General features: G+C 63.6%; 104 protein-coding genes and 2 tRNA genes (2 of these 106 running past the window's edge). 60 read left to right on the top strand and 46 right to left on the bottom strand.

What is annotated here, in order from left to right; all coding sequences use genetic code 11:
* The 4 genes from D0T21_RS11495 to D0T21_RS11480 all read left to right on the top strand — a co-directional run.
* A protein-coding gene (locus D0T21_RS11495) for an amidohydrolase family protein (RefSeq protein ID WP_116989714.1) crosses the window boundary here: on the top strand, window positions 1–464 show its end. The gene continues 826 nt to the left of window position 1, outside the view; only the last 464 of its 1290 coding nucleotides appear in the window; its start codon lies off the left edge, out of view; its stop codon occupies window positions 462–464.
* Window positions 465–582: 118 nt separating this feature from the next.
* The gene (locus D0T21_RS11490; RefSeq protein WP_116989715.1) at window positions 583–1905 is read left to right on the top strand and encodes a hypothetical protein; all 1323 of its coding nucleotides are present in this window, start codon (window positions 583–585) and stop codon (window positions 1903–1905) included.
* A 211-nt stretch (window positions 1906–2116) separates the two neighbouring features.
* Window positions 2117–2626, top strand: a complete 510-nt coding sequence (locus D0T21_RS11485; RefSeq protein WP_116989716.1) for an ATP-binding protein — start codon at window positions 2117–2119, stop codon at window positions 2624–2626.
* Window positions 2627–2637: 11 nt separating this feature from the next.
* Window positions 2638–3051 (top strand): hypothetical protein, encoded by a 414-nt coding sequence (locus D0T21_RS11480; RefSeq protein WP_147328094.1) that lies wholly within the window; start codon window positions 2638–2640, stop codon window positions 3049–3051.
* Here the strand turns inward: D0T21_RS11480 and D0T21_RS11475 are convergent.
* The 5 genes from D0T21_RS11475 to D0T21_RS11455 all read right to left on the bottom strand — a co-directional run bounded on the left by D0T21_RS11475 (window position 3048) and on the right by D0T21_RS11455 (window position 8657).
* Window positions 3048–4280 (bottom strand): malic enzyme-like NAD(P)-binding protein, encoded by a 1233-nt coding sequence (locus D0T21_RS11475; protein ID WP_116989718.1) that lies wholly within the window; start codon window positions 4278–4280, stop codon window positions 3048–3050. The genes D0T21_RS11480 and D0T21_RS11475 overlap by 4 nt on opposite strands.
* A 91-nt stretch (window positions 4281–4371) precedes the next feature.
* Complete coding sequence (locus D0T21_RS11470; protein WP_116989719.1) at window positions 4372–5664, bottom strand: Glu/Leu/Phe/Val dehydrogenase; 1293 nt, start codon at window positions 5662–5664, stop codon at window positions 4372–4374.
* Between the two features lie 177 nt (window positions 5665–5841).
* Window positions 5842–6804, bottom strand: coding sequence for a LysR substrate-binding domain-containing protein (locus D0T21_RS11465; RefSeq protein ID WP_116989720.1), 963 nt, complete (start codon window positions 6802–6804; stop codon window positions 5842–5844).
* Between the two features lie 12 nt (window positions 6805–6816).
* Window positions 6817–8163, bottom strand: a complete 1347-nt coding sequence (locus D0T21_RS11460) for an MFS transporter (protein ID WP_116989721.1) — start codon at window positions 8161–8163, stop codon at window positions 6817–6819.
* An 11-nt stretch (window positions 8164–8174) separates the two neighbouring features.
* Complete coding sequence (locus tag D0T21_RS11455; protein ID WP_116989722.1) at window positions 8175–8657, bottom strand: MarR family winged helix-turn-helix transcriptional regulator; 483 nt, start codon at window positions 8655–8657, stop codon at window positions 8175–8177.
* Window positions 8658–8792: 135 nt separating this feature from the next.
* Here D0T21_RS11455 and D0T21_RS11450 point away from each other — a divergent pair, with 135 nt between their 5' ends.
* Together D0T21_RS11450 and D0T21_RS11445 are read left to right on the top strand one after the other, a co-directional pair.
* Window positions 8793–9998, top strand: a complete 1206-nt coding sequence (locus D0T21_RS11450) for a cation:proton antiporter (RefSeq protein WP_116989723.1) — start codon at window positions 8793–8795, stop codon at window positions 9996–9998.
* Window positions 9999–10010: 12 nt separating this feature from the next.
* Window positions 10011–10259: a DUF3297 family protein gene (locus tag D0T21_RS11445; RefSeq protein WP_026335271.1), complete on the top strand. Its 249-nt coding sequence runs from the start codon at window positions 10011–10013 to the stop codon at window positions 10257–10259.
* A gap of 86 nt (window positions 10260–10345) precedes the next feature.
* Here D0T21_RS11445 and D0T21_RS11440 read toward each other — a convergent pair whose 3' ends face one another.
* The 11 genes from D0T21_RS11440 to D0T21_RS11395 form a co-directional block, all read right to left on the bottom strand.
* Window positions 10346–13360: a TonB-dependent receptor gene (locus D0T21_RS11440; protein ID WP_199538449.1), complete on the bottom strand. Its 3015-nt coding sequence runs from the start codon at window positions 13358–13360 to the stop codon at window positions 10346–10348.
* Window positions 13361–13484: 124 nt separating this feature from the next.
* On the bottom strand, window positions 13485–15569 hold the full coding sequence (locus D0T21_RS11435) for a hypothetical protein (protein WP_116989724.1): 2085 nt from the start codon (window positions 15567–15569) through the stop codon (window positions 13485–13487).
* Window positions 15570–15582: 13 nt separating this feature from the next.
* Window positions 15583–17550 (bottom strand): glycoside hydrolase family 97 protein, encoded by a 1968-nt coding sequence (locus D0T21_RS11430; protein WP_116989725.1) that lies wholly within the window; start codon window positions 17548–17550, stop codon window positions 15583–15585.
* A gap of 65 nt (window positions 17551–17615) precedes the next feature.
* A complete protein-coding gene (locus tag D0T21_RS11425) occupies window positions 17616–18581 on the bottom strand; it encodes a LysR family transcriptional regulator (protein ID WP_116989726.1) in 966 nt (321 codons plus the stop codon).
* Between the two features lie 158 nt (window positions 18582–18739).
* The gene (locus D0T21_RS31685; protein WP_147328093.1) at window positions 18740–18931 is read right to left on the bottom strand and encodes a hypothetical protein; all 192 of its coding nucleotides are present in this window, start codon (window positions 18929–18931) and stop codon (window positions 18740–18742) included.
* Between the two features lie 113 nt (window positions 18932–19044).
* On the bottom strand, window positions 19045–20295 hold the full coding sequence (locus tag D0T21_RS11420) for an MFS transporter (protein WP_116989727.1): 1251 nt from the start codon (window positions 20293–20295) through the stop codon (window positions 19045–19047).
* Window positions 20296–20299: 4 nt separating this feature from the next.
* Entirely contained in the window at window positions 20300–20605 is a 306-nt protein-coding gene (locus D0T21_RS11415) for a hypothetical protein (protein WP_116989728.1), read from the bottom strand.
* A 23-nt stretch (window positions 20606–20628) separates the two neighbouring features.
* Window positions 20629–21180, bottom strand: a complete 552-nt coding sequence (locus tag D0T21_RS11410) for an RNA polymerase sigma factor (RefSeq protein ID WP_116989729.1) — start codon at window positions 21178–21180, stop codon at window positions 20629–20631.
* A 56-nt stretch (window positions 21181–21236) separates the two neighbouring features.
* Complete coding sequence (locus D0T21_RS11405; RefSeq protein ID WP_116989730.1) at window positions 21237–22793, bottom strand: pepsin/retropepsin-like aspartic protease family protein; 1557 nt, start codon at window positions 22791–22793, stop codon at window positions 21237–21239.
* A gap of 67 nt (window positions 22794–22860) precedes the next feature.
* Window positions 22861–23154 carry a YciI family protein gene (locus tag D0T21_RS11400; RefSeq protein ID WP_116989731.1) on the bottom strand — a complete coding sequence of 98 codons (294 nt, stop codon included), beginning with the start codon at window positions 23152–23154 and terminating at the stop codon, window positions 22861–22863.
* Window positions 23151–23954, bottom strand: a complete 804-nt coding sequence (locus tag D0T21_RS11395; protein WP_116989732.1) for an SDR family NAD(P)-dependent oxidoreductase — start codon at window positions 23952–23954, stop codon at window positions 23151–23153. The genes D0T21_RS11400 and D0T21_RS11395 overlap by 4 nt, the downstream gene beginning before the upstream one ends.
* Window positions 23955–24167: 213 nt before the next feature.
* Between D0T21_RS11395 and D0T21_RS11390 the strand changes: the two genes are divergently transcribed.
* Window positions 24168–25199: an AraC family transcriptional regulator gene (locus D0T21_RS11390; RefSeq protein ID WP_229211443.1), complete on the top strand. Its 1032-nt coding sequence runs from the start codon at window positions 24168–24170 to the stop codon at window positions 25197–25199.
* 7 nt (window positions 25200–25206) lie between these two features.
* On the opposite strand, the gene D0T21_RS11385 is transcribed toward D0T21_RS11390, so the two are convergent.
* The gene (locus tag D0T21_RS11385; protein ID WP_116989734.1) at window positions 25207–26016 is read right to left on the bottom strand and encodes a class I SAM-dependent methyltransferase; all 810 of its coding nucleotides are present in this window, start codon (window positions 26014–26016) and stop codon (window positions 25207–25209) included.
* Window positions 26017–26089: 73 nt separating this feature from the next.
* Here D0T21_RS11385 and D0T21_RS11380 point away from each other — a divergent pair, with 73 nt between their 5' ends.
* Window positions 26090–26482, top strand: a complete 393-nt coding sequence (locus D0T21_RS11380; RefSeq protein ID WP_116989735.1) for a helix-turn-helix domain-containing protein — start codon at window positions 26090–26092, stop codon at window positions 26480–26482.
* An 11-nt stretch (window positions 26483–26493) separates the two neighbouring features.
* Here D0T21_RS11380 and D0T21_RS11375 read toward each other — a convergent pair whose 3' ends face one another.
* Window positions 26494–27465 carry a LysR family transcriptional regulator gene (locus D0T21_RS11375; protein ID WP_116989736.1) on the bottom strand — a complete coding sequence of 324 codons (972 nt, stop codon included), beginning with the start codon at window positions 27463–27465 and terminating at the stop codon, window positions 26494–26496.
* Window positions 27466–27494: 29 nt separating this feature from the next.
* On the opposite strand from D0T21_RS11375, the gene D0T21_RS11370 reads away from it, so the two are divergent.
* Window positions 27495–28394 carry an NmrA family NAD(P)-binding protein gene (locus D0T21_RS11370; protein ID WP_116989737.1) on the top strand — a complete coding sequence of 300 codons (900 nt, stop codon included), beginning with the start codon at window positions 27495–27497 and terminating at the stop codon, window positions 28392–28394.
* 76 nt (window positions 28395–28470) lie between these two features.
* On the opposite strand, the gene D0T21_RS11365 is transcribed toward D0T21_RS11370, so the two are convergent.
* The gene (locus tag D0T21_RS11365) at window positions 28471–29877 is read right to left on the bottom strand and encodes a DEAD/DEAH box helicase (RefSeq protein WP_116989738.1); all 1407 of its coding nucleotides are present in this window, start codon (window positions 29875–29877) and stop codon (window positions 28471–28473) included.
* 451 nt (window positions 29878–30328) lie between these two features.
* On the opposite strand from D0T21_RS11365, the gene D0T21_RS11360 reads away from it, so the two are divergent.
* Both D0T21_RS11360 and D0T21_RS11355 read left to right on the top strand, forming a co-directional pair.
* Window positions 30329–31519 carry a hypothetical protein gene (locus D0T21_RS11360; RefSeq protein ID WP_147328092.1) on the top strand — a complete coding sequence of 397 codons (1191 nt, stop codon included), beginning with the start codon at window positions 30329–30331 and terminating at the stop codon, window positions 31517–31519.
* Between the two features lie 174 nt (window positions 31520–31693).
* On the top strand, window positions 31694–32350 hold the full coding sequence (locus D0T21_RS11355) for a DUF642 domain-containing protein (protein WP_116989740.1): 657 nt from the start codon (window positions 31694–31696) through the stop codon (window positions 32348–32350).
* Window positions 32351–32415: 65 nt separating this feature from the next.
* Here D0T21_RS11355 and fabI read toward each other — a convergent pair whose 3' ends face one another.
* Both fabI and D0T21_RS11345 read right to left on the bottom strand, forming a co-directional pair.
* Window positions 32416–33207: an enoyl-ACP reductase FabI gene (gene fabI, locus D0T21_RS11350; protein WP_116989741.1), complete on the bottom strand. Its 792-nt coding sequence runs from the start codon at window positions 33205–33207 to the stop codon at window positions 32416–32418.
* Between the two features lie 197 nt (window positions 33208–33404).
* A complete protein-coding gene (locus D0T21_RS11345) occupies window positions 33405–34802 on the bottom strand; it encodes a transglycosylase SLT domain-containing protein (RefSeq protein WP_116989742.1) in 1398 nt (465 codons plus the stop codon).
* Window positions 34803–35028: 226 nt separating this feature from the next.
* Here D0T21_RS11345 and D0T21_RS11340 point away from each other — a divergent pair, with 226 nt between their 5' ends.
* Window positions 35029–35586 carry a DUF1415 domain-containing protein gene (locus D0T21_RS11340; protein WP_116989743.1) on the top strand — a complete coding sequence of 186 codons (558 nt, stop codon included), beginning with the start codon at window positions 35029–35031 and terminating at the stop codon, window positions 35584–35586.
* Entirely contained in the window at window positions 35586–35774 is a 189-nt protein-coding gene (locus tag D0T21_RS11335) for a DUF1289 domain-containing protein (RefSeq protein ID WP_116989744.1), read from the top strand. The genes D0T21_RS11340 and D0T21_RS11335 overlap by 1 nt, the downstream gene beginning before the upstream one ends.
* On the opposite strand, the gene D0T21_RS11330 is transcribed toward D0T21_RS11335, so the two are convergent.
* Window positions 35775–36284 carry a DUF1993 family protein gene (locus D0T21_RS11330; RefSeq protein ID WP_070359083.1) on the bottom strand — a complete coding sequence of 170 codons (510 nt, stop codon included), beginning with the start codon at window positions 36282–36284 and terminating at the stop codon, window positions 35775–35777.
* A 174-nt stretch (window positions 36285–36458) separates the two neighbouring features.
* On the opposite strand from D0T21_RS11330, the gene D0T21_RS11325 reads away from it, so the two are divergent.
* The 3 genes from D0T21_RS11325 to D0T21_RS11315 are packed head-to-tail and all read left to right on the top strand — an operon-like array spanning window position 36459 to window position 42086.
* On the top strand, window positions 36459–39581 hold the full coding sequence (locus D0T21_RS11325) for an EAL domain-containing protein (protein ID WP_116989745.1): 3123 nt from the start codon (window positions 36459–36461) through the stop codon (window positions 39579–39581).
* A 34-nt stretch (window positions 39582–39615) separates the two neighbouring features.
* Window positions 39616–41871, top strand: coding sequence for a molybdopterin cofactor-binding domain-containing protein (locus D0T21_RS11320; protein ID WP_116994399.1), 2256 nt, complete (start codon window positions 39616–39618; stop codon window positions 41869–41871).
* Window positions 41868–42086, top strand: coding sequence for a hypothetical protein (locus D0T21_RS11315; protein WP_116989747.1), 219 nt, complete (start codon window positions 41868–41870; stop codon window positions 42084–42086). Before D0T21_RS11320 ends, D0T21_RS11315 begins: the two co-directional genes overlap by 4 nt.
* Before the next feature lie 94 nt (window positions 42087–42180).
* On the opposite strand, the gene D0T21_RS31680 is transcribed toward D0T21_RS11315, so the two are convergent.
* From D0T21_RS31680 to D0T21_RS11300, 4 genes are all read right to left on the bottom strand, one after another.
* Window positions 42181–42768 carry a hypothetical protein gene (locus tag D0T21_RS31680; protein ID WP_147328091.1) on the bottom strand — a complete coding sequence of 196 codons (588 nt, stop codon included), beginning with the start codon at window positions 42766–42768 and terminating at the stop codon, window positions 42181–42183.
* 170 nt (window positions 42769–42938) lie between these two features.
* Complete coding sequence (locus D0T21_RS11310) at window positions 42939–43823, bottom strand: LD-carboxypeptidase (protein ID WP_116989748.1); 885 nt, start codon at window positions 43821–43823, stop codon at window positions 42939–42941.
* A 202-nt stretch (window positions 43824–44025) separates the two neighbouring features.
* Window positions 44026–44643, bottom strand: coding sequence for a YdeI family protein (locus tag D0T21_RS11305; protein WP_116989749.1), 618 nt, complete (start codon window positions 44641–44643; stop codon window positions 44026–44028).
* 92 nt (window positions 44644–44735) lie between these two features.
* Window positions 44736–45500, bottom strand: a complete 765-nt coding sequence (locus tag D0T21_RS11300; protein ID WP_116989750.1) for an SDR family oxidoreductase — start codon at window positions 45498–45500, stop codon at window positions 44736–44738.
* 197 nt (window positions 45501–45697) lie between these two features.
* Between D0T21_RS11300 and D0T21_RS11295 the strand changes: the two genes are divergently transcribed.
* On the top strand, window positions 45698–46084 hold the full coding sequence (locus D0T21_RS11295; RefSeq protein ID WP_116989751.1) for a lysozyme inhibitor LprI family protein: 387 nt from the start codon (window positions 45698–45700) through the stop codon (window positions 46082–46084).
* A 73-nt stretch (window positions 46085–46157) separates the two neighbouring features.
* The gene (locus tag D0T21_RS11290; protein ID WP_116989752.1) at window positions 46158–47222 is read left to right on the top strand and encodes an MBL fold metallo-hydrolase; all 1065 of its coding nucleotides are present in this window, start codon (window positions 46158–46160) and stop codon (window positions 47220–47222) included.
* Window positions 47223–47234: 12 nt separating this feature from the next.
* Here the strand turns inward: D0T21_RS11290 and D0T21_RS11285 are convergent, their stop codons facing one another.
* On the bottom strand, window positions 47235–47663 hold the full coding sequence (locus D0T21_RS11285) for a co-chaperone YbbN (protein ID WP_116989753.1): 429 nt from the start codon (window positions 47661–47663) through the stop codon (window positions 47235–47237).
* A gap of 97 nt (window positions 47664–47760) precedes the next feature.
* Here D0T21_RS11285 and tsaB point away from each other — a divergent pair, with 97 nt between their 5' ends.
* The 4 genes from tsaB to D0T21_RS11265 are packed head-to-tail and all read left to right on the top strand — an operon-like array spanning window position 47761 to window position 50873.
* Window positions 47761–48462, top strand: a complete 702-nt coding sequence (gene tsaB, locus D0T21_RS11280) for a tRNA (adenosine(37)-N6)-threonylcarbamoyltransferase complex dimerization subunit type 1 TsaB (protein ID WP_116989754.1) — start codon at window positions 47761–47763, stop codon at window positions 48460–48462.
* Window positions 48459–48929, top strand: a complete 471-nt coding sequence (gene rimI, locus D0T21_RS11275) for a ribosomal protein S18-alanine N-acetyltransferase (RefSeq protein WP_116989755.1) — start codon at window positions 48459–48461, stop codon at window positions 48927–48929. The genes tsaB and rimI overlap by 4 nt, the downstream gene beginning before the upstream one ends.
* Window positions 48926–49852, top strand: a complete 927-nt coding sequence (locus tag D0T21_RS11270; RefSeq protein WP_116989756.1) for a uracil-DNA glycosylase — start codon at window positions 48926–48928, stop codon at window positions 49850–49852. Before rimI ends, D0T21_RS11270 begins: the two co-directional genes overlap by 4 nt.
* Window positions 49845–50873, top strand: a complete 1029-nt coding sequence (locus D0T21_RS11265; protein ID WP_373886665.1) for a DUF1853 family protein — start codon at window positions 49845–49847, stop codon at window positions 50871–50873. The genes D0T21_RS11270 and D0T21_RS11265 overlap by 8 nt, the downstream gene beginning before the upstream one ends.
* Before the next feature lie 7 nt (window positions 50874–50880).
* Here the strand turns inward: D0T21_RS11265 and lplT are convergent, their stop codons facing one another.
* The gene (lplT, locus tag D0T21_RS11260) at window positions 50881–52143 is read right to left on the bottom strand and encodes a lysophospholipid transporter LplT (protein WP_116989757.1); all 1263 of its coding nucleotides are present in this window, start codon (window positions 52141–52143) and stop codon (window positions 50881–50883) included.
* A gap of 129 nt (window positions 52144–52272) precedes the next feature.
* Between lplT and alr the strand changes: the two genes are divergently transcribed.
* From alr to D0T21_RS11245, 3 genes are all read left to right on the top strand, one after another.
* Window positions 52273–53367 carry an alanine racemase gene (alr, locus tag D0T21_RS11255; RefSeq protein WP_116989758.1) on the top strand — a complete coding sequence of 365 codons (1095 nt, stop codon included), beginning with the start codon at window positions 52273–52275 and terminating at the stop codon, window positions 53365–53367.
* Between the two features lie 4 nt (window positions 53368–53371).
* Window positions 53372–54748, top strand: coding sequence for a DNA repair protein RadA (radA, locus tag D0T21_RS11250; RefSeq protein ID WP_116989759.1), 1377 nt, complete (start codon window positions 53372–53374; stop codon window positions 54746–54748).
* A gap of 65 nt (window positions 54749–54813) precedes the next feature.
* The gene (locus D0T21_RS11245; RefSeq protein ID WP_116989760.1) at window positions 54814–55134 is read left to right on the top strand and encodes a PilZ domain-containing protein; all 321 of its coding nucleotides are present in this window, start codon (window positions 54814–54816) and stop codon (window positions 55132–55134) included.
* On the opposite strand, the gene D0T21_RS11240 is transcribed toward D0T21_RS11245, so the two are convergent.
* Entirely contained in the window at window positions 55115–56314 is a 1200-nt protein-coding gene (locus D0T21_RS11240; protein WP_116989761.1) for a citrate/2-methylcitrate synthase, read from the bottom strand. The two genes, D0T21_RS11245 and D0T21_RS11240, sit on opposite strands and share 20 nt — an antisense overlap.
* 100 nt (window positions 56315–56414) lie before the next feature.
* On the opposite strand from D0T21_RS11240, the gene D0T21_RS11235 reads away from it, so the two are divergent.
* From D0T21_RS11235 to D0T21_RS11225, 3 genes are all read left to right on the top strand, one after another.
* Window positions 56415–57764, top strand: coding sequence for a CoA transferase (locus tag D0T21_RS11235; protein WP_199538463.1), 1350 nt, complete (start codon window positions 56415–56417; stop codon window positions 57762–57764).
* 176 nt (window positions 57765–57940) lie between these two features.
* Entirely contained in the window at window positions 57941–59320 is a 1380-nt protein-coding gene (gene fliD, locus D0T21_RS11230; protein WP_116989763.1) for a flagellar filament capping protein FliD, read from the top strand.
* A gap of 79 nt (window positions 59321–59399) precedes the next feature.
* The gene (locus tag D0T21_RS11225) at window positions 59400–60512 is read left to right on the top strand and encodes a polyamine ABC transporter substrate-binding protein (RefSeq protein ID WP_116989764.1); all 1113 of its coding nucleotides are present in this window, start codon (window positions 59400–59402) and stop codon (window positions 60510–60512) included.
* Between the two features lie 247 nt (window positions 60513–60759).
* Here D0T21_RS11225 and sixA read toward each other — a convergent pair whose 3' ends face one another.
* Both sixA and ppk1 read right to left on the bottom strand, forming a co-directional pair.
* Window positions 60760–61227, bottom strand: a complete 468-nt coding sequence (gene sixA, locus D0T21_RS11220; protein WP_116989765.1) for a phosphohistidine phosphatase SixA — start codon at window positions 61225–61227, stop codon at window positions 60760–60762.
* Window positions 61228–61269: 42 nt separating this feature from the next.
* Window positions 61270–63366 carry a polyphosphate kinase 1 gene (ppk1, locus tag D0T21_RS11215; RefSeq protein WP_116989766.1) on the bottom strand — a complete coding sequence of 699 codons (2097 nt, stop codon included), beginning with the start codon at window positions 63364–63366 and terminating at the stop codon, window positions 61270–61272.
* 304 nt (window positions 63367–63670) lie between these two features.
* Here ppk1 and pstS point away from each other — a divergent pair, with 304 nt between their 5' ends.
* From pstS to phoR, 7 genes are all read left to right on the top strand, one after another.
* Window positions 63671–64717 (top strand): phosphate ABC transporter substrate-binding protein PstS, encoded by a 1047-nt coding sequence (pstS, locus tag D0T21_RS11210; RefSeq protein WP_116989767.1) that lies wholly within the window; start codon window positions 63671–63673, stop codon window positions 64715–64717.
* 157 nt (window positions 64718–64874) lie between these two features.
* Window positions 64875–65873: a phosphate ABC transporter permease subunit PstC gene (pstC, locus tag D0T21_RS11205; protein WP_199538464.1), complete on the top strand. Its 999-nt coding sequence runs from the start codon at window positions 64875–64877 to the stop codon at window positions 65871–65873.
* Window positions 65873–66730 (top strand): phosphate ABC transporter permease PstA, encoded by an 858-nt coding sequence (pstA, locus tag D0T21_RS11200; RefSeq protein WP_116989769.1) that lies wholly within the window; start codon window positions 65873–65875, stop codon window positions 66728–66730. The genes pstC and pstA overlap by 1 nt, the downstream gene beginning before the upstream one ends.
* Window positions 66731–66765: 35 nt before the next feature.
* On the top strand, window positions 66766–67566 hold the full coding sequence (pstB, locus tag D0T21_RS11195) for a phosphate ABC transporter ATP-binding protein PstB (protein WP_116989770.1): 801 nt from the start codon (window positions 66766–66768) through the stop codon (window positions 67564–67566).
* A 37-nt stretch (window positions 67567–67603) separates the two neighbouring features.
* Window positions 67604–68317, top strand: a complete 714-nt coding sequence (gene phoU / locus D0T21_RS11190) for a phosphate signaling complex protein PhoU (protein WP_020706066.1) — start codon at window positions 67604–67606, stop codon at window positions 68315–68317.
* Window positions 68318–68349: 32 nt separating this feature from the next.
* Window positions 68350–69039 (top strand): response regulator, encoded by a 690-nt coding sequence (locus D0T21_RS11185; RefSeq protein ID WP_020706067.1) that lies wholly within the window; start codon window positions 68350–68352, stop codon window positions 69037–69039.
* The gene (gene phoR, locus D0T21_RS11180; protein WP_116989771.1) at window positions 69039–70352 is read left to right on the top strand and encodes a phosphate regulon sensor histidine kinase PhoR; all 1314 of its coding nucleotides are present in this window, start codon (window positions 69039–69041) and stop codon (window positions 70350–70352) included. Before D0T21_RS11185 ends, phoR begins: the two co-directional genes overlap by 1 nt.
* Here phoR and D0T21_RS11175 read toward each other — a convergent pair.
* The 4 genes from D0T21_RS11175 to D0T21_RS11160 all read right to left on the bottom strand — a co-directional run bounded on the left by D0T21_RS11175 (window position 70349) and on the right by D0T21_RS11160 (window position 73476).
* Window positions 70349–70972, bottom strand: coding sequence for a hypothetical protein (locus tag D0T21_RS11175; RefSeq protein WP_229211442.1), 624 nt, complete (start codon window positions 70970–70972; stop codon window positions 70349–70351). The two genes, phoR and D0T21_RS11175, sit on opposite strands and share 4 nt — an antisense overlap.
* Window positions 70973–71141: 169 nt before the next feature.
* Window positions 71142–71726, bottom strand: coding sequence for a gamma subclass chorismate mutase AroQ (aroQ, locus tag D0T21_RS11170; RefSeq protein WP_229211441.1), 585 nt, complete (start codon window positions 71724–71726; stop codon window positions 71142–71144).
* 24 nt (window positions 71727–71750) lie between these two features.
* Window positions 71751–72497 carry a CPBP family intramembrane glutamic endopeptidase gene (locus tag D0T21_RS11165; protein ID WP_229211440.1) on the bottom strand — a complete coding sequence of 249 codons (747 nt, stop codon included), beginning with the start codon at window positions 72495–72497 and terminating at the stop codon, window positions 71751–71753.
* A 166-nt stretch (window positions 72498–72663) separates the two neighbouring features.
* Window positions 72664–73476, bottom strand: coding sequence for a MipA/OmpV family protein (locus D0T21_RS11160; protein WP_116989774.1), 813 nt, complete (start codon window positions 73474–73476; stop codon window positions 72664–72666).
* Window positions 73477–73653: 177 nt separating this feature from the next.
* Between D0T21_RS11160 and D0T21_RS11155 the strand changes: the two genes are divergently transcribed.
* The gene (locus tag D0T21_RS11155) at window positions 73654–74316 is read left to right on the top strand and encodes a glutathione S-transferase family protein (RefSeq protein WP_116989775.1); all 663 of its coding nucleotides are present in this window, start codon (window positions 73654–73656) and stop codon (window positions 74314–74316) included.
* A gap of 6 nt (window positions 74317–74322) precedes the next feature.
* On the opposite strand, the gene D0T21_RS11150 is transcribed toward D0T21_RS11155, so the two are convergent.
* Entirely contained in the window at window positions 74323–74844 is a 522-nt protein-coding gene (locus tag D0T21_RS11150; protein WP_116989776.1) for a hypothetical protein, read from the bottom strand.
* Window positions 74845–75096: 252 nt separating this feature from the next.
* On the opposite strand from D0T21_RS11150, the gene D0T21_RS11145 reads away from it, so the two are divergent.
* Window positions 75097–76905 (top strand): FAD-binding oxidoreductase, encoded by a 1809-nt coding sequence (locus tag D0T21_RS11145; RefSeq protein ID WP_116989777.1) that lies wholly within the window; start codon window positions 75097–75099, stop codon window positions 76903–76905.
* Here D0T21_RS11145 and D0T21_RS11140 read toward each other — a convergent pair.
* Window positions 76902–78194: a M24 family metallopeptidase gene (locus D0T21_RS11140; protein ID WP_229211439.1), complete on the bottom strand. Its 1293-nt coding sequence runs from the start codon at window positions 78192–78194 to the stop codon at window positions 76902–76904. The two genes, D0T21_RS11145 and D0T21_RS11140, sit on opposite strands and share 4 nt — an antisense overlap.
* 107 nt (window positions 78195–78301) lie before the next feature.
* Between D0T21_RS11140 and D0T21_RS11135 the strand changes: the two genes are divergently transcribed.
* Window positions 78302–79075, top strand: coding sequence for an alpha/beta fold hydrolase (locus tag D0T21_RS11135; protein WP_116989779.1), 774 nt, complete (start codon window positions 78302–78304; stop codon window positions 79073–79075).
* Window positions 79076–79097: 22 nt separating this feature from the next.
* Here the strand turns inward: D0T21_RS11135 and D0T21_RS11130 are convergent, their stop codons facing one another.
* From D0T21_RS11130 to D0T21_RS11105, 6 genes are read right to left on the bottom strand one after another with little or no spacing between them, the layout of a single operon-like run.
* Window positions 79098–80891 (bottom strand): MFS transporter, encoded by a 1794-nt coding sequence (locus D0T21_RS11130; RefSeq protein ID WP_116989780.1) that lies wholly within the window; start codon window positions 80889–80891, stop codon window positions 79098–79100.
* An 11-nt stretch (window positions 80892–80902) separates the two neighbouring features.
* The gene (gene nagA / locus D0T21_RS11125) at window positions 80903–82021 is read right to left on the bottom strand and encodes an N-acetylglucosamine-6-phosphate deacetylase (protein ID WP_116989781.1); all 1119 of its coding nucleotides are present in this window, start codon (window positions 82019–82021) and stop codon (window positions 80903–80905) included.
* 2 nt (window positions 82022–82023) lie between these two features.
* Window positions 82024–82791, bottom strand: a complete 768-nt coding sequence (locus D0T21_RS11120; protein WP_026335293.1) for a DeoR family transcriptional regulator — start codon at window positions 82789–82791, stop codon at window positions 82024–82026.
* Window positions 82792–82824: 33 nt separating this feature from the next.
* The gene (locus D0T21_RS11115) at window positions 82825–84180 is read right to left on the bottom strand and encodes a D-tagatose-bisphosphate aldolase, class II, non-catalytic subunit (RefSeq protein ID WP_199538450.1); all 1356 of its coding nucleotides are present in this window, start codon (window positions 84178–84180) and stop codon (window positions 82825–82827) included.
* A gap of 21 nt (window positions 84181–84201) precedes the next feature.
* Window positions 84202–85149: an ROK family protein gene (locus tag D0T21_RS11110; protein ID WP_116989782.1), complete on the bottom strand. Its 948-nt coding sequence runs from the start codon at window positions 85147–85149 to the stop codon at window positions 84202–84204.
* Window positions 85136–86272 carry an SIS domain-containing protein gene (locus D0T21_RS11105; protein WP_116989783.1) on the bottom strand — a complete coding sequence of 379 codons (1137 nt, stop codon included), beginning with the start codon at window positions 86270–86272 and terminating at the stop codon, window positions 85136–85138. The genes D0T21_RS11110 and D0T21_RS11105 overlap by 14 nt, the downstream gene beginning before the upstream one ends.
* A gap of 272 nt (window positions 86273–86544) precedes the next feature.
* Here D0T21_RS11105 and D0T21_RS11100 point away from each other — a divergent pair, with 272 nt between their 5' ends.
* From D0T21_RS11100 to D0T21_RS11050, 12 genes are all read left to right on the top strand, one after another.
* A complete protein-coding gene (locus D0T21_RS11100) occupies window positions 86545–89832 on the top strand; it encodes a TIM-barrel domain-containing protein (protein WP_116989784.1) in 3288 nt (1095 codons plus the stop codon).
* 101 nt (window positions 89833–89933) lie between these two features.
* Window positions 89934–92912, top strand: coding sequence for a TonB-dependent siderophore receptor (locus tag D0T21_RS11095; RefSeq protein ID WP_116989785.1), 2979 nt, complete (start codon window positions 89934–89936; stop codon window positions 92910–92912).
* A 10-nt stretch (window positions 92913–92922) separates the two neighbouring features.
* Window positions 92923–94257 (top strand): DUF3472 domain-containing protein, encoded by a 1335-nt coding sequence (locus D0T21_RS11090; RefSeq protein ID WP_229211438.1) that lies wholly within the window; start codon window positions 92923–92925, stop codon window positions 94255–94257.
* 22 nt (window positions 94258–94279) lie between these two features.
* Complete coding sequence (locus D0T21_RS11085) at window positions 94280–95632, top strand: Gfo/Idh/MocA family protein (RefSeq protein WP_116989787.1); 1353 nt, start codon at window positions 94280–94282, stop codon at window positions 95630–95632.
* 62 nt (window positions 95633–95694) lie between these two features.
* Complete coding sequence (locus D0T21_RS11080) at window positions 95695–96618, top strand: patatin-like phospholipase family protein (RefSeq protein WP_116989788.1); 924 nt, start codon at window positions 95695–95697, stop codon at window positions 96616–96618.
* Window positions 96619–96654: 36 nt separating this feature from the next.
* Window positions 96655–97065, top strand: coding sequence for a heme-binding protein (locus D0T21_RS11075; protein ID WP_116989789.1), 411 nt, complete (start codon window positions 96655–96657; stop codon window positions 97063–97065).
* 176 nt (window positions 97066–97241) lie between these two features.
* A complete protein-coding gene (locus tag D0T21_RS32855; RefSeq protein WP_373995378.1) occupies window positions 97242–97346 on the top strand; it encodes a hypothetical protein in 105 nt (34 codons plus the stop codon).
* A complete protein-coding gene (locus D0T21_RS11070; protein ID WP_158567995.1) occupies window positions 97333–97779 on the top strand; it encodes a type II toxin-antitoxin system HicB family antitoxin in 447 nt (148 codons plus the stop codon). The genes D0T21_RS32855 and D0T21_RS11070 overlap by 14 nt, the downstream gene beginning before the upstream one ends.
* A gap of 226 nt (window positions 97780–98005) precedes the next feature.
* Window positions 98006–99169 carry a glutamine-hydrolyzing carbamoyl-phosphate synthase small subunit gene (carA, locus tag D0T21_RS11065; RefSeq protein WP_116989791.1) on the top strand — a complete coding sequence of 388 codons (1164 nt, stop codon included), beginning with the start codon at window positions 98006–98008 and terminating at the stop codon, window positions 99167–99169.
* 1 nt (window position 99170) lies between these two features.
* The gene (carB, locus tag D0T21_RS11060; RefSeq protein WP_116989792.1) at window positions 99171–102401 is read left to right on the top strand and encodes a carbamoyl-phosphate synthase large subunit; all 3231 of its coding nucleotides are present in this window, start codon (window positions 99171–99173) and stop codon (window positions 102399–102401) included.
* A 113-nt stretch (window positions 102402–102514) separates the two neighbouring features.
* Window positions 102515–102991, top strand: coding sequence for a transcription elongation factor GreA (greA, locus tag D0T21_RS11055; RefSeq protein ID WP_026335301.1), 477 nt, complete (start codon window positions 102515–102517; stop codon window positions 102989–102991).
* Window positions 102991–103473, top strand: a complete 483-nt coding sequence (locus D0T21_RS11050; RefSeq protein ID WP_116989793.1) for a DUF4149 domain-containing protein — start codon at window positions 102991–102993, stop codon at window positions 103471–103473. Before greA ends, D0T21_RS11050 begins: the two co-directional genes overlap by 1 nt.
* A 54-nt stretch (window positions 103474–103527) precedes the next feature.
* Here the strand turns inward: D0T21_RS11050 and D0T21_RS11045 are convergent, their stop codons facing one another.
* Window positions 103528–103998, bottom strand: a complete 471-nt coding sequence (locus D0T21_RS11045) for a YhbY family RNA-binding protein (protein ID WP_116989794.1) — start codon at window positions 103996–103998, stop codon at window positions 103528–103530.
* A gap of 43 nt (window positions 103999–104041) precedes the next feature.
* Here D0T21_RS11045 and D0T21_RS11040 point away from each other — a divergent pair, with 43 nt between their 5' ends.
* The 10 genes from D0T21_RS11040 to D0T21_RS10995 all read left to right on the top strand — a co-directional run bounded on the left by D0T21_RS11040 (window position 104042) and on the right by D0T21_RS10995 (window position 112348).
* Window positions 104042–104743: an RlmE family RNA methyltransferase gene (locus D0T21_RS11040; RefSeq protein ID WP_116989795.1), complete on the top strand. Its 702-nt coding sequence runs from the start codon at window positions 104042–104044 to the stop codon at window positions 104741–104743.
* Window positions 104744–104945: 202 nt separating this feature from the next.
* On the top strand, window positions 104946–106829 hold the full coding sequence (ftsH, locus tag D0T21_RS11035; RefSeq protein ID WP_199538451.1) for an ATP-dependent zinc metalloprotease FtsH: 1884 nt from the start codon (window positions 104946–104948) through the stop codon (window positions 106827–106829).
* 73 nt (window positions 106830–106902) lie between these two features.
* Window positions 106903–107754 (top strand): dihydropteroate synthase, encoded by an 852-nt coding sequence (gene folP, locus D0T21_RS11030; RefSeq protein ID WP_116989797.1) that lies wholly within the window; start codon window positions 106903–106905, stop codon window positions 107752–107754.
* 12 nt (window positions 107755–107766) lie between these two features.
* The gene (gene glmM / locus D0T21_RS11025) at window positions 107767–109116 is read left to right on the top strand and encodes a phosphoglucosamine mutase (protein WP_116989798.1); all 1350 of its coding nucleotides are present in this window, start codon (window positions 107767–107769) and stop codon (window positions 109114–109116) included.
* 71 nt (window positions 109117–109187) lie between these two features.
* Window positions 109188–109264 (top strand) — tRNA-Pro (locus D0T21_RS11020).
* A 73-nt stretch (window positions 109265–109337) separates the two neighbouring features.
* Window positions 109338–109414 (top strand) — tRNA-Arg (locus D0T21_RS11015).
* A 327-nt stretch (window positions 109415–109741) separates the two neighbouring features.
* Window positions 109742–110734 carry a DUF535 family protein gene (locus D0T21_RS11010; RefSeq protein ID WP_116989799.1) on the top strand — a complete coding sequence of 331 codons (993 nt, stop codon included), beginning with the start codon at window positions 109742–109744 and terminating at the stop codon, window positions 110732–110734.
* 9 nt (window positions 110735–110743) lie between these two features.
* Window positions 110744–111448 carry a hypothetical protein gene (locus tag D0T21_RS11005; protein WP_116989800.1) on the top strand — a complete coding sequence of 235 codons (705 nt, stop codon included), beginning with the start codon at window positions 110744–110746 and terminating at the stop codon, window positions 111446–111448.
* 61 nt (window positions 111449–111509) lie between these two features.
* Entirely contained in the window at window positions 111510–111938 is a 429-nt protein-coding gene (locus D0T21_RS11000) for a YeeE/YedE family protein (protein WP_116989801.1), read from the top strand.
* A complete protein-coding gene (locus D0T21_RS10995; protein WP_116989802.1) occupies window positions 111935–112348 on the top strand; it encodes a DUF6691 family protein in 414 nt (137 codons plus the stop codon). Before D0T21_RS11000 ends, D0T21_RS10995 begins: the two co-directional genes overlap by 4 nt.
* A gap of 126 nt (window positions 112349–112474) precedes the next feature.
* On the opposite strand, the gene D0T21_RS10990 is transcribed toward D0T21_RS10995, so the two are convergent.
* Entirely contained in the window at window positions 112475–114577 is a 2103-nt protein-coding gene (locus D0T21_RS10990; protein ID WP_116989803.1) for a TonB-dependent siderophore receptor, read from the bottom strand.
* Between the two features lie 101 nt (window positions 114578–114678).
* Window positions 114679–114835: the 3' portion of a CocE/NonD family hydrolase gene (locus D0T21_RS10985; protein ID WP_116989804.1), read on the bottom strand. The gene runs 1781 nt beyond the window's last position; only the last 157 of its 1938 coding nucleotides appear in the window; its start codon lies beyond the right edge, outside the window; the stop codon is at window positions 114679–114681.

Below are 114835 nucleotides of genomic sequence, written 5' to 3'. Positions count from 1 at the left end.
TGATCGACGACGAGGGCATCAAGCTGGCGCGCGAGAAGGGCACCTATCTGGTGATGGACATCTACAACGACGACTTCATCCTGCAAGAGGGCGAGAAGGCCGGCATGCTGCCGGAATCGATCGCCAAGGAAAAGGTGATCGGCCAGCTCCAGCGCGACAACTTCCGCAAGGCTTTCAACGGCGGCGCCAAGATGGCCTTCGGTACCGACTCCGGCGTCTATCCTCACGGCGACAACGCCAGGCAGTTCGCCTACATGATCAAGTACGGCATGACGTCGATGCAGGCGATTCAGGCAGCCACCATCAACGCGGCCGACCTGTTGGGCTGGAAGGACCGCGTCGGTTCGCTCACCGCCGGCAAGTTCGCCGACATCATCGCCGTCAAGGGTGACCCGGCCGAGAACGCGACGGAACTGACCAAGGTGACCTTCGTCATGAAGGGCGGCGAAGTAGTCAAAAAATAAAGGCCTGTCAGGTCATCCTGCTGGCTCGCGGGGCCATGCCGTTGTGGCGCGGATGGTAAGGGGAAAGGATTGTTTTTCTATATACTTTTCGCTTTCAAACCGTGCACTGCGAGCCAGTATGAGTTTTCCAGCCTTACCCCGCCATCTGGCCTTGTTGGCGCTGGCCGCCGCGTTGAACGCCTGCGGCGGCGGCAGTTCCGCTTCTTCCGTGCCCACCACGGGCACCACCGCCGCCACCACCTTCACCGGCACCGAGCCTGACACCACCGGCTCCATCACCATCGGCCCGGCACGGCGGATAATCTTTCTGCCAAGCGGCGGCGCGCTCAAAGGCATGAGCGACGCGATGATCGTTGGCGACCATATCGTGGTGCGCTCCTTCTCCGACTCGACCGTCATCGTCAACGGCAACCAGGTGCATCCGCGCACGCGACTGACTGTGCTGGACAAGGACGGCACCCCGGTATCCAGCACCGATTACGGATTTTCGCTGGCCGCGGGTTACCTCGGCGAGTGGCAGATGCTGCCTTCGCCGGACGGCTTCGTGATGGTGCAGTCGGGCCCCGGTACCAAGCTGCTGCACTTCGACGCGCAGGCAAAGCAGATCGGCGACACGATCGACCTGTATCCGGCGGTTGCATCCACGTCGACCACCGAGCTGGCGTCGGCAGAGAGCAGCGGTGTGGTGGATGGTAACGGCTTCTGGCTGGTCACCACTTTCTCCCTGCTGCCGATCACCGACAAAACGCAGTACTTGCTCAAACTATGTAAATTCGATTTCAACGGCCGGCAGTTGACGCCGCCGTTTGAGATATCGACATCGGCCCTGCATCCGCGTGTGGCGGCGTCGGATGGCTCGGTGTTGGCCGCTTGGTTGGAAGGTGGCGGCGCCATGGTCGGCATGTGGCCGAAAGGCCTGGGCGCACCAGTGCTGCACTCCCTGGGCACCAGCGGCGCCCAGCCTTATCCGGTGGCGCTGGACACCAGCGGCAAACTGGGTGTGCTCTGGAACGGCAAGGCTACGCTCTCCAGCCCCGGCGGCGTGATGGGCGTGGCGCTCGACAAATCCGGCGTGGCGGTGCTGCCGGCTGGCCGCACCGATCTGGGGCAGGAGACCTTGTCCAGCCACTGGGCGGGCAGCGGCCGTTCGCCGGATCTCGATGCGCACCTCTACAAGGGTAGCCTGCTGTTGGCCGATGTGGTGGTCGGCTCTTTCAAAGTCGGCGATCCGGTAGGCGATGTAGTGGTGCTGGCCGATTACGGCGTCGGCACGGCGGCGATGTCGGCGCAGAAGTCGATCATCACGCGCACCCAGCTGACGGGCCAGTACGCTGAGCTGGGCGGCACCGCGGTAGTGCGGCAAATGGTGTTTGCCGATCACGCCTTGCTGCTGATCGGTGATGAAAATCATTTGCAGGCCTTGAGCATCACCCGCAATTGAGCCTCGGACGCCTGTTGTTGACACGATCAGCAGGCTATGCGATGCTCAAAGCATGATGCTGACCCCACGCCAATTCTCGAAGCTTGCGATTATTGCCGCCATTATTCCGATGGCGGGTTAGCTCTTTTGATTGTCGAAGAAGCCCGCCCTGGAGGCGGTTTTCTTTTTTTGGAAGCTCGCCTTTGGGATTTTTTGAACCAAGGAGAGTTCCATGAAAACAGAAGTTCAAGTGCCTGCCGTAGCCCGCGTCGCGACCTTGCATCTCGTATGCGGGAAAATCGCGGCAGGAAAATCCACGTTGATGAGCGAGCTGTCGAAAGCGCCGAACACTGTGCTGATCAGCGAGGACAAGATGCTGGCGACCCTCTACCCCGGAGAGATCCAGTCGCTGGCCGACTACGTGCGCTGTACGACGAAATTGCGAAGCGCCCTGCAAGGCTTGATCAGGGGCGTCCTGGCCGCCGGCAGTTCGGTGGTGTTGGACTTCCCGGCGAATACGATCGCGACGCGAAGCTGGATGAAGACGCTGTTCGCCGACACCCCGGCCGCGCACTGCCTGCACTACCTCGACGTCAGCGACGAAGAGTGCAAGCGGCGGCTGAGGCGCCGTAATGAAGAAGGCCTTCACCAATTCAGTACCAGCGAGGCCGAATTTGACTTGATCACGCAGTTCTTCGCGCCGCCGACGGAGGCGGAAGGCTTCAACGTAAAACGCTCTTGAAAGGTTGGGATATGAAAGTCAGCGCTGTGGTGTTTGGAACCTGTTGTGCCATGGGACAGGCGCTGGCGGTCGATATTCCGATGGACGCCAGGCTGGCGGCCGAGCGGCTTGAAGCCAAGACCTGCTACTCGGTGTTGACGTACAAGGGCCGGCTGGTGGGCTATGAGCTGGGCGGCGAGTTGCTCGTTTCGTCGGCCGGCCGGCTGGCCGCCGTGCCTTCCGCCAGCAGCCACGATGTGGGCGACGGCATGCCGCGCCGCTATGAGGGCGGCGGGCTGAGTTTCGACATCAAGCCGCTCAGCGACGAGAAGACCGAAACCGTCAAGGACATCACCTACACCATCAAGGAGCGCGCCGTCGCTGTCCTGGTTGAAAAGGGCAAGCGCCGGCGCTTCAAGCTCGATGTGCTGTTGAGCTGCGCTTAGATCAGCGATTCCGCCAGGTCGCGCAGGTCTTCCGCGTATTCCAGCTCGATCAGTTCCTTGCGGGCGACGCCGCTGCGCCATGCGGCAGTGGCGATCTTCGGCGTGACGCCGCTCAGCAGGCGCGGATCCAGCAGGCCAGGCACCACATAGTCCTTGCCGAAGCGGGCGTCGCTGCGCGCCATGTCGGCCAGCGCCACCACGCAGGCGCGTTTCATTTCCTGGTTGATGGTCGAGGCGCCGCAATCGAGCGCCGCGCGGAACAGGTAAGGGAAGCACAGCGCGTTGTTGATCTGGTTCGGATAGTCCGAACGGCCGGTGGCGATGATGGCGTCCGGCGCCACTTCGCGCACTAGTTCCGGACGCAGCTCAGGCTCCGGATTGGCCAGCGTGAAGACGATAGGCTGCGGCTTCATGCGCTCGATGTCCAGCGGCGACAGCACGCCCGGACCGGACACGCCGAGGAATACATCCGCGCCGTCCATCACGTCGGACAGCTTGCTGGCGCTGGTGTCCTGCGCCCAGGCGGCTTTTTCGCCGTCCAGCGCGCGCGCGGTGGTCAGCACGCCTTTGCTGTCGCAGACGTAAATGTTCTTGCGTTCCGCGCCCAGGTCCACCAGCAGTTCCAGGCAGGCGATGGCGGCGGCGCCGGCGCCGGAGCAGACGATCTTCACGGTGGCGATGTCGCGGCCGGTCATCTCGATCGCGTTCAACATGCCGGCGCCGACCACGATGGCGGTGCCGTGCTGGTCGTCATGGAACACCGGAATCGACAGGCGTTCGCGCAGCTTGCGCTCGATGTAGAAGCATTCCGGCGCCTTGATGTCTTCCAGGTTGATGCCGCCGAAGGTCGGGTGCAGCGCGGCGACGATGTCGATCAGCTTATCGGGATCGGTTTCGTCGATCTCGATGTCGAAGGCGTCGATGCCGGCGAATTTTTTGAACAGCACCACTTTGCCTTCCATCACAGGCTTGCCGGCCAGCGCGCCGATGTTGCCCAGGCCGAGCACCGCCGTGCCGTTGGTGATCACGCCGACCAGGTTGCCCTTGGCCGTGTACTCGTAGGCCTTGGCCGGATCGCGCTGGATTTCCACGCACGGCGCGGCCACGCCTGGCGAATAGGCCAGCGCCAGGTCTTCCTGGGTGGCGACGCTCTTGGTCACTTCGATGGCGATCTTGCCGGCGCTGCCGGCGCGGTGGTAGGCCAGCGCTTTTTGTTCGATGGTGCTCATGGGTGTCCTCGTTATTTTATTGGCTCTGAATGCGAAAAACGCCTGCACGAGCCGAAGCTGGTACAGGCGCAAACTGCTGGGGATCAGTAAATCATGGATACAGGCCGCGTACTTCGCGCGCTTGCAGCACGCGGGTGCACGCCAGGATGAAGGTGGCGGTACGCAGCGTGACCTTCTTCTCCTGCGACACCGACCATACGGCGTTGAAGGCATCCTGCATGATGCGGGTCAGGCGGGCGTTGATCTCGTCCTCGCTCCAGAAGAAGCTGGAGAAATCCTGCACCCATTCGAAGTACGACACGGTCACGCCGCCGGCGTTGGCCAGCACGTCCGGCACTATCAGCACGTCCTTGTCGGTCAGGATGTCGTCCGCTTCCGGGGTGGTCGGGCCGTTGGCGCCTTCCAGGATGATCTTGGTGCGGATCGTCGGCGCGTTGGCGGCGGTGATCTGCTGTTCCAGCGCGGCCGGAATCAGGATGTCCGACTCGATGCCCCAGAACGCGTCGCGGTCCAGGAAGGCTTCGGCGCCAGGGAAACCGGTCACGCTGCCGCATTCGGCGACGTGCAGGTGCAGACGTGCCACATCCAGGCCGCCTTGATTGACGACGGTGCCGGTGTGATCCTGCACGGCGATGATCTTGGAGCCGGCTTCAGCGAACATGGTCGCTGCCACGCCGCCGACGTTACCGAAACCCTGGATCGCCACACGAGCGCCTTCGATCGCCACACCGCGCTTGGCGGCGGCTTCGCGGCCCACCACGAACACGCCGCGGCCGGTCGCTTCGCGGCGGCCCAGAGAGCCACCCAGCGAGATTGGTTTGCCGGTGACGACGCCGGTCGACAGGTTACCTTCGATCATGGCGTAGGAGTCCATCATCCATGCCATCACCTGTTCGTTGGTGTTGACGTCCGGTGCCGGGATGTCCTTGTTTGGTCCGATGATCAGCGAGATTTCGCTGGTGTAGCGGCGGGTCAGGCGCTGCAGTTCGCCGCGGGACAGGGTCTTAGGATCGACACGGATGCCGCCTTTGGCGCCGCCGTATGGTACGTTCACCGCCGCGTTTTTCACGGTCATCCATGCCGACAGGGCCATCACTTCGGACAGGGTCACGTCCTGGTGGAAGCGCACGCCGCCTTTGCCTGGACCACGCGACATATTGTGCTGGACGCGGTAGCCTTCGTAGTGGGCGATGGTGCCGTCATCGCGCTCGATCGGCACGTCGACGGTCAGGATGCGCTTCGGGCGCTTAAGGGTTTCGACCCAGCGCGACAGGCTGCCCAGGTGCGGGGTGACGCGGTCGATCTGCTGCAGGTAGACGCCCCAAGGGCCCAGGTCTTCTGGATTGAGGTAGGAAGGCAGTGCGTGTGCTTGTACAGTGGTCATGCTCAAGTCTCCGTTTGAATTCGTGGCTGAAGGCCGCTCGTGGCGCTCTTCAAGTGGAGCGAATCATAGGATGGGAGACTGAAAACGGGCCAATGCTGTATGCGCATTCGGCTATGCAAAAAATGCATAGTTATGCAAGTGGTGTTAATTGGGGTGCTAATTCGCCGCTAACTGGCCTTATCTTTCCGAGACTGAGACGCGGCGTTTGCGGCCGCTATCTTTTTGCTGCTGTTCGAGGAACTCCCACAGCCGTTCGACGATGGCCTTGCCGCGCCGGTGTGCCGACGGGCGCTCGCGGTACAAGCGGATTTCCATTTCGATTTCCCACTCTGAAGCGCCGCCGTCGGCGCGCGCCAGCTGCTTTTGCTTGAGCTCCCGCGTGACCGCCGATTCGGGCAGGAAGGCTACGCCGCGACCTTCCAGCGCCATCATCTTCAGGCCTTCGGCCATGTCGGTTTCGTAGTGCGGGTCCAGGTGCAGCGGGGTCTTGGCGTCGGTCAGGATCAGTTCCACCATGCGGCCCAGGTAGGCGTTATTCGTGTACGACAAAAACGGCAGCGGCTCCTTCTTGGTGCCGGGCAGCGTGAATTCCGGCGCCTTGTTCTTGTCGCAGCGGGCGTAGGCGCACAGCGATTCGCGGCCCAGCACCAGCATGTCGTAGCGGCCCGGATCGAGCTGCACCGGCTGGCGCGGATGGTGGTAGCACAGCAGCAGGTCGCAGCCGCCTTCGACCAGCTGCATCACGGCGTCGTGCACGTTGAGCGCCATCAGGCGGCTGCTGATGGGCGCGAAGTCCTGCTCCAATGCGGTCAGCCATTTCGGCACGAAGGTCAGCGACAGCGTGTGCGGCACCGCCAGGTCGATGCTGGTCTGCGCGGCGGCCCGCTTGGAGCGCAGCATGTCGCGCGCGCCGTTGATCTGCGCCAGCATCTCCAGCGCCTGCTCGTAGAACACGATGCCGGCCGGCGTCAATCGGGTCGGATAGGAGGTGCGGTCGATCAGGTCCGTGCCCAGCCAGTTTTCCAGCGACTGGATGCGGCGGGAGAAGGCGGGCTGCGTCACATGCCGCAGCGCCGCCGAGCGGCTGAAATTATTGGTCTCGACCAGCGAGATGAAGTCTTCCAGCCATTTGGTTTCCATGCACGTTTCCTTTTACTGCGGTTGCGGGGTGTTCGAGCTGATGCTGCGGATAGGGGTGAGCAGATACGCCAGTGTCGCGAACACCACCAGTATGATGCCACCGCCGAGGAACAATTGCGACAGCGAGATCATCGTCAGCACCCAGCCGGTGACGGCGGCCGACAACGGCGCCAGTCCCATGAAGATGAACATGAAGATGCTCATGGCGCGGCCCATCATGTGCGGCGGCACGCGGCGCTGGATCCAGGTGAAGACGTTGATCTGCATGTAGCCGGACAGCAGGCCGAGGGCCAGCATCAGCGCGCACGCCTGCCATGGCGCGTGCACGGCGCCGAGCGGCATCACTAAAAAGCCGGCGATGGCGTCCGCCACCAGCAGCACGGTGCCGAAGCTGGCGAAGCGCAGGCGCGCCCCCAGCACGGCGGCGCCGGCCATCCCGAACAGCATGCCGGCGCCGTTGGCGGCCATCAGGATGCCGAGGGCGGAGGCGCCGTGCAGCTTTTCGCTGGCCAGCACCGGGATCGCCACCTGCATCGAGCCGCCGATGAACAGCGATACCGTGCCCCAGTAGATGAAGCACAGGCGCAGCGGCACGTCGTTCCACACCATCATCAGGCCGGCGCCCACGGAGCGCAGCACCGATTGCGGCGCCTCCGCTTGCGCCGGCGCCGTCAGCGGGCCGACCTTGGACAGGGTCCATGCCGAGAGCAGGAAGCTGAAGCAGTCGAAGCCAAAGGCAAACGCCAGGCCGCGCGCATCGGCCACCACGCCGCCGCTGTCACCCGACATCGCCAGCAGGCCGGCCGCCATCAGTGGGCCGATCAGCATCGACACCTGGCGCAATCCCATCAACACGCCGTTGGCCGCTTGCAGATGCTCGGCGGCGATCGCCTGCGGCATGATGGAGGTGCCGGACGGGATGCCGAAGGCCTGCGCCAGGCCGATGCAGAAGGCCAGCACGTAGATGATCATCAGCGTCAGGTGCGCGTTCAGGTCGATGGTCAGCGACAGCGATGCGCTCAGCGAGAACGTCAGCGTCGGCTGGTTGTGCAGCACCAGCAAGGTCAACAGGCCAAGCAGCGCGGCGTTGGCGTACTTGCTCAGCATGAGGACGCGCTTGGGCGAGTAGCGGTCCACCACGGCGCCGCCGATCAGGATGAAGACGGCGCGCGGAATGCTCATCAGCGCGATGACGAAGCCCAGCGCCAGCGTGTCGCCGGTGAGCTTGAGCACCAGCCAGGGCAGGGCGATCATGGTCAGCTGGTCGCCCAGCATGGAGATCACGCCGCCGCGCAGCAGCCATTTGAAGTTCGGGTCGCGCTTCAATGCCGCGCGTTGCAGTTTTTTGGGATCGTCCATGATGGCGTCTCTTAGGAGTTGGTGGCGTTCATGCCGGCGATCAGGCCAAGCGCGGTGCTCAGTTCATCGAAATGCGCGGTGGGGCAGTTGCGCAACAGGTCCTTGCTGATCTGCTCCGCCACCACGACGGCGTTGTTCAGCAGTTCGCGGCCGGTGTCGGTGATGGCGGCGTAGGCCACGCGGGCGTCGCGCGGATCCTGCTGGCGTTCGACCAGGCCGATTTTTTCCAGCGGCAGGAGGGTGCGGGTGACGCCGGACGCGGTCAGGCCCTGGCGCTCGGCCAGGTCGACCCGGCGCAGGCGGCCGCCAGGGGCGCGGTTCAGGTAGTGCAGCAGCATGAAGTCGCCGAAGCTGATGCCGTGGTAGCCGCCCAGCACCTGGTCGAGCCGGCGCACCAGCGCGGCCTGCGCGCGCGCCAGCCGCAGCGCAAATTCCAGGCTGGGACTGATGGCGGCCGGGGTGTCGGCCGGGTTGTCGTCAATAATCTCGTTCATGCTGTGCTCCGTTATCAATTAATTCTTGATTGATGTTTGAGTGAGCAAGTATATAGTAATTGCTTGAGCACGCAAGTAGTTTTTAGCAATCAGATATGGTATCGTTTCCAGATCCAAAAAATAGCGGGAGACACGATGCACATGGGAACCACCGAGATATTCCTGATCGCCATGCTGATCATTTTCAGCGTGCCGTATCTGATTTGGCGCTTCGGCAACACCGACTACTACGCGCCGCTGGTGGTGGTGCAGATCATCACCGGCATCCTGCTGGGGCCGGGCATTATGGGGCGCGCCTATCCGGAGTACTACAGTTTCGTCTTCAACCCGCAGGTGGTGCAGTCGCTGAACGGCGTCGCCTGGTGGGCGGTGATGATCTTCGTGATGATCGCCGGCATCGAGCTGGACCTGAAGAAGGCCTGGGAGCACCGCCGCGAAAGCACCATCACCGCCGGCCTGGCGCTGGGCACGCCGCTGGTGTTCGGCTGCGTGGCCGCGTTGGGACTGGTCGGCTACGCCGGCTGGATGGGGCCGAAAGCGCAGAGCTGGCAGTTCGTGCTGGGCATAGGCATGGCCTGCGCCGTGACCGCGCTGCCCATCCTGATCCTGCTGATGGAAAAGCTGGAGATCCTGCGCCAGCCGATCGGCCAGCGCATCCTGCGCTACGCCAGCCTGGACGATATCGCGATCTGGGGCGTGCTGGCAGTGATCCTGCTGGACTGGGACCGCGTCGGCCGCCAGCTGGGCTTCCTGGTGGTGTTTGCCGTGGCGACCAAGCTGTTCCGCATGATGATGGTGCGCCTTGAGGAGCGCGATCGCTGGTACATCTCGTTCATCTGGCTGGCGGCCTGCGCGTTCGCGGCCGACTGGGCCGGCCTGCACTACATGGTCGGCGCCTTCCTGGCCGGGGCGGTGATGGATGCGGACTGGTTCAACCAGGAGAAGATGGACTTCCTGCGCGCCAACGTGCTGATGGCCGTGATGCCGGTGTTTTTCCTCAGCACCGGCCTGCGCACCAACTGGGCAGTCGGTGGCTCGGCCGTGTTCATCGTGGCGGCGGTGCTGCTGATCGCTTCGGTCAGCGGCAAGCTGGCCGGCATCCACATCGCCGGCAAGATCCTCAAGTGGGGGCCGGGCGAGGCGTCCATCATCGGCTGGCTGTTGCAGACCAAGGCGCTGATCATGATCATTTTTGTCAACATTTTGCTCGACAAGCAGATCATCACCAGCGAGACCTTTACCGCGCTGTTGTTGATGGCGATAGGCAGCACCATGCTGACGGTGCCGATGGTCTATCCAAAATTGCAGCGGGTTGCGCAGCTGATCTTCAAAACCAGCTGATATAATGGCGGGATGAACGATACTACCCAACTCCCTCCATTGCCGGATCGTCTGTCGATTGATCCGCGCAGCAAATTCCACGTTGCCGCCGTGTTTGAACACGATGTGGGCATCCGTTTTAACGATAAAGAACGCCTGGACGTCGATGAGTACTGCATCAGCGAAGGCTGGATCAAGGTCCCGGCCGGCAAAAGCCTGGACCGCTTCGGTAACCCGATGCTGATCAAGCTGAAGGGCAAAGTCGAAGCCTTCTATCGTTAATCCATCCGAATAGATAAATAGAAAAAACCCACCTGCCTGAACGCGCTCAAGATCGCGTTCAGTGCGGGTGGGTTTTTTTTTATGGATCAGAACCGGTGGTTGTACTCCGCCGTGAAGCGCACCTGGCGTTCCGGCGCCCGTCCCAGCACCTGGTTGTAGTACGCACTGACCGTGCCCGGCCCCGAGTTGTAGCCCGGCTGCGTGGCCAGGTCGGTCTGCTGGTTCAGCAGGTTGAAGACATCGGCCTTCAAGCTCAGGCCCTTGAGCCAGCGCGGCATGTAAGTCACGTTCAGCGCCAGCCGCACGTCGGTCGGCAGGGTGCCGGCCGTGCCGCGCGGCGCCAGCTTCTCGTCGCAGTAGAAGGTGGCGGAGCCGTACCAGCCGGCCGGGTTGTTGTTGACGTCGAGCGCCTTGGGCAGGTTGCCGATGCAGGACTTCGGCGCTCCGGTGGCGATGTTGAGGTTGCCGCCCACGCGCCATTCCGGCGTCAGCTCATAGTAGCCATACGCCTTCAGCACCTGCGTGTGGTTGTTGGGCAGCAGGCCGTTGGCGCCGGTCATCAGCTCCGGGTAGTCGAAGGCGGTGGTGGCGGCCAGGTCGGCCTGGCCGATGTCGGATGCCACCTGGCCTTCCATATTGCCCCGGCTGCGCGACAGCGTGTAGTTGACCTTGCCATACCAGCCGTCGCGCAGCGGATGCTCAAGGAAGAAGTCCAGCGCCGTGTAGATGCGCTCCACTTTCGGCAGGCCCATGTCGTCGGCCGTCAGCGGGATCGTCACCAGCTTGCCGTCGCGGCGCAGGTCCAGCACCAGGGTATTGTCGCGGCCTGGATTGATCAGCAGGCAGGGCATGCTGTACTTGCTGGCGTCGACATTGTTGCGCTTTGCCCAGGCATCCACCGGACGCTGGTCGCACCAGTCTTCGATGGTGTTGCGCAGCGTGCGGTAGGTGAACTTGGCGCCGGCGGTGTAGGCCGGCGTCAGCGCCGCCTCGATGCCCAGCGCCAGTTCATCCTGGTAGGTGGCGCCCAGGCTGCTGGCCGCCACCTGGTGCGGATCCTTGGCCTGGCCATACTCGTTACCGGCCGAGAAAGGCTTGCTGATCTCGGTCAGGCCGGTCGGCACGCCGGTTTGGGGATCGACGCCGGTGTAGGTGAAGTAGTGATCGATGTGCACCGGATTGCCGGCCAGGCGCAGCGCCACGCTGGTCGGAATCTGCAGGTGGTAGCGGCCGGCGTTGGCGAACAGCTTCATGCTGCTGTCGCCGCGCACATCCCAGGCCGCGCCCAGTCGCGGCGCCAGCATGTGGCGCTGCTCGGCATACGCCACGCCGAAGCTGTTCTTGTTGGTGAACTGTTCGTTGCGCAGTCCCAGGTCCAGCAGCAGCGTGTCGGTGACCTGCCAGCGATCCTGGATGTATTGCGCGCTCTGGTCGGTATGCGGCGAGGCCGAGTCGCTCTGGTGGTATTCGTCCACGTAGTAGCCCTGGGTGCCGTAGCCGCCGCCGGATGCCGGCGAGCGGCCGCCGGGCACCGTCAAATTCGGCTTGTCCGAGCGGGAGTAGATCCAGCTGCCGCCGCCGGCCAGTGAGGAACCGTTGATCGACGAAACGTTGTTGCGGTCGACGCCGGCGCGCAGGCCATGCTCGCCCAGCTTGTACTCGACGTCCAGGCGCAGCGTGGATTGCTTGTCCTCCGCGTTGGCCACCTGCATGGTGCCGCCTATGGGCTGCGGGTTGTTGTAGGTCAGTCCCGGCACCTGGGCGTGCAGCGGAGCGCTGATCTGGTACACACCCGGCACATAGCCTTCCGTGCTTTGTGGATAGGTCGATTTGAAGCGGCCGGCCAGCGCCGTCACGGTCAGGCGGTCGGTCAGGTAGCCGGTGTATTTCAGGATCGAGTCGTTGGTGATGGCGCCGTCGCCCGTGACGCCGTCGGCGCGCACGTTGTTGCGCTGTAGCGTGGCGTAGCTGAAGCCGTAGTTCTGCTGGGTCTTCTTGTACTCGTCGTGGATCTGGGTGAATTCGAGGCGGTGGTCGTCGCTGATGTTGTAATCGAGCTTGAGCAGGTAGCGCGGCGTGAGGGTCTCGCGTTCGGTCCAGCCATTGCTCTTGATGGTCGAATCGGAGTCCTTGCTGATGTAGCCGGTGGTGAAGCGGTCCTGTTCCAGGTTGGCGAACACGAACAGCTTGTCCTTGATCAGCGGTCCGCCCACATAGGCGCTGCCGAAGACGTCGGTGGCGTTGTTGGCGCCGCGGTAGGTCAGCAGCTTGCCGTCGGTGTCCGGGTTGGCGCCGGTTTGCGGATAGTAGGTGTCCTCCGGCTTGGCGCGCAGCCAGTTGGGCGTGTACTGCAATACCGCGCCGGCATCCCAGTGGTTGGTGCCGCTCTTGGTGGTGATGTTGACCACGCCGCCGGTGGAACGGCCGAATTCGGCGCTGTAGCCGCCTTGCAGGATCTGCGCCTGCGCGATGGCGAAGAAGGGCAGCGTGGTCGAGCCGATCTGCTTGTACACATTGGTGACCGGGAAGCCGTTGATGTAGTACGAGTTCTCCGACACGCCGGCGCCGCCGAAGCTGTCGCCGCCGATGCGCGGATTGCCGCGCGAGGTACCGGGCGCCAGCTGGATGATGCCCGACAGGCTTTGCGCCACCGGCAGCGCGTCCAGTTCGCGCGCGGTGAACACGGCGCCGTTGTTGGTGTTGCTGACGTCAATGTTGCGGCGACGGCTGCTGACGGTGACCGCCTGCACGGCCTCGAACGAGGCTTCGACACCCTGGCCGATCAAGGCCTCCACTTCCAGCGTGCGTTCGACGTCGTCGCCGCGCATCAGCATGACCTTGTAGGTGCCGGGCTGCATGGAGGTGGCCTGATAGCGTCCGCTGGCGTCGGGATGGACAACACGGCGCGCGCCGGTGGCCGTGTTCTCCAGCACAATGCTGGCGCCGTTTGGATTGGCAACCTGGCCGAAGATGGTGCCGGTGGCGTTCGATTGTGCGTAGGCTGGTGCGACCAATCCGCCTGACAAAAGGGCGCCGCCGAATGCCAGCGCGAGTGCGTGGGCGACGAGCGTCATCCGGGCGCGGTGAGTGGGGTTCTTCATGATGTCTCCTTATCGTTTTTTTGATGATCGGCTGCCGCAGGCAGCCGATGGAGACATACTAGGCAAGGCGGGGATGGCAATCTAATGAATGTTTAGCCACCACCATTGCTGAAAACGATATGCATCAATTGGACAGTGAGTCGGGCAGCGTGACCTGCAACGGCGCCTTGCCGTCCCACGCCTGATCCAGCACGGCCTTGCCGTTCAGGCGCACCTGCACGCGCTGCGCCGGCTGGCCTGGCCGCAGGCGTGTCGTGACCAGGTCGAGGCCTTCGCCCTGGTCGCCAGCGCCGAACGCGCGTATGCGCCGCAAGGCCATGCGCGGCCAGCCCTTGGGCAGGCGCGGCGCGAAACTGAAGCTGCGCAAACCGGTCGGCTCGATGCCGAACAGGCCTTCCGTCATCACGCGCGCATACAGGCCGCTTTCCGCCGACAGGTGGCGTTGCTGGCCTTCCGGCCACGCCTCCACCGCGTACGGTACGTGCTCGCCCAGCAAGCGGCGGCCGGAGTAGTAGCGCAGGTAGGGCATGCTGCGTTCCAGTTCACCCGCCTTCAGCAGGCCGCGCAGCGTGTATAGCGTCGCGCGGTCCCAGAAGGTCTTGTCGCCGGCTTCGGTCAGCACGCCGTTTTCAGACCACAGCTGCGGTGACAGCAGCGCGTCGATGGTGCCGCGCTGGCGTTCCGTGATGCCGAACGCCAGCGGCAGTGCGATCCACGCGCGCAGCTTGTCGTTGCCGGCGTAGTAGCGGTAGGTGTCGTAGCCACCCATGCTGGCGCCGAAGTAGCGCTCGATGGCCGCACGCTGTTTCTGTGCTTCCTGCTGGAGCGCTGCGGCGCGGGGCTGGTCGCCCAGCGCCGCGTTCAGGCGCGCGGCGCCGGTCAGGCCGCCGTAGGCCAGCACGTTGGTCGACAGGTTGGCTTTGCCGGCCGGGAAGCGGCCTTCCAGTTCATCGCTGTCGGAATGGACGATGCCTTCGGCGTCGCGCTGGCGGCGCGTGAATTCCAGGCACCAGTCGATCAACGGCAGCAGCTGGCGCGCGGTGCCGGCGTCGCCCTGCGCCAGCGCGAACTGGCTGGCGCCGTAGGAAATCATGGCGCAGTCGCCACGGTCGCCGGCGCCGTTCCAGTAGCCGCGTCCCTCGGCGATGATGGAGGAGGGCAGCGGCTTGTATTCAGGATTCATGTAGCGCGCGAACAGGCCGAAGCTGGTGATCGCGCTCTGCACGGCGGCGCGATCGCCCAGGTAGGGGAAGAATGGGTTGACGTATTCCGCCTGGTCGTTGGCCCAGACGGCGGCGTAGTAGCGGGTGCCGCCTGGTCCGTGCAGCAGGCCGCCGCGCGTGGCGAACACGCTTTCTGCGGCGCGCACTTTGGAGAAGGCGAACATGGCGTCGAGCACGGAGTCCGGCGTTTCCAGTACCAGGTCTGCGCGCCATTGCGCCACCTTGCGGGCGCGCGCCTGCAGGGCTTCTTCGCCGTCCACGTACACCATCTCGTTTTGCAGGCGGCCGCTGACGATCACGTCGACGTGCACGCGCGCGCCCGGCGCCAGCGTGCCTTCGCGCGCCGCCGACTGCACGGCGATCACGTAGGCGCCATGCGTGCCGCGATCGGCGGGCGTGGTCTCGCTGTTGTCCAGCGCGGCGAAGCTGTAGCGCCGCGCGGTCTTGCCGTTGTTGACCAGCTCCAGCCGCTCCACCAGCGCCGGCTCGTCCGGCGACGGCGTCAGCGTGCGGGTCAGCAGCAGGCCAGGCGCCAGTTGGGATTGCAGGCTAAGGCGGCCGTCGAAGCGCACCTGTTGCAGATGCTCGGCGGCGGCCGGAGCGCCGTCGATCATGATGGCGGGCGTGGCTTCGGGGCCGAATTTGCGTATCAGGCTGGCGTGCGTGTCGTCCGGGATGGTGCGCAGCATCGGCCATACCACGGTGCGTGTCAGCAGCAGCGTGCCGTCGGCCTGGCTGCCGTAGTCGATCACCGTCGATACCTGGCGGCCGCTCATCTCCAGTTGGTCGCGATGGGTGTCGCCGACTTGCCAGCGGATCGCGTTACCGTCGATCTGCCAGTGCGGCGTGAAGGTTGGTGGCGCCGCCTGCGCCGAACTGGCTGCTGGTGCCGCGCTTGCCGCCTGCGGGATGGTCAAGGTGGCGGCGAAAGCGGCGGCCAGCGCGACGGCCAACGAGGTCGCGCGCGCGTGTCGTGAGTTGTGCATGTTGTGGTGCTCCTTATTTCGCAGGCGTGCCTGGGCGGATGATGGCGGCCCAGCCTCCGCCTGGCGCCAGGCGCATGGTGAGGCGGCTGGCGCGGGTCACGCTGGCGCTGCCGGCCTGCACGTCGGTGGCGAAGATCGCCGCGTTCGGGCCGTCCTCCATGCTGCTCATCTGGTAGTCGCCTTCGCCCAGGAAGGACAGGTCGAGTGCCAGTTCGCGGCCGTCGGCGCCGGTCATGGCGCCCACATACCAGGTGTCGCCGTGGCGGCGCGCCATGGCCACGTAGCGGCCCAAGTCGGCGTGCAGCACGCGGCTTTCGTCCCACTCCACCGGCACCTGGCGGATGAAGGCCAGCGACGAGGGATTGGCGCGGTACTGCGACGGGCTGTCGGCCAGCATCTGCAAGGGACTTTCATAGATCACGTACATCGCCAGCTGGTGCGCGCGCGTGCCCTGGCTCATGGGGCGGTCGAAGCTGGCCACGAAGTCCTTGCGGTGGGCGTTGCTCATGGCGCCGGGGGTGTAGTCCATCGGTCCGGCGAACATGCGGATGAAGGGCACGGTGACGTCATGCTCCGGGGTTTGCTTGTCGGTCCACTTGTCGTTTTCAAGTCCCTTCACGCCTTCGAAGGTGAGCACGTTCGGCCAGGTGCGTTGCAGGCCGCTGGGCTTGAAGCTGCCGTGGAAGTCCACCAGCAGCTTGCGCGCCGCCGCTTCACGCGCCACGCGTTCATAGTAGTTGACCATCCACTGGTCGGCGCGCTGCATGAAGTCGACCTTGATGCCGGCCGCGCCCCAGCGCGCGAACTGGTCCAGCGCCGCCGTCATCTGGGTGTCCAGCGTTTTCCACGAGACCCACAGGATGATGCCGACGCCGCGTTCCTTCGCATGTGCCATCAGCGCCGGCATGTCGATCGCCGGCTTGACCGCCAGCAGGTCGCCCAGCTCGTACCAGCCTTCGTCCATGATGATGTATTCGAGGCCGTTCTCCGCCGCGAAGTCGATGTAGTGGCGATAGGTGCGCGTGTCGATGCCTGATTTGAACGGCACGTTGTACAGGTGGTTGCCGTTGTACCAGTCCCACGCCACCTTGCCCGGCTTGATCCACTCGGTTTGTTTCAGCTCCTGGGCGTCGGCCAGCAGGTAGGGCATCTGGTTCAGCAACAGGCCGCCGGCGTCGGCGGCGATGCCCAGGATGCGCCACGGGTAGGCGCGGGTGCCGGCGGTGCGCGCGATGTAGGGCGCTTCCTGCGTCACCGGCACGTTGCGGTCGTCGCGCGCGGTGTCGGCCAGCGCCACTTTCGGGAACACGGCGCGCAGGCCATCCGCCTCGCCGTGCAGGTACATGCCGGGATAGTCGCGCAGGCCGGATTCGGTCAGCACCAGGTGCGTGCCGCCGCTGCGCACCAGCGCCGGCACGCCGACCAGTTTGCCGGCCGCCTCGCCGATGGCCAGCGGCTGGTAATAGTGCTCGTTATGCGACTGCATGGACTTTTCCTGCGGCCAGTACAGCGTGTCCTGCGGCCGCACGTGGACGCCCGCCAGTTCGTCCTCCACCGTCACCTGGCCGGGCAGCTCGGTGCGGAAGCGGTAGGCGATGCCTTCGTCGTAGGCGCGTACTTCCAGCGTGTAGCCGCCGGCGAAGTCCAGCCGCAGGGCGTTGTAGTGGTCGCGCACCTGGCGCGACTTCTGCGCCACCACAGGACGCACCGTGGTGTCGATGCTGGTGCGCTGTTGCTTGGTCAGGCGCGGATGGTCGCCCAGGGTGCCGATGCCGCTCAGCTTCAGGCCGATGGTGGTGGGCAGCACCAACTGGGTGTCGCGGTGGCTGACCGCCAGCGTCAGCTGCTCGCCGGTGTCGATGGTGACGCGCAGCTGGCGGTCGGGCGAATTCAGTTCCAGCAGGTTGGCGGCCTGGCTGGCCAGTGGCGCGATCAGGAACAACGCGCCGGTCAGGCGGCGTGCAAAGGATAGGTGTTTCAAGGCAGTCTCCATCTAGGTGTTTTTGGCATGCTAAGCGCGCGGGGCGATAGCAGTCCATTCACCTTTTATGCGTTTGCCATATCGAATACGGCAAGGCTGGTCGAAGCCTGGCGGCGTATCGCCTGCAGCAGCAGCTCGGCGCCCGGCGACAGCAGGCGGTCGCGCCGGCGGATGATGCCGTAGGGGTCCATCTGGCAGGCCAGTTCGATCGGCAGCACCGTCAGCAGGCCCAGTTCCTGGTAGCGCAGCGCGACGTCGGCAGACATCACGTTCAGCGCGTCGCTCATTTGCAGCATGCTGGTGATCAGCACGATCTCGCTGGTGTCGACCACGTCACCCGGCGGCTCCAGGCCGGCGTTGTGGAACTGCTGGTCGAAGCGCTGGCGCAGGATGCTGCCGGGCGGCGGCATGATCCACGGCGCCGACGCCAACTCCTGCAGCGAGAGCCGCTCGCGCGCGGCCAGCGGGTGGCTGATGCGCGCCACCACCACCACCGGTTCGGCCGCCAGCTCCTCGTATTGCAGGTCGGCGTTGTCGGACAGGCCGGTCATGCGCGCCAGCAGAAAATCGAAGTTGCCGCGTTGTAGGCGTTCGAGCAGCACCATGCTCGATTCGACCTGCACGCCGATGCGCAACAGCGGCGCCAGTTTTTTCACGCGTGTGATGGCGCAGGGCAGCAGCCGCATGGCCGGCGTCATGATGCTGCCGACGTCGACCTGGCCGGCCAGGCCGGACCTGAGCGCGACGATGTCCTCATGCGCGCGCGCCAGGCTGGTGAGCGCCATGCGGGCGTGGCGTATCATGCTTTCGCCGTAGATGGTGGGTTCCATGCCGCGCGGCAGGCGTTCGAACAGCGCGATGCCGAGCATGTCCTCAAGCTCCTTGAGTTGCTTGGAGGCGGCCGGCTGGGTCATGCACAGGACTTCGGCGGCGCGCATCAGCGTGCCTTCGTCGTCGAGCGCGATCAGCAGCAGCAGCTGGCGGGTTTTCAGCCGCGCGCGCAGGAACCAGTTGGGATTTGGCGCGTTCATGGCGTCTCCGTTGTAATTATGAAAAAATTATACGGGGCGGTGCCATAGCCGTTCAATGATGTTATCGAGGCCTTTGATATCGAAATCAGCATAGTGCCGAATACGAAACGGCCCGGCCGAAAAATCGACCGGGCCGTCTGTGACCGGGGAGTGGCTTGTTATTGCGCCGGCGTTTCGCCGCGCAATCGGTCCAGCATCTGCAAGGTCGTCGGCAGCAGGTTCATGATGCCGTGATACGCACAGTATTCACAAAATGCCTCTTCCGGACTCATGGCGGTGATGCTGGCGTCCGAGTGTCCGCGACGGCGCAGTGCGCGTAAGCAGGCTGCGTCCATATTCCTTGCGTTCATGCGCTGATTCCCTTTCGAATGGTTCCAGGTTGGTTGGGATGATGTCTCAGCGCAATTATATGCTCAAAATAGTGCTATGTGGCAACTATATTGGGATATTTTAAGATTCGGGGCTATTTTGTCATGGCGGCGCCCTGCGGCATGGCCGCCGCCACTGTGTTGCGGTTCAGGCGCCACAGCAAGGCCAGGCCGACCAGCGAGGTGCCGACCACGACGAAACCGACCACGTCGAAATGCTGCAGCTTGCCGGACACGCCCTGGGTGACGATATGACCGGCCAGCACCGAGGCCACGCCGCCCGACAGCTGCTGGATCGAGGCGCTGATGGCGTTGAACGAGCCGCGCTGGGTCTGCGCCGGCACGCCCGCCATCATGGCTTGGAACGGTATCATCCGCGAGAAGATGCCGATGAACAGCACGGTGTTGATGACGATGAACACCGGCAGCGAGGTCGGGCCCAGGTGGGTGTAGATCAGCACCATGGTGATGGTGACCGTAGTGCCGAACATGAATACGCGGAACTTGCCGACCGCGTCGGCCAGCTTGCCGATCATCGGGCCGATGAAGATGGTGCACAGGCCGGTGACCAGGTAGACCGTTGGCAGGTGGAACAGGTCGATGCCCAGGTTGTTGACGATGTAGGCGCTGCTGAACGGCATCAGCATGAAGCCGCCGGTGGTCAACAGCGCGGTGGTGGCGAAGGCCAGCAGGTAGCGCCGCTCGGTGACGGTGTGGAACAGGTGCATCCAGGCGCTGTGCTCCTGCGGCTTGCCGAGGTGGGCGTTGACCGGTTGCAGTTGCCACGCCACCAGCAGGCCGCCGGTCAGGCCGAAGGCGGCCATGGCGACGAAGGGGATGTGCCAGTTCCAGTGGCTCGACAAATAGATGCCGGCCGGGATGCCCAGCACCTGGCTGGCGGCAAACGCGGTCTGGATGAAGCCCATGACGCGGCCACGCTGTTGCGGCTGGAACAGGTCGCTGGCGATGGCCAGCACGATGGAGCCGATCACGCCGCCGAACAGGCCGGTGACGATGCGCGCGGCCAGCAGCGATTCATAGCTTTGCGCCATGCCGCACCACAGGGTGCCGAGGATGAAGCCGCTGTAGAAGAACAGCAGCAGCTTCTTGCGGTCGAAGCGGTCGGCGAAACCGGCCGTCAGCAGGCCGGACGCGCCGGCGCTGAAGGCGTAGGCCGACACCACCAGGCCGAATTGCTTGGGGCTGATGTTCAGGGCCGGCATGATGACCGCGCCAAGCGGCGACATCAGCATGAAATCGAGGATGACGGCGAACTGCAGGAAGGCCAGCATCGCCACCACGGTTTTTTGATAGCCGGTGAACGGCGTCGGTACGGGTTTTGTCATAGGTTTATTCTTTGTTGGGGCGGCAGTAGGCGCCCCGGTCTTTGTGGAATTGTGCGCGCTCTTCGGGCGTCATCGCCTGCCAGCGCTGCCAGCGTTCGCGGCCGTAGTGGCCGCCGCCGCCGTGGCGTCCGCGGAAGCCGCCGAACAGGATACGGCATAGTACCAGCAAGCCTAGCGCGCGCCAGTAGTCGATTTGCATGCTGCCGGCGAACACGCCGGGCATGACCGAGTTCCATAACATCATCACCACCCAGGCCAGCGCGGCCACCCCTACGAGGATCAGCGGCAGGAACAGCAGTTTCCTTTTCATTTCAGTCACTCCTTTCTTTCATTTCATTCGTTGTCGTACAGGGTTTGCAAGCGCGTGCGCAGATACAGGACGGCGTAGCGCTTGCGGGCCAACAGGGTGTTGATGGACAAGCCGCTTTGCGCGGCCATTTCTTTGAAACTGGCGCCGTCCAGTTCATGCGCGATGAACACTTCGCGCTGGTTGGCCGGCAATTCTTCCAGCGCCGTTTGCAGTTCGGCCAGCAGCGTCGAGCGCGCGTAGGCGTCTTCCGGGCCGCCGTCGGCCGACGGCAGCAGCAGGTCGAGGCGGCAGTCCTCGCCATCCTCGCCGGCCATGTCGTCGAGCCGCACTTCTTTCTTCTTGCGGAAGCGGTCGATGATGCGGTTGCGCGCCACCCGGAACAGCCAGGCGCTGACTTGCTCGATCGGCTCCGGCAGGCGGTAGGCCTGGACGAATTCGTAGAAGACATCCTGCAGGATGTCGTCCGCATCGGTCGGATCGCTGACGCGGCGCCGGATAAAATTCCCGAGACGCGACCGCTCCCGCAGTACGGTGGCAGCGATGTCCTGTTCGGTGGTTGAATTCGGTGGTGTCATGGCTCTGTAGACGGCTCACGACGGAGCATATTGTGGCGATTTGCAATTTTTAATGACTAATCGACTATTTTATTCGGCGTCATGTAGACCTTGCCGCGCTGGTAGTCGAACAGCACGCTGAACTGCTGCAGGATGCCGTTGCTGATGTTGCCGGCCAGGTCGGCGCCGAGCGCGCCCTGCGGCTGGCGCGACAGCTCCAGCGCCGGGTTGGCGATGCGCACGCCGCCGATTTCGAACAGCGTGCCGCGCGTGGCCAGCGTGCGCGCGTGGCCGCCGATGCCGCGGCTGACGCGCAGCTCGCCGCCGGCCTGGTATTTGTCGATCAGGCCGAAGCGGTCGACGAAGGACTTGCCGAGGGTGAGCGTGTCGTCGCTGCCGGTGTCGATGGTGAACTGACCGGGCAGGCCGTCCAGCACGCCTGCTATCTGCGGCGTCTTGTCGCGGAAGGAGAAGGGGATGGCGCTGCCCTCGCCCTGGTAGACGAAGGTGGCCGGGTCGTAGAAGGTCAGCTGCTGCTGGGCGTAGTCGATCAAGGTGGGCGTGCTCCACAGCCATTCGTAGCCGATGGCGCCGTCGATCGGCAGCTCGTCCAGCGTGGGGCTGGTGAAGAAGGGCTGGTGCGCCAGCGTCAGGCCGCCGAGGGCGATTTGCCGCACCGTGGTCAGCGCGCCGCGCTCGGCCTGCTCGCCCACGCCGGACAGGATGCCGCGGCCTTCGGCCGGCAGTTGCAGCAGCTTGTAGAGCTTGTCGCTCATGACGTTGCGGGCGCCGGTGTCGAGCACGAAGCGGAACGGGCCTCGTCCGTTCAGGTTGAGCATGATGCAGATGTGGCCGTGGCAGTGTTCGAACGGCACCGTCACCGCCGGCCGCGCGGCGGAAAAGCCCTGCATGGCGGCCGGCGGCGGCAGCGAGAAATCCATCTGCGCGGCGGGGCGGTTCAGCACGATGCTGGCGATGCGCAGCACTTCCAGGTCCTTGCTGTCGTCGGCGTCGCGCTCGCGTTCCTCGTAGGGCAAGGTGACGTTGCCGACGCGGCGGAAGTCGCGGTAGTCGACGGTGCGGGTCTTGCCGTCGACCAGCTCCTGGCGGCGCTCGACGCGATGCGTGGCCGGGTGGATCCAGTAGTCGAAGGCGCTGCCGTCCGCCAGCACGATGTGCACCACGTCGTAGGCGATGCCGTCATGGAGGCGCGGCGCCAGCAGCTGCACCTGTTGCTCCTTGCCGCGCGCGAACCACCAGGCGTAGGTCTGGCGGCCCAGGTGCTGCGCCGGGTCGGCGGCGGCGCCTTCCAGCTTTTCCATCCGGCCCAGCCGTTGGCGCCAGAAGCTGCTGCCGTCGGAGCGCGACGTCAGGCGGGCGATGGCGGAGGAGGGGATGCGCTGCGCGTAGCGGCCGCTGGCGTAGTCGATGTCGCTGCTGCCGGCTTCGTCGTGGTCGGGGTAGCTGCGGACGAAGTCCATGTGCTGGGTGCTCACGCGCAGCCAGGCGTCGCCGCCGACCGCGTTGCGGGCCTGCTCCAGCAGCGCGGCCGCCGTCTGCGCCGCTGCGCAGCAGTGGACGGCGGCGGCCAGGCAAATGCCGGCGGCGAGGTGACGATGGGGAAAGGCACGCACTGCTACTCCTGATAAGGCCTGAAGGCATGTTATACAGGAAAGGCGCGCGCCGCAAAAGTGCAGCCCCTTACTTTGATGTCAGATGCGGCATCGGATGGTGCTCATAGTGTCCGACACCATTCTTTACGATGGGATCTGTCGCTGTCAACGCGGCGATATCATCTTCGTCGGCGATCTGATATAGCGCTACGCCATAGGCGCCCGACGGATCCAGCACTGGGCCGTGGGCCACGATGATGCCCTGGGCCAGAAGCTGGTTCAAGTAGGCGCCGTGTTGCTTCATCCATTGCTGTTCATCGGCGGACATCGTCGCCAGGAAGTTCGCGCGCGGTGGAATAAATTTGCACAGGTAGTACTTCATGCTGTCGCCACGCTTTTCAGGATCGAGCCTTCGAACATCTTGGGTGCATAGCTTTGCAGGAAAAGTATCATGCCGGTCATTTTCCCCACTGGATTGCTGAACCTGGGCTCCTTGGCGCCGATCAGCCGGGTGATGGTGTGGACCACAGCGTCGGGAGCCTGCGCTTCGTCCAGGCCTTTTTGGGTGGCGGCGTTGGCCTGCCTGCGGTAGGTGTCGTAGTCGGCGATGCCGCCTTTGTCTGCGGAGACGGCATTGTTGCCAAGATTGGTCTTGAACCAAACCGGCTCCACCATGCTGACCTTGATGTTGAACTGGTTCAGCTCGAATCGCAGTGACTTGAAGTAGCCTTGGACCGCGTGCTTGGACGCGGTGTAGAAGGACAGGTTAGGTGGTCCGATCAGGCCGACGATGGAACTGACGGTGATGATTTTCCCTTGTTTTTGCGCCCGGAAGTAGGGCAGCAGGGCGTTCGTGACCTTCACCGTGCCCCAGAAGTTGGTTTCAAACTGCTGCCGGCCCAGTTCGAGCGGCGTCTCTTCCGCCAGACCGGTGACCATATAGCCCGCGTTGTTGACCAGAACATCCAGCTGTTTGACGTGTTGAAACAAGGTCGTGGCAAACGACTGGATGGATAGCTCGTCATCGATATCCAGTCGCAGCAATTTGAACGGCAGCTGGCCTGCGTGCTTTTCCGGTTCGCGGCTGGTGCCGATTACCTTGTGGCCTTGCTGGTGAAGGTGATGAGCAAGCATCAGTCCGAAACCCGACGATGCGCCCGTGATTAAGATTGTCTTATTCATTTCGATGGCTTTCCCAAAAAGTGGCATGGGTTGTACTGTGCCTGCGTGGCGTTGGATAGTCACTCGCGGAAGGCGCCAACCTGACTGCGAACCGCGCCAAGATGAGGGGCGCGCGGGTTGGCGCGATCCGCTATTGCTGTGGCGCGATCGGCGTAATAGACTGGGGCGATGGATATCAAAAACAATGCTGCTCCGCCGGGCCGGCGCGGCGGGATGTTGGACTATGCGGTATGGCCAGGCTGGCGCTTGCTGATGCAGGATGCGGGCCTGGCGACCTCGCCGGTGTTGAGCCGCGCGCAGTTGCCGGGGGACTTGTTCGCACGCCAGAATGTTCGGCTGGATTCGGTAGATTTCTTCAAGCTGTGGACGGCTATCGAGGCGGAGGCTGTGTCGTTGGATCCGGACTTGCCGGCGCCCCTGCGCATCGCCCAGGTGATGTCTTCCGACTGGTTCGACCCGGAGTTGTTCGCCGCGCTGTGCAGCGCCAACCTGGGCAGCGCGCTTGGGCGGCTGGCCAAGTATGTGAAGTTGATCGCGCCGATGGCAATCCGGATCGAGCGCACGGAGCTGCATGCCACCGTGTCCATCGATTTCCTGGACCGCGCCATGCCGGCGCCCAGTGTGTTCCTGGCGTTCAAGCTGGTGTTCTTTGTGCAGCTGGCGCGTTTGGCGACACGCAGCCATGTGCGGCCGTTGCGGGTAGGCTGGCCGGCCATGCCGGGCGTCGACACGGATGGGGCGCGCTACCAGCCTTACTTTGGCGTTGCCGTGACCGACGCGCCGTTGGCGACGCTGGTGTTTGCCGCCGAGGATATGGAGCGTCCTTTCCTGACCGAGAACCACAAGATGTGGCTGTTCTTCGAGCCGTCGTTGCGTCAGCGGCTTGCCGATCTGGAGCGGACGGCCGGCATGGTCGAGCGGGTGCGCGGCACGCTGCTTGAGGCCCTGCCGGCGGGCGAGGTTTCCATGCAGGCGGTGTGCCGAAAACTCGCGGTCAGCAGCCGGACGCTGCAACGTAGGCTGCGAGACGAGGGTACGACGTTCCAGCAGACGCTGGACACCTTGCGCGATTCGCTGGCACATCACTACCTGCGCAACACGGCGATGTCGAGCGCGGAGATTTCCTTCTTGCTGGGATTTGAGGACGCCAATTCCTTTGCCAGGGCATTCCAGGGATGGACAGGAAAAACGCCGCATGTCGTGCGGTCCGAAATGATGGTCCGCGCTCACGGCGTGCCGCCGTAGGTGGTGCTCAGCCCGCGCTGGCGTTGACGCTCCACAGCGCCGCAGTGAAACGGACTTCGTCGCCATGCACGTAAGGCTCGAAGCCGGCGCGCACGGCTTGCGCCACTTGCTGGCGGGTGTGCTCGTCCGCCGTTTGCAGGGCGCGGCCTACCGGGCCGAGCTGGGTCAGGTATTGGTATAAACGGTTTTCGGGGAAGCTGCACACCACATCCAGCGGCTCGATGTCGATGGCGCGCCAGCCGCTTTGTTCAAGGATGGCGTGCAGGCGCTGCCGGTTGGCCAGGCCGAACTGGCCGGGCTCGTCGGGACGGCGGACCGGCAGGCCGGGCAGCAGGCCGGCCGCGCTGCGCTCGGCGGCGGTCATGAAGGGATTTTCCTCGGGACTGCGCCAGACGATTGCGTGCAAGCTTGCGCCTTCGCGCGCCGCCTGCCGCAGCTTGCCGAACGCGGCCACGGGATCGTCGAAGAACATCAGGCCGAAGCGGGAGACGATGGCGTCGAAGGTGGCGGTTTCGAAGGCGTGCTGTTGCGCGTCGTCGAGGATGTAGCTGATGTTGGACTGCCGGCCCCTGGCTGCTGCGGCAGCCAGCATCGGCGCGGAGACGTCGATGCCGGTGCAGTGGCCGTCCGGGCCGAGCCGGCGTGCGATGGCGTGGACGATGCCGCCGGTGCCGCAGCCGACGTCCAGCACCCGGCGGGCTTCGGCGGGGATGGCCTGGACGATCAAGTCCTCGATGGGCTGGTACATCCGGTCGAGCATGTCTTGCGCGGCGACCCAGGTGTTACCAGCCACGCCGTTCCATAGTGATGCATCCATGAAGTGTCCTCTCGCTTGTGTTCAAAAAGTGAAAGTGCTACTGTGCCACTTCAAGTCAACTTGAGGTCAAGCGATGGCGAGTCTGGACATAGCCGAAGTGGCGCGGATATCGGGCATGCCGGCATCCACGCTGCGATTTTACGAGGAAAAGGGATTGATCGCCCCGATCGGCAGGCGCGGCTTGCGCCGGCTGTTCGATGCGGACGTGGTGGAGCGCCTGGCGCTGATCGCGCTGGGGCGCGCCTCCGGCTTCACGCTGGACGAGATCGCGGGCATGTTCGGCGCCGACGGCGACCTGAGCATCGACCGCCACCTGCTGACCGCCAAAGCGGACGACCTGGACCGCACCATCAAGAAACTCACGACCATGCGCGATGGCCTGCGGCATGCTGCCGTGTGCAAGGCCACCAGCCACATGGAATGCCCCACCTTCCGCCGGATCTTGCGGATCGCGGCCAGGAAGTAGTGCGCGTGCATTTATGCGACCGTGTTGAACGACGCGACGACATCGACCAACTGTTGCCTGACCCAGACATGGGCAGGGTCGCGGTGGAAGCGTTCGTGCCAGATCATGGCTGGCGACAGGGGCGCGACCTGTAGCGGCAGATCCAACAGCGCTAGCGGGAGCGTTTTCGCCAGCTGGTGCGCCAGACGGCCAGGCAGCGTGAGTATCATGTCGCTGTCCGCCACCAGCATCGCACCAGCAAGAAAGTGGGGGACCCGCAGCGCGACGTGGCGCGTGAGCCCCTGTGCCGACAGCGCCACGTCGACCGCGCTTTCTCCCACGCCGGAAATGGTCACGGCTATGTGACGCAAGCTCACATAACGCTCCAGGCTGAGGCCGTCCGCCAGGCCGGGGTGACCGGACCTCGCCACGCACACCAGGCTGTCGGCGTACAGGCCGCGCCGATGGAAGCTGCCGGGCAGCGTCTTGAAAATTCCCAGCGCCAGCTCCGCGCCGCCCTGTTCGATCAGCCGCACGTTGTCCCCGACAGGTTGCGCGATATGGAGGCTGAGCGCCGGCGCATGGCGCTCGAGGCGGGCCATCAAACCAGCAAGGACCATCAGGCTCAGGTGGTCGTGAGCGGCGATCGTGATGCGGCCCGTCGCCGAGGCGGGATCGAAGACGGCCGGCGAGATGAGGCCACGGGCATCGTCCAGCAGTTTGGCCACCGGAGCTGCCAGCGCCTCACCGCGCGGTGTCAGTTCCAGGCCGAGCTTGCCGCGCACCACCAGGCGGTCACCCAGCATCGTGCGCAGGCGCGCCAGCGCGCGGCTGGCCGCCGGCTGGCTCAGGCCCAGGCGCAGGCCCGCCTGGGTGACGCTGCGCTCCCGAACCAGCGCTTCGAACAGTTTTAACAGGTTGAGGTCGACTGTAGATAAATCCACTTGGTGCATGTTGGCTATCACTTTTATGTCATTGGTGAATGTCGAGCCATCATGCACCATTCGGTTTCATCTGAATAGGAGATTTCCGTATGACTACTTCCTTCCCCCTTCCTTACGTCGTGTTCGGCGTGACCGGCCGTACCGGCGCGGCCGCCGCCGATGCGCTGTTGCGCGCAGGCCAACCTGTGCGCGTGGTGGTGCGCGACCCGGCCCAAGGCCGGCCGTGGGCCGAACGCGGCGCAGAAGTCGCCGTGGCCGACCTGACCGACCTCGCCTCTATGGTCAAGGCGCTCAGTCAGGTCCAGGGCGCCTACGTCGTCAGTCCGCAGCACTACCACCGTGAAGACTTGTTCGAGCGTGCAGGGGTGATTGCCGATATCACGGCGCGCGCTGCGCTTGCGGCGGGCGTGCCCAGGCTGGTGGCGCTGTCCTCGGTGGGCGCCGACCGTGAAAGCGGAACGGGATGGATAGGGATGAACCGCATGTTCGAGCAGCGTTTGGGCGCAACCGGTGTGCCCACCACCTTCCTGCGCGCGGCGTATTTCATGGAGAACTGGATGCCGCTGGTCGGGTTTGCGGTGCGCAGCGGCACGCTGCCGACGTTTCTGGCGCCGCCGCAGCGTCCTATTCCGATGGTGGCGACTGTCGATGTCGGCGCCGCTGCCGCTGCTTTGCTGCAGGAGGCAAGGAAGGGGAGCGGCGTCGTCACGCTCTCGGGGCCCCGGGACTACGCTCCGAATGACGTCGCCGCCATTATTTCAGCCGCGCTCCGCAAGCCTGTCGAGGTGGCAGCCCTGCCGGAAACCGAGTGGGCCAATGCGCTGGCGGATGCCGATTTCTCGCGAGCCGCGCTGGCTGGCTTCACCGAAATGACCCGTGGCCTCAATGGCCCGCATATCGACATCAAGAACGATGCCGCCGCGATTGAATGGGCGGGAACGACGACGCTAGAACAAGTCATCGTCGAACTGGTGCAGCGTCAGCGATAGAGTCAATGCAAAAAGCCCCCGTCGGCACTGATCGCGATCAGGCCAACGGGGGCTTTTTAATTCAGCGGACTAGCGATTAACGGTCGCCGTAGCTGCGGCGTGCGCCGTCGGTGCTGCGCGGGTTGCTGCCCTTGTAGCCGCCGCCGGTGGTGCTGCCTTCTTTGCGCGGTGCGCCTGGCTTGCTGAAGGTGCGCTGGCCGGATGGCTTGGCGCCGCCACGGTTGTCGCCTGGTTTCCAGCCGCCTGGACGCGGAGCCGAACGGGATGCCGACGCGGTCTTCTTAGGCTCGTAGCCTTCGATGACGTTGACCGGAATCAGCTGCTTGGTGAAGCGTTCGATGCGCTTGACGTTCATGCCTTCAGCGTGGTTCACCAGCGAGATCGCCAGGCCATTGCGGCCGGCACGGCCGGTACGGCCGATGCGGTGGACGTAGTCTTCCGGGAACTTCGGCAGGTCGTAGTTGAACACGTGGGTGATGGTCGGCACGTCGATACCGCGAGCGGCAACGTCGGTGGCGATCAGGATCTTGACCTGGCCGCGGCGCAGGCTGTCCAGCGTGCGGTTACGGGCGCCCTGGTGCATGTCGCCATGCAGTGCGGCGGCCGAGAAACCTGCGATGTTCAGACGGTCGGCGATGGTGTCGGCGTCACGCTTGGTGGCGGTGAAGACCACGGCCTGGTCCAGCGAGTCGTCGCGCAGCAGGTGGTCCAGCAGGCGATTCTTGTGCGACAGGTCGTCGACGAAGTGAACGCGCTGGGTGATGTTCTCGTGCTTGTTGGCGGCGCTGACGATCTGGATGATCTGCGGATCCTTGGTGATGCGGCGCGCCATGTTGCCGACGACGCCGTCCAGCGTGGCCGAGAACAGCATGGTCTGGCGGGTCGATGGGGTAGCGTCGACGATTTTTTCGATGTCGTCGATGAAGCCCATGTCCAGCATGCGGTCGGCTTCGTCCAGCACCAGGATTTCCAGTTGCGAGAAATCGATCTTGCCCGATTCCATGTGGTCGATCAGACGGCCTGGGGTTGCCACCAGAATCTCAGGATTCTTGGCCAGCAGTTGCATCTGTTTTGGATAAGGCATACCGCCCAGGATCGACACGGCCTTGATGCGGCGCAGGTTGACGCTGTACTTGTCGGTATTGGTGGTCACTTGCAGGGCCAGTTCGCGGGTTGGGGTCAACACCAGCATTTTTGGCTGTGCAGCTTTAAAACGTGGGCGCTCGCCACGGGCGCGGGCGGCTTGCATTTCTTGATTCGGAGTCTTGCCGGCAGCTGCCGGGTCGATCTCGGACAAACGGTGCAGCGACGGCAGCATGAACGCTGCAGTCTTGCCGGAACCGGTTTGCGAGGAAACCAACAAGTCCTTGCCTGCGATAGCGGCAGGGATAGCCTGCTGCTGTACTGGAGTCGGCGCGGTGTAGCCGGCGTCGGTCAGGGCTTTAATGAGGGACGTGTTGAGACCAAGTGCTTCAAATGTCATGCTGTTCTTTCGTAAAAAACCGGCGTTCGTGCAAAAGCCGAACGCGAAATAGCTACGCCTACCAAAACGAAATGACTCAATCAAAATCGAAAGAAATTTCGGCACAAAAGCTTTGCGCCGGGACGGTGTCAGGTGCGACACCAAAGGCGGGAGGGCTTTAATAGCGACATCAGGGTGATGCGCTAAGGCTTGCGAAGCTGCTAGTAATACCTGGCTGATCAATCGGCGCTGCTTTTGTTGCAGCGCGCTCATTGCAGCGCACAGGCGACACTATACAGCAGTTAGTCTGGTCTGTATAGGTCAATCCCGGTCTATTGTGCAGTGCCGCAGTTACTTTCGTGAGTGGCATTCATGTGCGCGTTTTAGAGGGAGGCCACGACTTTATTGATATCGGGAGAGTAAGTCCTGCGATATATTGCTGCGTGTTATCCATTTAATAAAATTAATTAATATGCGTGCAGCTTTGTTGTTGGTGGTGATGGCGGGCCTGTCGGCTTGTGGCGGCGGGAGTGGCGGTGCGGCGAATGGCGGCGCGTCGCAGACGGCGGCGACAACGACGTCGACGCCGGGCGCTTTCGCTACCGTCGCGGCCGGCACCACCCATCTGATGGTGGCCAACGAAACGGTGTTGGTGCAGGCGGGCGCTGTCATCAGCGGGCCGGATGGTTCGACCATCACCGTCAACGGGCAGTCCAACACGGTCAACGTGGTGGCAGGGACGAAAGTGACGGTGCCGGCGACGGCCACCGGCGCGGCCACCAACCAGGTGGTGGCCCGGGCCGCGTCGCAGGTGGCGCTGGCGGTGTCCGAGGCTATCGCCGGCGGTGGCCGGATCGGTGGCGGCGAGACGCCGCTGGACGGTAGCGGCAGCCAGGCGCGGTTCGGCGGCATCTATCAGCTGGTTGCCGACAAGGCCGGCAATCTCTTTGCATCGGACCGTAATGGTATCCGGCAGATCACTCCGTACGGCGCGGTGACGACGCTGAGCAGCACGCCGTCCGCCGCCTTCGGTGGCTTGGCCCTGGACGCCGCGGGCAATTTCTACGGCACCGGCGCCGGCGATGACACGATTTATCGTCGCACTCCCGACGGCGTGGTCAAGCCATGGTTCACCGGCTGGAATGGCGGCGTGGCGCCGCAGGCCAGCGTACAGCTGGCGGTCGACGGCGCCGGCAATGTGTATCTGTCCGATTACCTCGGCAAGCGCATCCTGAAGTTCAGCGCGGCCGGTGTGCGCAGCGTGCTGGCTGGCGGCGGGCCGGGCGACGGCAATGACGGCGTCGGCGCGCAGGCCGCCTTCCACGGCCCGTCCGCGCTGGCGTTCGACGCATCGGGCGCCTTGCTGGTCAACGATAGCGACGCGGTGCGCCGCGTGCTGCCGGATGGCACGGTGAAAACCGTCGCCCACATCCCCAAGCGCATCATCCCGTCTGACGGTTCGATCGCGGTGGATGCGGCAGGCAACGCCTACGTCGCCGGCGACAGCGATCTGCGCCAGGTGAAGCCGGACGGCACCGTCATAGTGCGGCAACTGATGGGTGGACTGCCGTACACCATGACGCTGGTCTTCGGCAGTGACGGCCGGCTGTACGCCGGCACCGGCTGGGCGGCGCCGGTGCAGCTCCTGAAGATCGAGCTCTGATGAAAAACGCCCTGCATGCAGGGCGTTTTGCTCGGACGAGACTGCGTTCCACCAGCTTGCAATCTGACAGTGTGCGTGCGTCTGCACAGCTCGCCTCTCGTGCTTGATGATGTGAAAATTACAATCTATACTAGCTGATCTGATGTCGCCACGCCTATCACTTTGGGGAAGACCATGAAACTGAAATCGACCTTGCTGGCCGCTGCGCTGGCACTGGCCGCGCACGCGGGTGCGGCCGAACTAATCACCAACGGCAGCTTTGAAGCCGGCGCCATCGTCGTCAATCACAGCGATCCCGGGGCGCAGCAGCTGTTGAGCGGGGATGGCAGCACGCTGGCTGGCTGGACCGTCATCGGCGGCAACGATATCGCCTGGATCGGCCTGGGCAATCCGTATTCGATCAACGCGTCGCAGGGCAATAACTTCCTCGACCTGACCGGCTGGCACGACCAGAGCGCCACCGGCGGCGGCGTCAAGCAGACCATCGCCACCACGGCGGGCGCGTCTTACACGCTGAGCTTCGACATCGGCAATTCGAATAACTATAACTTCGGCAGCAACGACAGCCTGTTTGTCACGGCTGGCAATGTGGTGGGCCAGCAAGTCTGGACCTCGACCTCCAACCTGCCCAGCTCGTGGGACCATGTGACGATGTCCTTCGTGGCCAGCGGCGCGACCACCGACGTCTCGTTCGCCGGCGGCCAGGCGGTGTGGTATGTCGGCCTGGACAACGTCAGCGTAACGGCTGCGGTACCGGAGCCATCGTCGGCGCTGATGCTGGGCGCCGGCCTGCTGGGCATGGCGGCCTGGCTGCGCCGTCGCCGCAGCTAATCCGGTACCACCAATAAAAACGCCCTGCATGCAGGGCGTTTTGCTTGGGTGAGGCGGGGTGCTGCTTAGGTGTAGTCTTCCGCGTTCAGGCCCATGACGTGCGAGAAGCCGCCGTCGACGTAGGTGATCTCGCCGGTGATGCCGGAAGCCAGGTCGGACAGCATGAAGGCGGCGGTGTTGCCCACTTCTTCAATGGTGACGTTGCGGCGCAGCGGCGCGTGCGACGAGGCAAAGCCCAGCAGCTTGCCGAAGTCCTTGATGCCGGACGCGGCCAGGGTCTTGATCGGACCGGCCGAGATACCGTTGGCGCGGATGCCCAGCTTGCCCAGGTTTTCCGCCAGGTAGCGTACCGACGCTTCCAGCGAAGCCTTGGCCAGGCCCATGGTGTTGTAGTAAGGGATCGCACGCACCGCGCCCAGGTAGGACAGCGTCAGCAGCGACGAGCCTTCCTTCAGCAGCGGCAGCGCGGCCTTGGCCATCGCCGGGAAGCTGTAGGCCGAGATGTCGTGGGCGATGCGGAAGTTCTCGCGGGTCAGGCCGTCCAGGAACTCGCCGGCGATCGCTTCGCGCGGCGCGAAGCCGATCGCGTGCACCAGGCCGTCCAGCTGCGACCAGCTCTTGCCCAGGTCGGCGAACAGGGCGGCGATCTGCTCGTCGCTGCCGACGTCGCAGTCGTAGACCAGCTTGCTGTCGAATTCGGCGGCGAATTCAGTGATGCGGTCCTTGAAGCGTTCGCCGACGTAGGTGAACGCCAGTTCGGCGCCTTCGCGATGGCAGGCCTTGGCGATACCGTAAGCGATGGAACGGTTCGACAGCAAACCAGTGATGAGGATTTTTTTGCCTTGCAAGAACGCCATAGTGACTCCGATTGCAACTGCGCGCCGTGGCTTGCCTGGGGTGGCTGGCTGGCGACGTCAGTGGGGTTGTGTGTGTGTGAGAGGCGCGTTGCCGGCCGCTGCAAGACCAAGATTGTAGGGCGAGTAGGCCGCGACTGCAACCTTTGATCGCAGCCGCAGCCCCGGTGGCGTGCGCTCAAACCGGGGCCGGGCGTCGCTTAATCGCGGTTTTTGTGGTGTTTGCCCTTGACGGCGTCACGCGAGACGCGCGCCTTGACCAGTGCCACCGGGCCGGACTTGGCGGCCTTGCCGCCCTTGGCCAGTTTGTAGCCGGCCTTGCTGGTGGTGCGCTCGCGCTCGGCCTCGAAGGCGACGGTGGCGTTGCGCTCCACTTCGGGCGAGATGTCGACGCTGGCCGAGGTCGAAATCTTCGGCACCAGGATGGTGGATCCGGCTTTCAACAGGGTCTTCTGCGGAATGTTGTTGGCCTGGCGTATCACTTCCGGCGTGGTGTGGAAGCGCGAGGCCAGGGTGCCGATGCTTTCTCGGGCGGTGGTGATCTTGTGCGTGGTCCAGGTCGACAGGTCCTTGCCCCATTGCGCCAGGTTCAGGTGGAACTTGTCGGCGTTTTCCTTGGGCAGCAGGATCTTGGTCTGCTCGTCGCCGGTGATGACCGGGCGCTTGAACTGGGGGTTCAGCGCCTTGAACTCGTCGACCGACAGCTCGGCCAGGTGGGCGGCGATGGTCAGGTCGATGTCGCTGGTCTTGTCGACGGCGGTGAAATAGGGCGTGTTGTCGATGGCCGGCAGGTTCAGGCCGTACTGGGCCGGATTGGCGATGATGTTCTTCACCGCCTGCAGCTTGGGCACGTAGTTGCGGGTTTCGGCCGGCATCAGCTCGGCCAGGCTTTCGAAGTCGGTCGGCTTGCCGGCGGCCTGGTTGCGCTTGATGGCCTTCTGCACCGAGCCTTCGCCCCAATTGTAGGCGGCCAGCGCCAGTTGCCAGTCGCCGAACATATCGTACAGGCGCTGCAGATAGCTCAGCGCGGCGTCGGTCGAGGCCAGCACGCCGCGGCGCTCGTCCTTGAAGGCGTCCTGCTTGAGGTTGTAGTCGCGGCCGGTGCCCGGCACGAACTGCCACATGCCGGCGGCGTTGGCGCTGGACAGGGCTTGCGGGTTGAACGCGGATTCGATAAAGGGCAGCAGCGCCAGTTCGGTCGGCATGCCGCGCTTTTCCAGCTCGGTGACGACGTGGAACAGGTAGCGCGAGGCGCGCGCCGTGGTGCGGCTGATGTAGTCGGGACGGGCGGCGTACCAGTTGACGTGCTTGGCCACCAGCTCGTTGCTGATATCCGGAATGGCGTAGCCGCTGCGGATGCGGCCCCAGACGTCTTTCTCGCGGAAAGCGTCATCCTCGGCTGCTTTGGCCGGTTTGTTGACTTTCAGGGAGGAGGTATCGAGGGCGGACGACTTGGGGAGGGCGTTAGGCAGGGCGGACAGCGGCAGGGGCGCCGCCGGCGGCAGGCCCGGTGCCTCATCGTAGGCCTGGCTGATCGCCGGCGCCATCAGGGCCAGCAGGGTCGCCAAGGCGGCGGATTTAGAAATACGTGCTTGCATAGTTTTCCATTGTTATCGACGAGCAACATCGAGCGGACTATGAATAAACGTGGAGTGTACGAAGGTCGGGTTAGCGAGTCAAGAAATATGTCAGGCCGATGACTAATTCTTTTGCGCAATAGTTCTATGTAAATAAGCCGGAGATGGCTGCAAAATGGCTGAAGTATGAGTTCGCGCAAAGAGTGCGTACAATTCTGCTTTTGAGCAGTCACCAAGGAATTGAACTATGAGTAAGCCCGCCATCGATCACGACGCCGTCGTCGCCGAGACCGTCAACTGGGTGGAGAAGGCCGTCATCGGCCTGAACCTGTGTCCGTTTGCCAAGGCCGTGCATGTGAAGAAGCAGATCCGCTACGTGGTGTGCGAAGCGGCCACGCCGGAGGAATTGCTGGAAAAGCTGATAGAAGAGCTGGAATACCTGGCCGAGACCTCGCCGGAAAAGGTCGACACGACCATGATCATCCACCCGAACGTGCTGGCCGACTTCGAAGACTACAACGAGTTCCTGGACGTGGCCGACGCCGCGCTGGAAGACCTGGAGCTGGACGGCATCCTGCAGGTGGCCAGCTTCCACCCGGACTACCAGTTCGCCGACACCCACAAGAACGACATCGAAAACTACACCAACCGCGCGCCGTACCCGACGCTGCACCTGCTGCGCGAGGACAGTGTGGAACGCGCGGTCGAGGCTTTCCCGGAAGCGGGCGACATCTTCGAAAAGAACATCGAGACGCTGCGCGCCCTGGGCCATGACGGCTGGGACAAGCTGATGCAGGTGAAATGATGGCCGACCTGCCGGTACGGCCGGATACGCCCTGCGTGGCGGTGTGTTCGACCACCTTCGACGAGATCTGCCGTGGCTGCGGCAGGTCGGTGGTCGAGGTGGCGCACTGGGTGTCGATGAACGCCGAGCAGAAGGAGCTGGTGTGGCAGCGCATCCTGGCGCAGGGCTACCCGCGCCGGAACACTTGATTAATAGGTGCCGATGAAGTTCTTCTTGCCGATGTCCAGGCCGTTGTGGCGCAGGATGTCGTAAGCCGTGGTGGCGTGGAAGAAGAAGTGCGGCAGCGCGTAATGGAACAGATAGGTCTGGCCGGTGAAGTGTTTGGTCTTCTCGCCGCTGCCGGTGGTGATTTCGCGGGTTTCGCTGCCTTCGATGGCGCTGGCCGGCACGCTGTCGATGTAGGCCAGGGTCTTGACGATGCGCGCTTTCAGGTCGGCGAAGCTGGTTTCGGTGTCTTCGTACGACGGCACTTCCAGGCCGCCCAGGCGGGCTGCGGCGCCTTTCGAGAAGTCGCAGGCGATCTGGATCTGGCGCGTGAACGGCAGCATGTCCGGGAACAGGCGGAATTGCAGCAGCGCGTTAGGTTCGATTTTTTTCTCGGCGGCGTGGGTTTCAGCCTTGTCGAGGATGACCAACAGGCTGTTCAGAATTTGCTTGAACACGGGAATGGAAGCGGAATACATGGAGAAAGTGGTCATGGCAAGGTCCTCTGTTGAATTGAGTCGCGATGATAGCCTGCCTGTGGGTTTTTTGCTTGGACCATGACTTTTCGATGATTTTCCGTGCATAATTCCAGTTAGTAAGCTTAGAGTTTGCGCGACTAACCAATTTTAGACAGATGATGCAAACTTATCACTACTACGTACCGGTGCATGACTAGCACCCTCTACCAGCGGATGCGTACCCGGCTCAGCGCCCTGTACGGTCTATCGATCTATGGTGCGCTGTTGCTGGTGGTGTTCGGCGGCCTGGTGATCCCGGCCATCATCGGCAGCTACCTGCTGATCGGCGTGCACGAGCAGCAGTCGGCGCGCGCCACGCTGAAGGAGTCGCTGCAGCGCAACGCCGACATCCTGGCGCTGGGCATGCAGGAATCCCTGTGGAATATGAACGCCGAGTCGGCCCATTCGCTGGTCGAATCGGTGATGCGCGACCAGTCGGTGCTGCAGGTGGAAGTGGTCGGCCAGGCCGACACCCAGTTCATGAGCGTGCATTCGCCGCGCCAGGCGGCCGGCAATGTGTTCCGCGCCGAGCGCGAGATCCTGGTGCGCGGCGAGCGCATCGGCCGCATCACGGTCGAGATGGACGACGCCCGCAGCCAGCAAGAGCTGCGCGAGAAGCAGATTTCCTATGTGTTCGTGCTGGCCGGGCAGCTGATGGTGTCGCTGCTGCTGATCGTGCTGTTCCTCAATTCCCGCCTGATCAAGCCGCTGCGCAAGCTGATGCGCTTCTCCGATCGCCTGTCGCACGGCGATTTCGAAACCCGGCTGGACCTGGTCGGCAGCGACGAGCTGGGCCGCCTGGCCGGCCAGCTGGAGCAGATGCGGGTGGCGATCAAGCGCCTGTTCGAGGACATCGGCCAGCGCGAGGAGCGCTTCCGCACCATCGTCACCCAGGTGCCGGGCGCGGTGTTCCGCTTCCGCCCGGACGGCCCGATCGATTTCGTCTCCGACGCCATCGAAGAGATCTCCGGCTACTCGGCCGCGCAGTTCATGCGCAGCACCACCCATTCGTGGACCAACCTGATCGCGCCGGAAGACCGCAAGAAGCAGCGCCGCGCGGTGTCCGACGCGATCCGCGGCGCGCAGTCCTACGAGGTCGAATACCGCATCCTCGACGCCTCCGGCACCGAGCGCTGGGTGGCCGAGAACGGCCAGCCGCAGCCGCACGACGGCGCCGGCCTGGCGCCCTGGGTGGACGGCATCATCTCCGACATCAGCCAGCGCAAGCACAACGAGATGCGCATCGAGGCGCTGCTGGCCGAGCAGAGCGCGATCCTGGACAACGTGATGTTTGGCGTGATGTTCGTGCGTAACCGCCAGATCGTCTCGGTCAACCGCCGCTGCGAAGAATTGTTCGGCTACGAGCCGGGCGCCATGACCGGCGCCTCGACCGCCATCGTCTTCCCCAACTCCTTCGATTTCGAATCGGCCGGCGCGCGCCAGTATCCGTCGCTGTCGGAAGGCGACTACTTCAACGAAGAGCGCCACTACCGCCGCAAGGACGGCAGCCTGTTCTGGTGCATGGTCAGCGGCTATGCGCTCGACAACAAGCGCGCCAACGAGGGCAGCATCTGGGTGTATGCCGACATCACCGCGCGCAAGGAGGCGGAGGAGAAGCTGCGCCTGTCCGCCACCGTGATCGAGCACATCGCCGACGGCGTAGTGGTGCTCGACGCCAAGGGCACCATCGTCGCGGTCAATCCGGCCTTCACGCAGATCACCGGCTACACCGAGCAGGAGGCGCTGGGCCACGACCATACGCTGACGCGCTCCGGCCGCCACGACGCCGACTTCTACGCCAACATGTGGACCGAGCAGGTGGAAACCGGCTTCTGGCGCGGCGAGATCTGGAACCGCCGCAAGAACGGCGAGCTGTATCTGGAATGGCTGACGGTGAGCGCGGTGCGCGACACCCAGGGCGAGACCACGCACTACGTCGGCGTGTTCAGCGACATCACCAAGGCCAAGGAATCGCAGGAAAAGCTGGACCACCTGGCGCACCATGATCCGCTGACCGCGCTGCCGAACCGCCTGCTGTTCCACGACCGCCTGCAGCACGCCTTGCAGCGCGCCTCGCGCGACGGCGAGCAGCTGGCGCTGTTGTTCATCGACCTGGATCGCTTCAAGAACGTCAACGACACGCTGGGCCACCACATCGGCGACGAGCTGCTCAAGCAGGTCGCCAAGGCCCTGCACGAGCGCTTGCGCGAGGGCGATACGCTGGCGCGCCTGGGCGGCGACGAGTTCATTGTGCTGCTGGAGAATATCGAGAACCAGTTCGGCGCCAGCCAGGTCGCCGAGAAGCTGGTGCAGATGTTCGAGCAGCCGTTCATGGTGGCCGGCCACGAGCTGTTCGTCACCTGCAGCGTCGGCATCAGCGTGTTCCCGGAAGACGCGGTCGACCTGAATATGCTGATACGGAATGCCGACGTGGCGATGTACCAGGCCAAGGCGCGCGGCCGCAACGGCTACAGCTTCTACACGCCGTCGATGACGGGCGAAGGCGTCGAGCGCCTGCGGCTGGAGACCTTCCTGCGCCGCTCGATCGAGAAGGATGAGATCTTCCTCAACTATCAGCCGCAGGTGGAAATCGACACCGGCCGCCTGATCGGCGTGGAAGCGCTGGTGCGCTGGAACCATCCCGAACTGGGCCTGATTCCGCCGATCCGCTTCATTCCGCTGGCCGAGGACACGGGCTTCATCAACCAGCTGGGCAAGTGGGTGCTGGAAGAAGCCTGCCGCCAGATGATGCGCTGGCAGGAGGCCGGCCTGCACGTGCCAAAGATGGCGGTCAACCTGTCGGCCAAGCAGTTCGAGCGCGGCAGCATCGTCAACATGGTGGCCGACATCCTGCACGAGACCGGGTTGGCGCCGGACCGCCTGCAGCTGGAGGTGACGGAGTCGGTGATCATGAACACCGGCGACGCCATGGTCTTCATCAACGACCTGCATTCGATCGGCGTGGGCCTGGCGATCGACGATTTCGGCACCGGCTATTCGTCGCTGGCCTACCTGAAGCAGCTGCCGGTGCAGACCTTGAAGATCGACCGTTCCTTCATCAAGGACATCTCGACCGACGTCAACGACGAGGCGATCGCCATCGCGATTATCCAGCTGGGCAAGAGCATGAACCTGTCCGTGATCGCCGAGGGTGTGGAGACCGAGGAGCAGGCGGCCTTCCTGCTGCGCCACGGCTGCCGCCTGGCGCAGGGCTACTTCTACAGCAAGCCGGTGGCAGCGCAAGACTTGCTGGCACGCTGGCATCAACCATAAAAAAACCGGAGACCCCACAGTGCAGCCATCGTTAATGAGAACGCGCAGGCGCTTTATTTTCGGCGGCGTGGCCGCAGTCGGCGCGCTGGTGGTGGGCTGGGGCGTGCTGCCGCCGAGGCAGCGTTTGCATGCTTCGCATCCGATGCAGCTGGGCGCTTCGATCGCGCTCAATGGCTGGGTCGCCGTGGCGCCCGACGGCACGGTGAGCGTGGCCATGGCGCGCAGCGAGATGGGGCAGGGCGTGCATACCGCCTTGCCGATGCTGGTGGCGGAAGAGATGGACGTGCCGCTGTCGGCGGTGCGGCTGGTGCAGGCGCCGGCCGATAAAATCTACGGCAATATCGCGATGCTCAAGGACGGCTTGCCGTTCCATCCGGACGATAACGGCAACCTGAAAGCGGCGGTCAGCTGGACCGTCGGCAAGGTGGCGCGCGAGCTGGGGCTGGTCATCACCGGCGGTTCGTCCAGTGTGAAGGATGCGTGGCAGCCGATGCGCGAAGCCGGCGCCGCCGCGCGCGCGATGCTGGTTGCCGCCGCCGCCAAACAATGGAATGCGCGCGTGGAAGACTGCCGCACCGAAGACGGTTACGTCATCCATGCCGACGGCCGTCGCCTGGCCTACGGCGCGCTGGCGGTGGCCGCCGCCACTGCGGCGCCGGGCGAGATCCGCCTGAAGGCGCCCAAGGATTTCAAGCTGATCGGCCGCGCGCAGCCGCGCCGCGACACGCCGTCCAAGGTGAACGGCACGGCGCAGTTTGGCCTCGACGTGCGTCCCGAGGGCATGGTGTATGCGGCGGTGCGCATGTCGCCGGTGATCGGCGGCACGGTCGCCAGCGTCGATGCCAATGCGGTGCTGAAGATGCCGGGTGTGATGCGGGTGGTCGATTTTTCCAGCGCGCTGCCGCCCAGAACCGGCGCCGGCGCCGGCGTGGCGGTGGTGGCCAAGACCTGGTGGCAGGCCAAACAGGCCGCGCTGGCCTTGCCGGTGCAGTGGGCGACCGACGAGCGGGCCAAGATGTCGAGCGCCGCCATCTACGCGGAGTTCGCGGCCCGGCTGGATGCGGAATCGGGCCACGCCTACTACAAGGACGGCGACATGGACGCGGTGGAGGGCAAGGTCGCCGGCGTCTCCAAGACCCTGACGGCGGAATATCGCGCACCCTATCTGGCGCATGCGGCGATGGAGCCGGTCAACTGCACGGCGCAGATCAAGGACGGCTACGTATACCTGTGGGCGCCGACGCAGTCGCCAGGTTTTGCGGTGGAGACGGCGGCGAAGGTGGCCGGCGTCTCGGCGGACAAGGTAATGCTGGTCGTGACGCTGCTGGGCGGCGGCTTTGGCCGGCGGCTGGACGTGGACATGGTGGCGCAGGTGGTTGCGCTGGCCAAGGAGACGCGCGGCTTGCCGGTGCAGATGATCTGGTCGCGCGAGGACGATACCACGCACGACGTGTATCGCCCGGCGGCGCTGGCGCGCTTCAGCGCCAGTCTGGATGCGGCGGGCAATGTGCTGGGCTACGATAACAAGTCGGCCAGCGGTTCGGTGTCGCACCAGTTCTTCAAGCGCAACCTGGGTTTGCCGGCCGGTGGGCCGGACAAGACCACGGCCGAGGGCGAGTTCGATATGCAGTACGAGTTCGCCAACCAGCGAATCCGCCATGTGATCGTCGACAGCCCGGTGCCGCTGGGGTATTGGCGTTCGGTCGGGCATTCGCACAATGCGTTTTTCAAAGAGAGCTTTATCGACGAGCTGGCGCATGCGGCGGGCAAGGATGGCGTGGAATTCAGGCGCGGCTTGCTGAAGCGGCACCCGCGCCATCTGGCGGTGCTGGATGCGGCGGTGGCCAGGGCCGGCGTGGCGCCGGCGGGGCGCGCGCATGGCGTGGCGCTGCACCAGTCGTTCGGCACCATCGTCGCGCAGGTGGCGGAGGTGTCGGTCGAGGGCACGGAGATCCGTGTGCACCGGGTGGTGTGCGCGGTCGATTGCGGCATCGCCGTCAATCCCAATATCATTGCGCAGCAGGTGGAATCGGCGGTGGTGTTCGGGTTGTCGGCGGCCTTGTTCGGAGCCGTGACGATCAAGGACGGCAAGGTCGAGCAGACCAACTTCCATGATTATCCGGTGCTGCGCATGAACCAGGCGCCCGAGGTGGAGACCATCATCATGCCGAGCGCCGAGCATCCCGAAGGCATGGGCGAACCGGCCACGCCGCCGATCGCGCCGGCGGTGGCCAACGCGGTGTTCAAGCTGACCGGCAAGCGCCTGCGCAGCCTGCCGCTGACGCTGTGAAGGAGCTGCGCTTCAAAGTGTTCGGCCGGCTGATCGCCATCAGCGGCGGGGAGGGCGCGTGGCGAGCGTTTTACTTCGGCGCCGAAGGCAAGCGCCGCCCGGCGGATTTCGTTGTGCCTGGCGAGCTTGCGGAGCATGAGCTGTGCGAGTACCTGGCCGATCTGTTCCACGAAGACGCCACGCCGCGCAATCACTCGGCGGCGCAAATACCCTAGCTGGCAATCGGGTCGTCGCTGAAGCATGGGACTCAAATTTGAGTTGGCACGTCACGTCAAGCGACCGACAGCAACCGCCCCATAGCGGACCACGCTAAACCTGAAAATAATCGATCCTTCGCAGCCAGGTTCGGGCCGGCAGTGGAAGATTAATGTTTATTTTTTTCTGCCAAATTTCATCGAAAATTGAAACTAGCTCTTTTGCCTCACCATCAGGAAGGCCAGCTCCACCTTCTCGCCGTTCAACATTCTCGTCAAAGAGCGACAAACCCCACACGGGATGAATAACAGAAATACTTGGAATGGCATGTGGCGCCGCCCATATTTCGTTTGCTTTCATGAGAATTTTATATTCCTCGTCATTCGTAAGCAATTGGCTTTCGACTGCTGGCGCACCCCAGTTTCCCGATATTCGGTCTATAAGAACCGAAACATGCTTAAGCGTATGAGTATCAAGATCAACAATCTTCCATGAGGCATTTGATGAAAAAAGAGCTCCGGTGCTGATGACAATGCCTCTGCGTGGCCGTGATACAGGAATTTCGAGATCCGGGCAAGGATCACAAATATTAAGTTTCGTTGGGGCATAGACCGCGTTATCGACAGCCTTAGCGATCGGTAGTCGGGCCAACAACAACACCAAGAAAAGTAAAGTCGCTTTCGCGCAGTCTAGGCGAGCCATCCACTCTCTCCACTCATTTTTCCGGACTTACCCAATGACCGCTTGTGGCCGAACTCGGCCGACGGCGTTCAGGATAGCAGCTTGCTTATCTGCAAAACTCACGAATTCCCACTTCAGGCTAAAGCCGCTCCATAGCGGTAATGATGACTTTATGCTGACAGGCTATGAGCTTATCTGGGATGGATAGAACCATCGCGCAGCGTCACCTGCTCACCATATTTCCAAGTCAGGTTACGTGCACCATGTCCAACCCCAATGTCCTTGACGACCGGTATGTCAAGCGGTTCCAGCAAATCAACGAACACGTCGTTCAAAGTGAAGTCTGCATTTGCCGGTAACATACAACGAATAAATTCACCAAGTGCAATACCCTTGACGCCGTTCAGAAATCCACTGGCGCGCAACTGGACGAGCGTTCGGTCGATTCGGTAGACATCGCCGAGAATGTCTTCTAACAGGAGAATGGCCCCTTCGGCGCGGACCGCCCACGGCGTACCCGCAATGCTGGCGAGGATAGACAGGTTGCCGCCCATTAGTGGCCCAGTGACCGTTTCCTTGGGACCACACAGGTGCGTACCAAGCATGGCTGACCGATCCGTCCCGGCCAGCATCGCATAAACGCTTTGTTGCGTTTCTTTATCGGTATCGGTGGCCAAGGACGCCACCATCGGGCCATGCAGCAAGTTTGTATGGCCCCTATTTGTCAGCGCACAAAAGAGCGATGTCGCATCCGAGAATCCGATGACGATTCGGTCCTTCGGCAAGTTGTCCGGCAAGTCGGGAATGCAATGGACGCAACCATATCCACCCTGTGCGAGCCATACAGCATCGATCTGCGGATCGGACAACGCCCACAGCAAGTCTTCAGTCCTTTGCTGCGCCGTGCCTGCGGTGTAGCGGAAACGCGTGCGCAAGTTATGGCCCTCCACGACTTGGAAGCCCCAATCGCGTAGCCGCGCCATCCCGTGCTCGACCTTTGTCATGTCCGGCGCACTGGCTGGCGCGATGACTGCAATAGTTGCGTTCTTTCTTAACATCACGGTCAACTCTTTCATCACAGGCTAGGCGATAGCGCCGGGAATTTCTGCTTACGATTACAAAATACCGCGCTGCTTACTTCGGATGCGGCACATATAGCAAACCTTGTGGGTGATCTTGTTGCGAGGTAGAGCCTTGCTAGGCCACGAGCACTTGTTTGACTCCGACGGGCCACTGCTGGCCGCTTGCGTTCGTCACCTCGATGATTAGCCCCTTCACTTATGTCGCATCCTCGACCGCTTTGCTCCGCTTCTTAGCCATGATCGGATGAGGCGTCTCATGCCGAGCCAGCATGGCTGCGTACTCCTGTGCCTTGCGTACTTTGGTCTCGGGCTTTATTGCTGTCTGCACCCGGAACAACACTGTATAGCGGTTTTGCGAATTGAGCGTGGCGAAAAATTCGGCTGCCCCGGGGTGGTCAGCGAATGCTGCATGAAGTTCGGGCGGCACGCTCGCCATGCTAGCCGATTCGTATGCTGCATCCCATCGACCATCTTTTTTCGCTCGCTCGATTTCAGCCAGGCCGCTCGGCTGCATCTTACCCTCCTCGATATACCTCAGCACCTTCTCGCGATTGACCTTGGACCATAGACTGCGTGGGCGACGCGGTGTCCAGCGCTGCAAATAGTGATGGAGGTCGAGCGAACGCTTCTGGCCGTCGATCCAGCCGAAGCACAGCGCAACTTCCAATGCCTCTTGATAGCTTACGCTAGGGACCGGACTCCCTTTCTTCGCGTGCTGCAGCCACACCCCGTCGGAGCTATCGTGGTGCGCTGCCAGCCACTGCGCAAACGCTCCCTGGGATGGGAACAGCATCGTTTCAACATCTGCTGCCATCGAATCACTCCTATCTTGTTTTGAGTCCGACTTCACTCTAACCTAAATGCACACGCATGAGGAGTGTTGACGTAATCACTTGGCGGTGCAGATCACGTCCGGTTGACAGATGCGCCGCCGTCCACCCTCAGGCTCGATCCGGTGGTGAAGCTTGATGCGTCGGAGGCCAGATAGAGCGCCGAACGGGCGATTTCTTCTGGTAGTGCCAGCCGCTTGAGCGCGTGCAGGCCTTCGACGAAGGCGCGTGCTTCGGGTGTGTTGGCGGTGGCGCGGCCCATCGGCGTGTCGGTGCCGCCTGGTAGCAGCGCGTTGGCGCGTATGCCGTGGACGCCATATTCGACGGCGATGACCTGCATCAGACCGATCAAGCCGGCCTTGCTGGCGGCATAAGCGCCCATTCCAGGGAAGCCGATCGTGCTGCCGACGACGGTCGAGGTAAAGATGATGGAACCGCCGCCGCGCTTGATCATGGCCGGCAGCTGATATTTCGCCCCGAGGAAGGCGCTGGTCAAATTGGTGTCGAGCGTGGACTGCCAGGTGCCGATGGAAGTGTCGGACGCCGGTGCGGTGTCGCCCGTTGTGCCGGCGTTGTTGAAGGCGATATCGAGCCCGCCGTAGCGGCCGACGGCCGTTTCCACCAGTGCGCGCGCCAGATGTTCGTCGCGGATGTCGCCGGCGACGGCGATCGCCTCGCCGCCATCACGTTCGATGTCTGCGACCAGCGCATTGAGTTCGGCCTGGCGGCGCGCAGTCACGACTACCTTGGCACCTTCACGCGCAAATAACCTGGCCGTCTCGTAGCCGATGCCCGAACTTGCGCCGGTGACGATCGCCACTTTTCCTGATAACTGATGCATGGAGTTTTCCTTCTGCTGAAGTGATAGAGAGGCTTCAGCATAGGGATGCGGCGGATGGCGTGCTACCCGTTTCTTGCCAGAGAATTGAAGCGCGCCGGCATTGAAGTGGTGTGACAATCCGCGCACCTTCTGACGACGCGAAATGCTATCCTCCCGCATCCTGCCGCACTGGGTGGCAGTTAAACAGGAGGCCGTTGATGCGTCGTATTTTAATAGCTGCTCTTGGCGCTTTGCTCCCGGTCTGCGCGCTTGCCCAAGGCCACGATCCGTGTGATACCCCGCGTGGCACGCCCGAGGTGAATCAGTGCGCCTTGCAGAAATTTGAAGCCAAGGATAGGCAACTGAATGCGGTATATCAAACTGTACTCAAGCAGCTGGCGTCCTACGACAACGGTGCGGCCATGAAGAAGCTGCTCGTTGTGTCGCAACGAAAATGGGTGGAGTTCCGCGACGCCGACTGCGTGGCCAGGCAGAGCCTCTATCAGGGCGGCACTGGCGGCGCTGAAAGCTATCACGATTGCATGACGAAACACACCGAGCAACGAATCAAGGAGCTGCAACCTGATTCCTGGCAGGCAGGTTGACCCGCACCACTTGCGCAGCACCGGGCAAGCAGACTAAGCTTAGGCTTGATTGATATTTTAGAATGCCGCCATCATGATTTTTCGTCAGCTTTTCGATCCGACTTCCTCCACCTACACCTATCTGCTGAGTGACAGCGGCGAGGCGCTGCTGATCGACCCGGTCTACGAGCAGGCTCCGCGCGACCTGGCGTTGTTGAAGGAGCTGGGCCTGCGCCTGCTGGCCACGCTGGATACGCACGTCCACGCCGACCACGTGACCGCCGCCTGGCGCCTGCATCAAAGCTGCGGCAGCCGCATCGCGCTGGCGGAAGCGGCGGGCGCCGAACTGGCCGACCGTCCGCTGCGGCATGGCGACCGCATCGATTTCGGCAGCCGCCATCTGACGGTGCGGGCCACGCCCGGCCACACCAACGGCTGCCTGACCTTTGTGCTGGATGACGAGAGCATGGCCTTCACCGGCGACAGCCTGCTGATACGCGGCTGCGGCCGCACCGATTTCCAGCAGGGCAGTCCGCAGCAGTTGTTCGCTTCGGTGCGCGAGCAGATCCTGTCGCTGCCCGAAGTTTGCCTGCTGTATCCCGCGCACGATTATCGCGGCATTACCGTGACCAGCGTAGCCGAGGAACGGCGCTTCAATCCGCGCCTGGGCGGCGACGTGGACGAGGGCGACTTCGCCGGGCATATGAACAATCTCCATCTACCGCATCCGAAGCTGATCGCCGTGGCGGTGCCGGCCAATATGCGCTGCGGCCAGCCGGAGGGCAATGCCCCTGTGCCGGAAGTGCCGGCCTGGGCGCCGCTGACCTTGCGCTTCAGCGGCGTTTGGGAAATCGAGCCGATGGCGCTGCTGGAACATGCGGCCGGGGTGCAAATCGTCGACGTGCGCGAGGCGCCGGAGTTCATCGACCAGCTGGGCCATCTGGAGGGCGCGCGGCTGGTGCCCTTGTCGCAGCTGATGGACCGCGTGGGCGAACTGGACCGCGAGCGGCCGGTGGTGGCGGTATGCCGCTCGGGCGTGCGCTCGGCCCAGGCCAGCGTGCTGCTGGCCAAGGCCGGCTTCAGGCAGGTCGCCAATCTGGCCGGCGGCATGCTGCGCTGGAAATCCGAGGCGCTGCCGGTGGCATCCGACAGCGTTTAACGGATCAGATGTTCAGGCCTGCGCGTTGCGCATCAGCGTGCGCAGGTTGCAGTCGGCTTGCCAGCGGCGGCGTTCTTCGCTGCTGACGGTCAGTTCGGCCAGCTCGGCGTCGCTGAGCGCCGACTTGGCTTGCACCAGGCGGTGCGCCAGCGCGGCGTCCGGCAGCATGGTGCCGAAGAAGGCCACCAGTTCGTGGTGCTGGATCAGCAGGGTGGGGAAGTTTTCCACGTCGAGGTCGCCCACCACGTCGGCGTGGTCTTCGATATCGATCCAGACGAAGAACTTGTCCGGGTGGCGTGCGGCCACGTCCTCGAACGTGGCGCGGTAGGTGGCGCAGGTGCCGCACCAGGCCGCGCACAGGCAGGCCACGATCCAGCGGTCGCCGGCCAGGGCGGCGGCGATCTCTGCGCGATTGTCGGAATTCAGGGTCACACTGTGCATGGTATTCGTCAACTAACGGCGGCCTCTGCGCCTAAGGGGCGTATTCTACCTCCCCTCGCGGGGTCGCGCCTGCCAGCGCGGCAGGTTAAAATACGGCATGCCTATCATTCTTGCCATTGAAACATCCTCCGAACTGGCCTCGGTCGCGCTGCTGCGCGGCGAGACCGTCATCAGCCGCGTGTCCTCGGGCGTGCGCACTCATTCGCAATCGGTGCTGCCGATGATACAGGAGCTGCTGGCCGAAGCCGCTATCGCCTTGAAAGACTGCGACGCCATCGCCTTCGGCTCCGGCCCTGGTTCCTTCACCGGCGTGCGCACCGCTTGCGGGATCGCGCAGGGCCTGGCCTTCGGCGGCAACCTGCCGGTGGTGCCGGTGGTGACGCTGGACGCGATGGCGCTGGCCTGCCATCAGCAACATGGCGCCGGCGACGTGCTGGCGGTGCTGGATGCACGCATGGGCGAGGTGTACTGGGCGCAGTACCGGTTCGCGGACGGCGCGGCGCCGCTGGCGGTGCTGCCCCCCGCGCTGTCGGCGCCGGAGGGCGTGCAGCCGCAGGGCGCGCCTGTCGCTTGCGGCAACGGTTTGTCGGCCTATGCCGAGGCGTTTGCCGGCGGCGGCTTTGCCGAGGTGATGCCGCATGCGGCGCAGGTCGCGCAACTGGCGGCGATCGCCTTTGCCGCCGGGGCGACGGTGACGGCGGCCGAGGCGCAACCGCTGTATTTGCGTAACAAGATCGCCTACACCCAGGCCGAGCGGCGCGACATGGCGGCCGCCAAAGCCGCTGAAGGTGGCGCATGAAGCAGATGTGGGACCTGGCGCGGCTGAACTACGAGCCGATGCGGCAAGCCGATTTGAACGATGTGGTGGCGCTGGAGGAGAGCGTTTATCCGCATCCCTGGAGCATGGCCAATTTCGTCGATTCCCTTAGCAGCAACTATGAGGCGTGGGTGCTGCGCGACCAGCATGGCGATTTGCTGGGCTATTTCCTGCTGATGACCATCGTCGACGAGGCGCATTTGCTGAACGTGGCGGTGTCGGCGGAGAGGCAGGGGCAGGGCCTGGGACGGTTCCTGCTGAACCAGTCCGTGGCTTGCGCGCGCGGGCTGGGCATGGCGTCGGTGCTGCTGGAGGTACGGCCGTCGAACACGCGGGCGCTGGAGATTTATGAGCGCTACGGATTTAAACACATCGGTCGGCGCAAGGGCTATTACCCGGCCGCCAATCAACAACGCGAGGACGCAATCGTTATGCGGTTCAGTTTATGAGTCAGACGATAGCCCGCAGTACCGTGTTCCTCGATGAGATGGGCGTGGGCGTGCAATGGAAATTGCGCAATCCCCCTGTTGGCGAGGCGGCGGCCGTTGAGGATGACGTGGCCTTGGAGCCGGTAGTGGTGGCGGCTGAAGTGCCGCCACCATCACCAGAGCCTGTCGCCATGCCGACGCCCGCGCCGATGCCTGTCCCCGTGCCAACGCCTGTGATTGCGGCTGAGCCGACGCCCGCGCCATCGTTCGCCCCCGAGCCGCCTGCTGCGGAAGAACCGCTCGCCATGGCCGACGAAGACTCAAACGCCTGGTTCGACGAGGCGCCGGTACCGGCCCGCGCCGAGCCGGTCAGCGATGCCGCCATCGCCGCGATGGACTGGGCTGCGTTGAAGACCGCTGTCTCCACCTGCACCCGCTGCGCGCTGTGCGATACGCGCCGCAACGCCGTCAACGGCCGTGGCGCCGCCGACGCCAGCTGGATCGCCATCGCGGCCGCGCCGTCGCGCCTGGACGAGAAGGAAAACCAGGCGATCGCCGGCGAGGCGGGGCAGTTGCTGGACAATATGCTGAAAGCCATCTCCCTGAAACCGGAGGCGGATGTCTACGTGACCAACCTGGTCAAATGCCGTCCGTCCGGCCCCGATGGCGCCGACCGCGCACCGAGCGGCGAGGAACTGCTGGCCTGCCGTCCGTTCCTGGAGCGCGAGCTGGCGCTGACCAGCGCGACCATGGCCATGACCTTCGGCCAGTACGCCGCCAAGGGCCTGATGATGGGCCCGGCCGCGCGCGGCCAGGTGATGCGCTACGGCGCCGCCCAGTTGCCGGTAGTGGCCACCTATCACCCGGACGACCTGCTGCGCCGGCCGGAAGACAAGGCCAAGGCCTGGGGTGATCTGTGTCTCGCCAAGGCTGCCCGTGACTAGCCTGCCACCCGCCGCGCCGGCGAACCCGTCCCCTGCGATTGCCAGCGGGACGCTCGCCGGAACCGCACCGGCGGACAGTTATCAGGCACGCTTCGAACAGCGCTGGGGACACCTGACCCGTCCGCACGTGCGGGCGCTGGCCTGGCTGCTCGACGCCCCCGATTTGCTGGACCCGGCTTCGCCGCACTGGCACGGCCGCATCGCCACGCTGGGCGCCATGTCGCCGCAAACGGCCGACTGGCTGACCGCGCTGGAGCAGGATCCGGTTCCGCTGGAAGCCGCGCTGGGCAGCCGTCACTATTCGCGCCTCGGCCTGTATGCGGAAAAGCTGATGGCCTTCTATTTCGCCGAACACGGCAAGCTGGTCGCGCACGGCCTGCAAGTGCGCGCCAGCCGCAACGACACCGTCGGCGAATTCGACTTCCTGCTGCGCGACGGCGACGACCTGGTCCACCTGGAATTCGCCACCAAGTTCTACCTGCTCGATGCGAGCGAAGCCGGCGCCGATTTCAACGGCCTGATCGGCCCTAACCTGGCCGACACGTTGGGCGCCAAGATGCGCAAAATCTTCGACAAGCAACTATCGCTGGCCGACCATCCGGCGGCCCAGCCTTTGCTGCCGCAGCCGGTGGCGCGCGCGCAGGCGCTGGTCAAGGGCTGGCTGTTCTATCCGGGCGGCGAGGGCGCGGAGCCGATGGCGGGCATCTCCCAGCCGCATTGCAACGGCTTCTGGATCACGCTGCAACAGACCGCCGCATTGCAGGGCGAACGCTACACCATCATGCCGCGCCTGCACTGGCTGGCGCCGTTGAAGATGCCGCTGGAGTCGATTTCGATGGACAAGGATGAACTGCTGGCGGCGCTGCACGAGCACATGGTGCAGGTGGCCGCGCCGGTGATGGTGGCGGTGCTGGAGCAGCAGGGGGAATGGCTGGTGGAGCGGCGTCGTGGCTTTGTGGTGCCCGACGATTGGCGCGCGCAAGCCGCGCAGCGCCGCCAGGACGGGGCGCTGCCGGCTTAGACTACGGTCAGTGTTTCAGCTCGCCGATCAGCGCGACCGAATCGAACTCGCGCTGGTTGGCCGCATGCTTGCGCATGATGAAGTACATGGTGCCAGCCAGGAACAGGCCGAACAGCACGATGATGACGTCCAGGTTCAGGTGGCCGCGCAGCATCAGCGAGTACACCGCCAGCATGGTCAGGATGGACAGGTTCTCGTTGAAGTTCTGCACCGCGATCGAATGGCCCGCGCTCATCAGCACGTGGCCGCGGTGTTGCAGCAGCGCGTTCATCGGCACCAGGAAGAAGCCGCCCAGCAAGCCGACCAGGATCAGCAGCGGATAGGCCAGCGCCACCGATTTCACCATCACCATGCTGATGACGATGACGCCCATGGCGATGCCCATCGGGATCACGCTCAGCGATTTGCGCAGCGAGATGAAGCGCGCCGACAGCACCGCGCCCAGCGCGACGCCGATGGCGACCACGCCGACCAGGCTGGTCGATTGTTCATAGCTCAGTTTGAGCGTGCGGTTGGCCCACTCCAGCACGATGAATTGCAGCGTCTGCGCGGCGCCCCAGAACAGCGTGGTGACGGCCAGCGAGATCTGGCCCAGCTTGTCTTTCCACAGCAGGCCGTAGCAGTTGGCGAAGTCCGTGATCAGCTTGATCGGGTTGCGCTCCTGGTGGCCGTAGACGCAGCCGGTGTCCGGGATGCGGGTGTTGAACAGCGCCGCCAGCATATAGATGCCGACCACCACGCACAACGCCGCCTCGGGCGGGGTGTCGATGCCGGTGTCGATCATCGGGAAATCAAAGCCCAGCAGGAAGGACGACACCTGGCCGCCGACCAGCTTGCCGCCCATGACGGTGCCGAAAATAATCGACATCACGGTCAGGCCTTCGACCCAGCCATTGGCGGCGACGAGTTTCTCTGCGGGAAGTAATTCGGTGAGGATGCCGTATTTGGCCGGCGAATACACCGCAGCGCCAAAACCGACCAGCGCATAGGCCAATAAAGGATGGACGTGGGCGAATATCAGCAGGCATCCGCCAACCTTGATCAGGTTGGAGATGAACATGACCTTGCCCTTGGGCATCGAGTCGGCGAAGGCGCCGACAAATGCCGCCAACAGCACGTAAAAGAGCGTAAATGAGAGCTTCAGCAGTGGTGTGATCCATGCTGGGGACTTCATTGTTACCAGCAGGTCGATCGCAACAAAGAGCAGCGCATTATCCGCCAGTGACGAAAAAAATTGCGCTGCCATAATGGTATAGAAACCACGATTCATTCTGGGGTGCCTGAAAACTTATCTGGCTTGCTTTATACCATGCTTTGATCGTATCCCCAAGAATTGAGCCGTGCAGTTAGCTGGCTACACGGTAAAATACGGCCTTCCCATATTCTGCTCAAATTGCATATGCCTAGGCCGATCCTCGCAACCATCCACGTTGAATCCATGAAGCATAACCTGGCCCGCGCCAGGGCGAATGCGCCCGGCGCCAAGGCCTGGGGGGTGCTCAAGGCGAACGGCTACGGTCACGGCCTGGAGCGGGCGATGCGCGGTTTCGCCGACGCCGACGGCCTGGCGCTGGTGGAAGTCGACTACGCCGTGCGCCTGCGCGAGCTGGGCTGGAAAAAGCCCATCCTGTTATTGGAGGGTTTCTTCGATCCGGCCGATCTGCACACCATGGCCGGCTACAACCTGCAGGCCGCCGTGCATTGCGACGAGCAACTGGCGTGGCTGGAGGCGGCGCAAGCGGCGCTGACGGCGCGCGGCATCAAATTTGATCTGCATCTGAAAATGAACAGCGGCATGAACCGGCTCGGCTTCATGCCGGACGCCTACGCCGCCGCGCATGCGCGCCTGAGCGCGATCAGCTGCGTCGGCAGCATCACCATGATCACCCACTTCGCCAACGCCGACGACGCCGAGCATCCGCTGCTGCCGATCGCCGAGCAGGTGCGCCGCTTCGAGCTGGGCACGGCCGGGCTGGCGGGAGCGCGCAGCCTGTCCAATTCGGCGGGGGTGCTGATGCACCAGCAAACCTTGCGCAACGACTGGATACGTCCCGGCATCATGCTGTACGGCGGCTCGCCGGGCGGCGCCACGGCGGAATCGTTCGGCCTGCAACCGGCCATGACGCTGAGCAGCGAGATCATCGGCGTGCAGAACATCGTGGCCGGCGACGTGGTCGGCTACGGCAGCCGCTTCCAGGCGGAGGGCCCGATGCGCATCGGCGTGGTGGCTTGCGGCTATGCGGACGGCTATCCGCGCAGCGCGCCGATGGGCACGCCGGTGCTGGTCGACGGCGTGGCGACCACGCTGGTGGGCCGGGTGTCGATGGACATGCTGACCGTGGACCTGACGGGCCTGCCGTCGGCCAAGGTCGGCAGCAAGGTCACGCTGTGGGGACGCGGCATGCCGATCGACGACGTGGCGACGGCGGCCGGCACCATCGGCTATGAGCTGATGTGCGCACTGGCGCAGCGCGTGCCGGTTGTGGAAGGCTGAGCGGATGGCCAAGGCGAAAACCAACTACACCTGTAGCGACTGCGGCGGCACGGCCACCAAGTGGACCGGCCAGTGTCCGTCCTGCCAGCAGTGGAACACGATGGTGGAGACCGTCGTCGAGGCGGGCGGCAACAACCGTTACTCGCAGCCGCAGCATCTGTCGCTGGCGCAGACCGCGCCGGTGCTGTCGCTGGCCGATATCGACGCCATCGACGTGCCGCGCTTCGGCACCGGCATCGAGGAGTTCGACCGCGTGCTGGGCGGCGGCCTGGTGGCGGGTGGCGTGGTGCTGATCGGCGGCGATCCTGGCATCGGCAAGTCGACCCTGCTGTTGCAGGCGCTGGCCAATGTGTCGCACCTGAAAAAAGTCTTGTATGTCAGCGGCGAGGAGTCCGGCGCGCAGATCGCGCTGCGCGCCAAGCGCCTGAACATCGATGCCCGCGATTTGAAATTGCAGGCGGAGATACAGCTGGAGAAAATCCTCGGCACGCTGGCCGACCTGAAGCCGGAAGTGGCGGTGATCGATTCGATCCAGACCGTGTATTCGGACGCGCTCAGTTCGGCGCCGGGGTCGGTGGCGCAGGTGCGCGAGTGCGCGGCCCAGCTGACCCGCGTGGCCAAGCAGACCGGCATTACCATCATCCTGGTCGGCCACGTGACCAAGGAAGGCGCGCTGGCCGGGCCGCGCGTGCTGGAGCACATCGTCGATACGGTGCTGTATTTCGAGGGCGACAATCATTCCAGCTTCCGCCTGGTGCGCGCCATCAAGAACCGTTTCGGCGCGGTCAACGAGCTGGGCGTGTTCGCGATGACGGAGAAGGGCTTGAAGGGCGTGTCGAATCCGTCGGCGCTGTTCCTGTCCCAGCATGACAATCAGGTGCCGGGCTCCTGCGTGATGGTGACGCAGGAGGGCACGCGGCCCTTGCTGGTGGAAATCCAGGCGCTGGTGGACGCCAGCCACCTGCCTAATGCGCGCCGCTTGTCGGTCGGTTTGGAGCAGAATAGGCTGGCGATGCTGCTGGCTGTGCTGCACCGCCATGCGGGCATCGCGGCCTTCGACCAGGACGTGTTCATCAACGCGGTGGGGGGGGTGAAGATCACCGAGCCGGCGGCCGATCTGGCGGTGCTGCTGGCGATTAATTCTTCGATGCGCAGCAAGCCGCTGCCGCGTGGCTTCGTGGTGTTCGGCGAGGTGGGCCTGGCCGGCGAGATCCGGCCGGCGCCGCGCGGGCAGGAGCGTTTGCGCGAGGCGGCCAAGCTGGGCTTTTCGATGGCGATGATACCGACCGCCAATGCGCCCAAGCAGCCGATCGAGGGCATGACCATCATCGCCGTTGATCGTATCGACGATGCCTTCAATAAGCTGCGCGAAATCCAATAACGTTGTATTGTTACGTGTTGTAATCGTTAATACTGAATAATTGGTAACCGTACAAAGGATAGATAGTGTTAGTTGATCAGAGGTCAGTCGCGCGCAAGATCCTGCGCTCCAAGGTGGTGGCGGTGATGGACGGCATGCCGCCACAGCCGGGACGCACGCTCGATATCAGCGCCAGTGGTTTGTCGATTACGTTCGAACACAAATTGGCCGCGGGGCATATGGGCAATGTCACGTTCGAGCTGTTCCTCGATGGCAAGCCGCAGATATTGACCTGCCGTTCCAAGGTGAGTTATTGCATTTTCAGCGGCGATCATTTCAAGATTGGCTACCAGTTTCTCAATCTGGATTCGGCCAACGCCAGCGCCATCAACAAGTTCCTGCGCTAGGGCCGATGTAGCGGGCCCTGGGGCGTATCGGGCGGCGGGCCTGCACCTGTTCGAGTGCATGCGCCAGCCAGCCGACGCAGCGGCCCAGCGCAAACAGGATGAACGGCGCGTCATCCGGCAGCCCGTGAGCGGCGGCCAGCAAGGTCAGCGCAAAATCAATGTTCGGCAATTCCCCCGCCTGCGCTTCGGCCGCGGCGGCGAGGTCTGCGTGCGGCTGCAATTCCGGTAATAATTTCATCAAGGCGCGGGCGCGCGGGTCGCCTTGCGCGTAGAGCATGTGGCCGAAGCCGGGGAGCGCGCGGCCGCTGGCCCGCCATGTGGCGACGGCTGCCTCGGCGCCGTGCGCGCGGGCGGCGGCGGCCAGTTGGGCGAATTCGGCCGAGGCGCCGCCGTGCAGCGGGCCTGTCAGCGTGGTGAAGCCGGCCAGCACGCCGGCCGCCAGCGAGGCGCCGGTGGAGATGGCGACACGGGTGGCGAAGGTAGAGGCGTTCAGTTCGTGATCGGCCATCAGCACCAGCGCGCGGCGCAGCAGGTCTTCGGATGCCGGGCGTTGCCAGGCGAGGGCCAGGCGCTGGCTGATGGTGGCGGGCGGCGCGCCGGCGGCGGCAGTGGCGCTGGCGAGGGCGGGACCGATCATCGCTTCAGTGAGCGTGGCCAGGATGCTGGCGGCTTCGGTGCGCAAGTCGGCGGCGGTGCGGTCCATCGAGGGCACGTCGCTGGCGCTGCGCAGCGCCAGGGCCAGCAGGCCGGCGCCCAGTGCACTCGCCGGCGGTGCGATGGCGGCTTGTGCGGGGGCGGGTGACGCGCCGGCCGTCGCCGCCTGTACCTGGCCGGGTTCGGCCTCCCACAGCAAATCGGCGATCTCTTCCAGCGTGGCGGTTTCGGACAGCGTGACGGCGTCGCGGCCGCGGTATAGCAGGTGGCCGTCGGCGGCGGTGGAGATGGCGGACGGCAGCACCGGGTCGCCCCACTGCATCGCCTGCGCGGAGACCGTTTCGATCTTGCGGCGACCGTTGCTGCGCCTGGCCATGCGCAGGATGTCGTCGCGATGGTAGAGGCTGCGGCGCGGATCGGCCTCGTCGGACTTGGCGCGTATCTTGCCCCGGCTGACGTTGGCGTACAGCGTTTGCGGGCGGACATTCAGTACGTTCAGCGCTTCTGCCGCTGTCATCCAGACCATCTCGGTTTCCTATGTTGACACTTCAAGTCAAGATTGACGCCCTCTGTGGGCGGTCCTAAGCTGGGACAGCATATCAATTCCTGGAGCGCTCATGTCTAAAATGTTAGAGGCTATTTCGTCCGCGCTGTCGTTGTCGGCGCGGGAGTGCGTGCGGTTCACCGGCGAGGGCGAACTGCCATCGTGCTATGCGGTGACGGAGCTGGCGGCGGCGTCGGTGGGCGCGGCCGCGCTGGCGGTGCGGCAGTTGATCGTGGCGCAGGGCGGGCGGCCGGCGGAAGTGGTGGTCGATCGGCGGCTGGCGTCGCTGTGGTTCAGCTGGACCCTGCGTCCAGTCGGCTGGGAGCTGCCGCCGCTGTGGGATCCGGTGGCCGGCGATTACCGGACGGCCGACGGCTGGATACGTTTGCACACCAACGCGCCGCATCACCGCGACGCGGCGTTGGCCGTGCTGAAGGCGCCGGTCGAGCGTGCTGCCGTGGCGCGGGCGGTGGCCGGCTGGCGCGGCGCCGAGCTTGAAGCGGCGGTGGTGGCGCAGGGCGGTTGTGCGGCAATGATGCGTTCCAGCGCGGAATGGGCGGTACACGAGCAGGGACGGGCGGTGGCTGGCGAGCCCCTGATCGCGTTGTCGGCACAGGCTGGAAGTTTCAACGCGGGCTGGACGCCGACGCCGTCGCGGCCGCTGGCGGGGCTGAAAGTGCTGGATCTGACACGGGTGCTGGCCGGGCCGGTGGCGACGCGTTTCCTGGCCGGCTATGGCGCGGAGGTGCTGCGCATCGATCCGCCGGGCTGGAACGAGCCGGGCGTGATACCGGAGGTGACCCTGGGCAAGCGCTGCGCGCGGCTGGATCTGCGGCGTGAGCCGGACCGGGCGGTGTTCGAGCAGTTGCTGGCGGAGGCGGACGTGCTGGTGCACGGCTATCGTTCCGATGCGCTGGAAGGGCTGGGATACGGCGAGCAGATGCGCCGGCAGCTGAATCCAGGGCTGGTCGATGTGGCGCTGGATGCCTACGGCTGGTCCGGGCCGCTGAGCGGGCGACGCGGCTTCGACAGCCTGGTGCAGATGAGCGCCGGCATCGCCCATCGCGGCATGCAATGGCGGGGCGCGGACAAGCCGGTGCCTTTGCCGGTGCAGGCGCTCGACCACGCCACCGGCTATCTGATCGCGGCGGCAGTGGTGCGCGGGCTGCTAAACCGTCTGGCAGAAGGGAGTGCGACGCGGGCGCGCCTGTCGCTGGCGCGCACCGCCTTGCTGCTGACGGAGTTGTCACCGTTGGAGGCGTCCGGCGCACAGCCGCTGGCGGCGGCAAGCGACGCGGACCTGGTGCCGGCGCTGGAGCAGACCGCGTGGGGCGAGGCCCGCCGCTACCGGCCGCCAGTTGCAATCGATGGCGCGCCGATGGCCTGGACCCGGCCCGCCAGCGAACTCGGCTCCTCCGCGCCAAGCTGGTAACCCCGGGGTCAAGTCTGACATTCGGACACGAGCTTTGCCGTAGAAGCCGTTAAGGCAGAGCTTGTGTCCGAATGTCAGATCTGACCCCGGAGGTGGCGGGTAAAAGCCGCTCTGTTCGCGGCTTTGAAATACCGTTTGTGTTGCATACTATGTAACCAAATCAGGCGGAACGGATCATGGCGACCTCCAGCATTACTTCCAGCGGCAATACCGGCAGTCCAACGGTGTCGAACGATATCTACAATCGCGTCCAGCAAACGATGGCGTCGCAGAATAGCGCCGCGACCAAGCTGAACACGACGCTGAAGAACGACCAGACCAAGCTGTCGGCGCTCGGCCAGCTGCAAAGCGCGCTGGCGAATTTCCAGTCGATTGCCGCCGGCCTGACCGGCAGCGGCTTGAGCACCAGCGCCGCCACCTCGGTCAAGAATGTGCTGACCGCCGCCTCCACCGGCGCCGCCAAGGCCGGCACGTATGCGGTCGAGGTCAAGCAACTGGCGCAGGGGCAGTTTCTTACCAGTGACGCGTTCGCCGCGTCGGACGCCAAGATCGGCTCGGGCGCCAGCACCACCGTCAAGATCGACTTCGGCACGGCCGGCGGCGACAAGGGCTTTGCCGTCAACGGCACGGCGGCCGGCAAGTCGGTCACCATCGACAGCAGCAACAATACGCTGGACGGCATCGCCGCCGCGTTCAAGGCTGCCGGCGTGGACGTCAAGGTGGTCAAGGGCGACGATGGCAAGTTCTCGCTGGCGATCGCCGCCCCGAGCGGCGCGGCCAACAGCCTGCGCATCAGCGTCAGCGGCGACGCCGCGCTGAAAAACCTGCTCGGCTTCGATCCCGACGGCACCCAGAAACTCAAGCAGACCAGCGCCGGCATGGATGCCATCCTGAGCGTCGACGGCAAGGACGTCACCAGTGCCAGCAACACGGTCGACAAGGCCATCGCCGGCGCCACGCTGACCTTGACCGCGGCCGGCAAGACCGACGTCACCATCACCCAGGACGCCAGCCAGATCGGCACCAACCTGAAATCCTTCGTCAGCGCCTACAACGACTTGAACAAGAAGCTGCAAGCGCTGCAAAAAGGCGACCTGAAGTCCGACACGGCGATGGGGCAGGTGAGCAACCAGCTGAACCTGCTGCTGAAGACGGGCGGCGGCAGCGTCTCGATGTCGGCGCTCAATGCGGCCGGCGTCAGCCAGGACAGCAACGGCCAGCTGGTGGTCGACGACAAAAAGCTGAAGGCCGCGCTGGCCAGCGATTCGGCCGGCGTCGGCAAGCTGTTCACCAACAACGGCAAGGGCATCGCCGACCTGCTGTCGGCCAAGGCCTCGGCGCTGACCTCGGACAGCAGCGTGATCAGCAAGGAAGCGGGCATGCTGGGCCGCGAGATCAGCAGCATCAACGGCCGCCGCACTGTGCTGACCAAGGCGCTGACGGCGCAGGCGACGGCGCTGGCGGCGCTGTACACCGCCCAGGCACAGACCAGCGCCGGCAGCGCGGTCAACGGCACCGCCGGCAAGTCCGGCACGCTGTTCGACATGTTAGGTTGATATTTCTAACGAATTCCTTGCGTCGAAACTGGCTATGCCCGATCATCACGGCTTGTGATTGATTCCACTCGGAGGGGCTATGGCAGGGAAGTTCGTTGGTGCGGCGTTGGTGGCGGCTGGCTTGATGGCGGGCGCGGGGCAGGTAGCGGCCCAGGCGCAAGAGGAAAAAGTCCTCAACATCTATAACTGGTCGGACTATATCGCCGACGATACCGTCAAAAACTTTGAAAAAGAAACCGGTATCAAGGTCCGTTATGACCTGTTTGACAACAACGAAATCCTCAATTCCAAACTGGCCGCCGGCAAGTCGGGCTACGACATCGTGGTGCCGACCGCGCAATGGGCGCGCCTGCAAATCGACGGCAAGCTGCTGCGCAAGCTCGATAAATCCAAGCTGAGCAACCTGAAAAACATGGATCCGGCGATCCAGGCCAAGCTGGCCGGCATCGATCCGAACAACGAATACCTGGTCGACTGGCTGTGGGGCTATACCACGGTGGGCATCAACGTCAACAAGGTCAAGGCCGCGCTGGGCGGCATGCCGATGCCGGACAACGCCTGGGACCTGATCTTCAATCCGAAATACGCGGCCAAGCTGAAGTCGTGTGGCGTGTCCTTCCTCGACTCGCCGTCCGAGGTGCTGCCGGCCGCGCTGCTGTACCTGGGCAAGCCGGCCTACTCGAAGAACGCCGCCGACTACGCCGAGGCGGGCAAGCTGCTGCAGGCGATCCGCCCGAATGTGACGCTGTTCAGCTCGTCGGGCTATATCAACGACATGGCCAACGGCGCGGTGTGCGTGGCGCTGGGCTGGTCCGGCGACATCAACATCGCCCGCCAGCGCGCGATCGACGCCAAGAACGGCAATGTGATCGAGGTGCTGGTGCCGAAGACCTCGGCCGCGCTGGTGTTCGACACCATGGCCATCCCGGCCGACGCGCCGCATCCGAACAACGCCCACCTGTGGATCAACTACATCATGCGTCCCGAGGTGCATGCCAGCCTGACCAACAAGGTGTTCTACGCCAATCCGAACTCGGCCAGCCTGAAGTTCGTGCGCAAGGATATCGCCGGCAACAAGACGGTGTTCCTGTCGGACGCGGACAAGCAACGCATGGCCGCGCCGGAAGCGGTGCCGGCTGATATTCGCCGCAACATTACCCGCATCTACACCAAGTTCAAGACTGGCCTGTAAACGACAATCGGCGCCAGCGGCGCCGATTTCTGCTTCAATGAAGCGGTAGCTATTCGTGATAGCGGTCGACCAATTTGTGTTTGCTGCCGCGCATTTCCTCGATCAATTCATACACTACCAAGGCGATCATCCCTCCGAAGATCCCCATCGTGAGCAAGGTGAACATGGTAACCCTCCCTCAAGTTGTTACGATTAAACTTTAGCAGATGGTTGCCGCTTTACAAGCTCTACGCAGCGTATTTTCCGTTTATTTCACCACCAGGTCGGCCGCCATCACCGCTTTCAGGTAGACGCTCATGGCGTTGCCGGGGTCGCGCTGGGAAAACCACCAGGCGCTGGCCTTGCGGATATCCCACTCCAGGTCGTCGCCCGTCATCAACAGCGAGGCCAGCTGGCCCAGGGTCGGCTGGTGGCCGACCACCAGCACCGAATCCTTGTTGCCCGGCCAGTTGACGGCCTTGAGGATGTCGGAGGCGTCGGCGCCGGGCGCCAGGTCGGTGTGGATCTTGAACTTGCGCCCCAGCGCTTCGGCCGTCTGCAAGGTGCGCACGGCCGGGCTGCACAGGATGCGGCAACTGTCGGGCAGCTGGGAATCGAGCCATTGGCCCATGCGGCGCGCCTGCTTCAGACCCTTGACGGTCAGCTCGCGCTCCAGATCGGACATGCCGGGTTCCGCGTCCTCGGCCTCGGCATGCCGCCACAATATGAGATCCATGTTTTTCTCCTGAACGACCTGCGAAAAAAGATCCCGCTCCGTTTATTCTCCCAGATGGGCGCCGGGCATGCCCAGCGTTTCCATCAGGTGCTGCTGGGCGCTGTAGGGCAGCTGCTTGCCGCGCGCCTTGCGGCGCTGGTAGTGGCCGTCCGCTTCCAGCTCCCACGCGTTCATATTATCCTTTAAATAAGGATTCAGTCCTTCCGTCAGCACGCGGCGCTTGAGCGCCTTGTCGAGGATGGGGAAGGCCACCTCGATGCGGCGGAACAGGTTGCGGCTCATCCAGTCGGCGCTGGCCAGCATGACGTCGTGCGCCAGGTCGTTGCGGAAGTAGTAGATGCGGCTGTGCTCGAGGAAGCGGCCGATGATGGAGCGCACCTTGATGTTTTCCGACAGTCCCGGCACGCCCGGCTTGAGCATGCAGGCGCCGCGCACGATCAGGTCGATCTTGACGCCGTCCTTGGAGGCCGCGTACAGCGCGCGTATCACCGACTCGTCGACCAGCGCGTTGATCTTGACGATAATCCGTCCTGGCCGTCCGGCGCGGGCGATGCGCGCTTCGTTGCGGATGGCCTTGATGATCTCGTTGTGCAGCGCGAACGGCGCCAGCCACAGGTGCGTGAGCCGGTGCGGCTTGGTCAGGCTGGTCAGGTGGATGAACACTTCGTTGACCTCCTGGCTGATGCCGGGATGGCAGGTCAAGAGTCCGAAGTCGGTGTAGAACTTGGTGGTGGTCGGGTGGTAGTTGCCGGTGCCGAGGTGGGCGTAGAAGCGCAGCTTGTTGTCCTCGCGGCGTATCACCAGCGCCACCTTGGCGTGGGTCTTCAGGCCGACCACGCCGTACACCACCTGGGCGCCGGCTTGTTCCAGCTTGTCGGCCCAGTTGATGTTGGCTTCCTCGTCGAAGCGGGCCTTCAGCTCGACGATCACGGTCACTTCCTTGCCCGAACGCGCGGCCAGGATCAGCGATTCCATCAGGTCCGAGTTCATGCCGGTGCGGTAGATGGTCTGCTTGATCGCCACCACGGCCGGGTCGAGCGCGGCGCTGCGGATGAAGTCGATCACCGTCTGGAAGGTCTGGTAGGGGTGGTGCAGCAGGATGTCACCGTCGCGCAGGGCGGCGAAGATGTCCGGGCTGCCCGGCTTTTGCGCGATGCCCGGGTAGAACGGCGGGAAGCGCAGCGCCGGGTTGTCGACGTGGTCCATGATCTCGGTCAGGCGCACCAGGTTGACCGGGCCGTTGACCGCGTACAGCCGGCTCTGGTGCAGGCCGAATTGGTCGAGCAGGAACTGCGACAGTTCCGGCGGGCAGTTCTTGGCCACTTCCAGCCGCACCGAGGTGCCGAACTGGCGGCCCTGCAATTCGCCCTTGAGCGCCTGGCGCAGGTTCTTGACCTCGTCCTCGTCGACCCACAGATCGGAATCGCGGGTGACGCGGAACTGCGAATAGGCGATCACCTCGCGGCCGGCGAACAGGTCGGAGATGTGGGCGTGGATGATGGACGAGAGCAGGCAGAACGAGACGCCGCCGCTTTTCGACAAATGGTCGGGCAGGCGGATCACGCGCGGCAGTACGCGCGGCGCTTTCACAATCGCGATGGCGGTGCCGCGGCCGAAGGCGTCCTTGCCGGACAGCGAGACGATGAAGTTGAGACTCTTATTAACGACTTGCGGGAAGGGGTGGGCCGGATCGAGGCCGATCGGCGTCAGCAGCGGGCGCACTTCGGTGTCGAAGTATTCCTTGACCCAGGCGCGCTGCGCTTCGTTGCGCTCGTTGTGGCGCACCAGGTGCACGCCGTTGGCGGCCAGCTGCGGCAGTACTTCCTGGTTGAGGATTTCATACTGGTGGGTCACCAGCGCGTGGCATTCATTGCTGATGCGCGACAGCGTCGCCACCAGCGCCGGGTGGTTGGACAGCGAACCTTCGACGCTGCCGGCCGCCAGCAGGCTGGCCACGCGCACTTCGAAGAACTCGTCCAGGTTGCTGCTGGCGATGCACAGGTAGCGCAGCCGCTCTAATAAAGGGATGCTCTTGTCCTCGGCCTGCGCGAGTACACGCCGGTTGAACATCAGTTGCGACAGCTCGCGGTCCAGGAACGCGGAGTTCTTATTTACTTCAGCATGCAAGTCAGGCTTCATGTCTTTTTGTTCACTTTGCAGTTAATCTCATTCTATCCTGTATTGCGGAAGAATGATGCAACAGTGTAAAGAAGAAATATGACAAGTCCGTGACATCTTCTGTCATAAATGACTTGGATGACGCGCCGATTATGACAGGATGGGCGTAATATATGCTGGCACCATGGCCTGTTCTCAGAGGGAGAGGGCGCTGTTTTCGGGGTGGAATAACTATTTTTGACATATTTCGGTCATGTCATAAACCTGTCATATTGCCCCGGTAGACTGCGCAGCATCCTAACCTGTCATAACAAAAGGACTTGATATGCGACTGAAACAACTGTTCTCTTCCCTGGTAGTAGGCGTTACGGCTGTCATGGCCTTCTCGTCCGCCGCCCACGCCGCCGATATGACCGGCGCCGGCGCCACCTTCCCTTACCCGATCTACGCCAAGTGGGCCGAGTCGTACAAAGCCGCCACCGGCAACGGCCTGAACTATCAGTCCGTCGGTTCGGGCGCCGGTATCAAGCAGATCAAAGCCAAGACCGTCGATTTCGGCGCGTCGGACATGCCGCTGAAAGCTGAAGAGCTGGATGCTGAAGGACTGATGCAGTTCCCAGCCATCATGGGTGGCGTGGTCACCGTGGTCAATCTGGACGGCATCACCCCAGGCCAGCTGAAGATGACCGGTCCGGTCGTGGCCGACATCTACCTGGGCAAGATCACCAAGTGGAACGACGCTGCCATCGCCGCGCTGAACCCAGGCGTGAAGCTGCCAGCCGATGAAATCACCGTGGTGCACCGCGCCGACGGTTCGGGCACCTCCTTCCTGTTCACCGACTACCTGTCGAAAACCAGCCCGACCTTCAAGAGCCAGATCGGTTCCGGCACCGCCGTGAAATGGATCGTCGGCGTGGGCGGCAAGGGTAACGAAGGCGTCGCCGCCAACGTGCAGCGCATCAAGGGTTCGATCGGCTACGTCGAGTGGGCTTTCGCCAAGAAAAACAAGATGTCGCACACCCAGCTGAAAAACAAGGACGGCAACTTCCTGCAGCCTGACGACGACTTCTTCAAAGCCGCCGCCGCCAGCGCCGAGTGGACCAAGACCCCAGGCTTCGGCGTGGTGCTGACCGACCAGGCCGGCAAGAACTCGTGGCCGATCACCGGCGTGTCCTTCATCCTGATGCACAAAGCTCAGGCTGACGCCAACAAAGGCAAGGAAGTCATCAAGTTCTTCGACTGGGCCTTCAAAAACGGTGGCGCCGCTGCTACCGAACTGGACTACGTTCCACTGCCAGCATCGGTTGTCAAGCTGGTCCAGGATGCCTGGAAAACCAACCTGAAAGACGCATCGGGCAAGGCAATCTACTAATCCGGACTTCCCTTCGCCGCCGCGCAGCAGCAAGCGCGGGCGGCGAGGGGGTTAGCCTGCGCCTCCCGACCGGGAGCCGCAGGCTAGCTACCATCCACGAGACAACAATATGAGCGCTGATATCACTTCCACGCCACTGAACAAATCGGAGCCGGCCATGCAGACCGCCACCGCCGCCCTCGCGGCAGCCGAGCAGGCCTCAACCCAGGCCATGCACCGCACCATGCGCAACCAGCGCATCCAGGATTTCATCTTCCACAAGACCACCATGCTGTTCGCGCTGTCCGTGCTGGCGGTGCTGCTGGGTATCATCATCTCGCTGATGGTGGGCGCCTGGCCGGCCTTCAAGGAATTCGGCCCGGCCTTCATCACCACCGTCGAGTGGGATCCGGTCAACGACAAGTACGGCGCCCTGATCGCCATCGTCGGCACCCTGGCCACCTCCGGCATCGCGCTGCTGATCGCCTTCCCGGTCAGCTTCGGCATCGCCCTGTTCCTGACCGAGATCTGCCCGGCCGGCCTGCGCCGTCCGCTGGGCACGGCGGTCGAGCTGCTGGCCGGCGTGCCGTCCATCATTTACGGCATGTGGGGCCTGTTCGTGTTCGCGCCGCTGTTCGGCGACTACGTGCAGCCGCTGCTGAAAAACACCGTCGGCCACCTGCCCATCATCGGCCAGTTCTTCAGCGGCCCGACCATGGGCATCGGCATCCTGACCGCCGCGCTGATCCTGGCGGTGATGATCATCCCCTTCATCTCCTCGGTGATGCGCGACGTGTTCGAGATCGTGCCTGCAGTGCTGAAGGAATCGGCCTACGGCCTCGGTTGCACCCGCTGGGAAGTGGTGCGCAAGATCGTGCTGCCTTACACCAAGACCGGCGTGGTCGGCGGCGTCATGCTGGGCCTGGGCCGCGCGCTGGGCGAGACCATGGCCGTGACCTTCGTCATCGGCAACGCCAACAAGCTGTCGTGGTCGCTGTTCGCGGCGGGTAACTCGATCGCCTCGACCCTGGCCAATGAATTCGCCGAAGCCGACACGCCGTTGCATGTGTCCTCGCTGTTCGCGCTGGCACTGATCCTGTTCGTGATCACCTTTATCGTTCTGTCCGCCGCCAAGCTGATGTTGGCCGGCATGTCTCGCAAGGAAGGCGTCAAATAATGAATCAAGTCATCAATCCGGTTTATCGCAAGCGCCTGCTGACGCACCGCATCGGTATCGCGCTGTCCGTGGCGGCGATGTCGGTCGGCCTGCTGGTGCTGGCGTGGATTTTGATCACGCTGGCGGTCAAGGGCTTCGGCGCGCTGAGCGTCAACCTGTTCACCCAGACCACGCCGGCGCCGGGCAGCGAAGGCGGTGGCCTGATCAACGCCATCGTCGGCTCGCTGATGATCGTCGGCCTGGCCACCGTGATCAGCACGCCGATCGGCATCCTGGCCGGCATCTACCTGGCCGAATACGGCGAAGAAAACAAGGTGGCGGCGGTGACCCGCTTCGTCACCGACATCATGCTGTCGGCGCCGTCGATCGTGATCGGCATGTTCGTCTGGGCCATGTACGTGGCCACCGCCAAGCACTATTCCGGCTATGCCGGTTCGGTGGCGCTGGCGCTGATCGCGGTGCCTGTCGTGGTGCGCACCACCGACAATATGCTGCGCCTGGTACCCAACAGCCTGCTGGAAGCAGCCTTCGCGCTGGGCGCGCCGCGCTGGAAAGTGGCGATGATGGTGCGCCTGCGCGCCGTCAAGGCCGGCGTGATCACCGGCGTGCTGCTGGCCGTGGCCCGCATCTCCGGCGAGACCGCGCCGCTGTTGTTCACCGCGCTGAACAACCAGTTCTTCAGCGCCGACATGAACGCGCCGATGGCCAACCTGCCGGTGGTGATCTACGGCTTCGCCATGAGCCCGTACGACAACTGGCGCGAGCTGGCCTGGGGCGGCGCGCTGCTGGTGACCTTCAGCGTGCTGGCGCTGAACATCATCTCGCGCACCCTGTTCAGCCAAAAAGTCCCGAATTAAACCCGAATATCAAAATCTGATAAAAGCGATCAACAATGAATACGCAACTGAGCCAAGAGAATGTGGTAGCCGCCAACGGCAAACGTAAAACCATCGAGATTTCGGGCCTGAATTTTTTCTACGGTAAAACCCAGAGCCTGACCAACGTCAATCTGGACGTGCACGAAAAGCAGGTCACGGCCTTCATCGGTCCTTCGGGCTGCGGCAAGTCGACCCTGCTGCGCACGCTCAACCGCATGTACGACCTGTATCCTGGCCAGCGCGCCGAGGGTTCGATCATGTACCGCGGCCGTAACATCCTGGAAGACGGCCAGGACGTCAACATGCTGCGCGCCAAGGTCGGCATGGTGTTCCAGAAGCCGACCCCGTTCCCGATGTCGATCTACGACAACATCGCCTTCGGCGTGCGCCTGTATGAAGACCTGTCGAAAGGCGAGATGGACGAGCGCGTCGAATGGGCGCTGAAGAAGGCCGCGCTGTGGGGCGAGGTCAAGGACAAGCTGAGCAAGTCCGGCCTGTCGCTGTCGGGCGGCCAGCAGCAGCGCCTGTGCATCGCGCGCGGCGTCGCCGTGAAGCCGGACGTGCTGCTGCTGGACGAGCCGACCTCGGCGCTGGATCCGATCTCGACCTCGAAGGTGGAAGAGCTGATCAGCGAACTGAAGCAGGACTACACCATCGCCATCGTCACCCACAATATGCAGCAGGCGGCACGCTGCTCCGACTACACCGCCTATATGTACCTGGGCGAGCTGGTGGAGTTCGGCGAGACCGACCAGATCTTCATGAATCCTGCGCGCAAAGAGACGCAGGATTACATCACCGGTCGCTTCGGCTGATCGAACTTATAATAGCAAAACGACTACGGAGCTCAGCATGATCGGTGAACATTCATCCAAGCAGTACGACAACGAACTGGAAGCCATACGCAGCAAGGTGCTGCTGATGGGCGGCATCGTCGAGACCCAGTTCCTCGACGCCATGACCTGCTTCCGCATCGGCAATCCCGAGCGCGCCGACCGCGTGATGCGCGAGGACGACGCCGTCAACCAGCTGGAAGTGTCGCTGGACGACGCCTGCAGCCACCTGATCGTGCGCCGCCAGCCGGCCGCCAACGACCTGCGCACCATCATGGCGACGATCAAGGTGATCACCGACCTGGAACGCATCGGCGACGAAGCGACCAAGATCGCCCGCACCGCCAAGGCGCTGCACGCGCGCGGCGCTGTGACCGTCAACCACTACGAGATGGTGCGCGGCATCGCCAACAACACCAGCGACATGCTGCACGACGCGCTGGACGCGTTCGCCCGCAACGACGGCAAGCAGGCCTTGCAGCTGATCGCCCAGGACGCCGTGATCGACCACGAGTTCCGTTCGATCATGCGCAATCTGATCACCTTCATGATGGAAGATCCGCGTACAATCTCGGCCGCGCTGGACACCCTGTGGGTGGCCAAGGCGATCGAGCGCATCGGCGATCACGCCAAGAACATCGCCGAATACGTCATCTACGTCGTCGAAGGTAAGGACATCCGCCACACCAAGACCGCACCGATACCGGACGACGTGCCCGAGCAAGCGCAGTAAGCGACATAACAAGAGAAATAACGCGAGAAATAATGGCATCCGATAAAACCACCGTATTGATCGTCGAAGACGAGCCAGCCATTGTCGAGCTGGTGACGTTCTCGCTGCGCGAGGCAGGCTGGAACTGCTGCGCCGTGCAAAGCTGTTCCGAGGCCTGGGACTTCATCCAGACCAAGACCCCGCAACTGATTTTGCTGGACTGGATGCTGCCCGACCAGACCGGCCTGCGCCTGCTGGCGCGCATCCGTTCCGACCGCCAGTTCAATGAAATCCCGGTCATCATGTTGACCGCCAAGAGCATGGAAGAAGACAAGCTGGCGGGCCTGAACAGCGGCGCCGACGACTATGTCACCAAGCCGTTCTCGCCGCGCGAACTGCTGGCGCGCGCCAAGGCGCTGCTGCGCCGCAAGAGCCCTGAGCATGCGCAAGCGACCATGCGCGCGGCCAATGTGATGCTGGACCCGGTCAGCTGCACGGTGTTGATGGACGAGCAGAAGATCGACATCGGCCATGCCGAGTACAAGCTGCTGAAGTTCCTGCTGGCGCATCCGGAACGGGTGTTCTCGCGCAGCCAGCTGCTCGACAAGGTATGGGGCGACCATGTGGTGATCGAAGAGCGCACCGTCGACGTCCACGTGCTGCGCCTGCGCAAGGCCTTGAAAGAGGCCGAGCATCTGATCAAGACGGTGCGTAGCGTGGGCTACATGCTGTCGGAGAAATAATGAATCCAAAACTGGTGTTCTGGGTGCCGGCCGCGCTGCGCACCGCCATCATCCTGGCGGGCTGCGCGCTGCTGGGCTGGATGTTCGGCTGGCTGAACGGCCTGGTGCTGGCGCTGGTGGCCATGATGGTGCTGGTGTTCGTGCAGCTGACCTATCTTTACCAGTTGAGCAACTGGATGGACGATCCGCAGAGCGCCAAGCTGCCCGACGGCTGGGGCGCCTGGACCAATATCTTCTCGCGCCTGTACCGCATGCGGCGCGACGACGAGAAGAACCAGGCCGAGCTGACCGAATGGCTGGCGCGCTTCCGCCAGGCCATGCATTTGCTGCCGGACGGCGTGGTCATCATGGACGACGTGCTGTTCCTGGAGTGGTGCAATCCGGCCGCCGAGAAGCACCTGGGCCTGACGCACGAGCGCGACAAGGGCATGCGCGTGACCAATCTGGTGCGCAGCCCGGATTTCATGGACTACATCATCCTCGGCCGCTACGAGCAGCCGCTGACGATCAGCTTCCGCGAGCGCAAGCTGATCGTGCATATCATTCCGTTTGAAAACCGCCGGCAAATCCTGGTGACGCACGATGCCACCGAGAGCGAGCGCATCGAGGAGATGCGGCGCGACTTCATCGCCAACGCTTCGCACGAGCTGCGCACGCCGTTGACGGTGATCGTCGGCTTCCTGGAGATCGCCGCTTCCGAGGGGCTGGATGTGGCCACCCGCTCGGCGCACCTGAAGCTGATGACGGAGCAGGGCCATCGCATGCAGCACCTGATCGAGGATATGCTGACCTTGTCACGGCTGGAGTCGGTGGATTATCCGATGCGGCCGGAGCAGGTCGACGTGCCCAAGCTGATGGAGCAGGTGTTGCGCGACGCGCGGGCGCTGTCGGCCGGCAAGCACGAGATCACCATGGCGGTCAACGGGCCGGACATCATGGGCAGCTATGAAGAGTTGCACAGCGCTTTCGGCAACCTGGCCTCGAACGCGGTGCGCTATACGCCGGCCGGCGGCAAGATCCAGCTGGTGTGGAAAGAGTATGAGGGCGGCGTCAAGTTCATGGTGGAAGATACCGGCATCGGCATCAGCCCTGAGCACATCTCGCGCCTGACCGAGCGCTTCTACCGGGTCGACAAGAGCCGTTCGCGCGAGACCCAGGGCACCGGGCTGGGGCTGGCGATCGTCAAGCACGTGCTGCTGCGCCATGGCTCGACCTTGCAGATCAAGTCGGAGGCGGGCAAGGGCAGTTCCTTCATCGTCTGCCTGCCGAAGAGCGCCATCGTCCAGCAGCAGCCGGAGTTGTTGCTGAATTAGTAGGCGACATCTTCCAGCCGGTAGCGGAACTTTCTGCGCTCCGGCAAATCCCAACCAGGTTCGCGGTCGGTGTTTCTCGGCACTGCTGCCACCGGTGGCACCAAGGCGGGGGGCGCGTCCGCTTGGGCAGCCGCGTCCTTTGCCGGCGCTGCCGGCTTCTGCGCCTCTGTTAGCTTTTCCGCCGCAGCCGACTTCTCCGCCGCAGCCAATTCCGTGCGCAGCCTGTTGGCTAGCTTGAAGGACTTATCACCCGGTCGGCGGACGTACAAATCGTGCCATGCGCTGCGCGTCGAGCGCGCGAACGATTGCGCGAACTGGTTCGGCGAGACCGCGCGGCCATTGTGGATGATCTGGTCACCTTCAACGCATGCGTAGTTGTGCTCGCCGTAGCTCCATGATTTCAACACGGTGCCTTCGGGAAGAAATAGTGTTTTCCATTGGTAGCCATGTAAGCCTGCGGGATCGGCTCCGAGGGCGAATGCGGCCGGGTCGGCGAGCCAGCGCTCGAGGGCCAAAGTCATCGCTTCCGAGATATCCTGCGAGCCGCCGCGGCGGCGCAGCTTTTCGATCAGTTTGAGCAGGGTATCGGTGGGCACCTGCACGGTCATTGTGGTATTCATTCGATTTTTCCCCCTATTTTCTTCGGCATTCCCCAATTTAGACCGGCAAATTCGAAAACAGTTCAATGCTTGAAAAAAATGAAGAAAATTGAAGGAGAAATCGGGGTTTTGCCACAAGGAGCGGGGCGGCGCACCCCATACGCATATTCCTGCCGTCCGCCCATGCGGCTCAATGCAGCGCCACAAAGGGCGCCAGCGCTTGCTCGACTGCGGAAGGACTGAGCGCCGTCGCTTCAAGCGGGCGCAAGGCGCGTGCCACCTCGGCTTTGCGCGCATCGGCTTGCAGCACGGCCTGATTGTCGGCCAGGGAGCGCAACAGTTGCGCGGTGATCCGGTCGAGTTCGGGACGTACGGTCTTGGCCAGGTCGGGCGCGTCGTCAAACTTGCCGGCCTGTTGCGTCCGCCATTTGGCATACAGTTCGCGCTGCACGATTTTCGACGCTTCGATCTGCGCGTGGAACACCGCTTCGACCCATGCATCGGCAAGCCCGAGCGCGGCGCCTTGCTTCACTGCCGCCTGAATCACCTGCGCCTCGCGCGGCAGGTCGTCTATCGGTGCCTGCACATTCCACTTGGCGCGCGCCACCGCTTGCGCCAGCAGCAGGCGTTGGTCTATAGTCAGTCGCAACGGTTCCAGGTCCCGCCGCAAATCGGGCGCGCTGCGCGCTATCGTCTGCTCCGGCCGGACGCCGACTGTCTGGGCCGATGCAAGCGCGCCGGCCAGCGGCAGGCAAAGCAGGACGAGTCGGATCACTGCGTGCATGAACTTTCCTTTTGATCAGGGGTAGGTGAAGAAGATGAAGTGCACGGCGTTGAGCGCGATGTGTACGAGGATGGGCGCTTCGATGCGCTGCGTGGCGTGGTAGGCGTAGGCATAGCCCAGGCCTGCGATGGCGGCAAGCGCGGCGTACAGCGGGCCGCCCGCCAGATGGGCGGCGCCGAACAGCAGGGCTGAGCAGATCAGCGCCACCCATGCGCCATGACGCAAGCCGGACAGCGCCGACACCAGTCGCGCTTGGATGAACCCGCGGAAGAAAGCCTCTTCGGCGACCACGGTGAAGAGCAGGTTCACCGCGAGGAATTGCAGCGTGACCTTCGGCAGCTTGAATGCCGGCTGCACGAAGCCGAGGCCGGTGGCAAAGGCCATCACGGCCGCCACGGTGAGCAACAGCACCGGCAAGGTCTTCTTCAGCACAGCGCCAAATTCGGACAGCGACGCCGTGCGATGGCAAATGAATGCCAACAGTATCAGGCCAACCGCGCCCTTGTCGAAATTCGCATACTGGGTAAAGGGCCTGGCGCCGGCCGAGAACACCGCGCCGGCGATCACCACGGGATTGCTGAACCCCGGCAGCTTATGAATCGCCAGCGCAAACGCCAGCACCAGCGTGACCACGCCAAACAGAATCCGCAGATATTTTTTGGACGCCGCATCGGTCAGCCAGGCCGCTCCGCCGAACAAGGCCAGCGCGATGAAGGCCGGCGCGTGTAGCACGCCCGACAGCGCGCCACACAGCAGCGCCAAGGCAAACCAGATTTGCCAGGGCGCGAGCGGGACGCGGGGAGAGCGTGGGAGCCAGACGGCCCCCACGGACAGCGCGAGGGCGATAAAGGTCAGCAGCGTGAGTGTCGGCATTATTGAGGGAAACGGTGGATGAACTTCCCTCAATAGTATCACCCAGCTAAGCAGTTTAGAACTTGTAGGCGACGCCCGTCATCAGCATCGGCGTGGTCTTGCGCTTGGTCAGCGGGCTGTCGGCGGCGTCGGAGGCCAACTGCGTGATGCCGAGCACCGTGTGCACCGACCAGTTCTTGTCGAGCACGTGGTTCCAGCTGACGCTGGTCGTGACGTTGGCGATGCCGCCCCTGGCGTTATAAGCCTTGTAGCCGGAGGCGGCGCTTTGCGCGGCGGTCACGCCGAAGTAGGTTTGCATGTGCTTCTTGTCGGCGTACTCGGTCGACACGCTCAGGCCGACCTGGTCGCTGGCGGTGGTGTACAGCTGCGTCGCCGCGCCCAGCGTGTAGGTGGCGCCGTGTTCGCGGTGCGCCAGATTCTGCGTGGTGCTCAGGCTGACGCCGACGGTGCCGAACTGGTAGCTGGCCCCCAGCACTGCCTGCGCCGCGCCCTGGATATCGCCCATGCCCTTGAGCGCGTCGGAGCCGTCGAAGATGTTGCGCTTGTGGTCGGCGCGCGCGCCGCCGTAGCTCAGCGCCGCGCTCAGGCCGACGCCGCTGACGCTGGTCTGGAAGCCCGCGCCGCGCATGGTGCTGAGGAAGAAGCCGTTGTCGAAAGTGCGCTCGATGTAGGGCAGCGGCACCACGCGGCTTTTCTTGCTGCCGGCGTATTCCGGCACATAGGCGATGCCGCCGCCCACGGTCAGGCTGTCGCCGGCGGCGGGCGCGGTCTGCGGACCGGACGACGAAGGCAGATCGAGGGCGTCGGCGTGGCTGTTGCCGCTGAAGGCGCAAAGGGAGGCGAGGGCAAGGGTGATGGCAAGGCGCATGGAGGATCCTGTGAGGTGATGGTTCGGTGGTCCGCCGGCGCTTGCTGGAGTGGGCCCGGCGTATGACGGAGCGAAGTGTCGCAACATTTCCTGTCCGCCGCCACCGGCTTGTCTGAAGTATCATCTGCTGAATTGATTGGTACCGCGTGGCGGTGCCCGACCTTCGGAGAGCCGACCATGTCCCTGACGTTGTACTACCATCCACTGGCCTCGTTCTGCCATAAAGTGCTGATCGCGCTGTACGAGAACGCCACGCCCTTCGACAAGCGCCTGATCAACCTGGGCGAGGAGGCCGACCGCGCGGAGCTGGAGGCGATCTGGCCCTTGTGCAAGTTCCCGGTGCTGCGCGACCACGAGCGCGGGCGCGACGTGCCGGAGACCTCGGTCATCATCGAATACCTGGACCGTTATTTCCCCGGCCCGCAGGATTTGATCCCGGCCGACTGGGACGCGGCGCTCGATGTGCGCCTGTGGGACCGCTTCTTCGACAATTATGTGCAGGAGCCGGTGCAGACCATCGTCTTCGGCCATCTTAGCGGCATGCAGTGCGACCGGACCAAGGAGCGCACCAAGCTCAAGACGGCGTACAAGATGATCGAGAAGCGCATGGCCACGCGCAGCTGGATGTGCGGCGACGCCTTCAGCATGGCCGATTGCGCGGCGGCGCCCGCGCTGTTCTACGCCGCCACGCTGTTGCCGTTCCCCGAGGAATACCCGCACCTCAACGCCTACTTCGAGCGGCTGGTCGGCCGCCCGTCCGTCAAGCAGGTGCTGGACGAAGCGAAACCGTATTTCTCGATGTATCCCTTCGTCGACGATATACCGGAACGCTTCCTGTAACTTGACCTAGTTCTTGTTGCCTTGGTCCTCTGCGCTCTGCATCGAGGCCGGTTGCGCCATCGAGCCGTTCTGCGCCGCTACGCTGGCGAAGTGGTGGGCCTGGTCGATGATTTCCTTGCCTGCGGCCTTGCTCTGACGCAGCTGCTGGTCGACCTGGGCGACGGCCTTGTGCGTGACCGCCTCGGCCAGCTCGGTCGCCGTGCGCGCCGCCTGCGGCGCATGCTGCTGCACCACCTGGTTGATGCTGGTCTGATATTCGCTGGCAATCTGGTTCAGCTGCTGCTGCCACGCTTGCAGCTTGTGCGCCGCCTGTTCGGTCGACGGCGTGCGCTCCGCCTGCGGGGTCAGCAGGGCGACGCGCAATGCTTCGGTGGAATCCTGAAGCCAGTCGCGGCTGAATTGCAGGTTCACCTCGGACAGCTGGCGCACCGATTGCAAGGTGGCGAGTGTCAGGTCGCTGAAATAGTCGATGCGGGCGAGCACGTGATTTTTTGCTGCTGGCGAAATGGTTTCCACAAACGAATTCATGTACTTCTCCTGGATGGTGTGGGGCCAAAGAGAGCGTGCTGGTACAGGCGCTCTGGCCGGACGCCTGCCGCACTATCTTCGCAGGTACAGCCTGTTTTTGCCACACCAGAGCTTGCAGGCATCATTCGTTTGGCCTGGTCAATAAATTATCCGCTTCGCCACGCCCTTGTCCGTCTCGCCACATAGCGGTGGACCGGCGGCGGACGGCTGCGCTAAGGTGACGCTGTCCCTATCACACATGAAAGCCAGTCCATGAAAAGAAGAAGCTTGCTCAAGTCGGTAGCTGCCTTGCCGCTGATGTCGCTCACCTCGCTGCCGGCCTGGAGCGCAACCGCCCCGCGTCGCCGTGTGCGTCCCGGCGACGCCGCTTGGCCGTCGGCCGCTGCCTGGCAGCAATTGAAGGGGCGGGTCGACGGCCGCCTGTTCAAGCTGGATGCGCCGTTCGCCGCCTGCTCCTCCAGCGCCGCTGCACCAGCCTGCACGGCTGCGCTGGACGACCTGAAAAACACCTACGCCATCGGCGACCAGCCGGCATTGACGCAGACCAGCGGCTGGCTGGACGCCTGGTCCTCGCAACCGAGCGCCTACGCGGTGGCGGCGCGCGGCACGGCCGACGTGGTGGCGGCGGTCAACTTCGCGCGCGAGCACAATCTGCGGCTAGTGGTCAAAGGCGGCGGCCACAGCTACCAGGGCACGTCCGACGCGCCCGATTCGCTGCTGGTCTGGACGCGCCAGATGAACGAAGCCACGCTGCAGCCGGCCTTCGTCGCGCAAGGCTGCAAGGACGCGCCGCAGCCGGCCGTCACGCTGGGCGCGGGCGCGATGTGGATCGACGCCTACGACGCCGTCACCACGCGCGGCGGCCGCTACGTGCAGGGCGGCGGCTGCACCACGGTCGGCGTCGCGGGGCTGGTGCAGAGCGGCGGCTTCGGCAGCTTCTCCAAGAACTACGGCACCGCCGCCGCCGGCCTGCTGGAAGCCGAGGTGGTGACCGCCGACGGCCAGGTGCGCATCGCCAACGCCTGTACCAACCCCGAGCTGTTCTGGGCCTTGAAGGGCGGTGGTGGCGGCAGCGTCGGCGTGGTCACGCGGCTGACGCTACGCACGCGTGAACTGCCGGAGACTTTCGGCGCGGTGTTCTTCACCATCAAGGCCGCCAACGACGACGCCTATCGCGCATTGATCGCGCAGGTGCTGGCGTTCTACGCCGGCGCGCTGTTCAACGCTAACTGGGGCGAGCAGATCGGCTTCAATACCAGCAATACGGTGGACGTGTCCATGGTGTTCCAGGGCCTGAACCAGCAGCAGGCGGAGGCGGTGTGGGCGCCGTTTCTGGCCTGGCTGGGCGAGCGACCCGAGTACACGCTGGAAAAGCCGTTCCGCGCGGTGGCGCTGCCGGCGCGGCAGTTCTGGAACGTGGCCTTCTTCAAGAAATACGCACCGGGCTTCATGCTGGCCGACGAGCGCACCGGCGCCCCTGCGCACCACGGCGTGTGGAAGGGCGACGCCGAGGATGCGGGCTGGTTCATCCACGGCTACCAGTCGGCCTGGTTGCCGGCCACGCTGCTGGCCGCCGAACAGCAGGCGCAATTGGCCGATGCGCTGTTCCGCAGCACGCGGCACTGGCGCGTCGGCCTGCACTTCAACAAGGGACTGGCGGGCGCTTCGGCGGCCGACCTGGCCGCCGCGCGCGACACGGCGATGAATCCCGACGTGCTGGGCGCGTTCGGGCTGGCCATCATCGCCGGCGGCGACGGCCCACACTATCCCGGCATGCCGGGGACGAAAGAGGAGGCGCAGAAAAGCGCGCAGCGTGGCCGCGACCGGGCCGCGTCGATCGGCCGGGCGATGGCGGAACTGCACAAGGCCGTGCCCAAGGCCGGCTCCTACGTGTCGGAGAGCGACTACTTTCTCAAGGACTGGCAGGCCGCGTTCTGGGGCGCCAACTACGAGCGGCTGGCGCGCGCCAAGCGGCAGTACGATCCGCACGGCCTGTTCTTCGTGCGCCACGGCGTTGGCAGCGAGGCGTGGAGCGACGATGGCTTCACGCGCAAGGGCTAGCGCGGCACCAGCAGCAGCTCCTTCTGGCGTCCGCCGATGTAGCGGATGCCGGCCTGGTCGAAATAGGCGTCTTCCTCCAGCATGATGCGCACCGGCTCCGCGTAGCCCGGCAGCGCGGTCGCCGCAGTGAGCTCGATCGAGTAGGCGGTGCGGTAGCGCAGCGCCTCGTCGCCGCTGCCCGGCACACCGTCCTGCATGTCCCACATGCCGATGGTCGGGCCGGCGGCGTGGCCGTGGTAGCCGATCGGATGGGTGTAGATGGTCGGGTTCAGGTTCTCGGCGCGCGCCTGCGCCAGCGCGGCGGCCAGCATCTGGTTGCCGGTGCGGCCCTGGCGGAACTGCGAGGTCAGGATGTCCTGCAGGCGGTTGGCGCGGGCGAAGGCTTGCACCAGCGCGGCCGGCGCTGCGCTCTCGCCGGGCTTGAGCACATAGGCGTGCTGCTGCACGTCGGTGTTCAGGCGCAGGTAGGTGATGCCGATGTCCACGTGCAGCAGGTCGCCGGGGATGATGATGTCGGCGTCGGCCAGGCCCTTGCCGGCGCGCTGGATCTCCACCGATGGGTGGAACCAGGTGTCGTAGCCTAGGTCGCGGATCTTCTGGCGGAACCACCACACCACGTCCTCGCTGGTGGTGATGCCGGGCGTGATGACGCGTTCGGAAAAACCTTCGGCGATGATCTTGTGGGTGGCGTCGACCAGCTGCGGATAGATCTGCATCTCGCGTTCGGTGCGGGTCTCCAGCCAGCGCACCGCAAGCGGCTCGGCCGACACCACCTTGGCGCGGTACTCGGGCGGCAGCGCTTGCAGCAGTTCGGTGTAGTCGGTGTGGTCGATGCCGTCAGCGTGGCCGAAATGGCGCGAGGTGTCGAGCGCGATTTTGCCCGGCTTGCGCTGCGCGATCAGCGTCACCAGCGCCGCCCACTGGTCGGGGAATTTCTGCACGTCCCACGCTGCGGCAATGCTCTTGCCGACGTTGTAGCGCGCCACCGCCAGCTTGTCGACGCGGCCGCTGGCCGGATCGCGGCAGAACAGCAGCACCGTGCGGCGGCGGGCGTTGAGCCACTCGGCCGGCAGCATGGTCTTCAGCACCGGGTCTTCGTTGTATTCGCGCGAGACCACGATCCACATATCGATGCCGGTCTGCGCCATCATCTCCGGCAGCAGCGTATCGAAGCGTTCGGCCAGCAGTTGGTTGATCACGGCCGCCTGTTCGCGCACGGGCAGCACCTGGGCCGGCGCCGGCGCGTTCGCGGCCAGCAGCAGGGACATCGCAAGGAGATATTTTTTCATGCGTTCATTTGACCACAGCGCCCGGCGAAGTCAATCAACTAGCTGCATACTTGTTAAAAAAGCACTCTTGCGTTACGCTGGAGTCAGCCCACTCACAAGGAGCATACATGGCATCGATTTTCTACCTGCACGGCGGCCCAGGCCTGAGCGTCGCCATCGAAAGCATGCGCTTCCCGCAGGCCGTCGACGTGGAATGGTGGCAGCAGCCGCCTGCCGCGCCGTGTGCGCAGCGTCCCTACCTGGATTTGTTGGAGGCCACGTTGGCCGGGTTCCGCCGCAGCGCGCAGGCGCACGGTGCGCCGCTGACCGTGATGGCCAGTTCCTTCGGCGCGCACCTGGCGACCCATGTCGCCAACCATGCGCCGGAACTGGTGGCGCGCGTGGTGCTGCTGGCGCCGACCTACAATCCCGAACAGGCCGCGCTGCGGCTGGCGCGGCACGCGTTGTCCCGCAACGCCGGTCATGCCGACGCGCCCAAGGTTGTCGCGGCGTTGGCGGCCTACGATGCGGCGCCGGGGCGGGCGCGCTTCTGGGACGTGTTCGGCGTGCTGCAACTGTTGCCGGATGTGCCGTCGCTGTATTTCGGTCCGGATGCCGGCGATGCGCCGCGCCATTTCCTCGAAGTGCTGCAACAGCCGGGCGCCTTTGATGGTCCGACCTCGGTCGCGGTGTCGGACGACTTTGCGGCCAGCTTCCAGCCGCCGGGACGCAGCGCCTTCAGCGGACCGGTATCGGTGCTGTTTGGCCGCTATGATCCGATGATCGATGCGGAACAGGATGGCGCCATCTGGCGCGCCATCTTCCCGCAGGCGAATGTGCGCCTGGTCGACAGCGGCCACTTCCCGCTGCTTGAATCGTCGCTCGAAGCCTGCCTGACCTAAGCCGCCAGCGCCTGCCGCGCGCTCAGCGCGAGAAGTGGGCGTCGATTTCTTCCAGCGTCTTGCCCTTGGTTTCGGGCAGCAGGAAGGTGGCGGTCAGGAAGTACAGCAGTGCGCAGCCGGCGCCGTAGAAAAACAGCGTGGCATAGCCATACTGGCCGACCGTCGGCAGGAACACCGCCGCGATCACGGTGGACACAAACTGGTTGATCAGCAGCGCCACGCTCATGCCGTTGGAGCGGATACGGTTGGGCATCAGCTCCGACAACGCCAGCCACACGCACACGCCGGGGCCGACCGCGAAGCTGGCGACGAACAGGCAAATCGCCAGCGCCACCTGCCAGCCGTGCGCGGAGGGCGGCACCGCCGACAGGTGCGCCTGCTCGATGCGCAGCGGCGCGCCGACGGCTTCGGCCGGATCGGCGAACGGATTCAGATGCAGACGGCGGAAGAAGGCGCCGATCACGCTGTCCGCCTGCACCGTGTCTTCACGGGCGACGCGCAGCAGCGGCAGCGCCGGATCGTCGCTGCGGCGGCTTTGCACGTTGGTGAACGGGCCGTAGGAATAGGCGATCGATAGCTGCATCGCCGCGCCATCAGTCGGCGTGCCGCCCAGCGCCTGCAAGGTGGCTGGATCGAGGCGCAGCTCCAGGCCATTGGCCTGCGCGCGCGTTTGCAGCATGGCGCTGATGTCGCGCTGCTCGCCCTCCACGCTGCGGAACAGCAGGCCCGCCGTCAACAGCGCCAGCACGATGCCGCCGGTACCCAGCATCATCAGGAACTTGCGGCCCTTGCGGTCCACCAGCACCACCGCCACCACCGTCATCACCGCGTTGAGCACCTTGAGCGCGACGTCGGCCATGTTGGCGGTGGCGCCGGGCAGGCCGGCCTGGTTCAGGATGGTGACCACATAGGCCAGGATGGAATTGATGCCGGTCGCCTGCGTCAGCGCCAGCACCAGGCAGGCCAGCAGGAAGGGCAGCACGTAGCGGCGGCTTAGCAGGCGGTCGTTTGCCACCGCTCCGCCGGACGACGTAACTGGCGACAGCGCCAGTTCAATATCGCGCAGTTCCGCTTCCGCCTCGGCGGCGGGACGGGTGCGCAGCAGCGCGGCGCGGGCTTGGGCGATGCGGCCCTTGCGCGCCAGCCAGCGCGGCGATTCCGACAGCAGCAGGCCGCCCAGCGTGAACACCAGGCCAGGCGCCAGGCACACCCAGAAGATGCTGCGCCATGCGTGGTCCTTGGCCGCGAACACGGCGTCGGCACGCGCCGCTTCCGCCAGATGCGCCGCCGCCGCCGTGGCGGTTTCCACCGTCTGCGCCTGGAACAATCCGATCAACGCCGCCGCCACCAGGCCGATGGTGAGCAGCAGCTGGAACAGCGCCGCGCCGCGGCCGCGATGGCGCGCATGCAGGCACTCGGCCAGGTACAGCGGCACCACCACGCCAATCAAGCCGCCGCTGATGCCTTGCAGCAGACGGCCCAGCATCAGCGGCAGGTAGCCGTCGGCCAGCGCAATCAGCGGTATGCTGAGCGTGAACAGGGCGCCGGCCAGCACCATCGCCGCGCGCCGCCCCACCAGGTCGGCCAGCGCGCCGGCGAACAGCGACGACAGCACGGAGCCCAGCAGCACCGCCGCGACGATAAAGCCCAGCTGCTGCGCGCTCAGCTTCCACGCCACCGACGCCGTCGATTCCAGATAGGGCAGGGCGCCGGCGATGATGCCGACGTCTATCCCGTAAAGCAGCCCTCCCATACCGGCGATAAACAGCAGAAAGCCCATGGCGCGGGCGGGTGCGGTTGGCAGGGTGGCTTGCATCGAAACTCCGGCTAGTGAGAAGAAAGATCGATGGCTTCGCCTTCAACGAAGACGGCCACCGGCTGCAGATCGGCATTCAAAACTACGAGGTCGGCCCAGGCACAGGGCGCCAGGCGGCCGCGCTCCGTCTCACCGAGGTAGTCGGCGGGGTAGAGCGACAAGCGGTTGGAGGCGTCGGCCAGGTCCAGCCCGAGGCCGACGAAATTGCGCAGCGCCTGGTCCATCGTCAGCACCGAGCCGGCCAGCGAACCGGTGGCCAGCCGCACGCAACCCAGGCACTTGTAGACGCGCTGGCTACCCAGCCCATACTCGCCGTCCGGCATGCCGGTGGCCGAGGTGGCGTCGGTCACGCCGTACAGGCGCGGGATGGCGCGCAGCGCGGCGCGGATCGCGCCTTCGTGCACGTGCTGCAGGTCGGGGATGATCTCGGCATATTCGGCATGCGCCAGCGCGGCGCCGGCGATGCCGGGATGGCGGTGGTTGAGCGCCGTCATGCCGTTAAACAGATGGGTGAAGCCGGCCGCGCCGGCGTTGAGCGCGGCCACGCCGTCCTCGTAGCTGCCGTTGCTGTGGCCCAGCTGCACGCGGATGCCCATCTGCTTGAGCATCGGGATCAGGTCCAGGTGGCCGTCGACTTCGGTGGCCAGCGTCAGCACGCGGATGGCCGCCAGTTCGTGATAGCTGCGCAGCAGCTCCAGGCTGGCCACGGCCACCGCGTCGGCCGGCTGCGCGCCGAGGCGGTGGATGCTCAGGAATGGCCCTTCCAGGTGCACGCCCAGCATGCGCGCGGCGCCGGCCGGGCGTTCGGCAATCACGCCGGCCAGGCCCTTGAGCGCGCGGCGGATCGAATTGTCGGTGGCCGTCATGGTGGTGCCCAGCATCGCCGTGGTGCCGTGGCGCGCGTGGCTGCGCGCCACGCTGGCGCCGGCGTCGCCGCCTTGCATGATGTCGACGCCGGCGGCGCCGTGCACGTGCAGGTCGATGAAGCCGGGCAGTATCGTCAGGCCGCTGTTGTTGCCGGCCTGCGCGTCCGCCTGGATGGTTTGAATACGCTGGTCAAAGGCGATGCTGCCCGTGATCCAGCCTTGTGGCGTGAGGATTCTGCCGCTTAAAACGTCGTTGCTTAACACAGTTATTCCGCTATCAGGAGTTCGATGCCGGCTTCCAGCAGGCCATCGCGGTATTCCGCGCTGATGCTGGCGTCGGTAATGACGGTATGGACGCGGTCCAGCTGCACGATGCGGTGCAGGCTGACGCGCCCGAATTTGGAGGCATCGGCGAGGACGATGATTTTCTTGGCCCGTTCCACCATCTTGTGGTTCAGGCTCGCTTCCGCCTCGTGGTGGGTGGTGACGCCGAATTGCAGGTCGAAGCCGTCGACGCCGAGGAACAGCTTGTCGAAGCTATAGGCCTGCAGGCAGGCCTCGGCCTGCGTGCCCTGGATCGACAGCGACTGCTTGCGCAGCAGGCCGCCCGTCAGGATCAGGTCGACGCCGGGGGCGTCGGCCAGTTCCCAGGCGATGTTCAGGCCATTGGTCATCACCGTCACGTTCTGCGCCTCGCGCAGGTGGCGCGCCAGCGAGATGGTAGTGGTGCCCGAATCGATGATGATGTTGTCGCCCGGCTGCACCATGCGCGCGGCCCAGGCGCCGATGCGCTCCTTCTGCTCGTGGTTCAGCGCGTCCTTCTGCGGTATGGTCTGTTCGGGCGGCGGGGTGCGGGTCAGCGTGGCGCCGCCGTGGCTGCGCGTGGCCAGACCCTGCGATTCGAGCGCACTGAGGTCGCTGCGGATGGTGACGGCGGAGACGCCCAGCTGGTCCACCAGCGCGGCCACCTGGACCGAGCCGTGTTGGGTAAGCGCTTGCAAGATGGAGGCGCGGCGTTGACTGGTATTTCGCATTATTGTGCAGTCGATTCTACAAAAACGTCGAGCTTAACAGATCGCAGCCGCTGTGCCAGCAGGCGCGGATGCATTGAGCGTCGTATTTGCCGCCGCATTACGGTTGCAGGCGCGCGCATATTGCGCCAGCACGCGGCCGATTTTGTGCTCCAGCAGCGCTTCGGCCTTGGTGGCCAACCGGCCTTGCACCACTTCCAGATACTGTTCCGGCAGGTGTTGGCTCAGCAGCGACAGCGGAATCGCCAGCGCATCGAGGTTGGTGCACAGTTTGTCGACGGCGGCCACGATCGCCGGCTCGCCCCAGTAGTAGCGGCAACGGTCGCTCAGGCCATAGCGGCGCAGCAGGCGTTGTTCGGCGCTGGTGCCGGGATAGTGCTTGGCCCAGTGCTTGGGCTGCGCCAGCATGGTCTCGTCCAGCACCTGCATCAGGCGCGAGGCCTGGCCGGGCGCCACCAGTTCTTCCTCGATCAGGCACAGTGCCTGCAAGGCCTCGCGCAGCGCGAAGGTGGCGGCCGGGCCGACCTTGAGGATGGCGAAATGGTCGCGCACCATGTCGTGCAGCGCCGATTCGCGCTGGTAGTCGGTGGAGTGGGCTTCGAACACCAGGCCGGGCTGGCCGGCGACGAAGGCCGACAGCGCGGTCGCCTGCGCGGCGTCGTAGTGCTGGATCTGGCTGTGGTCGAAATCCACGCCCGGCTGCACCACCATCGCGATCACGCGGCGCCAGGCGCTGTGCAGTTCCATGGCGAAGAAGGCCAGGCGGTGCACGTCCAGCGTGCGCGCAGCGGCCTTGGGCGAGGTGACCGCGCCGGCCTGCGCCAGGTTGGCTTCGCCGCCCGGGATCGGCACCTCGGTGCCGATCACGTACACCGGCGGCGGCAGGCCGGCCAGCTCGGCGGCCTTTTCCGCCACCGCGCACAGCCGCGCCGAGCGGGCGGCGATGGTTTCGTCGCTCAGCAGCTGTGGATCGTCGGCGCAGCGCATGCTGCAATCGAGGTGGATCTTGTGGAAGCCGGCGGCGGCGTAGGCGGCGATCAGCGTCTCCGCGTGCTGCATGGCGGTGACCGCGTCCAGTCCCTGCCAGGCGTTGGGGCCGAGGTGGTCACCACCCAGCACCAGGCGCTCCAGCGGGAAGCCCTGGCCGCGCGCCAGGTTGTGCACGTAGTCGCGGAAGGCGGACGGCGTCATGCCGGTGTAGCCGCCGAACTGGTCGACCTGGTTCGAGGTCGCCTCCACCAGCAGCACGGTGTCGTAGTCGGCCGCCACGCGCATCGCCGCGCGCAGCACGCTCGGATGGCTGCAGCAGACGCTGTACAGGCCTGTTGCTTCGCCGCGGCGGTGGGCGGCGACGAGCTGCTGGACGGGGGACAGGGTTTCGGTGGTTTTCATAAGCGTTTGTTTATTGGACGATTAGTGGCCGCTGAGTTGCTGACGGGCGAGCAGGGCGGCGCCACGCGCGCCGCCGGCGTCGCCGAATTTCGGCGGTAGGATGGGCGGCACGCGCACGCCGGGGAACAGATGGCGGCGCATCGCGGCCGGCAGCTGGTCGTACAGGTGGGCCAGTTGCGACAGGCCGCCGCCCAGCACGATGGCGTGCGGGTCCAGCGTCAGTACCAGCGTGGCCAGCGCGTGGCCCAGCAGGTCGGCGTGCAGCGCCATGGTCTGGGCGGCGATGGCCGAACCGGCGCGCGCCTGCGCGACGATGGCCAATGGCGTTTCGTCGCCGCCGCCGAGGTGCTGGTGCAGCCGGCTCATGCCGGGGCCGGAGACATAGCGTTCCAGGCAGCCGCGCCGGCCGCAAGGGCAGTCGAGGATGGGCAGCGCATGAGGGAGCAATTGCGCGGCCGGCAGCGGCCAGTGGCCCCATTCGCCGGCCACGCCGTTGGCGCCGCGCAGCAGGCGGCCCTCGACGCAGTAGCCGCCGCCGGCGCCGGTGCCGATGATGGCGCCGAACATGGTCGGCTGGCCGTGCGCCGCGCCGCCTTGCGCTTCCGACAGCGCGAAGCACTGGCAGTCGTTGCCGACGGCGACCGGGCGTTCCAGCGCATCCTTGAGCGCATGGGCCACGGCGCGGCCATTCAGCGCCGGCACGTTGGAGCTGAGCTGCCGCCCGGTGGCACTGTCGATCACGCCGGGCAGGCCGATGCCGACCGGCGCGCGCAGGCCGAGCGCCTTGTCGGCGCGGCCCACCAGGCCCTGGATCGCCAGCAGGAACTCGGCGAAATCGGTGCCCGGCGTGGCGATGCGCTCGCGGTGGACTTCCTTCAGTTCATGGCCTTCCTCGGCAAACGCCACCAGCTCGATCTTGGTGCCGCCGATGTCGATGCCGTGATAGCCGCGTGGTTCAGAATTCGTCATGGCGGTAGATGGTGACGCCCTGCACGACACGGTTGACGGTGCCGCCGGCAAAAGGATTATCGGGACGCAGTTGCAGCAGCGCCGACTGGTGCAGCGCGTACTGCTGCGCCATCAGCAGCCACAAAGGCGCCAGCCAGGCATCCGGCCAGGCCGGCGCGTCGATGCCGATGTCGGCGCCCGCGCCCACGGTCAGGCAGCGGCCGGCGACCTGGTCGCGCTGGAGTTCCAGCAGCAGGTCGTGTTCATAGCGGCGCGACAGCGGATCGGAGCTGCGGAACAGCACCACCAGCGTCTCCTGGTTCAACGCGGCCTTGGGGCCGTGGCGGAAACCGAGCGCGCTGTTGGCCATCGCCAGCACGCTGCCGGCGGTCAGTTCGAGGATCTTCAGCGCCGCTTCCTTGGCCAGCGCTTCCAGCGGACCGCTGCCCAGGTAGACCACGCGCGAGACGCGCTGCGCCGCCAGTTCGGCCACCGGCGCCGACCACGCGGCCAGCGCCTGCTCGCCCAGTTGCGCCAGCGTGTCCAGGCGCTCCGGCTGGAAGTCGGGATCGAGCACGCACAGCGCGGCCAGCAGCATGCAGGTGAAGCTGCTGGTCATGGCGAAGCCGCGGTCGCAGCTGGCGGCCGGCATCATCAGGTTGAGGGTTTGCTGGTCGCCGGCGCCTTGCAGGGCCAGCGCGCCGTCGGCGTTGCAGGTGATGTTGAGGAAGCGCGCGGTCGGCACCATGTCGCGCACCAGCTGCACCGCCGCCGTGCTTTCCGGGCTGTTGCCGCTGCGGGCGAAGGACACCACCAGCGTCGGCGCCGTGCGTTCCAGGTACAGCGCAGGGTGGGTCAGCAGGCTGGTGGTCGACAGGGCGCGCACCTGGCACGGCCAGGCGGCGTTGATTTCGTCGGCGATGATTTCGCCCACATAGGCCGAGCTGCCGGCGCCGGTCAGGATCACGCGCTGCTGTGGATTGCTCAGGGTGTCGCCCAGGAAGGCGGCGATGCGGCTTTTTTCCTTGGCGAGATGCGTCGCCAGTTCGCGCCAGAGGGCTGGCTGATGGACGATTTCTTCGGCGGTATCGAGGCCGCCGATATCGCGCCAGGCTTGTGGGGCACGTTGGAGTAAGTTGGTCATCGAAAGAATTAGTCTGGTTAAGTCAGGGAAAGAATAAGGTTTTATTTTCGGAATGTCAAATTCGAAAGCAAAAAGAAAGTTGCTTTGCCGTGCCGATGTCCGCCACTGTACCACTTTTGCCACGAAATCGAAAGTATGTTATTCGATCAACTATCAATACGAAAGATTTGACAGGTTCTTTTTAAATATTTTCTTTCTTTTTGTTGACCGGGCTTATTTTTATTCCTAGAGTAATTGCATCGCAACGCATTTTCTTTCGAAATAAGCAGACTATGAAACAGATTTCAGCCATTGCCGCCTTGCTTGCCAGCGCACCTTTATTGGCCGCGCCGATCGGCAATTTACGTACCGTCACCACTGGCGCCGGCCAGCAGTGGGATCTGGTCACCGACACCGGCGCCCATATACAGCTTAGCCTTCCGCGCGCCGATGTGCTGCATATTTGGGCCGGCCCCAAATCCGGCCTGACTGGCGCCGGCGACAAGGCCGCGCCCATCGTCGTCGCCACGCCGTCCGCCACGGTGGAGCACAGCGTCAGCGAGCAGGCCGACCATATCCTGATCCGCACGGCGGCCCTGAGCCTGCGCATCGACCGCAAGCCGCTGCGTTTCAGCCTGTTCCGCGCCGGCGATGCGCAGCCGCTGTGGCGCGAGATCCAGCCGCTGGAACTGGGCGACAAGCAAAGCGTGCAGACGCTGTCGAGCGACAAGGCCGAACGCTTCTTCGGCGGCGGCCAGCAGAACGGCCGCTATGAATTCAAGGGCAAGCAGCTGCAGGTGTCGTACTCCGGCGGTTGGGAAGAGGGTGACCGTCCCAGCCCCGCGCCGTTTTTGATGAGCTCACGCGGCTGGGGCATGCTGCGCAACACCTGGTCCGATGGCAGCTACGACCTGCGCCAGAACGACCAGATCTCGCTGGAGCACAACGAAGCGCGCTTCGACGCCTACTACTTCGTCGGCAAGGACCTGCGTGACGTGCTGGCCCGCTACACCGAATGGACCGGCCGCGCGCGCATGCTGCCGCGCTGGGCGCTGGAATACGGCGACGCCGATTGCTACAACGACGGCGACAACGTCAAGAAGCCGGGCACCGTGCCTAAAGGCTGGACCGACGGCCCGACCGGCAAGACGCCGGACGTGATCGAAACCGTGGCGCGCCAGTACCGCGAGCACGACATGCCGGGCGGCTGGATCCTGCCCAACGACGGTTACGGCTGCGGTTATTCGGCGCTGCCGGAAACGGTGCAGGGCCTGGCGAAGTACGGCTTCCGCACCGGCCTGTGGACCGAGAACGGCGTAGAGAAAATGGCGTGGGAAGTCGGCACCGCCGGCACCCGCGTGCAGAAGCTGGACGTGGCGTGGACCGGCAAGGGCTATCAGTTCTCGCTGGACGCCAACAAGTCGGCCTACGACGGCATCCTGAATAATTCCGATGGCCGTCCGTTCATCTGGACCGTGATGGGCTGGGCCGGTACCCAGCGCTACGCCGTCACCTGGACCGGCGACCAGAGCGCCAGTTGGGACTACATCCGTTGGCACGTGCCGACGCTGATCGGCTCCGGCCTGTCCGGCCAGGCCTACGCCACCGGCGACGTCGACGCGATCTTCGGCGGCAGCCCTGAGACCTACACCCGGGATCTGCAGTGGAAGAGTTTCACGCCGGTGCTGATGGGGATGTCCGGCTGGGCGGCGGCGGAGCGCAAGCATCCGTGGTGGTTCGCCGAGCCTTACGTTAGCATCAACCGCCGCTACCTGAAGCTGAAGATGCGCCTGACGCCGTATATGTACACGCTGATGCGCGAGGCGGAGCAGAGCGGCGCGCCGCTGGTGCGCGGCCTGATGTGGGATAACCCGGAAGATCCGGCGGCCTACACCGAAGCCTACAAATACCAGTACCTGCTGGGCCGCGACCTGCTGGTGGCGCCGGTGTACCGCAGCCAGGCGGTCAGCCAGGGCTGGCGCCGCGGCATCCACCTGCCGCAGGGCCAGTGGTTCGATTACTGGGACGGCCGCCAGGCCACGGCCGGCAAGGGCGGACGCGATATCGACCTGGCCGTCACGCTGGACAAGCTGCCGGTGTTCGTCCGCGCCGGCGCCATCCTGCCGATGTACCCGGAAATGCTGTACGACGGCGAGAAGCCGAAGGACGTGCTGACACTGGACCTGTATCCGCAAGGCGCTTCCGAATTCACGCTGTACGAGGATGACGGCAACACCCGCAAATACCAGGACGGCGCCTTCAGCCAGCAACTGATCCGCATGAACGCAGCCGCCGACGGCGTCAAGGTCGACGTCGAACCGGTGGTGGGCAGCTATGCCGGCCAACCGGCGCGCCGCGCCTATGCACTGCGCCTGTTGACCCGCCAGCGTCCAGCCGCCGTCAGCACCGGCAGTGCTGTGCTGCCGCCGCTGGCCGATCGCGCCGCCTTCGACGCCGCCGCCGAAGGCTGGTACTTCGACGCCGCCGACCGACTGGGCACGCTGCACGTCAAGGCCGCCAGCCAGGACATCCGCCAGCCGCTGCGCTTCACCGTGCAGACCGGCGCCGCGACTATGGTGGCCGACGACGCCTTCCCGGCCGCACCGGTGCTGGGCCGCGCCATTCCGGCCGACGCCATGATGGTGATGAACCGTCCGTCCGAGGAAACCGGCTACCCGCTGGAAAACGCATTCGACAACAACCCAAGCACCTGGTTCCGCACCACGCGCAGCCCGGCGGTGCAGGGCGGTCCGCATGAATGGGTGATCGGCTTCACCGAACGCCGCCTGATCGACGGCATCGAACTCGCGCCGCGCACCGACCAGCACTGGCAGCACGGCCAGATCCGCGACTACGAGATCTACATGGGCGACAACAACGGCGACTGGGGCCAGCCGATCAAGCGCGGCCAGTTGAAGCTGGAGCAGGGCCTGCAGACGATCAGCTTCCCGCCGGCCGCCGGCCGCCTGCTGCGCTTCCGTGTCATGAGCACGCAGAACCCCGAGGGCGATGGCGCGGCCGCCACCGATCCGATGGTGACCGCCGTCGGCACGCCGCCAGCACGCGCCTTCAACGCCGCCGTGCCAAGCGAGGTGCAGCCGATCACGTTGTCCGAGTTCCACGTCATGGCCTACCAGCCGAAGGAAGGCCCGGAAGTACAGCAGTTCCTGTCCGACCTGGCCTTGCCGAAGAACGTCAGCCGCGACAAGCCTGCGCATGGCAGCGAGATGCGCATGAACGGCCTCTGGTTCCGCAAGGGCCTGGGCGTGGGCGCCACCAGCCGCGTCGACCTGCAACTGGCCGGCAACTGGAACCTGCTGCGCGCCGATCTGGGCGTGGACGACAGCTGCCGCAGCGCCGGCGGCATGCAGTTCCAGGTCTGGAGCGGTGAACGGATGTTGTACGACAGTGGCCTGATCGCGGCGCCCGCCGTGGTCAAGCCGGAAATTGATGTGCGTGGACTGAGTCAACTCAGCCTGCGCACCCTGGGCGCGCGCGGTAGCAAGCCGGCCCAGGTCTGCGGCAACTGGGCCAATGCGGTCCTGATAGGAACAGAGGGCAGCACCGTCCGGCCGCGCTGACCTAACCCCTTATTTTCACAAGAAAGAGCCCCTCCACGGACCGGGGAGGGCTTGTTGCAGCCTCAATAAACCAAGAAACCACTAACAACTGGGAGACAAAGATGCATATGAAAAAACTGGTGGCCGCGATGGTAGCGGTGGGTCTGGCCTCCACGGCGCTGGCCGCCGACGAGCTGGATGAGCAAGCACAAAAGAGCGCCAATGAGCAGAAGCTCACGCGGGTCGAAATCACCGGCTCCAGCCTGAAGCGCATCAACGCCGAAACCGCGTCGCCGGTGCAGGTGATCGACGCCAAGCAGATCGAAAACATGGGCGCCCGCACGCTGCTGCAAGTGCTGGACAACCTGCCGGCCGCCCGTCCGGCGCAGCAGGACTTCCGCTCGATGTTCACCGGTTCCGACGGCGCCTCGCAGGCCAACCTGCGCGGCCTGGGCGCACAGGGCACGCTGGTGCTGCTGAACGGCCGCCGCCTGTCGTTCTACGGCGCGCCGGCCGGCTTCCAGACCATGTTCGTCAACATCGACGCGATCCCCGCCGCCGCCATCGAACGCATGGAAGTGCTGACCGACGGCGCATCGGCCGTCTACGGCTCGGACGCGGTGGCCGGCGTGATCAACGTGATCACCAAGAAGAACTACAAGGGCCTGGAAGTCCGCGCCACCAACGACTCCACGCCGAGCGTCAAGTCCTACGGCGAGCGCCAGGGCAGTGTGCTGTACGGCCTGGGCGACCTGGATGCCGATGGCTACAACGTCTATGGCGCGATCAACGTCTACCAGCGCGACCGCATCGCATTTGCCGACACCTACCTGAAGCGCCCCGACTACTTCTACGTCAACAATCCGACCTTTGTCTCGAGCCTGCGCGCCGGCACCGGCAGCGAACCTGGCGTGGTCAATCCCGGTACCTTCTTCGTCTTCGACAAGGCCAAGAACAATGCCCGCACCCAGAGCGCCGTCAATGGCTGCACCACTTCCATCACCGAGGCCGCCGGCAGCCGCTGCGTGTGGAACTCGCTGCCGTACCAACTGGACACCGGCCCGAGCTCCGACCGCGTCACCGGCTTCCTCAGCGGCCGCCTGAAGATCAGTGAGAACCTGGAAGGCTTCGCCGAAGCGACCTACACCCACATCAAGCTGCGCGGCGAGAACGGCCCGCGCAGTTTCAACAGCGGCAGCACCAGCAACTGGTTCGCGCGCAATACCGGCACCACGCTCAACACCTTCGTCACGCCTTACCTCGGACCGAACAACGTCTACCTGAAAGGCAAGCTGAGTGCCGACATGGCGGCCAAGATGGGCGGCGCGGCGGGGCTGAACTACATCATGCTCGACGCCCCGGGCCACTTCGGCCAGACCAATGAGGACAACAACTACCGCGCGGTGGCCGGCCTGCGCGGCAGCATCGGCGGTGGCTGGGACTTCGAGACGGCGCTCAGCGTGGCGGGCAGCCATTCGACGCTGTTCCAGACGATTAACATCAACACCCAGGGCTTCGCCAAGGCCTTCGGTCCGTTCACCACCGACGCGGCGACCGGCCGCACCTACATCGCCGACAACCCAGCCTACAAGTTCGGCGAGATCAGCGACGCCAACGCCGCGCTGCTGCGTGCCGCCTATCCGACCTTCGACATCCAGTCCTGGACCAAGCTGATGACCTGGGACGGCAAGCTTGAAGGCACTATCGCCAAGATCGGCGAACGCGAAGTGCGCGCCGCTTTCGGCGCCAGCTTGATGCGCGAGAGCTTCTACACGCCGGGCAACCAGGATGCTGCCAACGGCTACATCACGCAGCAGGGCGGCTCCTGGTTCGACGGCCAGCGCAATATCGCGGCGCTGTTCAGCGAAGTGGTGATACCAGTGACCGACAAGCTGGAAGTGAACGCCGCCGCGCGCCTGGACAAGTATCCTAACTTCCCCGCCAACCTGGCGCCGAAGATCGGCGTGCTGTGGCGCGCGCGTCCCGAGGTGATGGTGCGCGGCACCTACTCCGAAGGCTTCCGCGCGCCCAACCTGGCCGAATCGGGTAGCGGTGGCGTGTTCGCACAGGTGGGCGGCATCCGCGACACCGTGCGCTGCGACGAAACCAATGCGATGGCCAAGGTGCTGATGAAGTCCGTCTCGCCGGCCGAAGCGGAGCTGGGCAAGAACCTGCTCAATTCGAATTGCTCGACCACGGTCGGCGGCCTGACGCCGCCTAACCCGTCGCTGCGTCCGGAAAAAGCCAAGATCTCGACCGCCGGCCTGGTGCTGCAGCCGGTCAAAGACGTCAGCATCTCGGTGGACTACTGGTTCGTCTATCGCCGCAATGAGATCGTGCGCCAGGACTTCAATGAACTGTTCACGCAACTGGTGGACAAATACGGTCCGACGCTGGCCGGCACCAGCGCCGCCATCCGCAATCCGATCACCGATGCGGACCGTGGCAACATGGCGGCCGTCGCCGCGATGTGCAACAACCCGGCCAACGCGGCGGCATGTTCCGGCGGCGCGCCGAAGTACTCGGTGGGTAACCTGGGCGGCTTGATCAACTCCTACTCCAACCGTGGCCGCACGCTGCTCGACGGCGTCGACATCGATGCCCGCACGCGCTTCTCGCTGGGCGAATACGGCAAGTTGAACACCGGCGTATCGGCGACCATCCGTCGCCGCGAGACCTACAACTCGGAAGACGGCAGCGGCTTCACCGGCAACGTGGTCGGCTTCTACGACTCGCCACGCGTGCGCGCCACCTTCAATGCCGACTGGGCGTACCAGAAGTTCGTCACCAGCCTGTTCGTCAACTACACCGGCAAGACCAAATGGGCCTACGGTCCATGGGACACCGACAACACGCCGGAGAACTGCACGGCCGCTTCGGTCGCCTTGCCGCAGAACCTGTGCGGCGGCGCACCGTCGTACTACACGGTCAACCTGGGCCTGAACTGGAAGCCGATGAAGAACCTGGAGCTGGGCATGAACATCAAGAACCTGCTGAACAAGCAGCCTACCTACGATCCGAACGGCTGGGAAGGCTACAACCATAGCCAGAACCTGTTCGGCCGCATGTACTCGTTCTCGGCCAACTACAAGTTCTTCTGAGGAGGACTCCATGAATCGACGACCTTTTAATCAAAGACGCTTGTTCCTGCTTTCCGCCGCATTGACGCTGAGCGCCTGCGGTGGCGCCAGCACCGGCGGCCAGACAGACAAGACGGCCGCGCAGGTGGTGATGGGCGGGCCGCAGGCCGGCGTGACCGCCGCCGGCTCGAAGACGGTGGCGCTGGCCGGCAATGCCTTCATCACCAGTGCGCCAACTGGTGCGGAAGAGGAGATCAACGACAACGGCCTGGCCAACTGGAGCAACCCGAACACCGTCACCAGCGCGTACTTCCGCATGGCGTCCGCGGGTTCTGTCACGCTGGGCCTGGACGCCCGGCTGGCCGGCAGCAACCGCAGCACCATACGCGTCACGGTCAACGGCACGCCGTTCCTGGTCAAGCTGTCCGCCAATGGCAGCGGGTCCTACCAGGTCGGCACGGTCAGGGTCGCGGCGCCGGGCTATGTGAAGGTTGACCTGCAGGGTGTCAGCAAGGACGGCGGCTACTTCGGCGACGTCTCGGCGCTGCGGGTGACCACCACGTCCGCGATCAACTACGCCGACGACGCGGCCAACTACTACTGGTCGCGGCGCGGACCGTCGGTCCACATGGGCTACACCACGCCGGCCAACACCGAGTACTTCTACAACGAGGTGACGGTGCCGGCGGGGCAGGACCCGGAAGGCTCCTACTACATGGCCAACGGCTTCGGCCAGGGCTACTTCGGCATCCAGGTCAAGTCGCCCAGCGAGCGCTGGGTGCTGTTCTCGGTGTGGGATGCGGACGGTGGCGGCAAGACCACGCTGGTCAAGAAGGGCGCGGGCGTGGTGGACAACGGCTTCGGCGGCGAGGGCACGGGCGGCCAGTCCTACCTGAGCTACAACTGGATCAGCGGGAACACCTATCGCTTCATCACCCGCGCGCGGCCGGACGGTGCCGGCGCCACCGACTACTCAGCGTGGTTCTACGCGCCGGAGCTGGGCGTGTGGCGCTTTATCGCCACCTGGAAGCGTCCCGCCACCACCACGTATCTGACCGGAGCCTACTCCTTCCTGGAGAACTTCATCGATACCAAGGGCTATGCTGGACGGCGTGTATCGTTTGGCAACCAGTGGGCGCGTAACGTGTCGGGCGCATGGTCCGAGGTGACGACGGCGCGTTTCACCGGCGACGCCACCGTGACCAACGTCCAGCGCATGGACTACGCCGGCGGTCTGGATAACGGCCAGTTCTACCTGCGTAACGGCGGCTTCTTCGCTGGCTATGTGCCGGTGAACCAGAACTTCACCCGCGCCGCCACTGGCCAGCAACCGGCGGTGGATGTGACCACGCTGCCGCAGCAGTAAGAAGAATTTTAAAAGGAGCACCATGAAATCAGTTTTTAATCGACGCGACTTCCTGACCGCCGGCGCAGCGTTGGCCGGCAGCCTGATGATGCCGACCGCCTTTGGCGGCACCCGCGAGCGGGTGCGCATCGGCATGATCGGCACCGGCATGCGCGGCCAGGTGCTGTTGCAGGAACTGCTGCGCCGCGACGATGTGGAAGTCGTCGCGCTGTGCGACATCGAACCGATCATGCTGGGCCGCGCGCTCAAGCAGGTGGAAAAATCCGGCAAGGCCAAGCCCAAGACTTTCGGCGAGGACCGCGACCCGCAAGCCTACAAGCGCATGCTGGACGCGGGCGCGCTGGATGGCGTGATCATCGCCACACCGTGGGAATGGCATGCACCGATGGCCATCGCCGCCATGCAGGCCAAGGTGCCAGTGGGTTGCGAGGTGGTCGCCGGCATCACGCTACAAGACCACTGGGATGTGCTCAATACCCAGCTCAAGACCAACACGCCGTATATGCTGCTGGAGAACGTCTGCTTCCGCCGCGATGTGATGGCGGTGCTGCAGATGGTGCGCTCCGGTTTGTTCGGCGAGCTGATACACCTGCAGGGCGGCTACCAGCACGACCTGCGCGCGGTGAAGCTCAATAGCGGCGATCCGGCCAAGCCGTATGGCGGCGGTGTGGAGTTCGGCGCCAAGGGCTGGTCGGAGGCCAAGTGGCGCACCGAGCATTCGGTGCAGCGCAACGGCGAGCTGTACCCAAGCCATGGCATCGGTCCGTGCGCGATGTACACCAACATCAATCGCGGCAACCGCTTCACCCGCATCAACAGCTTCGCCACCAAGGCCCGCGGGCTGCACGACTACATCGTCAAGCAGCCGGGCGGCGCGGCCAGCCCGAGCGCGAAGACGCAGTTCAAGCTAGGCGACGTGGTCACCACCACGCTGTCGTGCGAGAACGGCGAGACCATCCTGCTGCAACACGACACCTCGCTGCCGCGTCCTTATTCATTAGGCTTCCGCGTGCAGGGCACCGACGGCCTGTGGATGGACGTGAACAATTCCATCCACATCGAGGGCAAGAGCAAGCCGCACCAGTGGGAAGACTTCCAGTCCTACCAGGACAAGTACGACCATCCGCTGTGGCGCAAGCACGCCAAGGACGCGGAGGGCGCCGGCCATGGCGGCATGGACTTCTTCGTCATCCAGTCCTTCATCGAAGCGCTGAAGGCGAGGGCGCCGATGCCGATCGATATCTACGACGCGGTGACGTGGAGCGCCATCACGCCGTTGTCGGAGCAGTCGATCGCGCAGAACTTCCAGACGCTGGACTTCCCGGACTTCACGGCCGGGGCTTGGAAGACGCGCAAGCCGATCTTCGCGCTCTGAAGCGGCTGACCATCGTAGGTTACAATCTGCTGCGCCCAAAACCCAGCAGATTGAACCCATACATGCCATCACGCCGTCTTTCCCTTGTCGCTTTAACCATCTTCGCCGCGGCCGCCATCGTCGGCTGCAAAACCAATCCGGTGATTGAAACGCCAACGGCGCCGCCGCTGGCGGTGCCGGAGCCGCTGCCTCCCAAGAAGATCAAGATCGGCCTGGCGCTGGGCGGCGGGGCGGCGCGCGGCTTCGCGCACATCGGCGTGATCAAGGCGCTGGAGGCACAGGGCATTTATGCGGACATCGTGGTCGGCACCAGCGCCGGCTCGGTGGTCGGCGCGCTCTACGCGGCCGGCAACACCGGCTTCCAGCTGCAGAAGGTGGCGATGGACATGGACGAAGCGGCGATCTCCGACTGGGCCGTGCCGCTGTTCGGCAAGAGCTCCGGCGTGCTGAAAGGCGAGGCGCTGCAGTCCTACGTCAACAAGGCGGTCAACAACCAGCCTATCGAGAAGTTGAAGATACCTTTCGGCGCCGTGGCGTCGGACCTGAAGACCGGCCAGCCCATCCTGTTCCAGCGCGGGAATACCGGCATGGCGGTGCGGGCGTCGTCGTCGGTGCCGGGGGTGTTCCAGCCGGTGGTGATCAACGGCCGCTCGTATGTGGACGGCGGCCTGGTGGCGCCGGTGCCGGTGCGCTTTGCGCGCGACATGGGCGCGGACTTTGTCATCGCGGTCAATATCTCGACCCAGGCCGATGTGCAGGCCACCGTCAGCTCGCTCGACGTCATCATGCAGACCTTCAGCATCATGGGCCAGCGCATCAACCAGTACGAATTGAAGGATGCGGACGTGGTCATCGCGCCTAGCCTGGGCAAAATGGCGGGCAACGATTTCGCCGGCCGCAACCAGGCGATCCTGGCCGGCGAGCAGGCCGCCGCGCAGGTGATGGCGCAGATCAAGCAGAAACTGGAAGCCAAGCGCAGGCCGTAGCAGTACAATATCCGGTCCAAGAATAAGGAAGAGCACATGCAAACCAAACCATACCTGTCGCTTGCCGACATCAAGAAGATCGCTGCCGGCGCCGAAGCCGAGGCGGTCGCCCACAACTGGCCGGTCGTAATCGCCATCGTCGACGACGGCGGCCACCTGCTGTGGCTGCAACGCCAGGACGGCGCCGCGCCGCTGTCGTCGCACATCGCCCCGGCCAAGGCACGCGTCTCGGCGCTGGGCCGCCGCGAGTCGAAGATCTACGAAGACATGATCAACAACGGCCGCACCGCCTTCCTGAGCGCCCCGGCGCCGATGGCGGACGGCCTGCTGGAAGGCGGCGTACCCATCATCGTTGACGGCCACGTCATCGGCGCCGTCGGCGTCTCGGGCGTCAAGTCGGCCGAGGATGTGCAAGTTGCCAAGGCCGGTATCGCCGCGCTGAACTAAGTTTCAGCCGCAATCGACCGCAGTACAAGAATGCCGCCTGGCGCAAAACCAGGCGGCATTTTCTATTGGAGAATCGTCACAGCATGCAAACGGCATGTCTATAATGTGATATCGCCAGCGATATCGCTGCGATGCCATGACACCGAGCCATTTAGCCAAAATCAAGAAGTCATGCGGTGGATCTGCGGGTGGGAACGGCTAAAAATATTATCAAGTCGCTATTGAGAGATGTGGCGGCATGGGAAGCCTATTTGGAAGGAGATGAGGATGGACATCAGTGACGAAGAAATTCGTGCAATCTTGGCGCGCCCCTATGTGCGATGTTTACTTCCCGACCCCGATGGCGGCTATACGGTTACGGTTCATGAATTTTCAGGTTGTGTAGCGGAGGGGGATTCGGCAGAGGAGGCGCTGCGCAATTTTGATGCTGCGGCAGCTTCGTGGATTGCAGCGGCGGTAGAGAGCGGTTACCCAATTGCCGAACCCATCGAGGCTTCCATGCAAAGTGGCCGGATAGCGTTGCGCATTCCTGGTGGATTGCATCAAGATATCGCTTATCTGGCACAGCTTGATGAATGCAGTATCAATCAATTGCTGAGTGTCGCGATCGCGGAGTACGTCGGCCGCAGGCATGGCACACCAGTTAATCCACTTCCCAAGAAGAAGGCCTCAATTGCTCGATCGAGCGCCGAGGTTGATGTTGCGACAAAATAAAAACAAGCCGCCCGAACGATTTTTTTTGCCGCTATTTCGCCGACGGTCCATTGCCAAGCAGGGGAGATTTGGTTATAATTCAAAGGTTTAGCCAATCTCACCTCTACCGTAGCGACTACCACTCACTCCATCATCAATTGACCTTCCACCCTGGCCTGCGACGGCGGGGGATACACGACGGTCGTCTGACGTGGCGCAGCTACGGTAACTTTATCAGGAGTTGCCCTTGCCGCCATTTTTTTCTGGCCCTGCCGTTCCAGCCATACTGGCCCTTGCTGACGGAACTATTTTCAAAGGTTTTTCGATCGGCGCCGCCGGTCATACAACCGGCGAAGTGGTCTTTAATACGTCCATGACCGGCTATCAGGAAATCCTGACCGATCCTTCCTACAGCCGCCAGATCGTCACCCTGACGTATCCGCATATCGGCAATACCGGCGTCAATCCGGAAGACGTCGAATCCACTAAAGTCCACACGGCCGGTTTAATCATCCGTGACCTGCCGCTGATGGCGTCGAATTTCCGCTCCACCCAATCGCTGTCCGATTACCTGAAGGCCGAGAACATCGTCGGCATCGCCGGTATCGACACCCGCAAGCTGACCCGCATCCTGCGCGAGAAGGGCGCCCAGTCCGGCGCCATCCTGGTCGGCACGCAGGGCAACGAGCCGTCGGCTGCGCAAGCGCTGGACCTGGCCCGCTCCTTCCCTGGCATCGCCGGCATGGACCTGGCCAAGGTCGTCACCGTCAAGGCGGCCTACGAGTTCACCGAAACCGAATGGACGCTGGGCGAAGGCTACGGCAAGCTCGCCGATCCTAAATTCCACGTGGTCGCCTACGACTTCGGCGTCAAGCGCAACATCCTGCGCATGCTGACCGCGCGCGGCTGCAAAGTCACCGTGGTGCCGGCGCAGACCAGCGCCGCCGACGTGCTGGCGCTGAACCCGGACGGCGTGTTCCTGTCGAACGGCCCAGGCGATCCTGAGCCATGCGACTACGCGATCGCCGCCGCCAAGGTCTTCATGGCCAAGAAGCTGCCGCTGTTCGGCATCTGCCTCGGCCACCAGATCATGGGCCTGGCCTCGGGCGCGAAAACCCTGAAGATGAAATTCGGCCACCACGGCGCCAACCACCCGGTGCAGGACCTGGACAGCAAACAAGTGCTGATCACGTCCCAGAACCACGGCTTCGCAGTGGACCCGGACACCTTGCCGGCCAACTGCCGCGTAACCCACAAATCGCTGTTCGACGGTTCGCTGCAGGGCTTCGCCCGCACCGACACGCCGGCCTTCTGCTTCCAGGGTCACCCTGAAGCATCGCCTGGCCCGACTGACGTCGCTTACCTGTTTGACCGCTTCATCGGCATGATGGAAGCAACGGAGAAAAAATAAGATGCCTAAACGTACAGACATTAAAAGTATTCTGATTATTGGCGCTGGCCCGATCATCATCGGCCAGGCTTGCGAGTTCGATTATTCCGGCGCACAGGCCTGCAAGGCCCTGCGCGAAGAGGGCTACAAAGTCATCCTGGTCAACAGCAATCCCGCGACCATCATGACCGACCCGGAAATGGCCGACGTCACCTACATCGAGCCGATCACCTGGCAAGTCGTGGAACGCATCATCGCCAAGGAAAAACCGGACGCGATCCTGCCGACCATGGGCGGCCAGACCGCGCTGAACTGTGCGCTGGACCTGCATCGCCACGGCATCCTGGACAAGTACAAGGTTGAACTGATCGGCGCCACCCCGGAAGCCATCGACAAGGCCGAAGACCGCTCCAAGTTCAAGGACGCGATGACCAAGATCGGCCTGGGTTCGGCCAAGTCGGGCGTCGCCCACACCATGGATGAATCGTGGGCCGTGCAGCGCACGCTGGGCTTCCCTGTCATCATCCGTCCGTCGTTCACGATGGGCGGCACCGGCGGCGGCATCGCCTACAACGAAGAAGAATTCGAGACCATCTGCAAACGCGGCCTGGAAGCTTCGCCGACCTCCGAACTGCTGATCGAAGAATCGCTGATCGGCTGGAAAGAGTACGAGATGGAAGTGGTGCGCGACAAGGCGGACAACTGCATCATCATCTGCTCGATCGAAAACCTGGACCCGATGGGCGTGCACACCGGCGACTCGATCACCGTGGCGCCAGCGCAGACGCTGACCGACAAGGAATACCAGATCATGCGCAACGCCTCGCTGGCGGTGCTGCGTGAAATCGGCGTCGACACCGGCGGCTCGAACGTGCAGTTCTCGATCAACCCGGAAGATGGCCGCATGATCGTCATCGAGATGAATCCGCGTGTGTCGCGTTCGTCGGCACTGGCGTCGAAAGCCACCGGCTTCCCGATCGCGAAAGTGGCGGCCAAGCTGGCCGTGGGCTTCACGCTGGACGAGCTGCGCAACGAGATCACCGGCGGCGCGACCCCGGCCTCGTTCGAACCGTCGATCGACTACGTCGTCACCAAGATCCCGCGCTTCACGTTCGAGAAGTTCCCGACCGCCGACCACCACCTGACCACGCAGATGAAATCGGTCGGCGAAGTGATGGCGATCGGCCGCACCTTCCAGGAATCGTTCCAGAAAGCCTTGCGCGGCCTGGAAGTCGGCGTCGACGGCCTGAACGAAAAAACCAAGGACCGCGAGAAGATCGAAGAGGAACTGGGCGAGCCAGGTCCTGAGCGTATCTGGTATGTGGGCGACGCGTTCGCCCAGGGCTTCACGCTGGAAGAAGTGCACAACCTGACCAAGATCGACCCGTGGTTCCTGATCCAGATTAAAGAAATCGTGGACCTGGAACTGTGGATGGACACGCAGAAGCTGGACCAGATCGACAAGCCTACGCTGTACAAGCTGAAGCAAAAAGGCTTCTCGGATCGCCGCCTGGCCTTCCTGCTGCAGACCGATGCCAAGACCGTGCGCGCCAAGCGCCATGAGCTGAACATCCGTCCGGTGTACAAGCGCGTCGACACCTGCGCCGCGGAGTTCTCGACCAACACCGCCTACATGTACTCGACCTACGATGAAGAGTGCGAGTCCGCTCCGACCGACAAGAAAAAGATCATGGTGCTGGGCGGTGGTCCTAACCGTATCGGCCAGGGTATCGAATTCGATTACTGCTGCGTGCACGCGGCGCTGGCGATGCGCGAAGACGGCTACGAGACCATCATGGTCAACTGCAATCCGGAGACCGTGTCGACCGACTACGATACCTCGGATCGCCTGTACTTCGAGTCGCTGACGCTGGAAGACGTGCTGGAAATCGTCGACCTGGAAAAGCCGGTCGGCGTGATCGTTCAATACGGCGGCCAGACCCCGTTGAAACTGGCGCTGGACCTGGAAGCCAATGGCGTGCCTATCGTCGGCACCTCGCCGGACATGATCGACGCCGCCGAAGACCGCGAGCGTTTCCAGCAGATGCTGCACACGCTGGGCCTGCGCCAGCCGCCTAACCGCACCGCCCGCACCGAAGCCGACGCTCTGGCGCTGGCACAGGAAATCGGCTACCCGCTGGTGGTTCGTCCTTCCTACGTGCTGGGCGGCCGCGCGATGGAAATCGTCCACGAGCAGCGCGACCTGGAGCGCTACATGCGCGAAGCGGTCAAGGTATCGCACGATTCGCCGGTGCTGCTGGACCGCTTCCTGAACGACGCCATCGAGTGCGACGTCGATTGCATCTCCGACGGCGAAACCACCTTCATCGGCGGCGTGATGGAACACATCGAGCAAGCCGGCGTGCACTCGGGCGATTCGGCCTGCTCGCTGCCGCCTTACTCGCTGGCGCAAGAGACCATCGATGAACTGAAGCGCCAGACCTCGCTGATGGCCAAGGGCCTGAACGTGGTCGGCCTGATGAACGTGCAGTTCGCGATCCAGAAGCAGGAACGCGACGGCGAACTGCGCGACGTGGTCTATGTGCTGGAAGTGAACCCACGCGCATCGCGCACCGTGCCGTTCGTGTCCAAGGCCACCGGCCTGCAGCTGGCCAAGATCGCCGCGCGCTGCATGGTCGGCCAGACCCTGGCTGCGCAAGGCATCACCAAGGAAGTCGTGCCGCCTTACTTCAGCGTCAAGGAAGCCGTGTTCCCGTTCGTGAAATTCCCGGGCGTCGACACCATCCTCGGACCTGAGATGAAATCGACCGGTGAAGTCATGGGCGTCGGTAAGACCTTCGGCGAAGCCTTCGTCAAGTCGCAGCTGGGCGCGGGCATCAAGCTGCCGAAATCGGGCAAGGTGTTCCTGTCGGTGAAATCGTCGGACAAGCCACGCGCAGTGAAAGTGGCGCGCGACCTGGTGGACATCGGCTTCACGCTGGTGGCGACCAAGGGCACCGCAGCCGTCATCGCGGCGGCCGGCATCCCGGTCACGCCGGTGAACAAGGTGGTCGAAGGCCGTCCGCACGTGGTCGACATGATCAAGAACCACGAGATCGTCCTGGTGATCAACACGGTGGAAGAGAAACGCAGCGCCATCACCGACTCGCGTGCGATCCGCACCTCGTCGCTGGCGTCGCGCGTGACGACCTACACCACCATCGCCGGCGCGGAAGCGGCGGTCGAAGGCATCCGTCATTTGGACGAGTTGCAAGTGTACGATTTACAAGGGCTGCATAAAACCTTACACTAAGGTTCTTTCGTCGCCTCGGTGACGGGAAACAGTACCTTTTAACCACAGAGCTCGCGCTGCAGGTTGGCGTGGCCTCTGTGGTTTTCCATTGTAACAACAGAGTAAATATAAACATGACTTCAGTTCCACTTACCAAGTACGGCGCAGAACTCCTGAAAGAAGAGTTGCACCAGTTGAAGACCAAAGAACGCCGTATCGTGATCGACGCGATTGCTGAAGCGCGTTCGCATGGCGATCTGTCGGAAAACGCCGAGTACGATGCCGCCAAGGAGCGCCAGGCGTTCGTCGAAGGCCGCATCGCGGAACTGGAAGGTAAGCTGAGCGCAGCGCAAATCATCGACCCGACCACGCTGGATGCCGATGGCCGCGTGGTGTTCGCGTCGACCGTGGACCTGGAAGACCTGGATTCTGGCTCGAAAGTGACCTACCAGATCGTCGGCCTGGATGAAGCGGACCTGAAACTGAGCAAAGTATCGGTGACCTCGCCGATCGCCCGCGCGCTGATCGGCAAGTCGGCCGGCGACGTGGTGGAAGTGCAGGCGCCGTCCGGCCCGCGCGAATACGAAATCCTGGAAGTGCGATACATCTGATGCTGCTCGCGCGTACACGTTTGCTGGTCGCGACGCTGTGGGCGGGCAGTCTGTGGGCAGTCGGCTATCTGGCCGCGCCGACGCTGTTCGCCACGCTGAGCGACCGGGTGCTGGCCGGCACCATCGCCGCCAGTCTGTTCAAGAACCAGGCCTGGCTGTCGATTGCCTGCGCGCTGGTGATGCTGGCGCTGCTGTGGGTCAGCAAGGGCGCGGAGACGGGCGGTATCTTCGCCGGTTCGGCGGCCAATTCGGCCGCCAAGACGCGCCGCATGCTGCTGCTGATCGTCTCGACGATGCTGGCGTGCACGCTGGTGTCGCACTTCGGCCTGCAACCGATGATGGCCGCGTTGCGTGCCGCGGCGGGGCCGGGCGGTGTGATGGAAGGCGCCGCGAAGAATGAATTCGGCATGTTGCACGGCATTTCCAGCAGCATCTACCTGGTGCAGAGCTTGCTGGCCGCGTGGCTGGTGGTGAAACAATAATACAGTATCAACAGTTTCGTCCTTTCCCAGGCGGGAAAGGACGATGCACCAGGCTTATTTCGAGCCCAGTGCGCTCTTCTTGGTCGACTTCTGCTGTGGCTTGGCGCGTTTGATATTGCCGCCTTGCGTCACGCGTTCATTCCCCTTGAGCAGTACCTTGGTCACAGACGGACGTTTGGTGCCGCTTGGGCTAGGCTTGACGATGGTGACTTCGCGCAGGCCTTTGCCGGAGGTCGAACGGGCTTTTTCCGTTTCTACCTTCGGACGGTACAGCACCAGCAGCTTGCCGATGTGTTGTACCGGCGACGCGTCGAGCTGTTCGCAGATGGTGTCGTACATGGCGGCACGGGCTTCACGGTCGTCGCCGAACACGCGGACCTTGATCAGGCCGTGGGAGTCCAGGCCCAGCGCAATTTCCTTGAGGACGTTGGCTGTCAGGCCTGCCTCGCCGATCATGACGATAGGCTTGAGGCCATGCGCTTCGGCGCGCAGAGCGCTGCGCTCAACAGGTGTAAGTTTTTGCATAATATATTTTTAGTGGTTCCCTTAAAGGCAGTATTCTACGCGAATGAAGAAGAAGAAATTAAACAAAAACTGGTTACACGACCACATTAACGACCCTTATGTGAAATTAGCGCAAAAAGAGGGCTACCGCGCCCGCGCCGCTTTCAAGCTCAAGGAGATCGATGAGGACGAGAACCTGATCAAGCCCGGCCAGGTCATCGTCGACCTCGGCTGCACTCCCGGCAGCTGGGGGCAATACGTGCGCCGCAAGCTGTCCGGCAAGGAGGGCGGGGGCATCAACGGCACGCTGATCGGCCTCGATCTGCTGCCGATGGAGCCGATCGCCGACTTCCACTTCATCCAGGGGGATTTCCGCGAACCGGACGTGCTGCAGTTGTTGGAAGATCATGTCAAAGGTCAAAAGATTGACGTAGTGTTATCGGATATGGCACCCAACCTGTCCGGCATCGCCTCGGCCGACGCCGCGCGCATGGAGCATCTGATCGATTTGGCAATTGAATTCTCCCAGGCCCATTTAAAACCGACCGGCTCGCTGCTGGTGAAATGTTTTAAAGACATGGGTTTTAACGATATCGTGCTCAAATTCCGCCGCGAATTCAAAACCGTGGTGCAGAAAAAGCCGAAAGCCAGCCGCGACAAGTCTTCCGAGATTTTCCTGCTGGGGCGCGGCCTGAAAAACCCGACCGACGGCATGATGTCGGCCCAGCCGCTAGAAACTGACGATTTCCCTCTCGAGCGCCCTTGATATTTGGCGCTTGGGCCGCACATCGACACGGTGAAGATCAGTTTTGACTTGATCGCACCGGTATTTTGGTCAAATAATGTGTTTTACGGCTGGAATTTTGGCCGCACGCGCAGGCGGGCTTCTGGCACCGCCTGCTTATTGCGAGTAAAATCGGGTTTCTAGCTATCGGTTAAAAGATGCGCCCTGCATCCAAGGAGTTTTCGTGAATAACATGTTTTCCAAATCAGCCATCTGGGTAGTCGTGGTACTGCTGCTGCTGATGCTGTACAAGCAGTTTGACAGCCACGGCGTGACCGCTGGCGCCAAACCCATCGCTTATTCCGATTTGCTGGATGAGGTCAAGGCCAAGCGTATCAAGGATGTGGTGATCGAAGGCGTCAACATCACGGCCACCCGTAGCGACGACACCAAGGTGCGCGCCACCGCCACCGGCCTCGATCGCGGCCTGGTCGGCGACCTGCGCGACAACGGCGTGCACTTCGACGTGCGTCCGCCTGAGGAACAGTCGTTCCTGCAACAAATCTTCGTTTCCTGGTTCCCGATGCTGTTGCTGATCGGCGTGTGGATTTTCTTCATGCGTCAGATGCAGGGCGGCGGCAAGGGCGGCGCATTCTCCTTCGGCAAGTCGAAGGCGCGCATGATGGACGAAACCAATAACACCGTCACCTTCGCCGACGTCGCCGGTTGCGACGAAGCGAAGGAAGAAGTCAATGAAATCGTCGACTTCCTGAAAGACCCGAGCAAATTCCAGAAACTGGGCGGCCGCATTCCACGCGGCGTGCTGATGGTCGGTCCTCCGGGCACGGGTAAAACCCTGCTGGCGCGCGCCATCGCCGGCGAAGCCAAGGTGCCGTTCTTCTCGATCTCCGGTTCGGACTTCGTTGAAATGTTCGTCGGCGTGGGTGCATCCCGCGTGCGTGACATGTTCGAGAATGCCAAGAAACACTCGCCTTGCATCATCTTCATCGACGAGATCGACGCGGTCGGCCGTCATCGCGGCGCCGGCATGGGCGGCGGTAACGACGAACGCGAACAGACGCTGAACCAGCTGCTGGTGGAAATGGACGGCTTCGAAGCTTCGTCCGGCGTGATCGTGGTGGCTGCCACCAACCGCGCCGACGTGCTGGACAAGGCGCTGCTGCGTCCGGGCCGTTTCGACCGTCAAGTCTCGGTCGGCCTGCCGGACATCCGCGGCCGCGAACAGATCCTGAACGTGCACATGCGCAAAGTGCCTATCGGTACCGACGTCAAGGCCGACATCCTGGCCCGTGGCACGCCTGGCTTCTCGGGCGCCGACCTGGCCAACCTGGTCAACGAGGCAGCGCTGTTCGCCGCGCGCCGCAGCAAGCGCCTGGTCGACATGATCGACTTCGAAGATGCCAAGGACAAGATCTTCATGGGCCCGGAACGCAAGTCGATGGTCATCCGCGAGGAAGAGCGCCGCAACACCGCGTATCACGAGTCCGGCCACGCCGTGGTCGCCAAGCTGCTGCCGAAGGCCGATCCGGTCCACAAAGTGACCATCATGCCGCGTGGCTGGGCCCTGGGCCTGACCTGGCAGCTGCCTGAGCACGATAATATTTCGGGCTACAAGGACAAGATGCTGGAAGAAATTTCCATCCTGTTCGGCGGCCGTATCGCGGAAGAGATCTTCGTCGGCCAGATGTCGACCGGCGCCTCGAACGACTTCTCGCGCGCCACCAAGCTGGCCCGCTCGATGGTGACCCGCTTCGGCATGTCCGACGCGATGGGTGTGATGGTCTACGAAGACAGCCAGAACGATGGCTTCTTCGGCGGCGCATCGAAGACGATTTCCGAAGCGACCCAGCAAATGGTCGATGCCGAGATCCGCAGCATCCTCGACACGCAATACAAGCTGGCGCGCAAGCTGCTGGAAGAGAACCGCGACAAGGTCGAAGTGATGACCAAAGCGCTGATGGAATGGGAAACCATTGATGCCGACCAGATCAACGACATCATGGCCGGCCTGGAGCCACGCGCACCGAAAGCCGGCGTGACCATCCGCAAGCATCCGCCTAGCGACGGCGGCTCGGGCGTATCGCCTAGCGTGACCGCTCCAGCCTGATACGTGGCTGAGTAGCAAGACAGAGGGGTGGGGAGCGATCCTCGCCCTTTTTTTATTTTTCTTCCGGTTATCCATGCGATCTACATTACAGTTCGGCCGTTTCAACTATCCGTGGCGGGGCGACCGCGTCCGCGCCCGCGTGATGGGCATCCTCAACGTCACCCCCGATTCGTTTTCCGACGGCGGCCAGCACCAGTCGCTGGAGTTCGCCATTTCCCATGCCGAGCAGATGATCCTGGACGGCGTCGACATCATCGACGTCGGCGGCGAGTCCAGCCGCCCCGGCGCGCCGCCGCTGCCGCTGGAGCAGGAGTTGCAGCGCGTGATGCCGGTGCTGTACGCGCTGCGCGACCTCGGCCCGGCCATCTCGGTCGATACCTACAAGCCAGAGGTGATGCGCGAAGCCATCATCGCTGGGGTCGACATGATCAACGATATCAACGGCTTCCGCGCGCCCGGCGCCATCGCTGCGGTGCACGACAGCGACTGCGGCTTGTGTATCATGCACATGCAAAGCGATCCCCAGCACATGCAGCTGGCGCCCAGCTACAGCGACGTGGTGGCTGAAGTCACCGGTTTCCTGCGCGAGCGCATCGAGGCGCTGACGGCGGCCGGCATTGATCCGCGTCGACTTTGCATCGATCCGGGTTTTGGATTTGGCAAGACTGTGGAGCATAATTACGCCTTGTTGAAAGCCACCGGACAGCTGATCGCCGAACTGGACATGCCGCTGCTGGCCGGCCTGTCGCGCAAATCGATGGTGGGCGCCGTGACCGGCAAGCCGGTCGAGCAACGCATGGCCGGCAGCGTCGGCGGCGCCCTGGCGGCGGTGGCGCAGGGCGCGCTGATCGTGCGCGTGCACGATGTGGCGGAAACGGTGGATGCGCTAAAAGTATGGCAGTCAGGAACTAACCTACAACGATAAAGAGAACACACAATGTCACGTAAATATTTTGGAACCGATGGCATCCGCGGCCTAGTGGGCGTATCGCCGATCACGCCGGACTTCGTCATGCGTCTCGGCTATGCTGCCGGCAAGGTCCTGGCCGGCGCTCGCAGCGGTGCGGTGCGTCCGACTGTCCTGATCGGCAAGGACACCCGTATTTCCGGCTACATGCTGGAAGCTGCGCTGGAGGCGGGCTTTTCGGCCGCCGGCGTCGACGTCATGCTGGCCGGCCCGATGCCGACCCCGGCCATCGCCTACCTGACGCGCGCGCTGCGCCTGTCGGCCGGCGTGGTGATTTCGGCCTCGCACAACCCGTTCCAGGACAACGGCATCAAATTCTTCTCCGACCAGGGCACCAAGCTGCCGGATGCGGTGGAGCTGGAGATCGAAGCCGCGCTGGAGGTGCCGATGGACTGCGTGGCGTCGGAAAAACTGGGCCGCGCCAAGCGCCTGGACGATGCCCACGGCCGCTACATCGAATTCTGCAAGAGCACCTTCCCGAACGAGCTGGACCTGCGCGGCCTGAAGCTGGTGGTCGATTGCGCCCATGGCGCCGCCTACAACATCGCCCCGCACGTGTTCCACGAGCTGGGCGCTGAAGTGATCGCCATCGGCAACAAGCCGGACGGCTTCAACATCAACCTGGGCCACGGCGCCACCGCCCCGGAAGCGATGGCCGCCGCCGTGCGCGCCCACGGCGCCGACCTCGGCATCGCGCTGGACGGCGACGCCGACCGCCTGATCATGTGCGACGCCAACGGCCGCCTGTACAACGGCGACGAGCTGCTGTACCTGATGGTGATGGATCGCCTGGCGACCGGCCCGGTGGCCGGCGCGGTCGGCACCTTGATGACCAATATGGCGGTCGAAGTGGCGTTGAAAGAGAAGGGCATCGGCTTCGCGCGCGCCAAGGTCGGCGACCGCTACGTGCTGGAAGTGATGAAGGACAAGGGCTGGCTGCTGGGCGGCGAGGGCTCCGGCCACCTGCTGTGCCTGGACAAGCACACCACCGGCGACGGCATCATCTCGGCGCTGCAAGTGCTGTCGGCGCTGAAGCGCGCCGGCAAATCGCTGGAGCAGTGCGCCGGCGAGCTGGTGATCTTCCCGCAGACGCTGGTCAACGTGCGCGTCTCGCCAGGCTTCGACTGGACCAAGAACGCCGCCATGGTCGCGGAAAAGGAACTGGTCGAGCGCGAGCTGGGCGACAGCGGCCGTGTGCTGATCCGCGCCTCCGGCACGGAACCTTTGATACGCGTGATGGTCGAAGCTCGTAACGCCAGCGATGCGCAGTCGATGGCGCGCCGCATTGCGGACAAAGTGGAAGCTCAGTTGGCTGCGTAAAATTTCAGCAGTGTAATAATTCGCAGGGTGCTCATTGACGTAGCGGGAGCCAGGCGTTAGAATACTGTCTTCGGAGTGTGGCGCAGCCCGGTAGCGCACCTGGTTTGGGACCAGGGGGTCCAAGGTTCGAATCCTTGTACTCCGACCAAGAACTTTTAAAACGGGTTGTCGAAAGACAGCCCGTTTTTCATTTCCGCAGCATATTCTTGCCGCGAGCATATCTGCCCATAGCTCAGTTGGATAGAGCATCAGCCTTCTAAGCTGAGGGTCGCAGGTTCGATTCCTGCTGGGCAGGCCAAACATCCTTTCTTTAAGTAACTTCCGCATGGCCGTGTGCTGGTTTGCGTGCAGTGCCTGCTCCTGTTTTCTCCAGCTGAAATATTTTCAATAAAAAGCGCCGCTCATCGACCGGATCGCTCGTCAGCCTCCCCGCCAAGCCGCCGTGCTTGAACAAAATTCATTTTCATAGACTCATTTCAACGAACATTGCGGATGCGTAATGTTATTCCCAAGACAATTGTATTTCAACATGATACATTGAGTTACTTTACGTTACGTTGCGATATGAATTTGAATATTTCCTCAACGTGATGGTTGTCGTCCTTTTAACTTATTAACGATTCAAATGGAAAACATCTCAATTAAGCAAAATTTGCTTAGCGAATTTTGGGCCAGCGCGAAGTTGCGGCTCGTACATAGATTTTTTCCACTCATCAAGAATCTTCGCGGCCATATCAAGTTGCGCAGCCTTTTGTCGGGGGCGCGCTTGGTCGCACTGTCAAGCGTGCATCCCGAACTAAAGTACAAATATTTGCGCAGCAACTATTTGTTTTCTTCGCTGTCCATCCGGGATGCACTGGCTATCGTCCACCATCACTACCGCGTGTTTGCCAGCGTTGTCCCTGTCAATTTCTTTCCGCGCTTGTTTGACGAGAAGCCGCTGCTATGGGAATTTCAGAAGGATGGGACGAAGTTCAGCATTCGGATGACATTTCCACACGATTTAAACCGTCCGAAGCGCATGCTGGACCATGAAGGCGACCTTGCCCTGATGTTTGAAGTGGACGGGGTGCCAATCTACATACTGTGCATGACCCTGGTGCCGAACCAGATAGCAAAAAAATACTTTGATGTTAAAGATGCCAAGGATGTAATTTTTATTGGGCGTGTGCAAGGCGTACCCGACCAGTTCGACAAGGTGAGGGCGGCCACCAAACTTTTGCATGACATTACTCCCGCGCGCTTGCTGATCAGTGCTACGGAATCCATCGCCAAACCATTTTCAATTGAGACCATAGTAGGCGTTTGCAACAGCGAGCAATTGTCGAAGAGAAAGGACTTCGATGAATCGGAATGTCTTTTCGATTACGACGCGTTCTGGACAAATATCGGCGCACACGCGACCCCGTCAGGCCTGTTTTCATACCAACTGGGCGTTTCTGAAAAACCGATCGAGGAAATCCAGCAGAAACATCGTTCCCGAACGCTGGCCAAGAGGAGGTTTCGGGCCGAAGTGGTGGACACTTTGGGACGTAATTTTCTTCGGGAAATTTCATACCCTGCGGTTTCGCTTAAAGATCCCGCATTATTGGTACACTTCGGTATTCGAAAATCCTGAAAGAAGAAAATGACATCCGGCACGCTGCCCAACAATGCCACCACCGAGGAAGCCTGCTCTTGGCTAAGTGAAAAGACCGGCACGCCATGGAATCTGGCGCGCTTGCTGGAAGCAGGGGCGACACCGCATGTCTGGCTGGATTATTCGGAAGCCCATGCCGGATTATTTGCCGAGGGAATAACCCGGTACCCGGCGCCGATATTCTATATCGAAGATACCAAACGATTGGCCGAAGGCAGCGCCGACGTGTTAATTCGTATGACGCGCGACTCGGACCGGATTTCCTTCAAACTGAAGCCGCCGGGTATTACCATGCCTTTGGAGGCGCTGCGTTTCTTTCAAAGGGATATAGCCGAGTTACTCGAGAATATATTGCATCCGAAAGAGGAAGTGGTGGTGGCGCCACCGAGGGAGGTTCTCAAAGGACTGACCAGGGAAGAAACCCTCCGTACCTTTGGCGGCATGGCCAAGTTGGATTGGGAGAAGTCGCTGGCTAGCGGTATCGGTATATTCGGCGACGATGGCGCCAGGGTCAGAAAGAATTCACGGGCCGGAAAAAATACCCACCTTTGGAATCCCGTCACGCTGGCCCTGGGATTGAATGATGTATATCGCGTGCCCATGTCGCACTTGAAAAAAGCGTTCGCCACGCAAGCTGACCTGCGCCCCTGGAAAGCCGCATGGCTGGAGTCCCTGGCCCTGCTGGGAGAGTAGAATTATGCCAACAATTAGCTTGTTCGCGCCGCTTTCTGGCGCGTAGCACCGGGAGCTTTGAATGGTCATCGATAGCCTGAACTTCACACCATGGTCCGCCTTGCTGGGCGGCGTACTCATCGGCGCGGCGGCGGCGCTGCTGATTTTGTTGAATGGCCGGATAGCCGGCATTAGCGGAATTATTGGCGGCCTGTTGCGGCCGGTGCAGGGCGATATTCTGTGGCGTATTACGTTTGTCGGTGGCTTGATATTGGCGCCTTTGGTCTATGGCGCGTTTTACGCTTGGCCCCACGCGCAAATCGATGCGGATTATGGCGTATTGATCGCCGCCGGTTTGCTGGTCGGCGTGGGCACGCGTTACGGATCCGGTTGCACCAGCGGACATGGCGTATGTGGAATATCCCGGCTTTCCCCGCGCTCAATTGCGGCGACCGCCATCTTTATGGCGGCTGGTTTTGTCAGCGTTTATTTAATACGGCATGTATTATGATTATCTCTTTTCTATGCGGATTGCTATTCGGTTTGGGACTCATTGTTTCCGGGATGGCCAATCCGGCTAAGGTGCTGGGTTTTCTGGATCTGGCGGGAAAATGGGATCCATCGCTGATATTCGTTATGTGCGGCGCGATAGCGGTGGGATTTTTTGCCTTTTCTTATATCGGTCGCCGTAAAGCCACATTGTTGGGTGCTGACATAAAACTGCCGGCTGCTACCAAAATCGACCGCCGTCTGGTATTCGGTTCGATATTATTTGGTGCAGGCTGGGGAATCGCAGGTTTTTGCCCTGGACCGGCGCTGGTGGGGCTGGGCATGGGCTTGCCGAAGGCGATAATTTTCGTTCTGGCGATGCTGGCCGGGATGGGAATATTCGAGTTCGTCGAGCGCCGGCGCGGTGGATAAGTTGCGGCTGCGAAAAAAATGCGCAATCGATTATTTTGCTTTTGAAACAGTAGCTTAGCGTTGCCCGGTCCGGCTTGTTAACAAGCTTATCCACAGAATTTGTTAACAACCCGGACGTTCAAGGGTTTAGAAACGGTAACGGGCCGTTAATTGCGCCGAGCGCGGCGCGCCGGGCAGGCTCAGGTTTTTGCTGCTGCCGTGACCGGCCACGATGTAGGCCTTATCCAGCAGATTCATCACGTTCAGCGTCAGATCGATGTTGCGGTAGCGATAGTAGGCCATGGCGTCCGCCGTCACGAAGCTTGGCAGGGTGACGGTGTTGCCCGGATTGGCAAAACGGTCGCCGACATAGTTCAGGCCGCCGCCGACGCCAAAGTGGCCCGCCAGCGCCTTGCTGACCCACAGATTGATGCTATGTTTAGGCGTCAGCGTGGGGTGCTTGCCCTGTACCGGTTGGCCATCGTCCTTGGCAATCGACGTCAGCATCGACGCGTCCAGGTAGGAATAGCCCGACCAAGCCTGCCAGCCATCGCCCAGATCGCCGCTGAACGTCAGTTCCAGGCCGTTGCTACGCTGTGTGCCCAATGGAATCAGCCTGTTGGTGACAGGGTCGCTCGATTTCATATTGGTGCGCGTCAATTGGAACAGCGACACCCCGGCCGAGGCGCGGCCGCCGAACAGGTCGTACTTGGCGCCGACTTCCTTGTTCTTGGTGACTTCCGGCGCGATATCGGCGTTATTGACCGCCAGGGCGAAGCCTTCGCCGGATGGTTGGAAAGACCGGCTGAACGAAGCGTAGTACGACTGCGCCGGGTCAGGCTGGTACACCAGGCCGGCGCGTGGGCTCCAGTTGCGGTCGGTGCGGGCCACGCTGGCGACGCCAACGCGACGCTCGACGGTTTCCTGTTCAAATTTGTCGTAGCGGATGCCGGCCAGGGCCTTCCATTGTGGCGACATCGTCACCAGGTCCTGGACGTAGGCGCTGGCGACCTTGAAAATGCCCAGATTGTTCGCCGTAGGCGCACCGCCGGCCGTAAATGGCACAACAGGGTTGATCGGGTTGAACAATGACACGGTAGCCACGTTGGCCTGCGAACGCACCAACTGGTCCTTGTTCTGTCTGCCGAATTCCACGCCATACAGCACCTGGTGCTGCATGCCGGCCAGTTCCGCATGTTGCGTCAGCTCGGTCTGGTTGGTGTAGCCGTTTTCATCGCGCGCCACGTTGCCGCGCGTTAGCGAGGCGGTTTTCGCCACCTCATTGACGGAGCCGATCAGCGTATTGTTGCGGTCCAGCGTGTAGTTGTAGTGGCGGAAGGCATTGCGGATCGAGAACGCCTGGTTGAAGCGGTGATCCAGCGTAAAGCCGAAGGCGTGCACGCGCGATTCGCTATAGTCGAAATCCCTGGCGTTGGCGGCGCCGTAGTAGGTACTCGGCGGTACGTCGACCGTGCGCCCCTGGTAGGACGGGATGCCGAAGTCGGTCAGGCGTTTGTCGTGCAGGTATTCCGCTTGCAGCAGCAACAGGGTGTCCGCGCCGAGCTTGAATTGCAGCGACGGCGCCACGGCCTCGCGCTTGAGGAATTGCTGGTTGCGGTAGCTGTCGGCGTCTTCCATCGCGCCGGTGACGCGGAAAGCGACACCATGCTCGGACAGATTGCGCGCCAGGTCGAATTCGCCGCGTTTCTGTCCCCAGCTGCCGGCTTGCAGGCTCACTTCGCTGCGCTCCATGCCAGGTTTTTTGGTGATGCGGTTGATCATGCCGCCGGACGAGCCGCGGCCATACAACACCGAAGCGGGGCCCTTGATCACCTCGACTTGCTCGACATTCGACAGGTCGCGGAAATACAGCGCATCGTCGCGCATCCCGTCGACAAACTGGTCGCTGATGGCGCTAAAGCCACGTATCGTCACCTGGTCGCGCTGGCCGTCGCCGGTCGACATGCCGATGCCGGGCACGGCTTTCAGCGCATCCTGCAGCGATCGCGCTCCCTGGTCGCGCAGCAATGCCTGCGGCACGACGTTGACGGTTTGCGGAATATCGCGCAGCGGCGCCTCGATCTTGGTGGCGCTGGTGGAAGTGGTAGGGCGGTAGCCGGCATCGGCTTCGCCGGTGACGGTGACCACGGCCATCGTCTGCTCCGGCGCCGCGCCGGTTTGCGCCAACGCGGCGTTGGTGAGGGTGAGGCTGGCCAGCATTAAGGCCAGCGGTTTCTTGTTCAGTGCCATGGGGTCCTTGAAGTAGTGTGCGGCTGGCTACTTCGTCGGACGAGAGTTTTGCTGGCTAGATGAGAATCGTTATCAACTGAATTATGCCCCCAAAGCAATGATCAGCGCAAGCCGGGCAACACCAGCACCTCGATGCCGGAATACATTGCCGGCGCGTGGTACACGCGTTGCGTCGCCTTCTGGAAGTCCTCCGGCTTGGCCTTCGGAATATCCACGAAGGTCTGCGGATTCAAGTCCACCAGCGGGAACCAGGAGCTC

Origin of the sequence: Duganella sp. BJB476 (genome assembly GCF_003416895.1) — a bacterium.
GTDB lineage: Bacteria > Pseudomonadota > Gammaproteobacteria > Burkholderiales > Burkholderiaceae_D > Rugamonas.
The sequence above is the reverse complement of the archived record's forward strand: the minus strand, read 5'-3'. Positions and strand labels throughout refer to the sequence as shown.

Coding starts and splice junctions, on each gene's coding strand:
- D0T21_RS11490 (WP_116989715.1), top strand. CDS start 583: ATGAGTTTTCCAGCCTTACCCCGCCATCTGGCCTTGTTGGCGCTGGCC.
- D0T21_RS11485 (WP_116989716.1), top strand. CDS start 2,117: ATGAAAACAGAAGTTCAAGTGCCTGCCGTAGCCCGCGTCGCGACCTTG.
- D0T21_RS11480 (WP_147328094.1), top strand. CDS start 2,638: ATGAAAGTCAGCGCTGTGGTGTTTGGAACCTGTTGTGCCATGGGACAG.
- D0T21_RS11475 (WP_116989718.1), bottom strand. CDS start 4,280: ATGAGCACCATCGAACAAAAAGCGCTGGCCTACCACCGCGCCGGCAGC.
- D0T21_RS11470 (WP_116989719.1), bottom strand. CDS start 5,664: ATGACCACTGTACAAGCACACGCACTGCCTTCCTACCTCAATCCAGAA.
- D0T21_RS11465 (WP_116989720.1), bottom strand. CDS start 6,804: ATGGAAACCAAATGGCTGGAAGACTTCATCTCGCTGGTCGAGACCAAT.
- D0T21_RS11460 (WP_116989721.1), bottom strand. CDS start 8,163: ATGGACGATCCCAAAAAACTGCAACGCGCGGCATTGAAGCGCGACCCG.
- D0T21_RS11455 (WP_116989722.1), bottom strand. CDS start 8,657: ATGAACGAGATTATTGACGACAACCCGGCCGACACCCCGGCCGCCATC.
- D0T21_RS11450 (WP_116989723.1), top strand. CDS start 8,793: ATGCACATGGGAACCACCGAGATATTCCTGATCGCCATGCTGATCATT.
- D0T21_RS11445 (WP_026335271.1), top strand. CDS start 10,011: ATGAACGATACTACCCAACTCCCTCCATTGCCGGATCGTCTGTCGATT.
- D0T21_RS11440 (WP_199538449.1), bottom strand. CDS start 13,360: ATGAAGAACCCCACTCACCGCGCCCGGATGACGCTCGTCGCCCACGCA.
- D0T21_RS11435 (WP_116989724.1), bottom strand. CDS start 15,569: ATGCACAACTCACGACACGCGCGCGCGACCTCGTTGGCCGTCGCGCTG.
- D0T21_RS11425 (WP_116989726.1), bottom strand. CDS start 18,581: ATGAACGCGCCAAATCCCAACTGGTTCCTGCGCGCGCGGCTGAAAACC.
- D0T21_RS31685 (WP_147328093.1), bottom strand. CDS start 18,931: ATGAACGCAAGGAATATGGACGCAGCCTGCTTACGCGCACTGCGCCGT.
- D0T21_RS11420 (WP_116989727.1), bottom strand. CDS start 20,295: ATGACAAAACCCGTACCGACGCCGTTCACCGGCTATCAAAAAACCGTG.
- D0T21_RS11415 (WP_116989728.1), bottom strand. CDS start 20,605: ATGAAAAGGAAACTGCTGTTCCTGCCGCTGATCCTCGTAGGGGTGGCC.
- D0T21_RS11410 (WP_116989729.1), bottom strand. CDS start 21,180: ATGACACCACCGAATTCAACCACCGAACAGGACATCGCTGCCACCGTA.
- D0T21_RS11400 (WP_116989731.1), bottom strand. CDS start 23,154: ATGAAGTACTACCTGTGCAAATTTATTCCACCGCGCGCGAACTTCCTG.
- D0T21_RS11395 (WP_116989732.1), bottom strand. CDS start 23,954: ATGAATAAGACAATCTTAATCACGGGCGCATCGTCGGGTTTCGGACTG.
- D0T21_RS11390 (WP_229211443.1), top strand. CDS start 24,168: ATGTTGGACTATGCGGTATGGCCAGGCTGGCGCTTGCTGATGCAGGAT.
- D0T21_RS11385 (WP_116989734.1), bottom strand. CDS start 26,016: ATGGATGCATCACTATGGAACGGCGTGGCTGGTAACACCTGGGTCGCC.
- D0T21_RS11380 (WP_116989735.1), top strand. CDS start 26,090: ATGGCGAGTCTGGACATAGCCGAAGTGGCGCGGATATCGGGCATGCCG.
- D0T21_RS11375 (WP_116989736.1), bottom strand. CDS start 27,465: ATGGTGCATGATGGCTCGACATTCACCAATGACATAAAAGTGATAGCC.
- D0T21_RS11370 (WP_116989737.1), top strand. CDS start 27,495: ATGACTACTTCCTTCCCCCTTCCTTACGTCGTGTTCGGCGTGACCGGC.
- D0T21_RS11365 (WP_116989738.1), bottom strand. CDS start 29,877: ATGACATTTGAAGCACTTGGTCTCAACACGTCCCTCATTAAAGCCCTG.
- D0T21_RS11360 (WP_147328092.1), top strand. CDS start 30,329: ATGCGTGCAGCTTTGTTGTTGGTGGTGATGGCGGGCCTGTCGGCTTGT.
- D0T21_RS11355 (WP_116989740.1), top strand. CDS start 31,694: ATGAAACTGAAATCGACCTTGCTGGCCGCTGCGCTGGCACTGGCCGCG.
- fabI (WP_116989741.1), bottom strand. CDS start 33,207: ATGGCGTTCTTGCAAGGCAAAAAAATCCTCATCACTGGTTTGCTGTCG.
- D0T21_RS11345 (WP_116989742.1), bottom strand. CDS start 34,802: ATGCAAGCACGTATTTCTAAATCCGCCGCCTTGGCGACCCTGCTGGCC.
- D0T21_RS11340 (WP_116989743.1), top strand. CDS start 35,029: ATGAGTAAGCCCGCCATCGATCACGACGCCGTCGTCGCCGAGACCGTC.
- D0T21_RS11335 (WP_116989744.1), top strand. CDS start 35,586: ATGGCCGACCTGCCGGTACGGCCGGATACGCCCTGCGTGGCGGTGTGT.
- D0T21_RS11330 (WP_070359083.1), bottom strand. CDS start 36,284: ATGACCACTTTCTCCATGTATTCCGCTTCCATTCCCGTGTTCAAGCAA.
- D0T21_RS11325 (WP_116989745.1), top strand. CDS start 36,459: ATGACTAGCACCCTCTACCAGCGGATGCGTACCCGGCTCAGCGCCCTG.
- D0T21_RS11320 (WP_116994399.1), top strand. CDS start 39,616: ATGAGAACGCGCAGGCGCTTTATTTTCGGCGGCGTGGCCGCAGTCGGC.
- D0T21_RS31680 (WP_147328091.1), bottom strand. CDS start 42,768: ATGGCTCGCCTAGACTGCGCGAAAGCGACTTTACTTTTCTTGGTGTTG.
- D0T21_RS11310 (WP_116989748.1), bottom strand. CDS start 43,823: ATGAAAGAGTTGACCGTGATGTTAAGAAAGAACGCAACTATTGCAGTC.
- D0T21_RS11305 (WP_116989749.1), bottom strand. CDS start 44,643: ATGGCAGCAGATGTTGAAACGATGCTGTTCCCATCCCAGGGAGCGTTT.
- D0T21_RS11300 (WP_116989750.1), bottom strand. CDS start 45,500: ATGCATCAGTTATCAGGAAAAGTGGCGATCGTCACCGGCGCAAGTTCG.
- D0T21_RS11295 (WP_116989751.1), top strand. CDS start 45,698: ATGCGTCGTATTTTAATAGCTGCTCTTGGCGCTTTGCTCCCGGTCTGC.
- D0T21_RS11290 (WP_116989752.1), top strand. CDS start 46,158: ATGATTTTTCGTCAGCTTTTCGATCCGACTTCCTCCACCTACACCTAT.
- D0T21_RS11285 (WP_116989753.1), bottom strand. CDS start 47,663: ATGCACAGTGTGACCCTGAATTCCGACAATCGCGCAGAGATCGCCGCC.
- tsaB (WP_116989754.1), top strand. CDS start 47,761: ATGCCTATCATTCTTGCCATTGAAACATCCTCCGAACTGGCCTCGGTC.
- rimI (WP_116989755.1), top strand. CDS start 48,459: ATGAAGCAGATGTGGGACCTGGCGCGGCTGAACTACGAGCCGATGCGG.
- D0T21_RS11270 (WP_116989756.1), top strand. CDS start 48,926: ATGAGTCAGACGATAGCCCGCAGTACCGTGTTCCTCGATGAGATGGGC.
- lplT (WP_116989757.1), bottom strand. CDS start 52,143: ATGAATCGTGGTTTCTATACCATTATGGCAGCGCAATTTTTTTCGTCA.
- alr (WP_116989758.1), top strand. CDS start 52,273: ATGCCTAGGCCGATCCTCGCAACCATCCACGTTGAATCCATGAAGCAT.
- radA (WP_116989759.1), top strand. CDS start 53,372: ATGGCCAAGGCGAAAACCAACTACACCTGTAGCGACTGCGGCGGCACG.
- D0T21_RS11240 (WP_116989761.1), bottom strand. CDS start 56,314: ATGGTCTGGATGACAGCGGCAGAAGCGCTGAACGTACTGAATGTCCGC.
- D0T21_RS11235 (WP_199538463.1), top strand. CDS start 56,415: ATGTTAGAGGCTATTTCGTCCGCGCTGTCGTTGTCGGCGCGGGAGTGC.
- fliD (WP_116989763.1), top strand. CDS start 57,941: ATGGCGACCTCCAGCATTACTTCCAGCGGCAATACCGGCAGTCCAACG.
- D0T21_RS11225 (WP_116989764.1), top strand. CDS start 59,400: ATGGCAGGGAAGTTCGTTGGTGCGGCGTTGGTGGCGGCTGGCTTGATG.
- sixA (WP_116989765.1), bottom strand. CDS start 61,227: ATGGATCTCATATTGTGGCGGCATGCCGAGGCCGAGGACGCGGAACCC.
- ppk1 (WP_116989766.1), bottom strand. CDS start 63,366: ATGAAGCCTGACTTGCATGCTGAAGTAAATAAGAACTCCGCGTTCCTG.
- pstS (WP_116989767.1), top strand. CDS start 63,671: ATGCGACTGAAACAACTGTTCTCTTCCCTGGTAGTAGGCGTTACGGCT.
- pstC (WP_199538464.1), top strand. CDS start 64,875: ATGCAGACCGCCACCGCCGCCCTCGCGGCAGCCGAGCAGGCCTCAACC.
- pstA (WP_116989769.1), top strand. CDS start 65,873: ATGAATCAAGTCATCAATCCGGTTTATCGCAAGCGCCTGCTGACGCAC.
- pstB (WP_116989770.1), top strand. CDS start 66,766: ATGAATACGCAACTGAGCCAAGAGAATGTGGTAGCCGCCAACGGCAAA.
- phoU (WP_020706066.1), top strand. CDS start 67,604: ATGATCGGTGAACATTCATCCAAGCAGTACGACAACGAACTGGAAGCC.
- D0T21_RS11185 (WP_020706067.1), top strand. CDS start 68,350: ATGGCATCCGATAAAACCACCGTATTGATCGTCGAAGACGAGCCAGCC.
- phoR (WP_116989771.1), top strand. CDS start 69,039: ATGAATCCAAAACTGGTGTTCTGGGTGCCGGCCGCGCTGCGCACCGCC.
- D0T21_RS11175 (WP_229211442.1), bottom strand. CDS start 70,972: ATGAATACCACAATGACCGTGCAGGTGCCCACCGATACCCTGCTCAAA.
- D0T21_RS11160 (WP_116989774.1), bottom strand. CDS start 73,476: ATGCGCCTTGCCATCACCCTTGCCCTCGCCTCCCTTTGCGCCTTCAGC.
- D0T21_RS11155 (WP_116989775.1), top strand. CDS start 73,654: ATGTCCCTGACGTTGTACTACCATCCACTGGCCTCGTTCTGCCATAAA.
- D0T21_RS11150 (WP_116989776.1), bottom strand. CDS start 74,844: ATGAATTCGTTTGTGGAAACCATTTCGCCAGCAGCAAAAAATCACGTG.
- D0T21_RS11145 (WP_116989777.1), top strand. CDS start 75,097: ATGAAAAGAAGAAGCTTGCTCAAGTCGGTAGCTGCCTTGCCGCTGATG.
- D0T21_RS11140 (WP_229211439.1), bottom strand. CDS start 78,194: ATGAAAAAATATCTCCTTGCGATGTCCCTGCTGCTGGCCGCGAACGCG.
- D0T21_RS11135 (WP_116989779.1), top strand. CDS start 78,302: ATGGCATCGATTTTCTACCTGCACGGCGGCCCAGGCCTGAGCGTCGCC.
- D0T21_RS11130 (WP_116989780.1), bottom strand. CDS start 80,891: ATGCAAGCCACCCTGCCAACCGCACCCGCCCGCGCCATGGGCTTTCTG.
- D0T21_RS11120 (WP_026335293.1), bottom strand. CDS start 82,791: ATGCGAAATACCAGTCAACGCCGCGCCTCCATCTTGCAAGCGCTTACC.
- D0T21_RS11115 (WP_199538450.1), bottom strand. CDS start 84,180: ATGAAAACCACCGAAACCCTGTCCCCCGTCCAGCAGCTCGTCGCCGCC.
- D0T21_RS11110 (WP_116989782.1), bottom strand. CDS start 85,149: ATGACGAATTCTGAACCACGCGGCTATCACGGCATCGACATCGGCGGC.
- D0T21_RS11105 (WP_116989783.1), bottom strand. CDS start 86,272: ATGACCAACTTACTCCAACGTGCCCCACAAGCCTGGCGCGATATCGGC.
- D0T21_RS11100 (WP_116989784.1), top strand. CDS start 86,545: ATGAAACAGATTTCAGCCATTGCCGCCTTGCTTGCCAGCGCACCTTTA.
- D0T21_RS11095 (WP_116989785.1), top strand. CDS start 89,934: ATGCATATGAAAAAACTGGTGGCCGCGATGGTAGCGGTGGGTCTGGCC.
- D0T21_RS11090 (WP_229211438.1), top strand. CDS start 92,923: ATGAATCGACGACCTTTTAATCAAAGACGCTTGTTCCTGCTTTCCGCC.
- D0T21_RS11085 (WP_116989787.1), top strand. CDS start 94,280: ATGAAATCAGTTTTTAATCGACGCGACTTCCTGACCGCCGGCGCAGCG.
- D0T21_RS11080 (WP_116989788.1), top strand. CDS start 95,695: ATGCCATCACGCCGTCTTTCCCTTGTCGCTTTAACCATCTTCGCCGCG.
- D0T21_RS11075 (WP_116989789.1), top strand. CDS start 96,655: ATGCAAACCAAACCATACCTGTCGCTTGCCGACATCAAGAAGATCGCT.
- D0T21_RS11070 (WP_158567995.1), top strand. CDS start 97,333: ATGGACATCAGTGACGAAGAAATTCGTGCAATCTTGGCGCGCCCCTAT.
- carB (WP_116989792.1), top strand. CDS start 99,171: ATGCCTAAACGTACAGACATTAAAAGTATTCTGATTATTGGCGCTGGC.
- greA (WP_026335301.1), top strand. CDS start 102,515: ATGACTTCAGTTCCACTTACCAAGTACGGCGCAGAACTCCTGAAAGAA.
- D0T21_RS11050 (WP_116989793.1), top strand. CDS start 102,991: ATGCTGCTCGCGCGTACACGTTTGCTGGTCGCGACGCTGTGGGCGGGC.
- D0T21_RS11045 (WP_116989794.1), bottom strand. CDS start 103,998: ATGCAAAAACTTACACCTGTTGAGCGCAGCGCTCTGCGCGCCGAAGCG.
- D0T21_RS11040 (WP_116989795.1), top strand. CDS start 104,042: ATGAAGAAGAAGAAATTAAACAAAAACTGGTTACACGACCACATTAAC.
- folP (WP_116989797.1), top strand. CDS start 106,903: ATGCGATCTACATTACAGTTCGGCCGTTTCAACTATCCGTGGCGGGGC.
- glmM (WP_116989798.1), top strand. CDS start 107,767: ATGTCACGTAAATATTTTGGAACCGATGGCATCCGCGGCCTAGTGGGC.
- D0T21_RS11010 (WP_116989799.1), top strand. CDS start 109,742: ATGGAAAACATCTCAATTAAGCAAAATTTGCTTAGCGAATTTTGGGCC.
- D0T21_RS11005 (WP_116989800.1), top strand. CDS start 110,744: ATGACATCCGGCACGCTGCCCAACAATGCCACCACCGAGGAAGCCTGC.
- D0T21_RS11000 (WP_116989801.1), top strand. CDS start 111,510: ATGGTCATCGATAGCCTGAACTTCACACCATGGTCCGCCTTGCTGGGC.
- D0T21_RS10995 (WP_116989802.1), top strand. CDS start 111,935: ATGATTATCTCTTTTCTATGCGGATTGCTATTCGGTTTGGGACTCATT.
- D0T21_RS10990 (WP_116989803.1), bottom strand. CDS start 114,577: ATGGCACTGAACAAGAAACCGCTGGCCTTAATGCTGGCCAGCCTCACC.